We start from the raw sequence: 97,965 nt of genomic DNA, 5'->3' as shown, positions 1-97,965 counted from the left end.
ACCCCCAGCTCACGCGCCACCACGGTCACGTTCCCCACGGCATCCAGCCGCGCAAGGAAACGCTCCCTCAACCCCGCAAGATCATCACGTCCAACGGCCACGGTCCTCGCAACTCCCACAGATCGCGGGTGTTGCGAGGACCGTTAGAACCCAAGCTGGTGGGACGGGGCCCTTCGTGTGGGTGGGGGGGGTGGCGGGCGGTGGACTGTGGGCTGTGGGCTGTGGGCTGGTGCGGGGCGCCCGGGGCCTGGTGGCGGGTGCGGGTGCGGGTGCCGGTTACGTGGCCGGCGCGCCCCAGGTGCGGGTCCTCAGCGGCATACCGGAGTCGCCGGATACGGGGGTCTTCACGGCGAGGACCTGGTTGACGCCGATGCGGTTGTGCTCGAACGCGAGGGCCGAGGCCGCCATGTACAGCTGCCAGACGCGGGCCCGGCCGGGACTGGTCAGCCGCACCGCCCGGTCCCAGCCGGCCTCCAGGTTGGCGACCCAGCGGCGCAGGGTGAGGGCGTAGTGCTCACGGAGGGACTCCACGTCGCGCACCTCGAACCCGGCGCGCTCCAGCTGGGTGACGGTGGTGCCGATCGGGGCGAGTTCGCCGTCGGGGAAGACGTAGGCGTCGATGAACTCGTCCACCTGGTACGACGTCTCGTCCCGCTGGGGGCGGCGGCCGATCTGGTGGTTGAGGAGCCGTCCGCCGGGTCCGAGCAGGCCGTGCAGGACCCGGGCGTACTCCAGGTAGCGGGCCGCGCCGACGTGTTCGGCCATCCCGATGGAGGAGACGGCGTCGTACGGCCCGTCGGCCACGTCGCGGTAGTCCTGGACGCGGATCTCCACCTTGTCGGTGAGCCCCTCGTCGGCGACGCGCTTGCGGGCGTACGCCGCCTGCTCCTGGGAGAGGGTGACGCCGACGACGCTCACGCCGTGCTCGCGGGCCGCGTGGATGGCCAGGGAGCCCCAGCCGCAGCCGACGTCGAGCAGGCGCCGGCCCGGCTTCAGGTCCAGCTTGCGGCAGATCAGTTCGAGCTTGTCGCGCTGGGCCTGCTCCAGCGTGCCGGCGGGTTCCGGGGCCGGCCAGTAGGCGCAGGAGTACACCATGGACGGGCCGAGGACGAGTTCGTAGAAGTCGTTGCCGACGTCGTAGTGGTGGCTGATGGCCCGCTTGTCGCTGCGCCGCGTGTGCAGGTGGCCCGGGCGGCGGACCTCCTCGGGCGGCGGGGCGGGCGGCAGCGGGGGGCCGGCCAGCCGCACCAGGCCGCGTACGGCCGCGCGGACCTCGGGGTCGCGCAGCGCCGCGGTGAGGCCCCGGGCGTCCTCGCCGCGGTCCCAGATCAGGCCGGAGAGCAGGTCCAGGGCGGTGTAGAGGTCGCCGTCGACGGTGACGTCGCCGGCCACCCAGGCGCGGGCGAGGCCGAGTTCGCCCGGCTTGAAGAGCAGCCGGCGCAGGGCGCGGCGGTTGTGCACGACGAGAGTCGGTGCCGCCGGCGGGCCCGCCTCGGAGCCGTCCCAGGCGCGGATGCGCACCGGAATGGGTGTTCCCAGCAACTGTTCGAGCAGTCTCGTGAGCCGCAGCGCGGCGTCGGGCATGGTGCACACCTCCGTGACGACGGACGCGGGAATGTCATCCACCACGAAAACACCACGGGGGCTGTTGCGCAGTCCCGCAACGGGGTTACGACTGAGCAAAACACGTGCCGCGTTCATGGATCACCCGGCTGTACCCCCGTCCCCGGGGCTCCGCCCCGGACCCCGGGTGGGGCTGCGCCCGCGCTGGGGTGAGGGGTCCCGTCCCCGGGGCTCCGCCCCGGGACCCCGGCGGGGGGCTGCGCCCCCCGCACCCCCCTCTGCACCCTCCAGCCCGCCCGACTCGGTGGGGTGAGGAGTTGCCGTCACGGGGCTGCGCCCCGGACCCCGTACGGGGCTCCGCCCCTGCACCCCGGCCGGGGGCTCCGCCCCCCGCACCCCCCTCTGCCCCATCCGACCCGCCCGACTCGGTGGGCCAAGACGGCACCGCCACGGGGCTCCGCCCCGGACCCCATGCGGGGCTCCGCCCCTGCACCCCGGGCGGGGGCTGCGCCCCCTGCACCCCTCGGGGCTCCGCCCCGGACCCCGCGCGGGGCTGCGCCCCTGCGCCCCCTCGGGGCTCCGCCCCGGATCCCTTCCTCGTCCACGGGTGTTGGCTCCGGACAAGCCGAAGGGGCCGCCCGCACCACGGATGGCGGGTGGCCCCTTCAGGGGGTGTGCGGGTGGGTCAGGAGGCCTTGGCCTTCTCGCCCGCCTTGCTCGCCGCGGCGACCGGGGCCGGCTTGGCGGCCTCGTAGAACTCCTCGCGGGGGTTCTCCATGGCGCCCAGGGAGACGACCTCGCGCTTGAGGAACATCGCCAGGGTCCAGTCGGCGAAGACGCGGATCTTGCGGTTCCAGGTGGGCATCGCCATGCCGTGGTACCCGCGGTGCATGTACCAGGCCAGGCGGCCGCGCAGCTTGATCTTCATCTTGCCCATGACGATCATCGCGACGCCCTTGTGCAGGCCGAGGCCCGCGACCGCGCCCTTGTTGGCGTGGCTGTACTCCTTCTGGGGGAAGCCCCGCATACCGGAGACCACGTTGTCGCCGAGGACCTTGGCCTGGCGCAGCGCGTGCTGGGCGTTGGGCGGGCACCAGGCGTTCTCGTTGCCCGCCTTGCGGCCGACGAGGTCGGGCACCTGGGCGTTGTCGCCGGCGGCCCAGATGTAGTCCGTGCCCTTGACCTGGAGCGTGGGCTCGCAGTCGACGTGGCCGCGCGGGCCGAGGGGCAGGCCGAAGCGGGCGAGCGCCGGGTTGGGCTTGACGCCGGCCGTCCAGACGATGGTGTTGGAGTCGACCTCGAGGCCGTTCTTCAGCACCACGTGGCCGTCGACGCAGGACTCCATCGACGTGGAGAGGTAGACCTCCACGCCGCGGCCCTCGAGGTGCTCCTTGCCGTACTGGCCGAGCTTCGGGCCGACCTCGGGGAGGATCTTGTCGGCGGCGTCGACGAGGATGAAGCGCATGTCCTCGCGGGAGACGTTCTTGTAGTACTTGGCCGCGTCCCGGGCCATGTCCTCGACCTCACCGATCGTCTCGGCGCCGGCGAAGCCGCCGCCGATGAACACGAAGGTGAGCGCCTTGCGGCGGATCTCCTCGTCGGTGGTGGAGTCGGCCTTGTCGAGCTGCTCCAGGACGTGGTTGCGCAGGCCGATGGACTCCTCGATGCCCTTCATGCCGATGCCCTGCTCGGCGAGGCCGGGGATCGGGAAGGTGCGGGAGACCGCCCCCATCGCGATGACCAGGTAGTCGAAGGGCAGCTCGTACGCCTCGCCGACCAGCGGGGCGATCGTGGCGACCTTGCGGTCCTGGTCGATGGTGGTGACCCGGCCGGTGAGGACCTCCGCCTTGGGAAGCACGCGCCGCAGCGGGACGACGACGTGGCGCGGGGAGATGCTGCCGGCGGCGGCTTCGGGGAGGAAGGGCTGGTAGGTCATGTACGACCGGGGGTCGACGACCGTGACGGTCGCCTCGCCGTAGCGCATCTTCTTGAGGATGCGCCGAGCTGCGTACAGGCCTACGTACCCACCGCCTACTACGAGGATCCTGGGACGCTCCGTGGTGCTCATGGGATCGAGTATCCACCCGGCTCAGGGGGGTCGCTCGTGCGCCCCTTCACAAGCTTGCCCACCCCCTGTGCTAAACTCCGCGGCCCGTTTGACCGGGTTCACGGTCGCGGGTGGGAAGCGGCGCCCGGTTATGACCGTTGTCAAGGCCGCGTGAGCTGCCGTTCCGTATCGCCCGGGCCGGGCGGGGAGGTGCCGCGCGGGGCCGGCGGAAGGGCTGGGCGGCGCCCTTGTGAGCGCCTGTCAAGGGCCCTTGAGTCCCCGAAGGGGGCGAGGAGGTCCCTTCCGGCCCCCGACAGCACGGAATTCCTTGTGAAGAACTTCACGAAGTTTCCCGCGAGGGTGCCTCCGCGGGCCCGGCGACCCTGCCGGAACAGCGCCCGAACCCCGCCCGAACCGCGCGCATACGCTACCCAACCTGCTCAGCAGAGGCTACCGATCAGTAGGCATCAGGCCCGGAAGAGACGCGGTTCACTTGGCGGGGGTGTGGCGCGAGCGCGGCGCGCCCCCGGCGCGCCCGTGCTCCCGGCCGGGCCGGCCGGGCCGGCCGGGCCTCAGCCGTCGTACCTCCCCGGCTCTCCTCAGCCCGCGTGCGCGTGCGTGCCGTGCCCGGCGGCGGCCAGGCAGGCGCCCGTGCCCGAGCAGAGGGCGGCGAACCCGCGGTCCACGTAGACCGCCGGGGCGCCCTTGTCCTCGACGTGCACGGACTGGACCTCACCGAGCAGGATGATGTGGTCGCCCGCGGGGTAGCGCTCGTGGACCGTGCACTCGACGACCGCGAGCGCCCCGTCGAGCACGGTCCCTCCCCTGGCGGTGCGGACGAACTTTCCGCCCGCGAACTTGTCCGCCGACTTGCGCGCGAAGCGCATCGCCAGCTCGGTGTGGTCGTCGCGCAGCACGCTCACCGCGAACTCGCGGCAGCTGTCGAAGACCGGGAAGGAGTTGGCCGTGCGGGCCAGGCAGACCAGCGCGAGCGGCGGCTCCATCGAGACGGACACGAACGAGCTGGCGGTGAAACCGTGCGGGGCTCCCCCGCTGTCATGGGCGGTGACGAGTGCCACCCCGGCGGGCACCCGGGCCATGGCGTCCCGGAGCATGTGCTGGTCGGCGGCCATCTTTCGACTCCTTCAGGCGAGGCAGGCGGGCAGCCGCCCACCGTTGTAGGCGACCAGCTCCGAGAAGATCTCCATGGCGTCGCGCGCCGGTCTGCTCAGCAGTTCCTCGTGGGCGCGGTGCAGGTTGGCGACGAGGCGCTCCGCGTCCAGCAGGCCGGCGAAGACGCCGAGGTCCGCCTCGCGCGCGGCCTGAAGCGGGGTCAGCCCGCGGTCGGCCGCCTCGGCGGCGAGGCGCTGGACCCAGCGCAGGTAGTCCCGGTTGGCGTCGAGCACCTCGGGGCCCGCCACCGGGCCGTGCCCGCCGACGACCACCGCGGGCTCCAGTTCCGCCAGCCGGTCGAGCGCGGTCAGGGTGCCGGCCACCGAACCGAACAGGGCGAACGGGGTGACGCCCGACATGACGACGTCGCCCGCGAACAGCACGCGCTCCTCGGGCAGCCAGACCACCACGTCGTGTCCGGTGTGCGCGGGGCCGACGCCAATCAGTTCGGCCCGGCGCTCGCCGACGTGCACGGTGAGGCGGTCGCGGAAGGTGACCGTCGGCGGTGTCACCTCGATCTCGCCCCAGTCGACCCGCGGCCACAGCCCGGTGAGGGCCAGGCCCGTCGTCACCATGGCGGTCCGCATGTCCTCGTGCGCGATGATCTGCGTGCCCGGCGGGAAGACCTGGTTGCCGAACGCGTGGTCCCCGTGGAAGTGGGTGTTGACCACGGTGCGGGCCGGGCCCGCGGCGAGCCCGTCCACCGTCGCGGCCAGCCGCCGCGCCCTGGGGATGGTCGACAGCGTGTCGACGACGAGGGCGCCGTCGCCGCCCACCACGACGCCCGCGTTGCTGACGCACCAGCCGCCGGGGGCCTGCTCGTACGCGTAGACCCCCTCGGCGACCTCGCGGACCGCGGCCGTCACGACGCCGGCCCCGTGGCGGCGGCGGCCGCGTGACGGAGCGTGGCCCGGCTGTTGGCGCCGAGCACGTCCCGCAGATGGGCGCGGGCGTCGGCGACGGTGCTGCCGCGGCCCAGGACCTCCTCGATCCGGGCCGGGTCGATCGCCACGGTGTGGCGGGCGGTGACCGTGTCCCCGTCGAAGAGCCACGCGCCACTGTGCCCGGTGAGCAGGGCGGGCGGCACGAGCTGCTTGTAGACGATGGCCTCGCCGGGGAAGCAGAGGCGGATCGAGCGGGTCGTGTGCGCGCCGCCGTCGGCGGTGACGGTCTCCATGGTCATGTCCTGGACGCCGGGGGAGCCGGCGGCCGGCGGCTCCTCGGTCAGCGTCACCTTCCCCACGTGCGGCAGCCGGTCCGGCCACAGGTCGCTGCGCTCGATGAAGGCGTAGGCGTCGTCCCCGGACGGCACCTGGACCGTGTCCTCGAAGGTGAACAGCAGGTCCTCGACCAGATGTCGCCGCTCCGCGAGCCGGGCCAGCGCGGCCAGCTCCTGCCCGCTGTTGGCGTCCAGTGCCGCGCGCAGTCCCGGCAGGGCGGCCTCGTCGACGGCGGCGAAGTCGTGGGTCAGCACGATCTCGGTGCCGTCGCCGTCGCCGCGGAACTCCCAGCTCCCGCCCATCGAGGCGATCGGCGGCTGGGTGCGCTCCTGGCGGAACGTCACCCGCAGCGCGTCGGGGTCCAGCGTCCGGCGCGACGTCCAGGTCTTCACCCGTCCGGCCACGCTCGCCCAGATGCGGAACCGTTCCGTGCCCCGGCCGCGCTCCAGGATGCGGACGTGCACCGCGGGTTCGAGGACGGCCGGCCAGTGTTCGGCCCGCGCGACCAGCTCGTACAGCCGTCGCGCCGGGGCCGGGGTCCTCAGGGTGTGGACCACCCGGTGTTCCTCCGGCCGGCTCATGCCGCCTCGGCCAGGACGCCGTTGACCAGGTCGAGCAGCTCGCGGGGGGTTTCGGCGTGGCCGACGTCGTCGGGTATGGCCACGCCGTAGCGGCTCTCCAGCCGGGCCGCGGTCTCCATCAGGGCGAGCGAGTCGTAGCCGATGGTCTCGAAGCGGGTGTCGAGGATGTCCCCGGACAGGTCCGCTCCGTCCGCCTCGCCCGCGCATTCGATGAGGACGCGGCGCAGGTCGTCGATGGTCAGCAGGGTTGCCATTGCGGTCTCCAGTTCTCGGTGTGCTTACGGGCGTTCTCGGTGTGGCTGCGTGGTCGGTGGCCACGGGGTCGGTGGCCATGGGGTCGGTGGCTACGAGGTCGGTCCGGGGAGGCGCAGGACGACCGCCGAGTTGAAGCCCCAGCGGCCCCTGGCCAGGACCAGGGCGGTGCGCAGGCGCGCGGGGCGCGGTGCGCCGAGCACCAGGTCGAGGCCGTACTCCCGCGGTACGGTCCGCACGCCCGCGGTCGGCGGGATCACGCCTTCGCGCAGGGACATCAGGGCGGTGACCACGTCGAGCGGGCCGCCGCCGGAGTAGAGCCGGCCCGTCGTCGTCTTGGGGACCGTGACCGGGACGCCGCGGGAGCCGAACACCCGGCCGATGGCCCGGGCCTCGGCGGCGTCCTGTGCGGGTGTTCCCGCGCCGTCGGCGAAGACGACGTCGACGTCCTCGGGGCCGAGCCCGGCGTCGGCCAGCGCGAGCCGGACGGCGCGCTCCAGGCCCGGGGGGCGTCCGGAGCCGGGGGGCGGGTCGAAGGTCGAGGCCCAGCCCGCGAGTTCGCCGTAGGGGTCGTGCCGGCCGCGGGCCTCGGCCGCGGCGCCGTCCTCCAGGACGAGCAGGGCGCCGCCCTCGCCGGGGACGTAGCCGGCCGCCTGCTCGTCGAACGGCAGATAGGCCCGGGCCGGGTCGGTGGCGGTGCTGATCCGTCCGCTCGCGATCTGCGAGACCCAGCCCCAGGGGTCGAGTGCCGAGTCGACTCCGCCGGAGACCACCAGCGGGGTGCCGCGGCGGATCGTGCGGCGGGCGTGGCCGAGGGCGTCCAGGCCGCCGGCCTGCTCGGCGACCAGGGCGCTGCTCGGGCCGCGCATACCGTGCCGGATGGAGATCTGTCCGGTGTTCACCGCGTAGAACCAGGCGAAGGACTCGTACACGCTGACCGACTTGGGGCCCTCGGTCCACAGCTTGCGGAACTCGCGGTGCGTGAAGTCGAAGCCGCCGCAGGCGTTGGCCGTGACCACGCCCATGTCGTAGTCGGTGAGCGAGTCCGGGTCGGCCTTCGCGTCCTGCAGCGCCCAGGCCGCGGCGGTCAGCGCGAGCCGGGTGGAGGGGTCCGTCTGCGGCAGCAGCCGGCCCGGGACGTGGTCGGGCGCGTGGAAGTCGTCGATCTGGCCGGCGAGGGTGGCCGGGTACCGGCTCACGTCGAAGCGGGTGACCGGGCCGAGGCCGCTGCGGCCGGCCAGCACGGCCGCCCAGTACGGCTCCAGGCCGAGGCCGTTGGGGGCGACGACGCCCATTCCGGTGATGAGGACGCTCATGCGACCGCCCCCGCCGTCTCGGCACGGCGCAGCACCATCGCGCTCTGGAAGCCGCCGAAGCCGCTGCCCACGGTGAGGACGGCCCCGAGCCTGCGCTCCCGGGCCTCGAGCGGGACGTAGTCGAGGTCGCATTCGGGGTCGCTGGTGCGCAGGTTCGCGGTCGGCGGCACCACCTGGTGTTCGAGGGCGAGCACGCTGGCCGCTATCTCCAGCGAGCCGATCGCGCCGAGCGAGTGCCCGACCATCGACTTGATCGAGCTGACCGGGGTGCGCCGGGCGTGCTCGCCGAGCGCCCGCTTGTAGGCGGCGGTCTCGTGGCGGTCGTTCTGCCGGGTGCCGGAGCCGTGGGCGTTGATGTAGTCGATGTCCTTGGGGTCCGTACGGGACTCGTCGAGGGCGGCCCGGATGGCCTCGGCCATCTCACGGCCGTCGGTCTTCAGCCCCGTCATGTGGTACGCGTTGCAGCGCGTCGCATAGCCGGGGATCTCGGCGTGGACGTGGGCGCCGCGGGCCAGCGCGCTGTCGTGGTCCTCCAGGACGAACATGGCGGCTCCCTCGGCCAGCACGAAGCCGTCGCGGGTGCCGTCGAACGGCCGTGAGGCGTGCTCCGGGTCGTCGTTGCGCGCCGTCGTGGCGCGGATCGCGTCGAAGCAGGCGACGACGATCGGGGTGATCGGGGTGTCCGCGGCGCCGGCGAGCATCACGTCGGCGCTGCCCTCCTCGATCAGCCGCACCGCGTGGCCCACGGAGTCCAGGCCCGAGGTGCAGCCGTTGGAGACCATCGCGACCGGGCCCTCGGCGCCGACCGCCCAGGCCACCTCGGCCGGCATGACGCTGGGCACCAGGTAGTCGAACATGTGCCGGGACAGCCAGGCGGCGTCGACCTCCCACTGACGGCCGGAGTCGGACAGCAGCAGGTACTCGCGTTCCAGGCTGGTCGCGGCGGCCACGGCGCTGCCCAGGCTGACCCCGACCCGGGTGGGGTCGAGGGCGCCGAAGTCGAGCCCGCTCGCGGCGACGGCCTCCCGGGCGCACGCCACGGCGAACTGCGAGGCCCGGTCCATGCGGTCGAGTTCCCGCGGGCCGAAGCCCTCGGCGACCGGGTCGAAGTCGGCTTCCGCGGCGACCTGCGAACGGTACGGCGAGGGGTCGAAGAACGAGATCCGGCGCGTCGCCGTCCGCCCCGAGGTGAGCAGTTCCCAGAACTGCCGCGTGCCGTTCCCGCCTGGGGCGCGGACGCCGACGCCCGTGATGACGACTCTGCGCTTCAATCCGAACAGCTCCTTCGACGAGTTCGTCCGGTGGTCGTCGTCATCGTCGGCCCCGTGGCTCGAAAGCGGCTCGAAGGCCGATACGGAGCGCCTCGACGCCCGGTCCACCGGTACGGCGTCCCAGCCCCGCCCCACTCGCCTTCGACCGCCGCTCGAGCCGGGCGCCCAAGGCTGGGCAGGTCAGGGACCACGACGCAGGGAGAGGGACACATGGCCACGCAGGTCTCGAAGGTCGCACTGGTGACGGGCGCGACCAGCGGTATCGGGCTGGAGATCGCCCGCAGGCTCGGTGCGGAGGGGTTGCGGGTCTTCGTCTGCGGCCGCGGTGAGGAAGCGGTGCGCTCGACGGTGAAGGAGCTGCGGGAAGCGGGGGTGGAGGCGGACGGGCGGACCTGCGACGTGCGCTCGGTCGCCGGCATCGAGGCGCTCGTGGCGGCGGTCGTCGAGCGCTACGGACCGGTCGACGTCCTGGTGAACAACGCGGGCCGGCCCGGCGGCGGCGCCACGGCCGAACTCGCCGACGAGCTCTGGCTCGATGTGATCGACACCAATCTCACCGGCGTGTTCCGGGTGACCAAGGAGGTCCTGACGGCCGGCGGCATGCTCGGCCGGGGCAGTGGACGGATCGTCAACATCGCCTCGACGGGCGGGAAGCAGGGTGTGGTGCACGCCGCCCCGTACTCGGCTTCGAAGCACGGCGTGGTCGGTTTCACCAAGGCGCTCGGCCTGGAGCTGGCGAGGACCGGCATCACGGTGAACGCCGTCTGCCCCGGGTTCGTCGAGACGCCGATGGCCGCGGCCGTGCGCGAGCACTACGCGGAGATCTGGCAGGTGTCCACCGAGGAGGCCTTCGACCGGATCACCGCGCGGGTGCCGGTCGGCCGGTATGTGCGGCCGTCCGAGGTGGCGGAGATGGTGGCCTACCTGATCGGGGACGGGGCGGCCGCGGTCACCGCGCAGGCGCTGAACGTCTGCGGCGGCCTGGGGAACTACTGACACCCGGCGGCGCGGGCGCGACGCGGTGGAGCCCCTCGCGGTCCGCGAGGGGCTCCACCGTGTGCGTTCTCGGCCGGTGCCTACACCAGCACATGATCACCGTTGAGAATCTCCAGGTGCATGCGCTGAATTTCCGGCGTCGGGTCCACCCCCAGTTCGTCGGAGAGGATCTGCCGGAGATTCCGGTACGACGCCAGTGCTTCCGCCCGCCGGCCCACCCGGTAGAGCGCCCCCATCAGCTTGGCGTGCAGGGTCTCGTTCAGCGGATGGGAAATCACCAGGGACCTCAGCTCCGGAATCATCGGCCCGATCCTGCCCAGCCTCCAATTCGCGTCCACGCGCAACAGCACCCCGAAGAGCCGCAGCTCCTCCAGATGGGCGATATGACCTTCGAGCACCCGGCCGCACGGCACGGTGGACAGCGCCGGGCCGCGCCAGAGGTCCAGTCCCGCGTTCAGCGAGGCGAGCGCCTCCTCGGGCCGGTTCTCCTCGAGCAGCCGGCCGCCCGTGCGGATCAGCCGCTCGGCGATCGTGACGTCCAGTTCGTCGTCGTCGATCAGGGCGAAGTAACCGGGCGGCCGGGTCAGGACCAACTCCCTTCCCTCGGCCGTCACCTGGTGCTGCGCCAGCAGGCGGCGCGTGTGGTAGACGTAGGTCTGCAGCGTCGTCATGGCGCTGCGCGGCGGATCGTCCGCCCACAGTTCCTCGATGAGCACCCCCGAGCCGACCACCTCGTGCCGCCTGAGCAGCAGTAACGCCAGGAGCTGGGTCGCCTTCGAGGATTTGAGCGGAATCAGCCGTCCCGCGTCGGTGATCACATGGACATGTCCCAACAGATTGAATCTCATGCTGTGCCCCCGTCGAGATTCTCCGTTTCCTGGAAACGACAATAACAGTTCGACTTGGCTGAATTCAACGTGGTTGGGGTCACAGCGGATCATTTATTGGTCAAAGCATAAATCAACGCAGCGGCCTGCGATGATCTATATTATCCGACCTAGGGGGAAAGGGGAGTTGACACTTCCGAATTCACAGAATCGGAAATTCCCGATCCGGCGTTTTCCGCGGGGGCGTCCTCGCGCCGGAAGAGCCGGTGCGGCCACCACATCCACCGGCCGACGTCCATGGTGAGCGCCGTGACCAGGACCGAACGCACGATCATGGTGTCGAGCAGGATGCCCACCGCCACGGTGAAGCCGAGCTCGGCGATGAAGACCAGCGGCAGCGTGGCCAGTGCGGCGAAGGTCCCGGCCAGCACCAGACCCGCCGCGGTGATCACGCCACCGGTCGAGGTGAGGCCCTTGAGCGCGCCCTGCCGGGTGCCGAGCCGGTCGCTCTCCTCCCTGATCCGGGTCACGAGGAAGATGTTGTAGTCGACGCCCAGCGCGACCAGGAAGACGAACACCCACAGCGGGAAGGCGGAATCGGCACCGGGGAAGCCGAAGACGTGGTTGAAGAAGAAGGCCGCGAGGCCGAGCGCCGTGAAGAAGGACAGCACCACGCTGGCGATCAGCAGCAGCGGCGCCACGAGTGCCCGCAGCAGCAGCGCGAGGACGCAGAACACCACGGCGAGGATCACCGGGATGAGCAGGGAGCGGTCGCGGTCGGCCGCCTCGCGCATGTCGTGGACGACGGCGCTGCTGCCGCCCACCTTCGCCTGGGCCCCGTCCAGCCGGCCGAGGGCCTCGCGGGCCGAGACGACCGTGTCCATCGCCCGCGGGCTGTCGGCTCCCGCGCCGAGCGTCGCCTCGACATAGGCCAGCCCGTCCTTGACCCGGGGCCGCGTGACCTCGGTGACACCGGGGACCTTCGCCAGTGCGCCGCGCACCTCGGACGCCGCGGCGCCCTTGGCGACGACGACCAGCGGCTCACCGGAACCGGCCGGGAAGTGCCGGGCAAGGATCTCCTCGCCCACCACCGACTCCGGCTTGGTCCTGAAGCCGTCCTTCTGCTGGAGCCCGTCGGCGTTCAGGGTGACGGCCAGCGTGGCCACCGCCCCGAGCAGCAGGCTGGTGGTGATCCAGACCGCGCGCGGGCGGCCGGAGACCAGCCGGGCCACCCGCGTCCACAGGCCGCGGGTGGGGTCCGGCTCCGTACCGGGCATGGGCCGGGCCGGCCAGAAGATCCAGCGCCCGAAGATCACCAGCAGGGCGGGCAGCAGCGTCGTCATCGACAGCAGGCCGACCAGCACGCCGACGGCGCAGACCGGGCCGAGGCCCTTGGTGGAGTTCAGCGCGGCCAGCAGCAGGGCGAGCATGCTGACGGCGACGGTGGCGGCGCTGGCCACGATGGCGGGACCGGCACGGTGCAGCGCCACGGCCATGGCCTCGTGACGGTCCTCGTGCCGCCGCAGCTCCTCCCGGTAGCGGGCGACGAGCAGCAGCGCGTAGTCGGTGGCCGCGCCGAGCACCAGCACCGTCAGGATCATCGCCGTCTGGGCGTTGACCGTGAGCCCCGCGTGCCTGGCCAGCAGGTAGACGACGGCCTGCGAGACGACCAGGGACATGCCCGCCGAGATCATCGGCAGCAGCCAGAGCAGGGGGCTGCGGTAGGTGACGACGAGGATCGTCACCACGATGAGGAGGGTGACCAGGGTGAGTCTGAAGTCGGCGCTGCTGAAGGACTCCGCGGAGTCGGCGGCATAGCCGGTCGGGCCCGTCACATGGACGCCGAGACCGTCGGGCGCGCCCGGCCGCGCGATCGCCCGGATGTCCTTCGTGGCCGCGTTGAGCCCCTCCCAGCCGTCCTTGCCGAGGTGGACGCCGACCACGGTGCGCAGGGCCTTGCCGTCCTTCGAGCGCACCGGGCCGAACGGCTTGCCCACCACGTCGGCGCCTTTCGCGAAGCGCGCGGCGTCGGCCCGGGCCTTCGCCTCGTCGGCGGCCGTGATCCCCGAGGGGCGGTCGTAGACGACGACGGCCGGGCTGGTGTCGGCGGGCCGGAACCTCTCGGAGAGTTCGAGCACCTTTGTCGATTCCGCGTTGCCGGGCAGCCAGGCGGCGGCGTCGTTGGACTCGACGTCACCGAGCTTGCCGGCCAGCGGCTGGAGCACGATCAGCAGGGCGATCCAGCCCAGCAGCACCAGCCACTTGGCCCGGCGTCCGCCCGGCCGGGCGAGCAGTCTCCGTGTCATCAGAATCCCTCTTCCGCACGAGGCTTGGGCGGCAGCCGGAAGGCCAGCGCGAAGGACACCGCGAGCAGTCCGATCACGACCCAGAGGGTGCGGACCATCGCGGTGCTGAAGTTCTCGGTGTGGGCGGTCCGCCAGGCCCGCGCGGTGGCCCCGGCCAGCTCCGGCCGTGCCCGCTGGACGTTCCGGCAGCTGTCGGGCGTCCGCTCGGAGTCCTTCTGGCGCGCCGACTCCCTCAGGCACGCCCGCAGGTCGGCGAGGATCCGGTCCTGCTCGGCCGGGGTCGCGCCGGCGGCGGCCAGTTCGGCCCGGGTGCGGGCCGCGCCGTCGGCGACGCTGGCCGTGGCCTGTGAGCCGAGCAGCCCGAAGAACATCGTCGCCAGCACCGCGACGCCGACCGCGAAGCCGAGCTGCTGGACCGCGGTGAGGATGCCGGAGGCGGTGCCGGCCTCCTGCTTGTCGACGTCGGCCAGGGCGATGTCGAAGAGCAGACCGATCATGATGCCCATGCCGAGCCCGGCCACGGCGATGCCGGGGACGAGTTCCCAGCTGGTCAGATCACCGGCCTGGTCACCGATCGTCAGCAGCATGACCAGGACGCCGATCGCCAGCACCACGAGCCCGCCGTGCAGGGCCCTGCGGCCGAACTTCGCGCCCAGCACCGCTCCGGTCAGGATCGCGCCGACGACCAGGAACACCGACCAGGGCGTCATCGTCAGCGCGGCCCGGGTGGGGCTGAACCCCAGACCGATCTGCAGGTGCAGACCGAGCAGCAGCGACATCCCGGAGATACCGGTGAAGAACACCAGGGACACCGCCAGTCCCGCGGCGTAGCGGGACCTGCGCAGCAGGCTGAGTTCGATCAGCGTGGCACCGCCGCGCCTCTCCTGCCGCAGCTCGTACGCGACGAAGGCGGCGAGGACGGCCGCTGCGGCCGCCATCAGCACGAAGGTCCAGGCGGGCCAGTCCCGTTCGCGCCCCTGGACGAGCGGGAAGATCAGCAGGGTCAGGCCGAGCGTGACCAGCAGCATGCCGCCGACGTCGAACCTCGGCCGCACGGGCGCCCTGCCCTCGGGCAGCAGCAGCACCGCGCCGGTGATCACGGCCGCCCCGATCAGCAGGTTGATCAGGAAGACGGACCGCCAGCCGGAGCCGAACAGATCGGCGTCGACCAGGAATCCGGCGACGATGGGACCGAGCACGGCGCCCAGCCCGATGGCGGGCCCGAACGCGCCGAACGCCGCCGCGGTCTCCTTGGGCGGGAACATCTGCTTGATGAGGCCGAGCCCCTGCGGAATCATCAGCGCGCCCAGCCCGCCCTGGAGGAAGCGCGCGGCGATGAGCATCTCGGAACTGCCCGCCGCCGCGCACAGCACGGAGGCCAGGGTGAATCCGACGGCGCCGATGACGAACATGCGCTTGCGGCCGTAGATGTCGCCCAGCCGGCCGCCCACCACCAGCAGCACGGCGAAGGCGAGCGAGTAGCCGGCGGTGATCCACTGGATGACGCTGAGGCTGCCGCCCAGATCGGCGCGGACCGCCGGTGCGGCGATGTTCATGACCGTGCCGTCCAGCAGGTCCATGATCTCGGCGCCGAGGATGACCGCGAGCGCGGCCCAGCGGCGCGCGTAGGCCGGGGGCTCGGCGGCGGCCGGGTCCGGCCCGGGGTCCCGCTCCGACGACGACGGTGGCGGTGGCGGCGCCGTCAGTGGCTCGGCCGCCCTGCCCGGCTCGTCCGCGTCCACGGAAGTCATGGCACATCCCCCGACGTCTCGACAACAGGTCCATTGACGACCACCGTTCTATAGTGGAACGGTGGTCGTGTCAAGAAACGGTGGCCGTCGATGCCGTACGATGAGGGTCAATCCCCTGGTGCGCAGCGGAAGAAGGAGGCCCATGCCCGAGGAGATCCCCGTACCCCCGTGGCGCCGGCCGAAGAAGGCGCCGCCCCGGATGCCCCTGACCCAGGACCGGATCGTCGACACGGCGCTCGGCATCCTCGACGCCGAGGGCTTCGACGCCCTGAGCATGCGGCGGCTCGCGCAGGAGCTGAAGACCGGACACGCCTCGCTCTACGCGCACGTGGGGAACCGGGACGAGCTGCTCGACCTGGTCTTCGACCGCGTGCTGACCGAGGTGGAGATCCCGGAGCCGGAGCCGGGCCGCTGGGCGGAGCAGGTCAAGGAGATGTGCCGGTCACTGCGGCGGGTGTTCCTGGCCCACCGGGACCTGGCGCGCATCGCGATCGACCGGGTCCCGCTCGGCCCCAACGGGATCGTGGGGATGGAGCGCACCCTGAATCTGCTGCGCGCGGGGGGACTGCGGGACGAACTCGCCGCCTACGGGGGCGACCTGCTGTCGACGTTCGTCACGGCGGAGGCCCTGGAGCAGTCGTCCCGGTATTCCGGTGCGGAGGACAGCCGGGAGCAGGCCGGCATGTTCGCCGACCAGCTCCACGGCTATCTGAAGTCGCTGCCGGCCGCCCGGTTCCCCAACCTGGTCCATCTGGCCGGCCCGATCACCTCGCTCGACTCCGACCGCCGGTTCGAGCTCGGACTCGAGATCATCATCGCCGGCCTGGTGGCGGCCGGGGCCGGCGACGACGCGGACGACGGGAGCGGCGGGGACGACGGGAGCGGCACGGACGACGGGAACCGCCCGGGCGGCAGGAGCGGCGGGGGCGCCGGTGTCAGGACGGCAGGACCGACCCTTCCGGGGTCATGAAGACGGCCTTCGGCGGTCCCACCAGCCCGGGCAGGGAGCTCAGCGCCTCCCGCAGCCTCGCCGAGCGCGGGTCGGCGCCGAAGTTCTCCCGGTAGGCCTGTTCGCTCTCCCACTGGGCGTAGTTGACGACCGCGGTGCCGTCCGTGCTCGCGTGGTACGTGGCCGACAGGAAGCCGGGCACCTCACGGATCCACTCCTGCACCCCGCCCGTGGCCAGCTCCACCAGCTTGCGCTGGGTGGCGGGGCCGTCCACCGGGAAGGTGACGAGGGCGACAAAGCCCACCCGGGGGTCGTTCACTTCAGCCATCGTTGCTCCTCCTCAGCAGCTCTCCGGCATACAGCGCCGCTCCCGGCCCGAACTGCAGTCCGATGTGGCTCGCGGCCGCGTGCACATCGCGCCACAGACGCTGCATCGGACTGTCCTGCGCCTGCGCCCTGGTGCCCGCGCGGGCGAACAGCCGGTCGGTCGCGGCGGTCAGCAGCTCGGCCGCCAGGGCACAGTCCCGTGCCCCGCGGCCGACGAGTTCGCCGGTCACCCCGCCGGCGTCGGCGACCGCGGCGACCCGCTCCAGCAGCAGCTGGGCCGCGTCGATCTCACCGGTGGCCCGGGCCAGCGTGTGCTCGTACACCACCCGGTCCTGGGTCGACACGGCGTTCTGCCCGGTCGGCCCGGCCAGCTTCGCGGCGATCCACGAGGTCCACACGGCCGCGGCGCCGCGGGCCGCGCCGAGCATCGGCAGCGCGAAGGCCAGCCCGTTGACCGCCCGCATGGGCACGGTGTGGCAGAGGGCCCGGGCACCGGGGCCGAGGCCGGCCGCGATCGCCGCCCGGGTGCACGCCCGCGCGTCCGGCACGAACACCCCGTCGAGCACGAGGGTGTTGCTGCCCGTTCCGCGCATGCCCATCGGGTACCAGCTGTCCACGATCCCGTACGCCTCGCGCGGCACGGCGAAGAACCACGGCTCCTGCCCCGCCATGGCGCACACCAGCGCCCAGTCGGAGTGGTCGACGACGCTGACGAACGGCCAGGTGCCCGAGACGTGCCAGCCGCCCGCCGTCCGCTCGGCGCGGCCGAGCGGCATGAGGGCGCCGACGATCAGGGCGTCGGGGCCGTCGGACCACAGCTCGGCCCGGCCCTCGTCCGGCAGGTAGGCGGCCATCCGGCCGAGACTCGCCGTGAGCGACGCGTACCAGGCGGTCGAGGCGCAGGCCTCGCCCAGCACCGCGACCGGCTCCACGAGTTCGGTGAAGGTGGCGGCCCTGCCGCCGTGTGCCACCGGCACGAAGTGGGCGGCGAAACCGGCGTCGAGGACCGCGCGGACGACCTCGGGGCTCAGCCGGCGCCGCTGCTCGGCGTCGGCCGCCCGCTTCCCGGCGAGCTCGGCGATCCGGCGGGCCCCGGCCATCAGGGGTGAGCGCTCCCGCGTGCCCCGGGCCTCCTGGGTCTCCCCAGTCCGGGCCTCCTGGGTCTCCCCAGTCCGGGGCTCCTGGGTCTGGGTCTCCCCGGTCTGGGGCTCCTGGGTCTGGGTCTCCCCGGTCTGGGGCTCCTGGGTCTGGGTCTCCCCGGTCTGGGGCTCCTGGGTCTGCTGGGCCTGCTGGGTCTGCTGGGTCTGCTGGGCCTGCTGGGCCTGCTGGGTCTGCTGGGCCTGCTGGGTCTGCTGGGTCTGCTGGGTCATCGCGTCCCCGCTCCCGCCGGGTCCATCGGGGCCCAGCCGGTCCTGGCCAGCCACTGGTCGAGGGTGAGCAGCCCCGGGAACCGTGCGCGCAGCGCGGGGATGTCGGCGTGATAACCGATGCCGTTGAGCCAGGTGTACGAGATCGCCTGCCACTCGAAGCCCGTGCGGCGCAGCTCCGGTATCGGCACCGAGACGAAGCGGGCGGGCAGCCCGGTGTGCCGGCCGAAGGCGTCCGCGATCTGCTCGCCGGTCAGCTCGTCCCCGGCCAGCTCGATCTTGGCCCCGACGAAGGTGCCGGGGTCGTCGAAGGCGTCGGCCGCGAAGTACCCGATGTCGGGGCCGCTGATCATCTGGAGGGTGTTGGTGGGCCCCAGTCCCCGCCGGAAGGTCAGCACGCCGTCCTCCATGACGAGGGGCGACATGTCGTGGTTGAGGTTCTCCATGAAGTACGACGGCCGCAGGAAGGTGAAGGCGAGCTCGTTCTCCTGGATCCGCTGCTCGATCGCCAGCTTGGACAGCCGCCAGTTCACGCCCTCCGGCCGCTCCGCCCCGCCGACCGAGCTGTGGACGTAGTGCTGGACGCCGAGGTCGCGGGCGGCGTCGGCGCAGATCTTGCCCTGCCGCTCCTCGCCCTCCACGCCGGCCGGTGTCATCGGCGTCTGGATGCTGAACACGCCGTACGCGCCCTTCATCGCCGCGCGCACCGACTCGGCGTCCTCGAGGTCGCCGGTGTGCAGGCTCGCGCCGAGCTCCCGCAGCTCCTTGGCCCTGGGCGCGTCCGGGTCGCGCACGAAGGCGCGGACGGTCCAGCCGCGTTCCAGCAGGTACCGGGCCGTGGAGCCGCCCTGCTTGCCGGTGGCGCCGAGGACCAGTACGGGCTTGTTCTCATCGGGCATGACTGTGCCTTTCGTTGGTCGTCGTCACGAGTGGCGCGAACCGGCGGGCGCGGTGGACACCGAGAGCCGGCGCACCGAGAGCCGTGCCCCCTGGCCGAAGTGGCGCTCCAGGAAGAGGCCCAGGCCGAAGGTGAGGCCGCGCGGCCGTACCGACTCCTCCCGGCCGCCGTTGTCCCGCCGCAGCCAGCGCGCGTCGAGCGAGCGGAAGCCGATCCGGTCCACGGACAGCACCTGACGCCCGTCGGCCTTCCAGTGGGCGGTGCCGGCCGCGGCGTCGTAACCGACCTCGAGCCGGTGGAGCGTGCCCGGGGTGCGGTCGGCGACCGGGACGCAGTAGGTGAAGGCGGCGAAGCGGGCGTCCGGCTGGAGCGCGAGCCGCTCGTAGACCGCGTAGAGCCGGCTGTGCGTGAGGAAGAAGTCGAAGATGATGCCGGTCTCGAGATCGACCGATATCAGACCGCCCGCGCCGAGCCGGGGGTCCGCGGTCGGCTCGGTCACGTCGTCGTAGGGCTGGGAGCGCAGGCCGAAGCCGCGCAGTCCCATCTCGGCGGTGACCGACAGCAGTTCGCCCGGTCGCGCGGTGAAGCCGCCGCGCGCCGAGGCGGTGCCGCCGGTGGTGAAGGCCCCCCACCGCAGGTGCACCGGGGCGCCGTCCGGCCCCGGCTTCGGCTCGGTGAACGCCGGCCGCCTGGTCCGGGGCTGCAGGGCGCTCGGCACGACCTTCAGGCCGTCCGGCCCGCCGCGGACCACCCCGTCCCCGCCGGGGAGACCATCGACCGGGCGCAGCCGCCACGGCGCGCCCGGTCCCTCGGTCACCAGTCCCCCGGTGAAATCCTCATGGAAGATTTCCGTGCTCATCCGGCCCTCCCCGTGGTGTGCCCGTCCTACGGGCTCCACCCTGGCAAGAGGGCATCGAGGTCCGCTCGAAGCGGAGTCGAAGGCGTCCGGGTCAGACGTTGCGGCCGCGCTGGGCGGGGTCGTCGCCCAGGCCCCAGGTGATGATGCGCCTGGGGTGGATGCGGATCATCGCGGTGCCGAAGTACGGGTGCGGCGGCTGGGCGTCGGTCAGTGCCTCGGCCCGGCCGCGCACTTCGACACCGCGTACGTTCCACGGCTGGGTGGAGATCAGGTCGTCGACGACGAAGGCGACCTGGTCGTGCTTGCCGATGTTGCGGAACTTCTTGCTGGCCGTCAGGTTGTGCCCGCCGATGTCGATGGTGCCGGTCTCGGTGTTGATCCGGAAGGAGACGGGATTGACCTGGGGCTGGCCGTCGGGCGCCACGGTGGCCAGCCGGCCGAGGTTCTGGGAGGCGAGGTACTCGAGCTCGTCAGGGGTGAAAGGCATGTCAGCTTCCTTGGGCCTTGGTTCGGTCGGTACGTGCCCGGCCGGGCACGGGGCCCGCCGCGGGCGGCTGTTGCGGGGTGGTGGAGGGCAGCCAGCGGAGCACGGCGAGGGCCCCCGCCAGGGCGACCACGGCGGCTGCCCCGGCGGCCAGATGCATGGCGTCCACGAAGGCCTGCCGTGCGGGACCGGCCAGTCCGCTCACTCCCAGCCGGCCGGCGGCCAGGAGCGTGGCGTCCAGGGACTCGCCGGCCTCGTGCCGCGCGGAGGGCGGCAGTACGGCCAGCTCGTCCTCGATGCCGCTGCGGTAGGCGGCGCCCAGGACGGAACCGAGCACCGCGACGCCCAGGGCGCCGCCCAGCTGGCGCACGGTGTTGTTCATCGCGGAGGCCACGCCCGCCTTCTCGCGCGGGATCGCGTTCATGATGGACACGGCCGCGGTCGGCATGACGCAGGCTACGCCGGCTCCCAGCGCGGCGAACAGGACGAGGATCAGCCACAGGGGAGCGTGCTGGGTCACGAGGACGACTCCGGAGAGTGAGGCGGCCACGGCCAGCATGCCCGCCGCACACACGTTCCGGGGGCCGATCGAGCGCACCAGGACCGTGCTGAGCGGGCCGCAGACCACGTTCGCGACGGCCAGCGCCACGGTACAGCTCCCGGCCTGCAGCGGGGTGTAGCCACGCACGCTCTGCAGGTAGAAGGCGCTGAAGAAGAGGAAGCCCATCATCGCGAAGCTGACGAAGCCGACGGCCGCGACGGCGGTGGAGAACGCCTTGAGCCGGAAGAAGCCGAGCTCCAGCGAGGGTTCGGCGGTACGGCGTTCGTGCCAGAGGAACACGCCGAGCAGGCCGAGGCCCGCCAGGCCGGTGCCCCAGACCGTGGGCCGGGCGAGCCCGCCGGTCCGGCCGGCCTCGATGACCGCGTGGACGAGCAGCACGAGACCGGCGATGGACAGCAGCAGCCCGGCCGCGTCGACGCGTTTGCCGGCGGCGCCCCGGGTCTCGGGGACCAGCAGCACGACCGCGACCAGGCAGACCGCCACGATCGGCACGTTGACCAGGAAGACCGAGCCCCACCAGAAGCGGGCGAGGAGCAGCCCGCCGGTGACGGGCCCGATGCCGAGGGCGAAGCCGACCGAGGCGGCCCAGATCCCGAGGGCCTTGGGGCGCTCCTGCAGCGGGAAGACGGCGGCGATGGTGGCGAGGGTGCTCGGCAGGACCGCCGCGCCGCTCACGCCCATGCAGGCGCGGGCGGCGACGAGCTGCTCCGGGGAGCCGGCGTAGGCCCCGGCCAGGGACGAGAGTCCGAACAGGCCGAGGCCCAGCAGGAGTACGCGTCTGCGGCCCATCCGGTCACCGAGCACACCCCAGGTGAACAGTGTCGCCGCGAAGGCCAGGGTGTAGGCGCTGAGCACCCATTCGACCTGGCTGTGCGAGGCGCCGAGGCCGTGCCGCGGGTCGGTGAGGGTGCGCAGCGTCACGTTGAGCACGGTGTTGTCGAGGATGATGCTCATCAGGCTGAGGACCATCACCGCGAGGACGGCCCAGCGCCGTGGATGCCCCTCGTGCACCGGGCCGCCCGGCCGGACGGGAGCCGTGGTCACTGGTCCGGCACCAGGACGAGCTTGCCGCGCACATGGCCCTGCTCGAGCCTGTGGTGGGCCTCGGCCGCCTTGGCGAAGGGGAAGACGGCCTCGACGTGCGGCCGCAGCCGGCCCTCGGCGCACAGCGCGGCCAGGGCGGCGAGCCGCTCGGCGGACCGCTCCACCCGCGGCATGACGATGCCTTCCTGGGCGGCGGCGCGGAAGTTGGCGGTGGTGGCGATCCGGCCGCGGTCCGCGACGAGTTCGAGCGACACGGCGAGCGCCTCCGGCCCACCGTGGCAGTCGAGGGCCGCGTCCACGCCGTCCGGGGCGAGGGCGCGCACCCGGTCGGCGAAGCCCGGACCGTAGGCGACGGGCAGCGCGCCCAGCGACCGCAGGAACTCGTGGTTGTGCTCGCCGGCGCTGCCGATCGCCGTGCCGCCCCGCTCGCGGACGAGCTGGACGGCGAGGCTGCCCACGCCGCCGGCCGCGGCGTGCACCAGCACGGTGTCGCCCCGGCCGACGCGCAGTGCGTCCAGGGCGATGCCGGCGGTCTGTCCGACGGCCGAGAGCGACCCCGCGACCTCCCACGACAGCTGGGGCGGTTTGGCGGTGATCTGGTCCGCGCCGACGGCGAGCAGTTCGGTGCCGGACCGCATGACGGCGAACCCCAGCACCTCGTCGCCGGGCGCGAACCCGGTCACCTCCGGTCCGGTCCGCTCGACGACCCCGGCGAACTCGTTGCCGATGATCTGCGGGAACTCGACCGGATAACGCCCCCGCATGCCGCCGGACCGCACCCGGCAGTCGAACCCGTTGACCCCGACGGCCCGCACCCGGACCGTCACCTGGCCGGCGGCCGGCACCGGCTCGGGAACGTCGATGAGTCCCAGTACGTCCGGCCCGCCGAACTGGTGAATGGCTACGGCCTTGGGCATGCGTCTCCCACTTTCGCTCGTCGCTGCTTGCTACTTCTTGACCTGCGTGCTGGCCAGCACGGTCGGGGGCTTGGCCGGGTCGGGGAAGCACTGGAACGGGCCCCACTCGTCCAGGATCGGCTGGTAGCGGTACCAGTAGAAGCCGGGCTTCTCGTAACTCGAGCCGCCAGGGCCGAAGTTGAGCGTACCCGTGGCCTTCGGCGCCTTGTAGACGACCTTCAGCGTCGGCAGGTCGAACTCGACACCGCCCTCGAACGGGCCGGAGGCGCTGACGACGATGTCCTTGCCCTCGACCTTGACCTTGAGGGTGGAGTGGCCGAGGCCGCTGCCTCCGGTGAGCCTCACCTTCTTGACCTTGGCGCCGTCCGGGATCCGGTAGGCGACCCGTACGTCGGTGACGGTCTTGTTGTACTGGGCGAAGGCGGTGATCGGGGCCGGGTCGTACGTGGCCTGGAACTTCTTGCCCGCACGGACCGAGGACGGCACGGTGACGTCGAACCCGCGCCGGTAGTCGTAGACCGGGTGGGTGTTGCCCTGCACGTAGGTGCGGCACTCGTACGGCACGTCCACGTTCGCGGCGTGCGCGCTGGTGCCCAGGCTCGTGACGGCCCCGAGGGCGAGGGCGGACGCGGTGGTCAGACGTATCACGTGCTGACGCGACGAGGTCATGGGACAGGTCTCCTTCTCACTGTGGGAACACGGAACTCTTTGAACACGGACTCCCGGCACGCCGACTCCTGGCGCGCGGACTCCCGGCACGCCGCTCCTGGCGTGCGGACTCCCGGCACACGGACTTCCGGCACGCCGGCTCCCGGCGTGCGGACTCCGGCGTGCCGGCGAACGCGGCCCGGGACGGAGATCGGGCCGGGACGTAGATCGGGCCCGGGACGGAGATCGGGCCGGGTCAGGGAATGAGGACGACCCGGCCCAGCTGGGCCCTGGCCTCGAGGACGGTGTGCGCCTCGGCGGCCCGCTCCAGGGGCAGCCGGGCGTGCACGGCGGACTTCACCTGTCCGTCGAGCAGCAGCCGGGTGAGTTCGGCGACGCCCGCCGCGTACTCGTGCGGGCGGCCGAGCCGCCAGGCGGACAGTGCGAAGCCGGTGACGTACTTGATGCCGATGAGGTCCATCACCGACACCCGCGGTATCTCCAGCTCGCCGCCGGACGAGCCGTAGAACACCAGCCGGCCGCCTGGGGCGAGCAGGTCGACGCCCTGCCGCAGGACCCCGGCGCCGATGCCGTCCAGGATCACGTCGGGTCCGCGTCCCCCGGTGAGTTCGCGGACCTCCTCGGCCCAGTGGGGTGAGCGGTGGTCGACGACGGCGTCGGCACCCACGGCGCGGGCGAACGCGCGCTTGCCGGCCTCGCCCGCCGTGCCGATGACCCGGCCGGCCCCGGCCGCCCGGGCGAGCTGGACCGCGATGTGGCCCACGCCCCCGGCCGCGGCGTGCACCAGCACCGTCTCGCCCTTGGCCGGCCGCCCGCTCCGGCAGACGCCGAGGGCGATCAGTCCGGTGCCGGGGAGGACCGCGGCCTCGGCGGCGTCCAGCTCCTCGGGTACGGGCACGACGGTGCCGGCGTCGACGACGACCTGCTCGGCGTAGGCGCCGTACAGAGTGAAGGCGCCGGCCCGGTCCCCCGGGCGCAGGACCGTGACGCCGCGTCCCACCGCGGTGATCCTGCCGACCACGTCACCGCCGAGGACGACGGGGAAGACGGGCTTCCACATCGGCGCGGGGAAGACCGCGCGCCGCATCTGGATCTGCGCGTGGCCCACGCTGACGGCCTCGACGGCGATTCTCACCTGGCCCGGGCCGGGCTCGGGGACGGGGCGCTCGGCGACGTACAGGACGTCGGGATCCCCGTACCGGTCGAACTGCACGGCACGCATCACTTCGTCTCCTCCTGGGCCTTCCGGGGCTGCCCGGTCCGCCCCAGGGCGGCCAGGACGGCGTGGTGCCGGTCGTCCCGGTCCCGGACCAGCTCGGCGTAGCTCCGGTGGCCGTAGGCGGCTTCGGTCTGTTCGACCACGGTCCGCACGGCCTCGGGGGTCAGGGCGGGCTCTCCGAGGCCGCGCCAGCCCTGTTCGAGGCCGCTGCCGAGATGCTCGAGCCACTTGCGCAGGCCGCCCGGCCCGCCGCCCAAGTGGAACGCGTGGAACGGTCCGACGGTGGACCAGCGCAGCCCGATCGAGCCGGTGACGATCCGGTCGAGCTCCTCGACGGTCACCACGCCTTCGAGGACCAGGTGGATGCTCTCGCGCAGCAGCGCCGACTGGAGCCGGTTGGCGGCGAAGCCGGGCAGCGCCCTGCGCAGCACGACCGGGGTCCGTCCGACCGACTCCAGGAAGGCCACCGCCCGCTCGATCGCCCCCGGGTCGGTGCGTTCCCCGCCGAGCACCTCGACCAGCGGAACGATGTGCGGCGGGTTGAACGGATGGGCGACGACCAGCCGGCCCGGTCCGGGCATGTCCCGGGTCAGGTCGTCGGGCAGGAGTTTCGACGTCGAGGACAGCACGAGGGCGTGGTCCGGTGCGGCCTCGCCGATCTCGGCGAACAGCCGCTGCTTGAGCGGCAGGTCGTCGGGGGCGTTCTCGGAGACGAGGTCGGCCCCGGTCACCGCGCGGCCGACGTCCGGCTCGTACTCGATCCGCGCCGCCAGTTCGTCCGCCCGGTCCGGGGAGAACAGTCCGAGCCCCTCGCGCACGACGCGCGGGGCGTCGGGCCTGCGGCTGTTGACCCGTACGGTCAGCCCGCGGGCGCTGAACAGATGGATCCATCCCAGGCCGATCGTGCCCGCCCCGATCACTGTCACGGTGCTCATGGGACGAGGCTGACAGGGGCCGCTCGAACCCGGCTCGAGCGGGCTTCGAGGCCACGGCGCGACCGTTGCCGCATGACCATCACCGCGCTTCCCACCGGCCTGTACGCAGAGGTCCTGTCGTTCTACGGCCACCAGATGCAGAAGCTGGACGGCCGCGACTTCGCCGGCTACGCCGCGACCTTCACGGAGGACGGCGAGTTCAGGCACTCCCCCACGCTGCCCGCCGCGCACACCCGTGCCGGGATCCGCGCCGTCCTGGAGGACTTCCACCGCAAGTTCGACGCCCGCAGGATCCAGCGCCGGCACTGGTTCAACCAGGTGGCGCTGAGCCAGGCGCCCGACGGCTCGGTCACGGCGACGAGCTACTGCCTGGTGCTCACCGTCCATGCCGGCGTCAAGGAGCCCGAGTTCGGCCCGAGCTGTGTCGTCCACGACGTCCTGGTCCGGGGCGAGGACGGCGAGCTGCTCCTGCGCTCCCGCCACGTCACCCACGACCACGTCCGGCCCGACGAGGGCGAGTGAGCACCGCGCAAGCCGGCCGGCCCGGGCCCGCACGGGACCGCGGAAGGGGCCGGCCCGGGACCGAGGGGTCCTGAGCCCGGCCCCTCCGCCGAGGTGGGCGGCCGGCGGGACGTCCGCCGCAACCTGTGACCGGTCAGGCGGCCGGTCAGGTCACCGACCGGTCAGGCCACCGACCAGGCGATTCCGTCCAGGATGTCGTGTTCGCTGACGACGACCTCCTGGGCGCCGATCCGTTCCATGATCGCCAGGAGGATCAGGGCGCCGGCGCCGATGACGTCGACGTGGCCCGGGTGCAGGGACGGGATCGCCGCGCGCTCGGCGTGCGTGGAGCGCAGCAGGTGCTCGGTGATCTCGCGGACGCGGTCGTGGGAGACGCGGGAGTGGTGGATGGCCGCCGAGTCGTACTCGGGCAGGTCCTGGGCGATGGCCGACACCGTCGTCACCGACCCGGCCAGGCCCACCAGCGTGTGCGCCGCGCGCAGCGGGACCGTCTCCTCGGCGAGGTCCAGGGCCGCCTCGATGTCGGCCCGCATCGCGGCGATCTGCTTCTCGGTGGGCGGGTCGCTCACCACCCCGTCCCGGACCAGATGACGCTCCGTCATGCGCACGCAGCCCACGTCCACCGAGCGGGCGGCGCTCACGTGTTCGCTCCCCACGACGAACTCCGTGGAGCCGCCGCCGATGTCCACCACCAGGAAGGGCCGGGCGAGGTCCGCACGCCCCGTCAGTTCCTTGGTCGCGCCCGTGAAGGAGAACTCGGCCTCCTGGTCGCCGGTGATCACCTCCGGTTCGACGCCCAGGATGTCCACCACGCCGCGCACGAACTCGTCCCGGTTCTCGGCGTCCCGGGAGGCGGAGGTGGCCACGAAGCGCAGCCGCTCGGCGCCGTGCCGCTCGATGATCCCGGCGTACTCGCGGCAGGCCGCGAAGGTCCGCTCCAGCGCCTCGGGGGCGAGCCGTCCGGTGCGGTCCACGCCCTGGCCGAGCCGCACGATCGTCATGCGCCGGTCCAGCTCGACCAGCTCGCCGGTGGCGGGGTCGGCGTCCGCGACGAGCAGCCGGATGGAGTTCGTGCCGCAGTCGACGGCGGCGACCCGGGTCACCGGTCCCCCTCCCCGGTCTCCTCGTGGTCCGCGGGCACCGTCACGCACGGCCCCTTGCGCCACCACTCGGGCAGCAGGGCGATCGCCTCGTCGCCCAGCGGGTTCACGCCCGGCCCGGCGGCCAGCGAGTGGGCGACCAGGACGTGCAGGCACTTGACCCGGTCGGGCATGCCGCCCGCGCTCGGGAAACCGGTCAGCTCCTCGATCTCGTCACGGCGGCGGATGTAGTCCTCGTGCGCGGCGCGGTAGGCCGCGGCGAGCTCGGGGTCGGTGGCCAGCCGCTCGGTCATCTCCTTCATCACGCCCTCGGCCTCCAGCGTGCCGATGGCCGACGCGGCGCGCGGGCACGTCAGGTAGTACAGCGTCGGGAAGGGCGTGCCGTCGGGCAGCCGCGGCGCGGTCTCCACGACGTCCGGCTGTCCGCAGGGGCAGCGGTGCGCGATGGCGCGCAGGCCGCGCGGCGGCCGTCCGAGCTGCTGCTTGAACGCCTCCACGTCCGCGTCGGTGGGTGCGGTGCGCTCGGTGGGCGGCGGGGGTGTTTCCATGCCTGTACGAAGATCTCTCTCTGCGTTCACCGGTGGGCGGCGTCGGACTTGTCGACGCCGTACCAGACGTTCGTGTACCAGGGGCGGCGGGCCGTCTCCCGCTCGGTGCGCGACTGCCGGGCCGGCCCCGGGTCGACCACGGTGTACCCGGTCTCCCCGGGCATCACGTAGTGCAGCCGCTGCCGGATCTGCTGCTCGGCGTACGCGTCGTCCTGCCAGCGTGCCTTGAGGTCGCGCAGCTGTTCCACCCTCTGCTGGGCCTGCTGCCTGTCGTGGCGCAGATCGGCGATCTCGGCGCGCTGGGAGACGTACTGGCGCATCGGGTAGGCCAGCGCCACCACCAGTGAGCAGACCACCAGCGCGAGCAGCGCGGCGCGTCCGGTGAGCCGGGAGCGGCGGGCCTGCCGCCGGGTCTGGGAGCGGTAGACCCGGGCCGCGGTCTGCTCGCCGAGCAGCCTCAGCCTGGTCGCGGTGGAGAACCGGTCCCGGTCCCTGCCAGCCATCGTCCCGCCTTCCGTTCCCGTCCCTCGCGGTGGTCCTTCACGTCCTTCACGCGCGTACGTCCCCGGACACGGTACGGGACCGGTACGGGGACGTACGTACGACCGGCTGAGGCTCGGCCCTCAGCGGCTGATCGGCTCAGCCCCTGAAGCTCAGCCCCTGAAGCTCAGCCCTTGGAGCTCAGCCCTTGAAGCGCGGGAAGGCCGAGCGGCCGGCGTACACCGCGGCGTCGTCGAGGATCTCCTCGATGCGCAGCAGCTGGTTGTACTTGGCCACGCGCTCGGAGCGGGCCGGGGCGCCGGTCTTGATCTGGCCGCAGTTGGTGGCGACGGCCAGGTCGGCGATGGTGACGTCCTCGGTCTCGCCGGAGCGGTGCGACATCATGCACTTGAAGCCGTTGCGCTGGGCCAGCTCGACGGCGTCCAGGGTCTCGGTGAGCGAGCCGATCTGGTTGACCTTCACCAGCAGGGCGTTGGCGGTGCCCTCCTCGATGCCGCGGGCGAGGCGCTCGGGGTTGGTGACGAACAGGTCGTCGCCGACGAGCTGGACCTTGTCGCCGAGCTTGTCGGTGATGACCTTCCAGCCGGCCCAGTCGTCCTCGAACAGCGGGTCCTCGATGGAGACGAGCGGGTAGGCCGCGACGAGCTCCTCGTAGTACTCCGTCATCTCGGCGGCGGAGCGCTCCTTGCCCTCGAAGAGGTACTTGCCGTCCTTGTAGAACTCGGAGGCGGCGACGTCGAGCGCGAGGGCGATCTGCTGGCCGGGGGCGTAGCCGGCCTCCTTGATGGCCTCGAGGATGAGGTCGAGGGCCTCGCGGTTGGAGCCGAGGTTGGGGGCGAAGCCGCCCTCGTCGCCGAGGCCGGTGGCCAGGCCCTTGCTCTTCAGGACCTTCTTCAGGGTGTGGTAGACCTCGGCCCCCCAGCGCAGCGCCTCGGAGAAGGACTCCGCGCCGATCGGGGCGATCATGAACTCCTGGATGTCCACGTTGGAGTCGGCGTGCGAGCCGCCGTTCAGGATGTTCATCATCGGCACCGGCAGCAGGTGCGCGTTCGGGCCGCCCAGGTAGCGGAACAGGGGCAGGTCGCTGGCCTCGGAGGCGGCGTGGGCGACGGCGAGCGAGACGCCGAGGATGGCGTTGGCGCCGAGGGAGCCCTTGTTGTCGGTGGCGTCCAGGTCGAACATGGCCTGGTCGATCAGGCGCTGCTCGGTGGCGTCGTAGCCGACCAGCTCCGGGCCGATCTGCTCGATGACGGCGAGGACGGCCTTCTCGACGCCCTTGCCCTGGTAGCGGTTCGGGTCACCGTCGCGGAGCTCGATGGCCTCGAAGGCGCCCGTGGAGGCGCCGGACGGGACGGCGGCACGACCCGTGCTGCCGTCGTCGAGGCCGACCTCGACCTCGACCGTGGGGTTGCCTCGGGAGTCCAGGATTTCCCGGGCTACGACGACGTCGATGGACGGCACGAGCATCTCCTTCTTGGATGTGACGCTTGAGGTGCACGGCTGGAGTGCCTTGCGACTAGAGCCTAACCGTCCCGGGCCGTCGGCCGGCCGACCGACCGTCCCGTGGACAGGGTGACGGTACCCATTGTTCCCGTCCGGAACAAACAAGAGAGGGAAACCGGCCGGAAGAAGCCGCGAGGAGCACGAGGAGAAGGAAAGGAAAAGCCCCGCCCCGGTGCGTACGGGGGAGAACGCACCGGGGCGGGGAGCCCGTGGGGACGGGGGACGGGCCCGCGGGACCCCGCGGTGGGTGCCGCCGCCGTGGGGGCCTGTGGTGCCGGGCTACCGGCGGGCCGTCACTTCAGGTGCAGCTGCTGGCCCGGGTAGATGAGGTCGGCGTCCTGGACGATGTCCTTGTTCAGCTCGAAGAGCTTCGCCCAGCCGCCCTTGACGTGGTGCTCGGCGGCGATGGTGCTGAGGGTGTCGCCGGAGACGACCTTGTACTCGCCGTCGCCCTTCGCGACCTTCTTGCCGGTCGGGGTGGTGACGGTCTTCTTCGGGGCCGGACGCGTGGCGGAGCGGCCCGCCCGCTGCTCGGTGGAGCGGGTGGCCGTGCCGCTCTTGGCGGTGCTCTTGCTCTGGCCCGAGGACGGGGCGGCGGAGCCGCCGGTGTAGGCGGCGCCGGACAGGCCCTTGCCGCAGACCGGCCAGGCGCCCTTGCCCTGGCCCGCCAGCACCTTCTCGGCGACGGCTATCTGCTGCGACTTGGAGGCGAGGTCGGCGCGCGGGGCGTAGGCGGTGCCGCCGTACGCGGCCCAGGTGGAGTTGGTGAACTGCAGGCCGCCGTAGAAGCCGTTGCCGGTGTTGATGGACCAGTTGCCGCCGGACTCGCACTGGGCGACCGTGTCCCACTCGGAGGCGGTGGCGGCGGAGGCGTTGCCGGCGGCCATCAGCGGAGCGGCGACGGCGGCGCCGGTGACACCGGCGAGCGCGACGGCGCGGGTGGCCTTGGACGGACGGCGGTGCTTGCCCTTGCCGGAAAACAGCATGGATGGATCCCCTCACCGACGCCTGCGAGGTGAGCTGTCGGGTTCGGGCCGGTTGAGTTGCCCGGCCGTGCCTCTCGTGCGAGGCACGGCTTCACCCCCAGCCGCTCCGGCGAACTGCCCGGCGCGGCACTTACCTTGGGTCCCCCGCTCCTGCCTGCGGCGCGTGACGCGACGACTGTTCCCGTGCGGCCGCTGGCAGGATTCGGCGTTGCGGCAGCCGGGGCTCGCGGTGGCGAACGGTCACGACCGTAGACATGTGATCGCCCGGATTTCAAAGACGATCACGGCTTCTGAGACTCATCCCACACTTTCACCGAAAGGGACATTCGGTGCGAAGTGTGACGTGAACTCGGCCTAGTTCCGGGTGTTTTGGACCGGGACATCCAGGGTCTGACCGGCGGAGATGTGGTTCGGGTCGGATCCTATGGCCGACTCGTTGGCCTCGTAGAGCGCGCGCCATCCGCCCTCCACCGCAAGGGAGTCGGCGATGGACGCGAGGGAGTCGCCGGAGCGGACGGTGTAGTAGTCCTCGGAGAGCGTGTGCGCGCCGTCGCCGTCCCGCGAGGCGTGACGGCCGGAGGAGGCCGCCGTGAGGCTCTCCTCCGGATCCTCCTCGGCGCTGCCGCCGCGGTGCCGGCCGGCGCCGAGCGCCCCGGTGTCCACCAGGGCGGAAGAACCCACGATCTGTTCGGAGTTGTCCGGCTTGTCGGTTCCGGGGCTCACCGAGGGAGAGGTGGTGGCACCGCCGGCCCGGTCACCCTGGGCGGGCGCGCCGGCAGCGGCGGAGCCGTCCTGGCCGGCGGGCGAGGAGGCCGTCGGGGAGGGCTTGGCGGAGGAGCCGTCCGGCGAACCGGAGGAATCGGGTGAACCGGTGGAGTTCGCGGAGGATCCGGATGAACCGGTGTCATCGGACGAGGAGTCGGACAGGCCGGGGTCCTTGACCGTGGACGAGTTGGACGAACCGGACCCCTTGGACGATCCGGAGCCTTGGGACTTGTCGCTCGAACCGGGCGAGGTGGAGGGGTTGTCGCCCACGCCGGTGTCGACGTCGGCCGTGCCGGAGTCCTTGCCGAGCCCGGCGAGCAGACCGCAGGTCGGCCAGGCGCCGGGGCCGCGGTCGGCGAGTATCTTCTCGGCCACGGCTATCTGCTGGGACCGGCTGGCCTGGTCGGGGCTCGGCGCGAAGTCCAGGCCGCCGTACGCCTCCCAGTCCTCCAGCGTCAGCTGCAGGCCGCCGTAGTAGCCGTTGCCGTTGTCGGCGCTCCACGAGCCCCCGGTCTCGCACTCCGCCACCTTGTCCCAGGTGGTGCCGTCGGCCGCGCTCGCGCCGCTCGCCCCCAGCAGCGGGATGGCGATGGCGGATCCGGTCACCCCGGCGGCGACGAGGAGGGCCGGAGCCTGACGGGGGCGACGGTGACGACCGTTCCCGGAGAGCATGCGGAGACCTTTCGTGGGACAGCGGTGACCGGCGCGGCCGACGGTGCGCCGGGCCGCGCTGATGCGTGAAGATAGCGGCTGACGATCACTTGTCACAAGTTAATGCCGCACAGATCACGTGAAGATCACATAGTTGAACGTGTGTCAGCTTCCGTTCGCGCGGCGGGGGGTGCAGGCGCCCGGTGGCTCAGGGTGTGGGCATCGGGGCTCAGGGTGTGCGCGCCGAGGGCTCAGGGTGTACGCGTCCGGGGGCTTTCCGGGGTGAAACGGACGGGCAGGGTGCGCAGTCCCCGCATGATGAGCCCGCCGCGCCAGCGCAGCTCGGCCGGGTCGGCGTCGAGCCGGAGGTCCGGCAGCCGGGTGAGGAGGGTGGCGAGGGCGGTCTGCCCCTCCAGCCGGGCCAGCGGGGCGCCGAGGCAGTAGTGGATGCCGTGGCCGTAGCCCAGGTGCTGGTTGTCGCGCCGGGCCAGGTCGAGGGTGTCGGGGCCGGTGAACCGTGCCGGGTCCCGGTCGGCGGCGGCGAGGACGACCAGGACCGGGTCGCCGGGTGCGATGTCCTGTCCGCCGATGGTGAGCGGCCGGGTGGCGAACCGCCAGGTGGCCAGCTCCACGGGTCCGTCGTAGCGCAGGAGTTCCTCCACGCCGCTTGCCAGCAGGTCCCGCTCGCCCGCGGCCAGGGACCGCTGCAGGAGTTCGCGCTGCGCGGGGTGGGTGAGCAGGGCGTAGGTGCCGTTGCCGATGAGGTTGACGGTGGTCTCGAACCCCGCGAACAGCAGGATGAAGGCCATCGCCGCGGCCTCGTTCTCGGTGAGGTGCTCGCCGTGGTCGGAGGCGCGGATCAGGCCGGAGAGGAGGTCCTCGCCGGGGGCGGGCTCGGCGGACAGGGCCTCGCGCTTGTTGTGGAGCAGTTCGGCGAGGTAGCCGCGCATCTTCTTCACCGAGCGGGCGACGCCGCCGCGCGGGCCCTTGCCGTGGCGGATCATCATGCCCGCCCAGTCCCGGAAGTCGTCCTGGTCCTCGCGGGGCACGCCGAGCATGTCGCAGATGGCGTAGATGGGCAGCGGGAAGGCGAACTCGTGGATGAGGTCGGCGGTGCCGCGCCGCGCGAACCGGCCGATGAGGTCGTCGGCCAGCTCCTGCACGCGCGGCGCGAACTCGGCGACGCGGCGGGGGGTGAACGCCTTGCTGACCAGCCGGCGCAGACGGGTGTGGTCCGGCGGGTCGATGTTGAGCAGATGCGTCATCAGCTCCGCCTTGCGCTCGCCGGGGATGCCGGTCCTGCCCCGGGCGTGCGCGGGCTCGTCGTGGTGCGCGGGGTTCTTGCTCAGCCGCTGGTCGGCCAGCGCCTGCCGGGCGTCGGCGTACCGGGTGACCAGCCATGCCTCGACCCCGCTGGGCAGCCGGGTGCGGTGCACGGGGGCGTGCTCGCGCAGCCAGGCGTACGCGGGATAGGGGTTGCTCGCGAACTCCCAGGTGAACAGGGCGGGCGGGGCGTCCGGGCCGGCGGGGGGCTGGTCGTGCATGGGGCCGACCCTAGCCGCCGGACCGCCCACGGGGGGCCGGGCCCCCGGGCCGCCCACCGGGCGCCGTACCCGCCGGGCCGCCACCGGGTGCCGTGCCCGCCGAGCCCACACTGGCTGCCGTACCCCCCGGGCCGCCCACCGGGTGCCGTACCACCCGCCGGGCCGCCCGCCCTGTCCCGGCCCGTCCCTGCCCGTCCTGGCCTTCCCGGACCGGGGCTCAGGATCGTTCCGTGTCCTTGATGGCGTCCCGGTAGGCGCGGGCCGCCGCGCGCAGGGCCGCCTCCGGGTCCACGCCCTGCGCCTCGGCGCGGGCGGCCAGGGCGAGGAGTTCGTAGCCGACGCCCTCGCCCCGCGGGAACGGCACGTCCAGGCCCGCCGTACGCACCCGGGACGCCAGTTTCGCGGCCAGGGCGAGGCCGGGCTGGCCGAGGGGGACGCCGTCGGTGACGGACGTGCGCCGCTTCTCCTCGGCCTTGGTGCGCAGCCAGTGCTCCTTGACCTCCTCCGGGGTGGCGGCCGTCTCCTCGCCGAAGACGTGCGGATGGCGGTGGATCAGCTTGGCCACGATGCCGGCGGCCACGTCGTCCACCGAGAACGGCGCCTCGGGGTCCTCCTCGGCGATACGGGCGTGGAAGACGACCTGGAGCAGTACGTCGCCCAGTTCCTCGCGCAGCTCCTCCCGGTCGCCGTCCTCGATCGACTCCACCAGCTCGTACGCCTCCTCGATGGCGTACTTCGCCAGGCCCTCGTGGGTCTGCCGGGACGACCAGGGGCACTCGGCGCGGATGCGGTCCATGACCTGGACCAGGTCGAGCAGGCGGGCGCCGGGCAGGTCGTAGGAGGCGGGAAGCAGTTCCAGCTCGGGCAGGGCGACGCGGCCGGACCCGGCCAGCCGGGCGAGGCCGTCGGTCAGCGCGGGCTCTCCCTCGCCGGTGGCCACGACCACCACCGTGCGCCCTCCGGCGCAGGCGCCGACCAGTTCCTCCGCGCTCGGCGACGCCTCGTCCACGGTGATGCCGGCCTCGCGCAGATACGGCAGCTGCGGGTGCGCGCCGTCCGCGCACAGCACCCGGTCGGCCGCGTGCAGGGCCCGCCACGCGGGCCAGGACAGCAGGCCCGGGGCGACCCGGTGACTGGTGGTGAGCAGGACGACACGGCCGGCGCCGGCGGCCGGGGAGACGGGGTCGGTCACGCTGGAGGTGTTCACGCTCCGAACGTAACCCACGGCTCCGTACGGCCCCGAAGCCGCCCGGAAGGGCCGCCCGGAGGCGCTGCCCGGAAGCCGTTCGGGAACCGCCCGCGAGGGCCGGGCGCCGCTACGCCGGGGTCTGCGCCGCCGTCGCCGTGACGTCGCGCAGCCACGGGGTCCTGGCGTCCACCCGGCTGCTCTTCTGCACGTCCCAGCTGCCGTAGCGCGGGTTGAGGTCGACGCCCAGCTCCGCGGAGGCGGCGGACAGGGCCTTCCAGAAGGCGGGCCGACTGGTGTCGGTGCCCAGCTTGGCCGCGAGCTTCTGCGCCTCCACCTGCCGGCGCATGTTCTCGTCGAGGCGCCGCGGCGGCACCCCGTACTGCTGGAGCCAGACGTTCTCCAGCGCCTTGGCGCCGCCGGCCCGCTGCTCCAGGCCCGCCCGCATCTGCTGCACCTCGCGAGGGCCGACCGTGACGCCCGCGTCCCGGGCGGCCCGGTCCAGCACCCGGTCGAGGACCATCTGGTGCAGCGTGTTCCGGGCCAGGGTGCCGGTCTTGGCGACGATCTGCTCGTACTGCGCGGCGTCGGGCACCGCCGCCCGCTGCGCCCGGCGCACCTCGTCCACCCTGCTCTGCAGCTGCGAGACGGTGATGCGCTCCCCGCCGACGACGGCCGCGGCGCCCGGATGCGCGTCGTTTCCGCAGGCCGTGAGGAGGGGGGCCGCCGCGGCCAGCGCGGCGGACAGGACGAGCGCGGTGCGACGACGGCGATGCAAGGGAGCCTCCTGAGGAGATTGTGCGGCGGTGCACAAGGTCTTGCGGTGATCGATCTTAGGCAGCGAGCAGGCTCCGGCCAACCCATTGGACCGACGATTCCCCGGGTGTCCCGGGCACCGCCCGGTGTCCCGGACGGCTCAGCCGCGGGCGCGCACCGCCCGTTCGACGGCGGCGGCCACATCGGCGCGCAGCCCGTCGCCGGTGCGCACCGTGGTGACGTTCCCGCCCGCGTGTCCGCCGCCGACCAGTACGAAGCCGACCTTCTTGTACCGCGGTGCCGTGTCGCCGGCCGCGGTGACCTCCGGCCGGCCCACGGCGAGGACGACGTCGCAGGAGCGCTGGAGCATCCCGTTGAGGAACGGGCGTGCGTTGCCGGCGCTCTGCTCCCCGGTCACCTGGCCGTAGCTGACCCGGGCGTGGGTGGTGCGGGAGGCGTCCTGCATGCCCTGCCAGACCTCGGCGGCCGTGGTGCCGGCGGTGATGCCGTCCTTCCCGGTGAGCAGGCAGGCGTCGGTCTCGGTGTAGTGCCGGGCGCGGGTGTCCGGGACCGGCGGGCGGTCGTCGTGCCCGGAGAGCAGGTACACGGTCACGGCGAGTGCGCCGGCGACGGCGACCGCGCCCGCCGCGAGCGCGAGGGTACGTCCGCGCAGTGACCGCAGCCGCCGGGCCGCGGCGCGCGCGGCCACGGCGAGCGGGCCGCCCGCCCGCGCCCGCGCCTGCTGGGCCGGACGCCTCTGCGTCACCTGCCTGACCTGCTTGCTCACGTTCTCCCTGCTCTCGTGTCGGCCCGGCACCTGCTCCCGTGTCGGCCCGGCACCGGGCCGGTGCCGGGCCGCCGGTTCCTGCGTTTGCCGTTTGCCGTTTCCCGGCTCAGGGGCGGCCGGACCGCCGCGGCCACGCCGTCCAGGCGTGCACCGAGGCACCCGCCATCGACAGGGAGATCAGCAACAGGTCCGCCGCAAACAGCGGCCCGTGGGTGTCCTCGGGCGTCAGGGCCAGTTCGGCCACCCAGGCCGCCAGCACCGCGCTGAACGCCGCGAAGGGCCACCAGCCGGCCCCGCCGCGCCCCCGCACCGCCATGACCAGCGACGGTACGGGGCACAGCAGGCCGAGGCTGAGCAGGGGCAGCGCGGCGAGGGCGGCCCGCACGGTGTACGGCCGCAGCTTGACGTACGGCCGCAGCACGACCGCCCTGCCGAGGGACGCGAGCCTCATCCGTTCCGCCCTCCCCTTCCCCTGTCCTGCGCGTCTTTCCCTGTACTGCGCGGCTTCCCTGTCCTGCGCGGCTTCCCTGTCCTTGTGCGACGGTCAGCCGGTGATGGCCACGGGCGCGTCCCACGCGTCGCGGTCGACGGTGAGGGTGACGCCGCCGTGGGACTCCTTGCTGTTCACCATGTACTGGTGGGCCCGGCTGTGGTTGGTGAACTGGGTCTTGCCCCAGGGCCAGTCGGAGGTGGTGGTGTTCGTCTTGTCCCAGAGGGCGTACCAGAGGTTGCCGGGCAGGTCGGTCTTGTTGCTCGCGGTGGCGATGGCCTTGGCGCTGGAGCTGGTGAAGCCGTAGAAGCCGGCGCGGTAGGTCTTGGCGCGCAGCTCCTTGTCGAAGGCGCGCACATAGGTGAGCACCGCGTCGTTGCACGACTTGTCGGTGATGTCGTACGGCTCCATGTCGAGGTAGATGGCGCTGCCGGCCTTCATCCCGAGCGCGGAGGCCTTGGCCACGGCGTCCTTGGCGTCGCTGGTGCCCAGCGAGGAGGCGGTGGAGGCAGTGAGCTTCTCCGGGTTGGAGCTCTTCTGGCACGGTGGCTGCGCGCCGACGTAGATCGGGATGAGCTTCCAGCCGAGGGAGCTGACCGACTTCACCCAGGACGCGGTCAGGTTGGGCTGCGCGCAGCCGCGGTTCTTGCCGCCGACGTAGACGGCCGCGGCGCCGTAGAAGCCGGTGTGCCAGGCCTTCATGGTGGACAGCGAGGGCGCGGTGCAGGTGTCGAAGGCGCGGCCGGTGAAGGTCTTCTGCGCGGGCCAGGTGGTGGCGGCCATCGAGGTCTGCGCGGCGATGCCCGCGCCCGCGACGACCGCGGCCCCGGCCACGCCCCACGTGATGTACCTGCGCTTCCTGGACTGCCGGTGCTCGGCCATCCCCACCCCTGTCTGTGACGGTGTGCGCGGGTGCGCGCACGGGCACGCGCACCCGTGGGCACGCGTGCGTGTCGGAGGCGGCGTACGGCGCCGGTCGCGCGCCGTACGTCCGCCGGAATACGTTGCTGGGCTCCTTGATGCGGCGCCTGCGTCCGGCCGCGGACACCCCCCGGCGCCTGAAGCGGATCGCAAGGTAACCGATGCGGTTTCTGTGAACGGGCAACGGAGCCCCTTGATCAGCACATGATTGTCACAAGCAACGGCAAAAACAACCGTGCGGACGGTGGCGGCCTGGCGCGGGGCGCCCGAACCCGTCCGCCTTGACCGGCGGTTGGCACACCTCTGACCTGTACATGACCTTCACATGACCTGGGGAATCCCCTGCGCGTCGTAAGGTCCGCTGGCCACCCCCCTGGCTCTTCGAGAAGGACTCGCATGCACCTCCCGTTCCGCGCCGCCCGCGTTCTGGCCGTGGCCGCACTCCCCCTCGCTCTGGCGGCCTGCGGCTCGTCCGGGACCTCCGCGGCGAAGGCCACGGCGTCCCCGTCGCACTCCGCGGACCCGAACGCCGGCCTGTTCACCGGCGCGCAGCTGAAGAAGGCGCTCGCCCCGGCGTCGTTCTTCCCGGCCGGTTTCGCCTCCGACCCCGGCGCCACCCGCGACAGCGGGGACACCTACCAGCCGCCGGCCGCCAAGAGCCCGGCGAAGCCCGACTGCACCAGGCTGGAGGGCACCTCCTGGATCGACATCGCCGGTGTCACCGGTGTGTCCTTCGCCCAGGGCGACTACGTCAGCAAGAACACGTCCGAGGAGATCGCCCAGCAGATCGACACCTACCGGGGCACGACGGCGGCGCGCGTGCTGAAGGACGTGACCAGGATCGCGGCCACCGCGTGCGGGACCTTCACCGACCCCCAGACCCATTCGAAGGTGAAGGTCGCCGCCCGGGCCACGCCCGGACTGGGCGACGAGGCCGTCACGATCACCCTGACGGACCCCTCCTGGGAGAACGGCACCACGCTCGTCGCCGCCCGTGTGGGCACCAGCCTCGTCAGCGTGCTCTCGACGGACGGCCACGACAACGGCGCCGCCACGGCGACGAAGCTGACGCGGCGGATCGCCGCATCGCTGAGGAGGACGGCCTGACCGTGCCCTACTCTTGCCCTGCTATGCCGTGGGGGCAGAGGTGGGGGTGGAGATGGACAAGCGTCTGGAAGCCGGCTGGCTCCAGCGAATCGCCTGGTCGGCGCTGGCCTGGGGTTCACTGGGCCTGCTGATCTGGGTCCCGTTCCTGTACGTGGCGATCCGCCGCCGCCGGGTCTCGGACTGGGGGGCCGTCGCGGCCTTCGTCTTCTACGAGTGCGTCACGCTCCCCTGGGCGTCGTGGACGTCCGCCGGTGACGGCGACCCGGTCCTGGGCACCGTCGCCGTGCTGTGCCTGCTGACGGCGACGGCCATGCTGCTGTTCGCCGTCTTCGACGCCCGGCAGCCGCGGCAGACGGCGCAACCGCCGTACGGCGCGCCGCCGGCGCCCGCGCAGGGGCAGGCGTACGGGTATCCGTACGGGCGGTAGGCGGGCCCGGCCCGTACGGGCGCTGGGCGGGCCCGGCCCCTACCGGCGGTCGCGGGCCCGGCCCCTACCGGCAGTGGCGGGCCCGGCCCATACGGGCAGTGGCGGGCCCGCCCTTACCGGCGGCGGGCGGGCACGGGCCCGGGCGGCCGCCTCACGCTCACGCCCGCCGGGTGCGGCGCAGGATCCGCCTCACGCCCGCCGGGTGCGGCGCAGGATCCGCACGGCGGGCCAGGCGGCCAGGGCCGTCACCGCCCACAGGAAGCCCGAGACCGCGATCCATTCGCCGGCGCTGGTCTCCGGATCGTCGGCGTCGAAGACCGTGAACACCAGCGCGACGAAGCCGCACAGGCCCGCGAGGATGCCGAAGGCGACCAGGGCCGCCGTCTGCGGCCCGGTCCGAAGGGTGGGCGCGGAGGGCTCCCGCGCCTCGGCCCGGCCCTGGCGGCCGGATGCCCCGTCCGCACTGTCCGCGCCGCGCCCGCCGCTTCCCCGGCCCGTACGGTTCGCGCCGCTTCCTCGCTCCGCGGCCTTCGCATCCTCCGCATCCTTCGCGCCCTTCGCGCCCTTCGCTCCGGGCATCGCGGGTCTCGGCCGGGGCGGCTGCTGCCGGGCAGGCAGCCACACCACCGCATCCGGCGGAACCGCGGCGTCGAGGACCGCCATCGTGTGCGCGTCGACGCCGTACAGGGCCGGCTCGACGTCCACGCAGATGCCGTCGGTGCCGATGAGCCGCCGGCCGCCGTCGGGCCGGCTCAGCACGGCGGCACAGGACCGGTACAGCACCGTCGCGGCCCTCCCGGAACCGTGCGCCGCCCCGCTCACCAGACTCACCCCCTCCTCGCCCACCACCAGCGCCGCACCGTTCCCGCCCACGGGATCGAACCGCCGCCCGGTGACGGCGTACGGGGAGGTCGTCGGGGCCGCCGTGTACCCGGCCCAGTCGGCGCTGTGGCCCGCGGGCACCTGCATCAGCGCCGTCCGCGCCGCCTCCAGGGCCACCGCGTGCAGATCCGCGGGCGTCACCGCCCACAGCTCGGCCCGCAGTTCGTCCGGGGTGCGCGACGGCCGCCCGGCGAGCAGGTCCTCCGCCATGCCCGGCAGCTCGCGTACGGCCGCGTCGGGCGCGGTCAGCGCCATGTCGGCGCGACCGCGCACCGCGTCCAGGCCGGCCTGCCCGACCCTGCCCGCCTGGAGCGCGGCGAGGACGTCGACGAAACCGCCGAGCACCGCGTCCTGCCGGTCGGGCAGGGCGTCCGCGAACGCGGTCACCAGCGCGTACCCGTCCCGGCGGGGGGAGTAGTCGGTCGCCGTGGTGTAGGAGTAGCCGCCCTCCTGCCGCAGGGCCCGGGACAGTTCGCGCTCCAGGACGCCCGCGTACAGCCGGGCGGCGGCGGTGTCGGTGACGACGCCGTCCAGCAGGACGCCGCCCGTGCCGTCGGAGAAGTAGGCGGGCGTGACGGGGAGGGCGGAGGTGACGGCGGGCAGCGGATGGCGGTCGCCGGCGGACAGCTTCAGCGACAGCCCGGCCGGCAGGCGCTCACCGGCGATCCACAGCGCGGCGTTGCCCTGGGTGAACCAGGTCTGCGCCCAGTGCCGTACGTCGTCCGCGCGCAGGCCGCGCACGCCCCACTCCGGGTAGCCGGCCAGGCCGTGGCCCTGGGCTCCGTAGCGCCACAGCGGGAGCGGGCTGGGCTCGCGCCGCGACTCCTCGGTGCGCAGGATCTCCTTCTCGGTCTCCAGCCGTTCCATGGGCAGGTCGGCGAGCGAGGCGCAGACGCCGGTGAGGTACGCGACGACCTCGTGCTCGGCGCCCTCGACGTGGAAGTGGGTGAACGCGGCCTTGGTCGCGCCGTTGAAGTGGTAGTCGGCCAGGCCCTGGCGGTGCAGGGCGAGGTGCTCGACCAGGTGTGTGACACCGGACCGGGCGAGCGTCTCGTCCGCGACGCCGACGCGGAAGACCAGTCCGGCGCGCAGGGGGCCGGCGGCGTGGGCGAAGAGGGTGGGTATGCCGTCGACCTGGGTGTGGTGGACGGCGGACTGGGGGTTCATCGTCGGTCCCTGTTCGGCATGGGTGGTCTCTGGGCCTCTGGCTCAGCCTCTGGCGAGGGCGGTGTCGCGGTGGCGGATGTAGGTCTCGGCGGCGTCCCCGCCCAGTTCGCGCCAGGGGTACGGGGAGGCGAGGTTGCCCAGCGCGCGGAAGCAGGCGGCGGCGCGCGGCATGTCCCCCATGAGGGAGAACAGCGCGGCGAAGTAGCCCTGGGCGGTGACCCAGCCGTAGTCGCGCCGGAAGCCCGGGTGGAACACGGACCGCTCGGCGGCCTCGACGAGTTCGGCGCGCACGTGGTCCTGACGCAGGTACCGCTCGCGCTCCTGCCCGCGCAGGGCGAGCCGGTGCTCCATGTGCGCCTCGGCCACCAGACCTCCGCTCAGGGCCCCTTCGGGGGCGGCCAGCATGCACTCCCGGGCGAAGCCGTGCGCCGCCTCCCAGCTGCCGCCCCACTTGGGGCACAGCTGCTGGAGAAGTCGTCCCTGGGCGCCGTAGTGGTGCGGGTGGTGCTTGGCCAGCCGGTCGTAGCGGCGGCGTGCCTCGTTCTGCCCGAGCTGGAGCCCCATGGCCGTGGTGAGCCGCTCCGCCCAGGCCGCGTCGAACTCCGGGTCGAGCGCGGTGGCCCGGATCAGCAGCTGCTCGGCCTGGCGCAGATGCGCGTGCAGCCCGGCGAACTGCTCAGGGCTGACGTGCTGTGCGCGGGCCGTGGTCCGGATCTCCCAGCCGATCCGCACCTCGCGGGCGCCGAGGGCGGTGAGGGCGAGCACGTCGTGGGGCGCGGCGGCGACGACGCCGCGCAGCCACTCCTCCACCCCGGTCACCTCCGCCAACTCCCGGACGGCGAAGCTGCGGTCCGTCCCGTGCGGCAGGCCGTCGACGTAGTTCCGGATCGCCGCCCAGTCCCGCGCCGCTGCGGCCTGCCGCAGCCAGGCGGCCTCGGGGAAGGCGGAGGCGGTCTCGAAGTCCGGGGGCGGCAGGGAGGAGGCGGGAGCGCGCGACATGCGGCGCATCGTAAGGCAGGCCGACGAGACCGCCGGCAGTCGGGAGCAGGTGGCGCCGACCAGGGAATAACACGACTTCCGCTTGACCGTACGCGAACCAGTTGGACATCTGGCGTTCACCTTGCGTCCATACCGTCCGCACGCCCGCCCCTCCCCAATCCCCAGATCACGGAGCCCCCGCATGGCCCTCAACTCCCGCCGCGCCAGACAGCTTCTGGACACGGCCGCCCCGCTGCTGCTCCAGGGCGAGCAGGTGCAGATGACCTCCCTGGCCGGCGTGGGCTCGGTCTCCGTCCGCAAGCAGGCGCTCACGGCGGCCGTGGTCGGCGTGCTGAGCGCGGGCACGGTCATGGCGACGGTCACCCCGCGCCCGCTGTACCTGGTCCTGACCGACCAGCGGATCCTCTTCTTCGACGGCAACCGCGGCGGCAGGCCCGGCCCGCTCGTCCTGAACCTGCCCCGCCCCTACGTCTCCGCGGGCGGCTCCAAGAAGGCGTTCCTCGGCCTGCAGTACGTCACCCACCTGTCCGTGGCCGGCCAGGAGGGCGCGCTCAAGGTCACCTTCCCGGTCCAGCACCGCGCGGACGGACCGCGCTTCGTCTCCGCCCTGCCGGTCACGCGCTGACCCGCTCAGGCGGCGGCGAGCTCGCACCAGACGACCTTGCCCCGGTTGCCCTCCCTGGCGAGCGGCTGCCATCCCCACAGGTCGGCACACGCCCGGACGAGCCCGAGGCCTCTCCCTTCCTCCAGATCGCCGGCCTGCTCCAACGGCACCGGCGGCTCCGGCGGGGCGGGGTCGGCGTCCCACGCCCCGATCCGCAGCACCCCCGCCGCCCAGCGCACCCGCAGCGCGGCGGGCCCCTTGGTGTGCCGCACGGCGTTGGACACCAGCTCGGCCGCGAGCAGCTCGGCGACGTCGACGAGCCGGATCAGCCCGTGCATGGTGAGGATCAGGCGGAGGGTGCGCCGGCTGATGGTGACGGCGCGGGGGTCGTTGGGGATGTGGAGGGAGTACTCCCAGGGGTCGGTGGGGGCGCTCCGGCCGGTTTCGGGCATGGGTGAACTCCGTTCGGGCGAAGGTGTGGCGAGGGCTCGGGGGCGGTGGCCTGCCGCAGCCGTCGTGGCATGACGGAGCGGTGCGCTTCCGGGGTCCCGGGGTATCGCAGTGTGTGCGTCGCGTGACTGACGGTAGGGGTTACAGTTTCGGTCGAGCAAGTCGGTCGCGTAATCTGCCCCCGAACGAGACGCACCCACCGGCGCGTTGCATCGAGGGGCTGTCAATGACGACAAGGCGCGAACCAACCGCACGACAGATGCGCCTGGCGGTAGAACTGCGCAGACTCCGCAGCTCGGCAGGACTCACCGCCCGCGAGGCGGCATCGCTGCTCGGAGTGAGCCACGTCCAGATCAGCCATATCGAGTCCGGACTCACGGGCGTGAGCGAGGAGCGGCTCCGCCAGATCGCGGCCCACTACGCCTGTACCGACGAGGCGTTGATCCAGACGCTGGTCGCCATGGCGACTGATCGCACCCGCGGCTGGTGGGAACAATACCGAGGTCGGCTGCCTACGGCCTACCTCGACCTGTCCGAGCTGGAGCACCATGCCGGCTACCGATGGGACGTGGATTTCCTGCACATCCCAGGGCTTCTCCAGACCGAGGACTACGCACGCGCGCTCTTCTCCTATGTGAACCCGGAGTTCCCGAAGCCGGAGGTGGAACTTCGCGTGGAACACCGGATGAGGCGGAAAGCCGTCATCGAGCGCCCCCGCCCGGCCCCGTACGAGGCCGTCATCCATGAGGCAGCACTGCGTATCCGAGTGGGTGACCGTGGCGCGGCACGAACCCAGCTCGGCCGCGTCCTGGAACTCTCCGAAGCTCGCCACGTCACCGTACGCGTCATCCCGTTCGAGCTGGACGGTTTCGCCGGAGCAGGAAGCGCCATGGTGTACGCGGGCGGCCCCATCCCGAAGCTGGACACCGTGGTGCGCGACGGCCCCCACGGCACCGTGTTCATCGACGCGGAGGCCCAACTGTGCCGCTTCCGAACACTTTTCCGTAGGCTGGAAGCCGCGTCGCTCGAACCCGAACGTTCCCGCGACTTCATCCACAAGCTGGCGAAGGAACTATGAGGCGATGACCAACCACGGAACCTGGCAGAAGTCGTCCTACTCCGGCGGCGGCGAGGGCAATGCCTGCGTGGAGATCGCGCACCGTCCCGCCCGCATAGCCGTCCGCGACTCCAAGGCCCCGGCCAGGGCCACCCTCACCTTCCCGCCCGGAGCGTTCGGGGCCTTCCTGGAAGCCCTCAAGCGGACCCCCGCCCCACGCTGACGACCACCGCCTGAGGTGGAGGCCGCACCACTCCAACCCGATCAGTCGCGTGACTTCATCAACAGTCCAGCGAAGGAGCTGTGATGGACACCTGGCGGAAGTCCTCGTACTCCGGCGGCGGCGACGGCAACAACTGCGTGGAGATCGCGAACTCCCCCGCCCGCATGGCCGTCCGCGACTCCAAGGCGCTGGCCAGGGGCACCCTCACCTTCCCGGCCGGAGCGTTCGGGGCCTTCCTGGAAGCGCTCAAGCGGACCCCCGCCCCACGCTGACCACCGCCGCCCGAGGTGGAGGCCGCACCACTCCAACCCGATCAGTCGCGTGACTTCATCAACAGTCCAGCGAAGGAGCTGTGATGGACACCTGGCGGAAGTCCTCGTACTCCGGCGGCGGCGAGGGCAATGCCTGCGTCGAGATCGCGCACCGCCCCGCCCGCACAGCCGTCCGCGACTCCAAGGCGCCGGCCGGGGCCACCCTCACCTTCCCGCCCGGAGCGTTCGGCGCCTTCCTCGAAGCCCTCAAGCAGCGGTCCTCCGTCCCACGCTGACTGCCACCGCCCGTGCGTCTCACAGGGCGGCCCCCTGATCAGTCCTCCGGGAACAATCGCAGGACGGACAGCATTTCGCCGCTGTACTCGTCGCAGATTTCCAGCAGCCGCCGGCCCGTCTCCGAGGAGAGCAGGCCGTCACTGTCCGGCGCGGTCAGGATGGCGTCGTGGCAGGCGCGTTCGACGTCCAGGTTCCGGGTTCCGAAATACCTCAGGCCATAGCCGCGGAGCTGGTCGTCGACGCCGGCCAAGTAGGCATCCCGCTGGTCTTCGCCGGCGACCTCGACGGACGAGTTCTCCATGAATCCGTCGAGGTAGTCCGCCAGTTCCCGCGCCAGGTAGATCAGCGTCTCCGTCTGGGTCTCGCTCATCTCGCCGAGAGCCTCGCCCAGCATGAGCCATCCGTTGACGGCTTCCAGCTGGAAGCTCTCGGCGAATCCCGGCTCGATCTCCGACTCGAACAGCGGAGCGCTCGTGAGCCGGCCGACGGCCTGCAGAAACTCCTCGTCGGCCGCTCCGTCCAGTCGCTCCCCGCCCCGGCGGATCAGGGCGTCGAGCGCGGCGGGGTCGATGCCCCAGTCCGCCGGCATCTCCATGCCCAGCAAGGGCGCCCGCAGCCTGCGCAGGGCCAGGTACACGGCCTGATGGCGCTGCTGCCGGTCCATGGCACCGATCCGCGCCGACAGAGTCGCGTCGTCATGCCAGTCCACGTGGCTCACCCCTGTACGCGCCAGGCCTCCAGCGGACGGAGTTCTCCCGGCTCAGTCGTTCCGCTGTCCACGGAACGGCTCGGAATCCCCCCACTCCCAGAACGCGGTGCCCGCGTCGATTTCGTGCTGAACGGCCCGGAACAGGGGGCTGGGATCCGACGATTCGGGGATGTCGACCGCGACGTGGCGGTCGCCGCTCCACTCACTGAGAAAGCCACCGGACCGGACGGCACTTTTCAACGCCTGGCGGGAGTCGTCATTCGGGCGTGGTTCTACGAAGAACACCCGGAGAACCCGTCGCCCGGATCGCTCGGCGACCCTCTCCACGACCCGCGAGTCACGCAGTTCCACGACATCTCCGAGGGCCATCCCATACACACGGAACGGGATGCAGGCGACCTCGTAGCCGCCGTCGGCGCGGGTCGAGAGCCAGACCTGTTCGCACATGCCGTCGAAGCCGAACGGCTCCAGATCCACCATGGCGATGTAGTTCTCCGCACCCCGGCCCACTGGATCTTCGTGGGTGATGTACGTGATCTCGCTCATCCCGGCATTCTCCTCGTTCTCGGCGGCCACAAACACACGGCCCGCCGCAGCCTGCGGCGGGCCGTTTTCGCTATGGAATTGTTCTCGGCGTGGGAACCGTCGCCTTCATGTGGGCCGGCCACCACGTGGGCGGCCACTGACCCGAGTAACTGGGCGGCGGGTTCAGCGGTGCCACACGGTCCCTCTTGGAACTGTTGCAGAAGGTACACGCCGGGATGGTGTTGGGGTCCGTCAGGTCGCCACCGTTGATCCTCGGCTCGACGTGGTCGATCGCCTGCGCCGGGTTGGTCCGGCAGTACGAGCACAGCGGAGTGGGAAGTGCCGGATCCGCCTGCTTGCCGACGTTGTAGTCCTTCAGCAGCGACTTGGGGATGCCCTTGTAGGCGCCTGGACCGCCACTCGATCCCGCGGGGATGTTGTAGATCGGCTCACCACCGGGCCCGCACACGTGAGGTATGGGCTTGTTGATGTTGTGGACGAGGACCGGCGTGTTCCCGGCTTCCACGTAGTACGTGTGAAGGGTGCCGATCGTCAGGTCGTACGTCGTGGTGTTCGCGTGGTACAGGCGGACACCAGTGACCTCGGTGGTGCCGGTCGGCGTCTGGAGGATGTCGCCCGGCTCGAGGTCCTTCGCCTCGACGAAGGCCGAGCGGGTCTCGTCGTAGAAGGGGTGGTGGAAGGTCGTCGTCAGGTGTGTGTCCGGGGCGTCGGCCTTCGTGGCCTGCGCCGACGGCACGTTCCCGACCGCCGCCACCGGAGCCGTCACCGGCCGGTGCGCGTCGCCGTGGCCGTGGCCGCCCGTCAGGGCACCCAGCACCGCCGCCGAGGCCGCCAGGCCGAACGCCGCCTTGCGGGCCGCCTTCCTGGCGACCGACCTGGCCGCGGCCTTCGCACCTGCCTTCGCGCCTGCCTTCGCGCCTGCCTTCGCCGGCTTCTTCCCTTCCGGCATGGCCGTGTCCTTGACCGTGAGGTCCACGAAGTCGTGGTCCGTGCGGGTCACGATCACGTCGGTGACCTTGTTCGCCTCGGTGCCTGTCACACCCGGCACCGCGTTGGAGATGCTGTCGCCGACCTTGACCTGGTCGATGGCCTTCGCCGTGCCGTCGGCCATCAGCACCCGGGTCGACCCGGTGAAGCTGTGCGGGACCCGGCAGCTCGGCCCGGACTCCCCGGCGGTACCGCCCGGTCCGTCCTCCGAGTGCGACTGGCTCCTTGTGCCCGCCCCCTCCGACTCCGCCCGCGACGCCGCCGCCTCCGTGGCGTCCCTCGCCGCGGTTTCCTCGGCGTCCGTGGCGCCCTTGCCGAACAGGCCGCCGACGACCTTCATGGCCTTCGGCGCGACCTTCGCCAGGAGCTTGCCGCCCAGGCTGCCCAGGGCGCCGCCCACGGCGCCCGCGACCGCGCCCGTCACCGCCGAGCCCGCGAAGGCGCCCACGCTGCAGTCGCCGCCGCCGTTCTCCGCGCACTTGAAGCCCTGCTCGACCAGGGCGCCCGCCGCGCCCGCGGCCGCCGCGCAGCCGATGGAGCCGACGCCGGCCGTCACCGCCTCGCAGCCCGCGAACACCGCCGTGGAGACCACGAAGGAGGTGATCGCCGCCGCGTGGTGCTTGACGTACTTGGCCGCCGACTTCGCCGCCTTGACCGTGGCGTGGTACGCCGTGCGCGCCGCGTGGGCCACCGCGTGCGCGGCCTTCTTCACCGTGTGGGCGACCTTGTGCGCCGCCTTCTTCACCGCGTGGACCACACGGTGCACCGCGTGCGAGACCTTGTGGTAGGCCGAGTGGACCGCGTGGACGACCCGGTGATACGCGCGTCTGACGTGTCTGGCCGCGTAGTGGTACACGCGCCGCACCACCCGCACGGTGGCGTGGTAGTAGTCCCGCACCTTGTGCACGACCTTGTGGGCCGCGTGCTTGACCGCGTGGACGACCTTCTTCGCGGCGTGCTTGACCGCGTGGTAGACCTTGTGGGCTACGTGCTTGACGGCCTTCTTCGCATGGTGGACGACCTTCTTCGCGCCGCACACCACGTCGTACCAGGAGCAGTTGCCCGACTCGTCGGTGCCGGCCAGCGGGTTGTCGTCGACGTAGGCGAACGGGTTGGCCGCCACCGAGTTGGGCACCGCGTCCAGCGAGATGCTGTCCTTGTTCAGGAACTGCCCCGTGCCCGGGTCGTACCAGCGTGAGGCCGTGCCCACGTTGCCCGTGCCGGGCTCCGTCCAGCCCGACTGGAAGCCCAGGTGGCCGGTGACCGTGTTGGCCGGCGAGACCACCTTGCCCAGCGGGTCGTAGGACACCGAGCCCGCCAGCGACGTGGCGCCGGAGGTGAAGGTGCCGACGACGTCGTTGTGCTGGTCGGTCAGGGCCAGCACCTTGCTGCCGCCGCCCGCGTCGATGCCGACGACACCGCCCGCCGGGTCGTAGGTGTAGGTGCTGTCGCCGTCCGAGGCGATCGTGTTGTCCGCGCCCGAGTAGGCGAAGGCGCGGGTGGAGTTCGCCCCCGTGTCGCGGTCGGAGACGTTCCGGCCGAGCGCGTCCAGCGTGTACGACTGCTGCCCGGCGACGATCTGCCCGCCGAAGGCGTCCGTGCGGTACGTCACCGTGCCGCCGGCCGTCGACGACTCCTGCGTCATGGTGCCGCGCGCGGAGTAGTCGTAGGTGTGCACCCCGTCCGAGGTCAGCTCGTCCCGCTCGTCGTAGGTGTAGACGTCCGAGCCGTTGCGGACGCGGTTGCCGGAGGCGTCGTAGGCGTACGCCGTGGTCTTCGAGCCGTCGTTCCACGACGTGAGGCGGTTGGCCCAGTCGTAGGTGTACGTGTTGGCCGACGCGCCCGAGACGCCCGTCGTCGTCTTCGACGTCAGGTTGCCGTTGCTGTCGTAGCCGTAGGCGAAGCTCGCCAGCGTCGAGGCGCCCTGCACCAGGACGTCGCTGACCAGCTCGTGCGCGCTGTTGTAGCCGAAGGTGCGGGTCTGGCCCGTCGCGCCGTACTTGACCGTCTTCGGCTGGTTCAGCTGGTCGTAGGTGTACGTCAGCTGCTGGCCCGTGGCCGCGTCGTTCAGGGAGGACAGCCGGCCGGCCGTGTCGTAGCCGTACGTCGTCGTGCCGGCCGCGTCCGTGCGGGACGTCATCCGGCCGTCGTCGTCGTAGGCGAAGCCGGAGGTGCCCGCCGAGCCCGACGCGGTCAGCAGGTCGCTGCGGTCGTCGTAGGTGAACTGCTCGTGCGTGGCGTCCTGGTGGTCCACCGCCCCGGCGATGCCCGCCGCGTCGGTGTCCGCCGACGTGACCCGGCCGGCCGCGTCGTAGCCGAAGCTCCGGCTGGCGGTCGCCGCGTCGGCGCCCGCGCCGGACATCGTCTTCAGCTGGCCGTTGACGTCGTAGGTCATCGCCGTCGTGACCCCGCCGGGCAGGGTCACGTTCGTCATCCGGCCGTCGGCGTCGTAGGCGAAGGTCGTCGTGGAGTCGGCCGCCGAGGTGTACTTGGCGGTGGTCGGCTCGATCACCTTCTCCTGCTGGCCCCACGGCGTGTACGTGTAGCGCCAGGAGTTGCCGCGGCCGTCGGTGAAGCGGGTCCGGTTGCCGGACGCGTCGTAGCCGAAGGTCGTGGTGATCGACGTGGCGGCGTCGACCGGCTGGATCTCCTGCGTGATGGTGCCCGCCGCGTCGTAGGTGAAGCGGCTGGTGTGACCACGCGCGTCCGTGGCGGCGGTCAGGTTGCCGACGCCGTCGTAACTCTGCGAGGTCTCCCACAGCTTGGTGCCGCTCGCGTCGTAGGACCGGGTGGCCGTCGGGTCGCCGTCGGCATTGAAGTCGGTCGTGGTGTAGGTGCCGTCCGCCAGGGTCGTCCTGGAGACGTTGCCCTCGAAGTCGTAGGCGTAGCGGGTGGTGTTTCCGGCGCCGTCGGTGACGGAGGTGATGTCACCGGCCCGGTTGTAGGCGTACGTCGTCCGCACGCCGCCGGGCGAGGTCGTCGACGACGCGTGCGCGCCGTACGGGTTGCCGGACGTGACCGCGTAGGACGTGGTGGCCGTCAGGGTCCGCGTCGACGGGAAGCGCTCCAGCGTCGTCTGCGTGAGCTGCCGGCCCAGGAAGTCGTACGTGGCCTGGGTCTGCGCGCCGGTCGGGTCCGTCGCCGACAGCTGGTCGCCGTTCGGGTCGTACGTGGCGTGCGTCTTCGTGCCGTCGGGGGCGGTGCTCTGGACGAGGTTGCCCAGCTGGTCGTACAGGTACGAGGTGGTCCTGCCGCCGGGCGTGGTGACGGCGGTCTGGTTGCCCTCGCTGTCGTAGGTGTAGACGGTGGTGCCCGCGTTGGGCGTCGAGGCGCCCGCCGGGGTGTAGGGCGGCAGGGTCTCGGAGACCTTGTTGCCCTCCGCGTCGTACGCCGTCGTGGTGACCAGGCCCCTCGGGTCCTGCTCCTCGACGGCCTCGCCGAAGGTGTTGAAGCCGCTGGTGGTGACCGGGCGGACGGTGGCCGCGGTGGTGCCGTCCGGTTCGGCCTGGACGGCGGGGGCGGTGGTGACCGCGAGGTTGCCCGCCTCGTCGTAGGAGTACTCGGTGGTGTGCTGCTCGGCGTCCGTCATGGACGTGGGCAGGCCCCGCTTGTCGTACGTCCACCTCGTGGTCTGCTCGTCGGAGGAGCCGACCGTGCCGCCGTCGCGGCCCTTGCCGTACAGCGAGGAGATCTCGGCGGCGGACAGGGCCCGCTGATAGGCCTGCGCGTCGGTCACCGAGCCGGCGAACCAGTCGGTGTAGGTGTCGGACCACTGGGTGCGGCCGATCTGCATCGGCCCGGTCGCGTTCCACGCCGTGGTGTACGGGGCGGCGCCCTGCAGCTGTCCGTCGACGTAGAGCCTGATCTCCTGCTTGGTGGCGTCGTAGACGCCGGTGAGCAGGGCCCACGCGCCGGTCGTCGGCGGGGCGGTGGCGGCGACCTTCTGGTACGTCCAGGAGCCGCCCACCGGGGCGTCCTGGTCGACCGCCCGCAGGGCCCAGGTGCCCGAGGCGCTCTCGTAGCCCAGGTAGAACGGGCTGCGGTGGGTGCCGTCCTGGCTGAGCAGGGTGGTGGTGTGCGTCGGGATGCTGTCGAGCTTCGCCCACGCCGAGACCGTGTAGGAGCTGCTGGTGTCCAGCACGGGGCCGTTGGTGGACAGATGGCTGCTGGTGCCGTTGAGCGTGGCGGCGCCGCCGCTCCAGGTGACGTCGGTGGCGGTGGCGGTGTTGCCGGTGCCGGAGGCGTCGGTGACGTTGGTGCCGGAGGTCTGGTTCAGCTTCCACCAGGCGGCCGGGTGACCGGAGGCGTCCCCGTACAGCGTCTCGCTGAGCAGGTTGCCCATGTCGTCGTAGGTGTTGGTGGTGGTGCGGTCGTAGCCCGAGGCGTCGCGGTCGGTCTCGGTGGCGACCTGGTCGTCGGGCGTGTACGACAGGGTGGTCACCCGGTCCACGCCGGTCGGGTCCAGCTCGCTGGAGGTGGTCCGGGAGGCGGCGTCGACGGTGTACTTGGTGACGGTCTCGCCGTTGTCGGTGGTGGACTGCAGCAGGTTGCCGGCCGCGTCGTAGGTGTCCGACTCCAGCACATAGGTGCTGTTGCCGTCGGCGCTGGTCCGCTTCACCGTGGCCGTCAGGCCGTCGTCGGTGTACGTGTACGACGTGGTGTTGCCCATCGCGTCGGTGATGGACGCGAGCCGCCCGGCCGGGTCGTAGGCCCGGGAGGACTCGATGAGCAGGGACGGCGACTGCGGATCGGTCGGGTCGCCGGTGTACATGACGCCCTGGGTGAGCAGGTTGCCGTTGTCGTCGTAGGTGTACCGGGTCTCGGTGCCGGCGCTGGTGACCTCCTTGGTCTTGTTGCCGGAGGTGTCGTACGTGTACGTCGTGGTGTTGCCGTTGCTCGCGCCCTCGGCCGCGTTGGCGTCGGACTCGGTCAGCACGTGGTCGTAGACGTCGTAGGTCCACGTCTGCGTGCGCGACCGGTCGCCGCCGCTCGCGTCGGAGACCGTCTGCGAGGTGGTGTTGCCGTCCTCGTCGTAGACCGTGCTGGTGACGGCGGCGTGGGTGGCGCCGGTGACGCGGTCGGTGAGCTGCGGGTCGTGCTCCTCGACGACCTGCCCGGCGGCGTCGTACCGGTACGTCGTCACCAGGCCGTCCGGGTAGGTGTCGGAGACGACCTTCTGGCTGGTGACCTGGCCCAGGCCGTCGTAGGTGTACCGGGTGACCAGGCCGATGGCGTCGGTGGTGGAGGCCACGTCGCCGTTCGTGAAGTACGACACCCGGTTGACCGCGCCGCCGGGGCTGACGGTCTTCACCGGCAGGCCCTTGGGCACCACGCCGCCGTCGGCGGACGGGTAGGCGCTGGTGCCGTCGCTGTACTCGGTCGTGGTGGTGCGGCCGTCGGGGAAGCCGGGCACCGCCGGACCGGTGATCGCGGTCTGGTTGCCCGCCGTGTCGTAGGTGTACGACGTCAGATAGGTGGGGTCGGTCGCGGACGACGAGCGGCCGTCGCGCTCGGTCAGCAGCTGGTCGTTGCGCGGGTCCGCGGTGGTCAGCTGGGGCGTGGTGTCGTCGGGGTAGTACGTGTAGTACTCGGTGTTGCACTTGTGCGCGGCCTGGTCCTGGCAGGACGTGGAGGAGACCACGTTGCCGCGGACGTCGTGACCGGTGACGGTCATCGCCCCGTCGGGGTCGGTGACGGTGTGCTCGAACCCGGCGGTGTCGTAGCCGAAGCTGGTCCGGTTGCCCAGGCCGTCGGTCTCCGTCAGGGCGCGGTTGCCGTGCTCGACGTCGTAGGTGTACGTCAGCGTGGCATTGGCCGGCGAGGTGACCTTCACCGTCTCCACCGGCAGCAGCCCCGCGGAGTTCTTCGCCGCCTGGAACTGCTCGGTGACGTCCGCGGCGGACAGCTCGGAGCGGTAGAGGGCCACCTCGGCGAGCGAGCCCTTGAAGTAGGTGGCGTACCCGGTGTCGTCGGAGGTGTTGTGGTGTGCCTCGTCGGGCCAGTGGCCCCCGAGGTAGCCGGCGCCGACGTAGGTGTACGGCTGGTTCACCATGGCCGCCGCGCCGCTCTGGGTGCCCACCAGGGCGCCGTCCAGGTACAGCGACTGGCTGCTCGCCGAGGTGGACAGCACCACGTGGTGCCACTTGTTGTCGGTGACGGCGGAGGCGGAGGCGAGCGGTTTGACGGAGCCGCCGGAGAAGTAGTACTCGCCGTACAGCTTGCCGCTGCTGCCGATGTAGAGCAGCGGGGTGTACGCGGTCGCGGTGGTGCCGCCCGTCAGCGGTTCCCGTGACGCGGCGAGCAGGACGCCGTTCGCCGTGGAGGTCTTGAACCACATGCTCGCCGACTCGGCGCCCGAGCCGGGCACCGAGCCGTTGGGCAGGGTCACCGAGGACGCCGTCCCGTTGAACGTGGCGGCCTTGGCGTCGGTGAAGGGGCCGGAGGCGCCGAGGGTGACGGAGCCGTAGGTGCCGTCGCCGCCGCGCACCTGGTCCACGGCGGTCGCCGCGCCCGCGGCCTCGCCGAGGCGGAAGTACTCCGCCGGCGCCCCGCCGAGCACGGCTCCCCGGTAGGTGTCGCTGGAGCCGGCGACGGTGGGCGCGCCCAGCTTCCACACGCCGCCGTTCTCGTCGGTGAGCTGGGTCAGCGTGGTGCTGTCCGAGTCGTACGACATCGCCGCGAAGGTCTTGCCGGACGGCCGGGTGATGGTGCTCAGCAGGCTGGTGCCGTGGGTGCCGTACGTGTACAGCGCGTTGACGTCGGCGGCGACCAGCGGGCGGCCGTACCAGGCGGCGTCGGCGATGGAGCCGTTGAAGTAGGTGGCGTAGCCGTCCGGCTCGGACGTCGAGTGGTGCGGCTCGTCGGGCCAGTCACCGCCGAGGAAGCCGGTGCCGAGGTAGTTGAACGACTGGTTCTTGCCGAAGGCGGTCGCGCTCTTGATCGAGACGGTGCCGCTGCGCGAGCCGACCTTGGCCTTGTCCAGGTACAGCGTCTGGGAGTTGCCCGCGGCCGAGAGCACCACGTGGTGCCACTTGCCGTCCGCGACGGACGTGGCGGACACGATCGGGTTGACGCCGCCGCTGTACCAGAACTCGGCGTTCAGCTTGCCGTCGGTGCCGACGTAGATGGACGGGGTGTAGAAGCCGGCGGCCTGCCCGGAGCCGATCGGCTGGGAGGCGTAGGAGTACAGCACGCCGGGGCCCTGCGAGGTCTTGAACCACAGGGATATCGCGCCGGAGTCGGTGTCGTTGCCGAGGTTCTTGGGCAGCGCGATGTCGGAGTTCGTGCCGTTGAACGTGGCGGCCTTGGCGGTGGAGCCGGTCAGCGGGCCGGCCGTCTGGCCGAGGGTGACGTTCTCGTAGGTGGCGTTCGTCGTGCCCTCGTTGGCGAGGACCGCGTCCTTCGCCGTGGTGCCGGAGGTTTCCGACAGCGGCCAGAAGGTGTGCGGGTCCAGGTCGAGCGCCGCGTTGCGGTAGCCGGAACCTGAGGTGTAGCCGTAGACCGTGCACTTGGTGTCCGACAGCGGCGAGCACACCTTGGTCAGCTGGTCGCCGGTGTAGCCGTAGGTCCAGGTCTGGGCGGTGCTCGCGTCGCCGGGGGTGACCGGGTCGGTGACGACGGCGCTCACGTGGGCGGCCTGGGCGCCCGAGGGGGTCTGCCAGGTCAGCGACAGGGAGCGGCCGGAGACGGCGGAGGCCATCTTGGTGATGTGGCCGCCGGTCCAGGTGAGGTTCACCGACCGGCCGTTGGCGTCGGTCACCGCGGTCAGGCCGTAGCCGCCGGAGCCCAGGGACTGGGTGAAGGTGTAGACGGTGTCGTCCTTGTCGGTCAGCGTGTAGCCGCCGGTGACCGCCTTGAAGGTGGCGAAGCGTCCGCTGCCGGGGGTGAAGGTGCCGTCGCTGTTCCTGCCGTAGCCGACCTGCGAGCCGTCCGGGTAGGTGACGGCCACGCTGGAGACGGCGCCCGAGGCCGTGTACTGCTCGGTGGCCCGGGAGTCGAAGATGCTCGACCAGCCGGCGCCGAACGCGCCCGTCCAGCGCGGGTCGCGGGAGTTGTAGTCGCGTTCGACGTCCAGGGACGGGCCGACGGTGGAGATCGAGGCGTCGGTGTCGGAGGTGGTGTAGTTGCCGATGGCCGCGTCGAAGCCGTGGTCGCTGCTGTTCTGCGACAGCCCGGAGGTGATCACGGGCTGGGGGACCTGCACGGACAGCGAGTACAGCTCGGCCGGGGAGTACAGCTTGGTGGTCGCGTCGTACGCCTGGACGGCCCAGGTGTAGGACTTGCCCCAGGCGAGCTTGCCGGCGGGCACGGTCCAGTCTCCGGTGGGCTGGAGCCCGGAGTCGGCGATCTTGGTGGTGCCGGAGGCGTCGAAGACCTGGAAGAGGTACTGGTTGGTGCTGCCGCTGGTGGAGTTGGCGCCGCCCGCCCAGGCGGTCAGCTCCGGCTGGGTGGTGCCCACGACCGCGTTGTCCTGCGGGAACTGCTCGTAGAGCTGCGGCGCGGTGTTGCCGGTGTAGGTGACCTCGATCCACGGGCCCTTGCCCGGGTCGTTGAAGGAGCCGAACTGCTTCCAGTGCAGGGCGTCGGAGGTGGCGGCGTACACCGCCAGTCCGTGGTCGGCGGTGGTGCCGTTGAACCAGCCCTGGATCGCGGAGGTGGACAGCGGGACGGTCACCCAGTCGCCGACGGTGCGGTCGGCGGCGGTGTTGGCGCACGCGTGGGGCACGCTCGGGGTGGCGTTGCCGATGGAGGAGCCCTTGGCGGGGCCCGGGTAGGAGGTGACGGACTCGGGGGTCCAGGAGCCGGTCACCAGGGCGACGTCGAAGCGCTCCGCCGTGCAGGTGGAGGCCCAGGTGTCGAACAGGTGCAGGGTCGCGGCGGTGACGGTGGCGTTGCTGCCGTCCCAGGCGGTGTCCCAGTGGTTGACGAAGCCGATCGCCGAGTGGGTGCCGGAGTCGTAGGAGCCGGCCTTGATGGTCTGCTCGTAGGAGTGGTCGACGTTGTTGCCGGTGCCGGACTCGGCGTAGGTGGTGGTCCAGCCGTCGGAGACGGTCGGGTCGACGGTGACCGGGAAGAGGCGGCGGGCGTCGTGCAGCCAGCCGCTGTCCAGGGTCACTTTCAGCGCGTAGCCGTCCTTGGAGCGGACCAGTTCGGTGGTGACGTCGTGGGTGGTGGCCGGGTCGCCGGAGCGGCGGTCGACGTTGGAGTCGTAGGCGTAGGCCGGGGGGATGCGCTCGACGGTCCGGCCCGCGCCGTCGCGCAGGTCGATCCAGCCGTTGCCGCGCTGGACGGGGGTGAGGCCCTTGAGGGTGAGGGGGAAGGTCCAGGAGCTGCCGGCGGCCGCGGAGTGCAGGACCACCGACTCCTTCACACCGGTGGCGGTGGGCGTCACCGTCAGGTCGGTGGCGTCGAGGACGTCCGCGTAGGTGACGGTGGAGCCGTGCGCGGTGCCCTTGACGGGGGCGGCGCCCCGGAGCGAGTAGGCGGCCCGGTGCCGCGCGTCGGTCGCGAGGGAGGCGAGGGCGGGGTCGGTGGCCTCGGCGGCGAAGTCGACCGCGACGGAGTTGGCCTTCTCGTGCCAGCGGCCGTCCGGTCCGGCCCGCACATCCACGTCGATCGGCGCCCACCGGCCCTTTTTGACCTGGTAGTTGACGGGGGTGGGCGATATCCGGCGGGTGGTGGAGCCGTCGGCGTTGACGTAGACCGTCTCGTTGCGGGTGGACTTGGCGGCGTCGCGCTTGCTGGTCCTGGCGTCGAAGGCGCCGCCCCGGCTCCGGCCGTGCTTCACGGCGCTGTGGTGCGGGTGGTAGGCGGCGAGCTCGCCGCGGCCCTTGCCGGGGGCGTGGCCCGCGCCGCGGTGCGCGGCGGTGGCGTCGGCGGAGACGTGGTGACGGTGCCCGGCGGCCGTGCCGGACCGCTGGTGCGGCACCCGGTCCCAGTGGGAGCCGGTGAACCAGGAGGCGATCGAGGCCATGCTCATGCTGGGCAGTTCGACCCGGCCGAGCTCCAGCCCCCCGGCGAGGGCCTGGTCCGTCGTCAGCATCAGCGCCAGCGCGGTGAGCACCACCACGGAGACGGAGCGCCGTGCACGGCGGGTGAAGCGTACGGGCCGCGTGGCGCGCGGGGGACGCGCGCGGCGCGGGCGGCGGCTGAGCGGCCACAGAGGCACGGATTCGACTCCAGCGATCAGGAACGGCACAGAAACGCGCCGATCCTGCCCGCTGTGAACATCCTGTGGACAGATTCAAGGAGTGATCTTGTGCAGTCCTTGACCACCCCTTGCTCAACCTGACCGATTTACCGCCGGGCATCCCATTGCGGCTTGTGCGCGCCTTTGCCTCGCCGTCATGTACAGAACATCAAAACTTGATCTGATGGTTACTCATCTCGGAGGGACGGTAAGGCTATTGGCCGCACTGCTCCAGCATCGCCCGCTTGTCCGCGGCCGTGACCGGCAGGTCGTACTTCAGTGAGACCTGCGCGAAGCGCACCGCGTAGGAGCAGCGGATCCGCTTGCTCGGGGGCAGCCAGGCGGCCGGGCCGGAGTCGCCCTTGGCGCCGTTGGTGGGGCCGTCCACCGGGATCAGGTTGAGCGGGTCGTTGGCTATGTCCTGGCGCTTGCCCTCGGGCCAGTGCGAGGCGCCCATCTGCCAGTCGTAGGACAGCGGCATGACGTGGTCGATCTGCACCTTCGCGGCGTGGGCCTTGGTCCACTCGATCGTCCGGCCGGTGTACGGGTCGTGCAGCGTCATGGAGACCACGACGCAGCGGGAGCCGGAGCGGAAGCGGACCTTCTCCCCGTCGCGTTGGAGGAGGTCGTTGCGCGTTATCTGTACCCCCCTCCAGAGCGCGATGCATATGAGGCACAGCCGTAACCCATTCCCGTCCCTCTCTGTTATCCGTCATGCCATGAGGCACATGAGACACCGGAGACAGGAAGCAGATGCCGTGACTTTACGTACAGAGAAGGCCGTCTCACCTACCACCGGCGAGATCACCTGGCTCCTGGTCGACGAGGAGACGTACGTGCCTCATCCCGAAGCCCGCGAGTTCTCCCTGTACCTGCGCGGAGCCGGTCGATCACCACAGACGCAGCGCGCGTACATCCCCAGAATCGGTCGCTTCCTCAACTGGTGTGCGGAGCGGGGCACCGGCTGGAGGACCGTCCGGCTCGCGGACATGAGTCTGTTCAAGTTCCACGTCGAGCGGACGCCGACACGGCACGGGCGGCCTCCGGCCGGCAAGACGGTCAACGCCACGCTCACCGCGGTGTGCGAGTTCCTCCGCTTCTGCGCTGTCCAGGGCCATGTGGATCACGAGGTCGCCGCGCGTCTCAGCGAGCCGCGCTTCCTCACCCATGCGCCAGCCGGCTTCGACCCTGGCGAGGGTGGCCAGCATCTGATGGTCAAAGCCCGTGTCCTGAAGGCACCAGAGATCGAGCGGTCCCCACAGACTCTCGCCGGCGCTCAGATGGACCAGATCCTCAATGCCGCTCGCACCGCGCGTGACCGGCTTCTGCTGACCGTCCTGGTGGAGGCGGGCCTCCGTATCGGTGAAGCCCTCGGGCTGCGGCGTGAGGACATGCATCTGCTGCCCGACTCCACCCACCTCGGCTGTCGGACCGGCGGCGCACACCTGCACGTCAGGCCCCGGCAGGACAACGCCAACGGGGCACGGGCCAAAGCCGGGCGTCATCGCATGGTTCCGCTCACGCCGGAAGTGGTGCACCGATACCGCGAGCATCTCGCCGAACGGGAGCAAGTGGCCGGCTCCGACAAGTGCGACTACGTCTTCGTCAATCTCGTCGGCGTCCACGCGGGACGCCCTTTGTCGTACTCCAACGCCAAGCAGGTGATCGAACGCATCGGGAGGCGCTGTGGCCTGACTGCCCGACCGCACATGATGCGGCACACGGCCGCCACCCGCTGGATCCGCAACGGAGTCGCCCCGGACGTCGTGCAGACCCTCCTGGGCCACGCCTCCTCGGCGAGTACCGCCGTGTACCTGCACGCCCAGGATGAGGATCTCCGCGCAGCCGTCGACAGCCTCACGCCGGAGGTAACGCGATGACCCATGCACTCCTTCGCTCATCTGCAGATCTTCCCGTCCACACCGGGTCGGAGTGGTCGTCGTGGCTCGCGGCACGTCTCCCCTCGGGCTGGCGCGCAGGGGAATGGGACCCCGGCCAGGCACTGTTCACTGCCGTTCCCGGCAACCCGATGACCAGCGTGTTCGTCTGCTCCGTGGCTGCCTGTACCACCCATGTGGCGAGCAACGGGTCCCGCTGCGACGCCTGCCGGAAAGCCCGCTATCTCCAGGGAAACCCCGCAGACTTCGACACCACGCACACCCCGATTCCATCCCGGCGCAGACCAAACACCTCGGCAAACGGGGCGATGCCAGGCGTCTCCCAGTTTTCGCTCGCCGGGGTGAGCCCGGCGGTTCGCCAGGAGATCCTGTACGGGCTTCAGCAGCGTGACGAAGCCGGGATCAGTCTGGTCCCCCAGCGAGTACGCCGCATCGTGGCCGGTCTCCCCGCCGGTCTCGCCTCGCTCCTCGACCTGGACGCCTCCTTCCCCGCCGGGCTTCCGGCTTCAACTGCTGGTGTTCTGAACGGTGTTCTCCTGCATGTCCGCCGTGCCCGCATCGAGTTCGAGGGGGTCGACCCGACCTCGGGCGACGTGTGGGAATGCGCCCTGGTCGGACTGACTGCCGGACGTGGCCGCAAGTACGTCGCTGTCCACGGCGACATCGACTTCCGCTTGGTGAAGCAACGATGGCTGCGGGAACTGGTCAAGGAGTACGGCCGCACGGCACGCCCGACCGTCCTGGATCTCCGGCAGACCGTCTACGCGGCCACCATCGCCTCTTCCGCGCTGACAAGCAGGCCCCACGGCGAGGAGCCGGAGCGACTCACCATGGCCGACATGAACGCCGTGGTGGACATGTTCCGGATCACCAAGCGTCCCGAGGACGGCCACGACTACTCGACCAGCCACCGCAGGGCCCTGCTCCGGCACTGGCGCACGTTCCTGGAGTACACGCGCCAGGCAGGCATGATGGACCACGTGCCCGGCGGGTTCGCCCTCAACCCCCGCTTCCACACCATCGCCGCCGTGGAAGTGACCGAGGACGATCTCGGCCGTGCGATCCCCGAGCACGTCATCGCCCAGCTCGACGCACACCTCGACCTGCTGGGAACCTCAACGGCGTACGCGAGCGGCGGCTGGACGGCCGCCGACTTCACGCGGATGTACCAGGTGGTCTATGCAGTCCTCCGCGACACCGGCCGACGTCCGGGTGAGGTCACCAGTCTGCGCCGCGACTGCCTCGAGCGGGTCGACGGCAAACCGACCCTGATCTACGACAACCACAAGCGGCGAAGGCACGGCCGCCGGCTGCCGGTCTCGGAGAGCACCGCCCACGTGGTCGAAGCCTGGCAGAAGGAGCTCGACACGCTGCCGGCCGTGCCGGGATGCACCCAGTGGCTGTTTCCTTCGCCGGGACAGCGCAACCGCCCGCGCCGTGGGCATCTGACCGCCGCGCAGTTCTGCAACAGGATCTTCCGCGACTGGGTCGACGAGCTGATCCCGGACCTCGTGGACGACCGACTCGGCGAGGACGGCGCCCCGCTCGCCTACGACCGCACGCAGGTCGTTCCGTACGGCTTCCGCCACGCGTACGCCCAGCGTCACGCGGACGCGGGCACCCGCCCCGATGTCCTTCGGGAACTCATGGACCACCGTTCGCTGGACGTCACCATGGGGTACTACAAGGTCTCCCTCAGCCGGAAGCAGGAAGCCGTACGAACGGTCGCGGCGCTCGCCGTCGATCGGCACGGTGCATCCCGTGGCTTCAGCGACTCCCTGGCCTACGAGGTGGAGAGTGTCGGGGTTCCGTACGGCGGCTGCACCGAACCGAGCAACGTCAAGGCCGGGGGCGGGCACTGCCGCATCCGCTTCCAGTGCGCCGGCTGCGACTTCTACCGGCCCGATCCCTCCTACCTGCCGGCCCTGGAACAGCAGATCGCGGACCTGCGGGCCGACAAGGAGGCCGCCCTGGCGATGGAGGCCGCCGACTGGGTCGTGCGCAATCTCGACGACCAGATCTGCGCCTACTCGAAGTCGGCCGACGAGATGCGGCGGAAGCTCGAGGCGATGCCCGCCGAGGAGCGTGCCGCCGTCGAATCCGCCTCGCGCGAGCTGCGCAAGGTACGTTCCGCAGCGGCCTTCGTCCCCCTGCAGGCACTGACGACACGGAGCCCTGAATGAAACGTCCTGCCACTTCCGGCGTCAATGACCGGAGCGCACGGGTCGAGCGCCTGCGCGCCAGCCGCGCCAAGGACAGCGAGGCCAAGACCAGGCGCGCGCTTGAGGCAGTAGACGACCTTCTCCGTACGGGACGGCGTGTCACCGTCGCTCAGGTGGCGCGGGAGGCTGCGGTGTCCACGTGGTTCGTCTACAACCAGTCCCAGGTGCACCAAGCCGTTCAGGACGGCATCACCACCCAGCGAGAGCAGGGATGTCAGAACTCCCCCGTTCCGAAAGCACAACAGGTGTCCCCTGCCGGCCTTCGGACAGATCTCGCCCTGGCACGCGAAGAGATCAAGGACCTCAAGAAGGAACGCGACCGGCTCCGGGACCGGGTCCGGCTGTCTCTCGGCGCCGAGCTGGACGGGGTGAACCGAAATGAGCTGATCGAGCGGGTGCAGCAGCTGGAACAGCGGAACACCACTCTGGACCAGGAGCTGTCAGAGACCAAGGATCGGATCGCCGCCCTGGAGGGCCGGCTGCGTGAGGCGGAAGACGATCTCACCGCCGCACGGACCAGTCTCCGCCGTGCGATGCGGGCCGTCCCGTCTCCGTAGCCCGTGCGGTACGGCCACAGCTCGCGGCTGTCCGGATTCCGTGCCGTCTGCCGGACAGCCGCGAGGGACATCGGCGAAGTGGCCAGGACTTCGCCGATGCACGGTCCCGGTCATGCTCAATCGGTGTCCGTCGCGGCCAGCACCGCCAGCCGTCGGCGTTCTGAACAGACCGCGGCCAGCCCGATGTCCCAGGCCACGCGCCCGAACCACTTGGTGTCGGCGCCGAAGCCGTACCAGGCGCACTCCCGTGCACGTGCCTCGGCCTCCTCCGCTGGGCCACCCTCTGCGGCCCCGGAGAGGCCGGCCAGGGACTGCCACGCCGCCAGACGGCCGTAGGCACCGCGAGCGCCGGAGTTGTAGGCCCCTCCCGTGGACGCGGCGGCGAAGAGCACCCGCCATGCCTGGTCCGGCGGACAGGCCGCGACCGAGAAGGCAGTCTTCCTCCCCACACCCTTCAGACACTCCAGCCCCAGCGCCAGCAACACGCTCGGGACCGACTCGGCATCCAGCAGAGCTGCCAGATCGAAGACTCGTGCCTCGACCCGGCCGTTCGACTCCTCGGCCCAGTTCGCCACAGCCGCGCTGATGCCCTTGGCAACGGCTTGGGTCGTCGTCTCCTCGGCCGACGGCACGTGTGCCCCGGCATCGACCCCCACCTGACGGTTCGCCGACGGACCGTACGGCATCGAGTGGCTGCCGCCGCGAGCGCTGTAGCTCGGCAGATCCGGCTGTCCTTCCACATCGGACAGCGCCAACGGCAGCCATCCGAGCGGATGGTGCCTCCAGTGCCGCGACGTCGCCCACCCTGCGATTCCCGGCGTCTCCGTGACGTCGGCGCCCTGAGCACCAGTTCATGGACCAGGCAGGCGCGCAGCTCCTCCGTGGCGTTCCCGGTAAACGCCACGGCCAGTTCCTCTGCCGGGTGGCTGGAGGCCAGCAGGGAGGCCGTGCAGCGGTCCAGCTTCCTGTCAGCGGCCTCCGCCGAGGAGACCAGCCGCAGCGCCTGAGCGACGTTCCCGGGACCGGGCGTGGTGGCCAGCAGCCGGAGCAGATGATCGAAGACGCTCCTGTACTGCCAGATCCGCCCGGCGTCAGAGCCGTAAGCCCCGGCGAGCGCAATGCCGAGGTCCGCGAGGAAGGCAGCGTCCCCCCGCACGAGACGGCGGTCGGCCAACTTCCACACATCGGTGACGCTCTTCAGACCCGGCAGCCTTGTCACGATCTTCTGTATGCGATCAGCCACGGAATGGAGCGTACGCATCCGGCGGTCCTGAATCGAACACGTTTCCCCAAGTCGGCGGGGCTCTGTCAGTCCTGGCACTGCTGCAGCATCGTCGCCTTGTCCGCCGTCGTCACAGCGAGGTCGTATCTGAGGGCCACCTGTGCGAAGCGGACCGCGTACGAGCAGCGGATCGTCTTGTTCGGCGGCAGCCAGGACGCCGGACCCGCGTCACGCTTGGCGGAGTTCGCGGAGCCCGAAACCGGCAGAAGGTTCAGCACGTCGTTGGCCAACCGCTGCCGCTTGTCCTTGCCCCAGCGGGCGGCGCCCATCTGCCAGGCGTACGACAACGGCACCACATGGTCTATCTGCACCTCGGTGGCCTTCGCCTTCTTCCAGGCGATGTCCTTGCCGGTGTAAGGGTCGTACAGGTCCATCGAAACGACCACACAGCCGGAACCGGCACGGAACCGAACGTTCCGTCCATGGAGTTTCAGCAAGTCGTTCCGCGTGTCACAACCATTCCTCGCGAGCGGCACACCATCCGCTGTATCCATCCACGCGTAGCCGAACTTGTCACGGCCGTAGCCCGTCTTCGGTCCCCGCCCCTTCGTGGACAGCTCCTCGATGAGTCGGCGGGCCGCAGCCTTGTCCGCGTCGGTTGTCACGGGCGCCAGCCCGGGCTTCGTACCGTCCGCGTTCTTGAGCGGGCTGACTGCCCGTCCGTCCGCTGCAGCCGCTCCGGACCCCGTGGAAGATTCTTCTTCACCGAGGCCCTCGCACCCCGAAACGAGGAACACGGCAGCCGCCGCCACCGCCACCGCGCGGAAGAAGCGGGCGCTCCCCGCTCCCTTGTGACTCACGTGCCTCTCAGTAAGCACAGTTCACCACTCCCTGCATGACCTGCGCACACGCATCAGTCACCCGGCGAAGCATAGAGATAATGCGCGAGTCGCAGCCGTTGTGCGAGAAGGGGATGCCGCCGGGGGCGTTGTCCATCCAGGCGTAGCCGAACTCGTCCCGGTCGTAACCAGTCTTGGGGCCGCGGCCCTTGGTGGCGACCTTTCCGATGAGGGCGCGGGCCCTGGCCCGGTCCGCGGCCGAGGTGATCGCCGCCAGGCCCGGCCGGGTGCCGTCGGGGTTGTCCAGCGGGCTCACCGCGCGGCCCTCCTGCGCCGTCGCACCGTCCGAGCCGGCGGAGGGGGCGTCGTCGGCGGGAAGTCCCGTGCCCTCGCAGCCGGTCAGCAGCAGCCCGATCGCCGCGACAGCCGCGACGGCCCCACCCCTCGGACGCCTCATGTGCGCCCCTCCCCTCGCGTCACCCCCGCGCCCGCCGCGGGCGCTTTCCGGTTCCGGTGCCCAAGGTAGCGGGGAACATGTGCGGCACACAGAGGCGGGCCACCGGCGCACGAGTGCGGCCGGTGGCCCGCGAACGCGCCGCCGGGGGCGGCCGGATGCTACGACCCGAGGACGGACGTCAGGAACTCGCCGACCCAGCCCAGCAGTTCACGACCGACCAGCGGCTTGCCGCCGATCTTCGCGGTCTTGGGCCGGGGGACGAGCACCTGGTGGGCGGCCGGCTTGACGACCGTGCCCGGGTACAGGCGCTTGAGGCGCAGCTCCTGGGACTCGCGCAGCTCCACCGGGGCGAAGCGGATGTTGTTGCCCTGCAGGACGATCTCGCCCACCGAGCAGGCGCGGGCCAGCATGCGCAGGCCGGCCACCAGCAGCAGGTTCTCCACCGGCTCGGGCAGCTTGCCGTAGCGGTCGGTGAGTTCCTCGCGGACGGCCTTGATGTCGTCCTCGGAGTTGGCGGCGGCGATGGACCGGTAGGCCTGCAGCCGCAGCCGCTCCCCGGGCGCGTAGTCGTGCGGGACGTGCGCGTCGACGGGCAGCTCGACCTTGACCTCGAGCGGCGCCTCCTCCTCGATCTCCCCCGTCTCCAGCTGCCTGCGGTAGTCCGCGACCGCCTCGCCCACCATCCGGACGTACAGGTCGAAGCCGACGCCGGCGATGTGGCCGGACTGCTCGCCGCCCAGCAGGTTGCCGGCGCCGCGGATCTCCAGGTCCTTCATCGCCACGTACATGCCCGCGCCCATCTCGGTGTGCTGGGCGATGGTGGCGAGGCGCTCGTGGGCGGTCTCCGTCAGCGGCTTCTCCGGCGGGTACAGGAAGTAGGCGTAGCCCCGCTCGCGGCCGCGGCCGACACGGCCGCGCAGCTGGTGCAGCTGGGAGAGGCCGAAGTTGTCGCCGCGCTCGACGATCAGCGTGTTGGCGTTGGAGATGTCGATGCCGGACTCGACGATCGTCGTGGAGACCAGGACGTCGAACTTCTTCTCCCAGAAGTCGACCACCACCTGCTCCAGGGCCGCTTCCGACATCTGCCCGTGCGCCGTGGCGATCCGGGCCTCCGGGACGATCTCGCGCAGCCGGGCCGCCGCGCGGTCGATCGACTCCACCCGGTTGTGGATGTAGAAGACCTGGCCCTCGCGCAGCAGTTCGCGGCGGATGGCCGCACCGATCTGCTTCTCCTCGTACGGCCCGACGAAGGTGAGGACCGGGTGGCGCTCCTCGGGGGGCGTGGTGATGGTGGACATCTCCCGGATGCCGGTCACCGCCATCTCCAGGGTCCTGGGGATGGGGGTCGCGGACATCGTGAGGACGTCGACGTTGGCGCGCAGCTTCTTCAGCTGCTCCTTGTGCTCGACGCCGAAGCGCTGCTCCTCGTCGACGATGACCAGGCCCAGGTCCTTGAACTTGGTCTCCGAGGAGAACAGGCGGTGGGTGCCGATGACCACGTCGACGGTGCCGTCCCTCAGGCCGTCCAGGACGGCCTTCGCCTCGGCGTCGGTCTGGAAGCGGGACAGGGCCCGCACGGTGACCGGGAACTGCGCGTAGCGCTCGGAGAACGTCCCGAAGTGCTGCTGCACCAGCAGGGTGGTGGGCACCAGGACCGCGACCTGCTTGCCGTCCTGGACGGCCTTGAAGGCGGCGCGGACCGCGATCTCCGTCTTGCCGTAGCCGACGTCGCCGCAGATCAGCCGGTCCATCGGGACCGACTTCTCCATGTCCTCCTTGACCTCGGCGATGGTGGTGAGCTGGTCGGGCGTCTCCGCGTAGGGGAAGGCGTCCTCCAGCTCGCGCTGCCAGGGGGTGTCGGCGCCGAAGGCGTGGCCGGGCGCCGCCATACGGGCCGAGTACAGCCGGATCAGGTCGGCGGCGATCTCCTTGACCGCCTTCTTCGCGCGCGCCTTGGTCTTCGTCCAGTCCGCGCCGCCCAGCCGGTGCAGGGTGGGCGCCTCGCCGCCGACGTACTTGGTGATCTGCTCCAGCTGGTCGGTGGGGATGTACAGGCGGTCGCCGGGCTGGCCGCGCTTGGCCGGGGCGTACTCCACCACCAGGTACTCGCGGGTGGCGCCCTGGACGGTGCGCTGCACCATCTCGATGTAGCGGCCCACGCCGTGCTGCTCGTGGACGACGTAGTCGCCCGCCTCCAGCGTCAGCGGGTCGATGGTCTTGCGGCGGCGGGCCGGCATCCGGGCGCCGTCCCGGCCGGCGGCCCGCTGCCCGGTCAGGTCGGTCTCGGTGAGCACCGCCAGCTTCAGGTTCTGGTCGACGAAGCCGTGGTCGATGCAGCCGCACGCCACGTGCACCACCGACGGGGACAGCACGCCGAGGTCGGCGTCGAGGCGGGCGGCGATGCCCTCGCTGCCGAGCACCTCGACCGTACGGGCGGCCGGGCCGTGGCCCTCGGTGACGAACACCGTGCGCCAGCCGTCGGCGAGCCAGCCCTTGGTGTCGGCCAGCGCCCGGGCGGTGTCGCCGCGGTAGGCCTCGGGGGCGTGCATCCCCAGCTTCAGCACGTCGCCGTCGTCGCCGTCGTACGCCGTGTCGTCGGCGGCGAACGGGGAGACGGACCACCACATCATGTCCAGCTCGCGCGCCCGCTCCCGGACGTCGGCGATCGACCACAGGGAGGCGGCGCCCACATCGATCGGGGCCTCGCCGCCGCCCGCGGTGGCCGCCCAGGACGCCTGGAGGAACTCCTGGGAGGTGGCCACCAGGTCGGCCGCCCGGGTGCGCACCCGCTCCGGGTCGCAGACCACGGCCATGGCGCCCTTGGGCAGCACGTCGAGCAGCAGCTCCATGTCGTCGACCAGGACGGGGGCGAGGGACTCCATGCCCTCGACCGCGATGCCCTCGGCGATCTTCCCGAGGAGTTCGCCCAGCTCGGGGTGGCGCTCGGCCAGGGCGCGCGCCCGGGCGCGGACGTCCTCGGTGAGCAGCAGCTCGCGGCAGGGCGGGGCCCACAGGCCGTGCTCGGCGATCTCCAGGGAGCGCTGGTCGGCGACCTTGAAGTAGCGGATCTCCTCCACGTCGTCGCCCCAGAACTCCACGCGCACCGGGTGTTCCTCGGTGGGCGGGAAGACGTCGAGGATGCCGCCGCGCACGGCGAACTCGCCGCGCTTCTCCACCAGCTCCACGCGGGAGTACGCGGCGGCGGCCAGGGCGTTCACGACCTCGCCGAGGTCGGCGCTCTGCCCGGTCCGCAGCGACACCGGCTCCAGGTCGCCCAGGCCCTTGACCTGCGGCTGGAGTACGGAGCGCACGGGTGCCACGACGACGGAGACCGGGCCGGTCTCCGGGTCGTCGGCGCTCGGGTGGGCGAGGCGGCGCAGTACGGCCAGGCGGCGGCCCACGGTGTCGCTGCGGGGGCTGAGCCGCTCGTGCGGCAGCGTCTCCCAGGAGGGGTACTCCACGACGCCCTCGGGCGGCAGCAGCGAGCGCAGGGCCGTCGCCAGGTCCTCGGCCTCGCGTCCGGTCGCCGTCACCGCCAGCACCGGGCGGGCGGCCTCGCGGGCCAGGGCGGCGATCGCGAAGGGGCGGGCCGCCGGGGGGCCGACCAGGTCGACGTGCGTGCGGTTGCCGTCCGCGGCCGCGGCGACCGCTTCGGCGAGGGCGGGGTCCTTGACGACGGCGTCGAGCAGACCGTGCAGGCTCATGGAGGGGGTTTTCCGTCCGGAGGTGGGCAGGGGTGGGCAACACGAAGGGCCCGACTCGCGCTGCGGGCCGGGGGTCCCTCCCAGCGTACGACGGCGGGCAGAAGACCGTCGGGGGCTGTGGACAACCGGCCGGGCCGTCCGCGGAGCGACCGCGGACGGCCGGCCCGGCCCGGCCCGGCGCGGGGCGGGGCGGGGCGGCTGCGAACGACCGGCCCCGGCCGGCGCGGAGCGGCTATGGACGACCAGCGCACGCCGGCGCGGAGCGGCTATGGACGACCAGCGCACGCCGGCGCGGAGCGACCGCGAACGGCCGGCCCGCCCCCGATGCGGCACCGCTGCCGACAACCGGCGCGCGACGGCTGCGAACAACCGGCCCCCGCCGGGGCGACTGCCCGGCAACCGGCCCCCGCCGACACGGAGCGGCCACGGACGGCCGGCCCGGCGCGGGGCGGAGCGACCGCGAACGGCCGGCCCGCCCCCGATGCGGCACCGCTGCCGGCAACCGGCGCGCGACGGCTGCGAACAACCGGCCCCCACCGGGGCGACTGCCCGGCGACCGGCCCCCGCCGACACGGAGCGACCGCGGACGGCCGGCCCGGCGCGGGGCGGCTGCCCCCGCGGGCGGCGCGCGCCACGCGTACGAGCCCGGGGCCGGGAAGTGGCGACACTTCCCGGCCCCGGGCTCCTCCGTGACCCCCGTCCACGGAGGTTCCGGTGGCCGCCGCTACTCGGTCGCGATGGCGTTGAGCACGTTCATCCGGCCCGCGCGGAACGCCGGCACCAGGGCGGCGAACAGGCCCACGAAGGCGGAGCCGACGAAGACCGCGACGATGGTCGGCCAGGGGATGTCCAGGACCTTCAGGCCCTCCAGGGCGAGCAGCTTCTGGGCGGTCGCGCCCCAGCCCATGCCCAGGCCCAGGCCGAGCAGCGCGCCGAAGAGGGCGATGACGACCGACTCCATGCGGATCATGCGGCGCAGCTGCCGCCGGGACAGTCCGATCGCCCGCATCAGGCCGATCTCCCGGGTCCGCTCCACCACCGACAGGGCCAGGGTGTTCACCACGCCCAGGATCGCGACGACGATCGCCAGCGCCAGCAGGCCGTAGATCATGTTCAGCAGCTGGCCGATCTGGTCCTTCAGGGCCTGCTTGTAGTCGGTCTGGTCGCGCACCTTGTACTGCGGGTAGTCGTGCATCGCCGACTTCAGGGCCCGGTAGGCGCTGTCCTGCTGCCCGTCCTTGGCCGTGGCGAAGACCAGCAGGTCCAGCGGCATCCGGTCGGCCGGCACGTACCTGGCCACCGTCGCGATGGACGCGTACATGGCGCCCTTGTCGATGACCGCCTCGTCACTGGTGATGGCGCGGACGGTGAGCTTCGCGGTGGAGCCGTCCTCGAAGTCGACGGCGACCGTCGAGCCCACCTTGACGCCGTGCTTGGCGGCGAAGCCCTCGGGGACCGACATGGAGCCGGGCCGGTAGGCGTCGGCGAGCGTGCCCGCGACCGTCTTGGTGCGCAGGTCCTGCGCGTAGGTCGGGTCGGCGGCGTTGATGGTCTCCTTCCTGACGACGGCGCCGTCGGGCGTGGTCAGGGTCGCGTCGAGCGTCTTGTACTCGGTGACCCGCTCCAGGCCCGGCGTCGCCTTCACCGCGCGCACCGCCTGCGGGATGATCGGCTGGCCCCGGTCGTTCCGCACGATGAAGTCGGTGCCGACGGTCTTGTCGAGCTGGTCGGTGGCGGAGGCGACCATGGAGGAGCCGACCACCGACAGACAGGCGACCAGCGCCAGTCCGATCATCAGCGCGGCGCCGGTGGCGCCGGTGCGGCGCGGGTTGCGCAGCGCGTTGCGCTCGGCCATCCGGCCGACCGGCCCGAAGACCCGCAGCAGCACCGCGCCGAGGACGCGCACCACACCGCCGGCCAGCAGCGGGCCGACGACCACGAACCCGATCAGCGTCAGCACGATGCCCAGGCCCAGCCACAGCGAGCCCTGCGTGGCCTTGTCCGCGCTCGCCGCGGCGTACAGGCAGCCGCCGCCGGCCAGGGTCAGCACCGTGCCGATCAGTCCGCGCACCCGGCCGGCCCGCGCGTCGGCCGGGGCGTGCGCGTCGCGCAGCGCGGCCATCGGGGAGACCTTGCCGGCCCGGCGGGCCGGCAGATAGGCGGCCAGCACGGTGACGACGACGCCGAGCAGCACGCCCGCGACCGGGGTGGTCCAGGCGACGGTCAGGTCGTCGGTGGACAGATGCATACCGATCTTGCCCATGAGCTTCATCAGGCCGACCGCGATGCCCACGCCCGCCCCGACGCCGAGCACCGAGCCGAACACGCCGAGCAGCAGCGCCTCGGCGAGCACCGAGCGGTTGACCTGCCGGCGGGAGGAGCCGATGGCCCGCATCAGGCCGATCTCCCGGGTGCGCTGGGCGACCAGCATGGAGAAGGTGTTGATGATCAGGAAGATGCCGACGAGGAAGGCGATCCCGGCGAAGCCGAGCATCGCGTACCTCATGACGTTCATGAAGCTCTGGACGTCCTTCTGGTTGGCGTCGGCGGTCTCCTTGGCCGTCTGCACCTTGTAGCCGGAGCCGATGCCGGCGACCACGTTCCGCTTCAACTGGGCGTCGCTGACGCCGGGCGCCGCGGTGACGTTGACGTTGGTGTAGACCCCGGTCCGGCCGACGAGCGTGCGCTGCGCGGTCCGCGTGTCGAGGTAGAAGATCGCCGCGCCCGGGTTGGTGACGGTGAACTCGGCGATGCCGGAGATCCGCGCCCGGTGGGTGCCGATCGCGCTGATCACGCCGATCTCGTCGCCGAGCTTCAAGTGGTGCTTGTCGGCGGTGTCGGCGTCGACCATCACCTGCCCGGAGTTCCTGGGCGCCGTGCCCGAGGAGACCTCCATGGTGCGGGCGTCGTTGCCGTTCCAGCTGCCGACGATGGTCGGCGCGCCACTGGAGGGCGAGAGGTTGTTCTTGTCCGCGTCCACCACGGTCACGGAGGTGGAGAACACCGTCCCCTCGGCCGACCGCACGCCCTGGACCGCGCGGACCCGGCCGAGCACGGAGGCCGGCATGACCGGCGGCCTGCCGTTGCGGGAGGTGGTCTCGCCGCTGTCGGAGGCGCCCTTGGCGCTCACCGTCACATCGGAGGACGTCGCCGCGAACAGCTTGTCGAAGGTGGTGTTCATGGTGTCGGTGAACACGAGCGTGCCGCACACGAACGCCACCGACAGCAGCACGGCGATCGCGGACAGCGCCATGCGGCCCTTGTGCGCGAAGAAGTTGCGCAGGGAGGTCCTCAGGACGGTCATGACGTGCGCCCCCGGGCGTCGAAGTCCTTCATCCGGTCCAGGACCTGGTCGGCCGTCGGGTTGTGCATCTCGTCGACGATCCGGCCGTCGGCGAGGTACAGCACCCGGTCCGCGTAGGCGGCGGCCACCGGGTCGTGCGTCACCATCACGATGGTCTGGCCGAGGTCGTCGACCGAGCGGCGCAGGAAGCCCAGCACCTCGGCGCCGGCCCGCGAGTCGAGGTTTCCGGTGGGCTCGTCACCGAAGATGATCTCGGGGCGGGAGGCCAGCGCCCGGGCCACGGCGACGCGCTGCTGCTGGCCGCCGGAGAGCTGGCTCGGCCGGTGCTTGAGCCGCCCGGCCAGCCCGACGGTCTCCACCACCTGGTCCAGCCACTCCTGGTCCGGCTTCCGGCCGGCGATGTCCATGGGCAGGGTGATGTTCTCGATCGCGTTGAGCGTCGGCAGCAGGTTGAAGGCCTGGAAGATGAAGCCGATCCGGTCCCGGCGCAGCCGGGTGAGCTTCTTGTCCTTCAGCCCCGTGATCTCCGTGTCGGCCAGGTGGATCTGACCGCTCGTCACGGTGTCGAGACCGGCGAGGCAGTGCATCAGGGTGGACTTGCCGGACCCCGAGGGGCCCATGATCGCGGTGAACTGGCCGCGGGCGATGTCCACGTCGACGTGGTCCAGGGCGACGACACGGGTCTCCCCCGCCCCGTACGCCTTGACGACCTGCCGGGCCCGCGCGGCAGCGGCCGTAGGCCCTCCAGTACCCCCGTGCCTGGGAATGGTCACAGCCGATGTCACGGTATGTCTCCTATGTCGGTGAACAGTTGGGTCGTTCGTTCGGGTGCGTGTGCAGCCGGCGCCGGCCGCCGGGCCGGCGGCTCTCGCCCGCTGCCCGAGTCTGGCCGGTGAGGCCCCTGCGGCGCGCTGGTGCCCGGCGCAGTCTTCTGCTGGGGAAAACCCCACCCCGTCGGCTCCCCCAGCCCCCGGCGGCGTAAAGCCAGGTTAAGGACGCCCCCGCGCTTTCTCGTCCTCCGTCGGTACGAACCGTCCCCGACCCTGGTACGGAGCTACCCCTAGGGGCTGTCCACCGACAGGTGGAGACCGTCTCAGGGTCGGCTCCACCTCCGGGCCGAACAGCGGGGCCCCGCGCGGGTGGCGGCGGAGGGGGCCCGAGGCCGCGCGGCACGCGCATACCGACCACTCAGTTTGACGAAAACGCCACGCGGCGCCGGGCCCCCGAGTAGCGTGCGTGGACCACACCGTCCCACCCCCCACTCCCCTGCCAGAGCCGCCACCGGAGGAGCCTGGGATGTCGCAAGAGCCGCTCCCGTCACACCCGCCCCACCCCTTCCCGCCGTACGGTCCACCGTCGTACGGTTCGTCGCCGTCGTACGGTTCGCCGCCGTCGTACGGTTCGCCGCCGTCGTACGGTTCGTCGCCGTCGTACCCGACCTACCCCTGGCAGCCGCAGCCGGCGGCGCCGGAGCCGGACCCGCTGCCGGTACCGCCGCACCGGCGGGACGCGCAGGGCCACCACGGCGACCTGCGTCTGCTGCGCGGCGCCTACCGCTGGCAGCGGCGCACCGCCGCGCTGACCGCGCTCGGGTACTTCACGCTGTTCCTGGTGCTGTCCGCCTACGCGCCGTCCTTCATGACCGGCGAACTCGTCGGCGGGCTGCCCACCGGCCTGGTGCTCGCCCTGGTCCAGCTGCCCGTCACCTGGCTGGCGATAGCCCTCTACGAGCACACCGCCCGCCGCTACGTCGACCCCCTCGCGGACCGCATCCGCAAGCGGGCCGAGCTGGACGCCCAGCGGGAGGCCGCACGATGACGACCCAGTTCAGCGGTTCCGCGCAGACGATGTCCCTGGTCGCGTTCACCTCCGTCGCCACGATCACCCTGCTGCTGTGCGTGATGACCGGGCCCGACCGCGACGACCTCGACGAGTTCTACACCGGCTACGGCTCGCTGTCCCCCATGCGCAACGGCCTGGCCATCGCGGGGGACTACATCTCCGCGGCGAGCGTGCTCGGCACCGGCGGGGTGATCGCCCTGTGCGGCTACGACGGGATCGTACTGGCGCTCAGCACCACGCTGTCGCTGATGCTGATGATGTTCCTGCTGGCCGAACCGCTGCGCAACGCGGGCCGGTTCACCATGGGCGACGCGCTGGCCCGGCGGATGCCGGGACGGGCGGTGCGCATCGCCGCGTGCGCGGTCACCATCGCCGCGCTGGTGCCACTGATGCTGGTCCAACTGGCGGGCACGGGGCAGCTGCTGGCGTTCATCCTCGGCTTCTCCAACGACTCCCTGAAGACCGGCTGCGTGATCGGCCTGGGCGCCCTGATGATCAGCTACGCGGCGATCGGCGGGATGAAGGGCACGGCCCTCATCCAGATCGTGAAGATCGTGATGCTGCTCGGGTCCGGCGCGGTGGTCGCCCTGCTCATCCTGCACCGGTTCGACTGGGACCCGGGGGCCCTGTTCGACGCGGCGGCGGCCCAGAGCGGGGTCGGGCCGGCGTTCCTGCGCTCCGGGCTGGAGTTCACCGGCGGCGCCAGTCCCCGCCTGGACATGATCACCTCGGAGCTGACCGTGGTGCTGGGCGGCGCCTGTCTGCCGCACGTCACCATGCGCATGTACACCGCCTCCAGCGCCCGCCAGGTACGGCGGTCGATGTCCTGGGCGGTCTCCAGCGTGGCCCTGTTCGTGCTGGTCGTCACCGTGGTCGGTTTCGGCGCCACCGCGCTGATCGGGCGGGCCGTCATCGCGGGCGCCGACCCGCAGGGCAACACGGCCTATCTGCTGGGTTCCCGGGCGGCGTTCGGGGCGGACATCTCGTCCGGCGAAACCTTTCTGTTCACCACCGTCACCACGGCGCTCTTCCTCACGCTGCTCGCCTCGGTGGCCGGGATGATCCTCGCCTGCGCCAACTCCCTGGCCCACGACGTCTTCGCGGCGCGGGTCCGGGAGATGCCGGCCCGCCGGGAGATGACGCTGGCCCGGCTGTCGGCGCTGGCAGTGGGCGTGCCGACGATCCTGCTGGCCACGCTCGTCCAGCACCGCAGCCTCCAGCCGCTGGTGACCCTGAGCTTCTGCCTCGGTGCCTCCGCCATCGCGCCCGCCCTGGTCTACGGCCTGTTCTGGCGCCGTTACACCCGCACCGGCCTGCTGAGCACCCTGATCGGCGGCTCACTGTCCGTGCTGCTGCTGATGCCGGGCACCAACCTGGTCTCCGGCTCCCCCGCCGCCGCCTTCCCCGAGGCGGACTTCAACTTCTTCCCGTTCACCACCACCGGCCTGGTCACCATCCCGCTCGGCTTCCTGTTCGGCTGGCTGGGCACGGTGGTCTCCGGCCGGGGCAAGGCCCAGGAACAGCGCCACCAGTACGAGGCGGTCGAGAGCTGGATCCTCGCGGGCGCGGCGCGGAGGACCGGCTGACCGGCTGTTCCAGTGACCGGCTGACCGGCTGTTCCACTGACCGGCTGACCCGCTGACCCGCTGACCCGCTGACCGGCTGACCCGCTGACCCGCTGACCCGCTGACCGGAAGCTGCGGCGGACCCGCCCGGGCCGCGACGGGCCGCGACTGGCCGCGCCGGGCCGGCCCACCGTGCCGCCCGGTCGGCCCGGCCGGGGCGGTGCCCCGTGCCCCGATCACCCGGCCGGCCCGGCTCGGCGGAGCCCCGTGCTCCCCGGCCCGGCCGGCACGACCGGGCGGCGCCCCGCGTCCCCGCGCGGGCCGCCGCCCGGTGGCGCCCCGGGGCTACCGCCCCGAGCGGCGCCCGGTCAGCGCCGCGATGTCGCTCTGCACCGTGTCCAGCTGCGCCTGCATCTCCTCCCACACCCGGCCGTGCTCGCGCAGCACCCGCTCGTTCTCGCGGGCGATGGTCTCCGCGCGCAGCCGCGCCCCGGCCAGCACCTCCGCCGAACGCGCCCGCGCCTGCTCCGGTCCGCGCCGCGCCCACGCCTCGGCGTCGGCGAGCGCCTGTGTCGCCGAGCGCAGCGCCTCCTCGGCGGCGGCGACGCGCTCGGCGTGCTCCGCCTCCAGCGCGGCCTCCCGCCCGGCGTACTCCCGTTCGAGCTCGGCCAGCCGGGCGGCGTGCTCACGGGCCTGCTCGGCGAGCATCCCGGTGGTCCGCTGCCGCATCTCGCGCAGCGCGGCCATCGCCTCGCCGCGGCACTCCTTCACCTCGCGCCGGACCGCGATCCGCAGCGTGTCGGCCTCCGCCTGCGCGGCCAGCAGCCGCTGCCGGGCCCGCTCCTCCGCCTCGGCGCGCATTCCTTCCGCGTGCACCCGCGCGGTCCGCAGCACCCGGTCCGCGTACGCCCGCGCGTCCTCCACCAGCCGCTGCGCCTCGTGCCGCGCGTTGTCCCGCAGCGCCTGCGCCTCCTGCTGCCCCAGCCGGTACAGCCGCCGGGCGCCGTCGCCCAGCGACTCGTAGGTCTGCGGGCCGAGCCTGGCCGCGGTCTCCCGCAGCCGTGCCAGGTCCGCCTCCATGTGCTTGGCCAGCACGGTCAGCCGCGCGGCGCGCTCCCAGGCCGCGTCCCGGTCGTCGGAGAGCGCCTGCACGAACGCGTCCACCTGGGCGGGCCGGTAGCCGCGCCCCCGCTGGACCGTGGGGCCGTGAGGCGACCGCGGTGCGCTTCTCATCGAGCAACCCCTCTCCGCCGGACCAGCCGAACGGACGCGACCTGATGATGTCGCGGACATCTTGGTGTATTGGGCGTAAATGTTCATAACGCGACACTCCGGGCACCCATTCGGGCGCTCCCGGCCCGCACACCGGCGAACTCGGCCACTTCCCGCACAAGGAGCGGTAAAAAGGGGCCGGACCCGGTCACACGACCGGGTCCGGCCCCCACACGCCCCACACCCTCGGGCGCTCAGGAAACCGGGCGCTCACGCGCCCAGACACTCAGGCGCTCAGGCGCTCAGGCGCTCACAGCAGCCCGTCCCACATCTGCTCCAGCAGCACCGACCACCAGCTCTCGGGCGAACCGAGCGCCGCCGGGTCGAGCGCGGCGAGCTGGGCCTGGAAGTCGACGGTCCAGCGGCCCGCCTGCTCCTGGTTCAGCCCGTACCGCAGCCGCCACATCCGTCCGAGCAGCGCCAGGCAGCGCGCGAACTCCGGCAGCCCGGTGTTCACGAACTGCGGCGGTACGGACGTACCGCCCGGCCCCGCCTCCACGGGCACCGCCACGATGTTCGCCGTGCCGTACTGCACGCAGATCGCCTTGCCGAAGTCGCTGCCCATCACCAGGTACGACCCCGCGTCCGGCGCCGGCTGCACCCCGCGCTCGGCCGCCAGCTCCGCCAGGGTCGGCACCGGCCGTCCCGGCTGGGCCTGCGCCCAGAAGAACGGCCCCATGTCCACCGGCAGCCCGGCCACCACCAGCGTGTGCGCCACGATCGGCGGCACGCCCTCACGGGAGACCGCCGCCTGCTCGAACCGGAACACCCCCGGCCCGAAGGAGGCCGCCAGCTCCTGCGCGATCGCCTCCGGGGGCACCGGCGGCGCGGGCTGCACCGGCGGCAGCGGCGCACGCACCGGCCCCGGCCGCGCCGGCCCGTCGGCCACCTGGTGCAACTCGCCCTGGTGGGCGAGCAGTTGCTGCATGCCCTGCTGCCGGCTGGCGTGGTCGGTGCCGTACGGCGCGATGGACGTGATCCGCGCCTGCGGCCACTGCTCACGGATCATCCGCGCGCAGTACGCACCGGGCAGCTGGCACGACTCCAGTTCCGTGTGCAGCTCCAGCACCTGGTCCGGGGGCACGTTCATCGCCCGCAGCTCGTGGAAGATCTGCCACTCCGGGTGCGGCGTGCCCGGCGCCGAACGCCGGATGAGCTGCTGCTCGGAGCCGTCCTGCGCGCGGTAGCGCAGCACGGCCTGGTAACCGGGCCCGACGACGGGCTGACCGGGCTGCGGATAGCCGTAACCGGCCGGCGGCTGAAGCCCGGGGGCCGCCTGACCGGGCAGCGGCTGCCCCGGCGCCGACGGCTGCCCGGGCGGGGGCATGGCACCGGGCGGAGGCACCGCACCGGGGGGAGGCATCGCGCCGGGCGGAGGCATCGCGCCAGGCGGAGGCACCGCGCCAGGCGGAGGCACCGCGCCAGGCGGAGGCACCGCGCCAGGCGGAGGCACCGCGCCAGGCGGAGGCACCGCGCCAGGCGGAGGCATCGCGCCAGGCGGAGGCATCGCGCCCGGCGGCATCGGCTGCGGGGGACCGGCGGGGGCGCCCGGCGCCGGGGGCGGCGGGAGCGTACCGGGGGCGGCGGGCGCGCCCGGGCCGCCGGCGGGCGGTGCGGCCAGCATGGTCTCCGCGTGGTGCACGGCCCCGGGCGCGGCGGGAGCGCCGGGAACGGCGGGAGCCCCGGGAGCCCCCGGGGCGGCCGGGGCGCCGGGCGGCTGCGGGGCGCCCGGCTGGTGCGGGTCGGCGAGCATCGTCGCCGCGTGGTGGACCCCGCCCGGGGGCGTACCGCCCGGCGGGTTCGGTCCGCCGGGGGCACCGGGCGCACCGGGCGGCTGCGGCGCGCCCGGAGCGGCGGGAGCGCCGGAACCGGCGGCGCCCTCGGGGCCGTTCGGCCCGAGCGACGACACCAGCTGGGTCGGCACGTACGCGCCCCCGGCACCCGGCGCACCGGGCGGGGGCGGCACCGGAGCACCGCCCGGCCGTGCGCCGGGCACACCCGGGGCGGACGGCGGCGGCGGCGTGGTGGACCCGCCCCGCCCACGGCGCGACGGCGGCGCCGCCTTGCTCGTCGCGGCGTCGGCGATGTCACCGGCGTCGGGCGCCGGCGGCCTCCCCGGAGGCTGCGGCGCACCGGGCGGCGGGGGCGGGGTGCCGGGCCCCGCCGGGCCGGCGGGCGCACCGGGCGCGCCGGGACCCTGCGGAGGGCCGTACGGCGCACCGCCCGGAGGCGCAGGCGGGGGCGTGCCCGGTCCCGCGGCGGGCCCGCCCGGCACGCCCGGGACCGGCGGAGCGGTCTGCGCACCGGGGCCGGCCGGGCCTCCCGGGCCGCCGGGGCCGCCGGGGCCGTCCACCGCGGGCGCCACCGTGGTGCGCGGCAGCGCGCTGCCGCCCCTCATCAGCGCCGTCTTGGCGTCCGGCGGGGCGGCGGTGGGCGCGGGGGTGTCGTCGTCGTTGTCGCCGAGCTGCGGTGCGAACACGGTCGCGGGCAGGGGCACCGAACGGTCCTCGCCGCCCTCGGCGTTGGTGTCCGTACCCGCCCAGGGCGTCGCCCCGGCGGGCGCACCCGGCGCACCGGCCGCGGCGCCCGTACCCGTACCCGCTGCGGTTCCTGCGCCCGCGGACGCGGGCGCGGACGCCGGCGCGCCCGCCGGCACTCCCGCCTCGGTCCGGGGCAGCGAGGCACTCCCCGCCGCGGCGGACGCACCGGCCCCGGACCCGCCCGGGCCGGACGCACCCGGAGCGGCCGTACCCGGGCCGGACGCCCCCTGAGCCGCCGCGCCGGAGGCGGGACCCGCGCCCGCGCCCGACCGCCGGTCCGGGATGCCCAGCTTGTCCGCCGCCTCCTGAAGCCACTCCGGCGGACTGAGCAGGAACGACGTCTGGTTCAGATCGACCCGGGCCGGGGGCGCGGGCACCGCGTCCTCGACGACGTCCGCCCTGCCGTACTCCTCCTCGTAGCGGCGGATCACCTCGCCCACGGGCAGCGCCGGCCACAGCGTGGCCTCCCCGCTGTCCCGGGCGATCACCAGCCGCTGCGCGCCGTCCCCCGAACGCGGCCCGCCCTCGCGGTCCTCCGCCCACACGACGAAGCCGAGCCCGAACTCCCGCACCCGCACCTCACGGTGCTGGTACGCCGGCACGTCGCCGTTGATCCACTCCTCGGCGCGCTCCTGCGCCTGCGCGAACGTCACCATCGCTCGACCTCACTCCCCCACCGGCGAGCCGGAGGACACCGGAACGGCGCGCGCGAAGCCGCCGTCCACCATCAGGTTGGCCACCGTCTCCAACTCCGGCGGAGAACCCGCCAGCCGGGACAGGAACACGTCGAAGTCCTCACCGCACGGCAGCAGCAGCCGCTCCACCCGCTCGGCCTGCGTCCACGAGGGATCCACGTCGCGCACGTCGTCGTAGGCGCAGAACCACACCGAACCGAGCCGGTCGCCCTTGACCTTCACGGCGAGCAGCCCGCCCTGCACGAAACCGACGCCCAGATAGTCCTTGGTCAGGTGGTCGCGCAGGCACTTGTTCACGTACACCAGGTCGTTGACCGCCGCCTCCTCGCGCACCGTGAAGAACGGCTGGTCGATCAGCAGCCCCAACTCCGCGTCCAGCGCCGTGCCCACGGGCGCGCACCCGCCCGCCGCCTTCAGGAACGACCGGTACGCGCCCGGCAGCCGGTACCCCAGGTCCTCCTCGACCCCCTGCACCTGCTGCTCGGACACCGCCACACCCGACTTGGGCAGCCCGAAGTGCGCCGGCCGCGTCTCCTGCAGCGGCCGGGTGCCCCGCTTGCCCTGCTCGACGTGCGCGGTGGCGATCCCGCCGTGGTGGCGCAGCAGCGCCTTCACCTCCACCGGGACAAGCTCCAGCCGCCGGCCGCCGGCCACGTGGTGCCACGTCCAGCCGTGCGGCGTCGCCACGTTGGGCACCGTGTCCCACAGCTCGTGGCCCGTCGCCGCCAGCGCCGCGTTCGCCGAGACGTAGTCGGTCAGCCGCAACTCGTCGACGCCGAAGCCCTCCGGCGGATCCGCGATCTCCGCCGCCGCCCGCGCGTACGGCGAGAAGTCGGGGTAACCGCGCTCGTCCACCCGTACCCCTCTGGGGTGACGGGCGGCCCGTACCGGATCCGGGAAGTGCACGACCTGCCCGGCGTAGGCCGCGTTCGGCGGCGCGGCCTGTCCCCCAGCCTGGCGGCCGGGTGGTGCCCCCAGCCCGAGCCGACCTGTCGTCATGGCGGTTGCCCCCTGCGGCGCTCTGTACGGCCCGCGGCGGGACGGCCGCTCAGCGCTCCGGCCCACCGCGTCCGTATCGACTACTACTCTCCAACGCGTCCACCGCGCACAGCGCGGCCTGCCCGACAGCCTATGCGGTACGCCGACACCGGTCACCGGGCCTCGGGTCCCCCGGCCCCGGGCGGTCGCGCCCGGCCGGCCCGCGCCCGTGACCAGCCGTCACCCCGCCGTGACGCACCGCCCCGCCACGGGCGTGTCGCACCGCCCCAGCTTCCGCAGCGGCCACGGCATTTGGCACTCTGTGTCCTTCGGGGGGATGCCCGGGAGGGATTGATGATCATGAACGCGACGCAGACGGAACCGCACGCCGGCGCCTCCGGCGACCCCCGCATCGGCTGGAGCGGCGCCGAGACGCCGCACGCGCCCGCCCTCCGCCACCGCCGCGACGGCATACTGCCCACCGTCGCCGCCGCCCTGTCCGTCCGCGGCGCCACCCTCACCGGCACCGCCGCCCGCGGCGAGGAACCGCCGCCGCTGCACCCGCTCGTCCGGGACTTCCTCGACGCGCTCACCAGCGCCCAGCGCGACCGCTTCACCGGACGCTGTGCCGAGACCATCCTCATCTCCCGGCACATCGCCGCCGCCGACGCCGCCCGCAGCAAACGCGCGGCGCGCAGGCCCATGACCAACGGCGAGGCCCGCAAGGCCCTCAAGCACGCCAAACTCACCGCCCGGCACATCCGTGAGGACGGCGACCCGCTGCACGGCGGGTTCGCCGCGCCCTGCCGCGCCTGCACCGCCCTCAGCGCCCACTTCGGCGTCCGCATCGTCGACCCGGCCGCCCAGGACGACTGACCACGGGCCGCCCCGCCCCGCCGTGCGCCGCCGCCGGCCCGGCACGACCCCCGCCGCCTCGACGATCGAAGGGCAGATGCACACCGACCGCACCACCTCGCCCCGGCTCCCGGCTCCGCCGGAGCAGGGGGCGTTGCCGCCCCGCTTCGCCGTCCCCGTCGACGCGGCCCTGCGCGCCGCCGGCTGGCGGCCGGGGCGCTGGGACATGAAGCAGGCCGAGGTCTGGGCCGACACCCTGCGCGAGCACACCTCGCCGGCCGGCCACCGGCACAGCGTCTTCCCGGCCGCCGTCGAGGCCTGGGCCGAGTTCGGCGGGCTGCGCATCACGCCCACCGGGCCCGGCCGGCAGGTCGCCCCGGCCGCCTGCCACCTCGACCCGCTGCACGGCCTGCACATGGCCCGCACCCTGGGCGACCTCGGCCGCGCCCTCGGCACCGAGGTGAGCCCCCTCGGCGCGGAGACCGGCACCGAGGCCCTGCTCGCCATCGACGCCGAGGGCCGGGTCTACGCCCTGGACCACACCGGCGACTGGTACCTCGGACCCGGTATCGACCAGGCCCTGTCCGCCCTCGTCTCCGGCATAGCACCGGTCCGCCTCACAGCGGGCTGACCCCCACCACGCCTCCCGCGCCGCACCGCGCGGGCCGAGCCCCACCGCAGCCTCCCGCGCCGCACCGCGCGGGCCGAGCCCCACCGCAGCCTCCCGCGCCGCACCGCGCGGGCGAACCGCCGGGCCACGCGCCGCTACGACACCGCCGCCGGACCCGCAGACCACGCGCCGCTACGACACCGCCGCCGGACCCGCAGGCGACGTGCCGCTACGACATCGCGGCCGACGCCGGGATCACCGCCGACACCCGGAAGCCCCCCGCGTCCGTCGGCCCCGACACGAAGACCCCGCCCAGCGCGGCCACCCGCTCCTTCATCCCCAGCAAACCGTTTCCCCCGGAAGGCAGTCCCGCCGAGGCCGACGCCGGCTCCGGTGGGGGCTCGTTCTCCACCTGCATCGCGATCTCCGAGGCCCGGTGCGCCAGCCGCACCCGCGTCTTCGCCCCGGCCGCGTGCTTGTGGACGTTCGTCAGCGCCTCCTGCACCACCCGGTACGCGGTCTGCTCCACCTCCGCCGCGTACGGCCGGGCCTCGCCCTCGACCGACAGGCTCACCACCATCCCCGCCGCCGCCGACTGTCCGACCAGCTCCTCCAGCTCCGACAGGTACGGCCCCTCCACCGGGGCGGCGGACCCCTCGTCCCCGGGCGCCCGGGACGCCGCCACGGCCGCCGCCGCGCCCACCGCCGCCAGCGGGAGAGCCGCCTCCGGCTCCCGCTGCCGCTCCCGCTGCCGCTGCCGCGGCGGACCGTCGCCGGCGCGCAGCACACCGAGCATCTCCCGCAGCTCGGTCAGCGCCTGCCGGCCCATGTCGCCCACCAGAGCGGCGTTCTTCACCGCCTTCTCCGGGTCCTTGCGCGCCACGGCCTGCAGCGCCGCCGCGTGCACCACCATCAGACTCACCCGGTGCGCCACCACGTCGTGCATCTCGCGGGCGATCCGGGTGCGCTCCTCGCTGCGGGCCCACTCGGCCCGCTCCTCGGCCCGCTCGGCCAGCAGCTGCAACTCCCGCTCGAGGCTGTCCGCCCGCTCGCGCAGCGACTCCATCAGCCGCCGCCGCGCGCCCACGTACAGGCCGAGCAGGAGCGGAGGGGCCGTCAGGCCGAGCGACGTGGCGACCGCCGCGAAGGGCACGAACCAGTCCCCGAGCGTCAGATCGCCGCGCGCCATGTCCTGCCGCACCCGGACGAACGTCACGATCATCGTCCCGACCAGTGACATACCGGCCAGTGCGACGATGATCCGCCGGGGCAGCTCGCACGCGGCCAGCGTGTACAGCCCGACGATCCCCATCAGAAAGCCCATCTGGGCCGGAGTGACCGCGATGGCGACGAGCACGACGGCGATCGGCCAGCGCCGCCGGATCAGCAGCACGGACCCGGCGAGCAGCCCGAACACCACGCCCACGGCCACCGGTATCCCGGCGTCCCGGGCGAAGGGCACCCCCTCCGCCCCGCACTCCAGCGCGGACGCCAGCGCGAGACCTCCGTCGAGTACCGCACTGCGCCACCGCACCCACCACCACGGCCCGTCCCCGGCCGCCCTGTGGTCTTCCCCCGTCCTGGTCATGCCCTCCAGCCTACGGGCGGCGACCCCGCCTTTTCCGGCGAGTTTCCGCTACCGCCCTACACCACCCTCCGTAATCGAATAACAACAAAACCGGCCGATATCCCTCGCACTCTTGATCCACTCCCCCACCGCCCCCCGGATCCCCGCAGACCGCCCGGACGGTACGCATGGGACACCCTCGCGGCGGGCCGCCGCGACCGCCCCCGGGCCTCCGCGACCGCCTTCGAGCCACCACGGCCGCCCCCGAGCCGCCACGGCCGGCCGCCGCCCCGGGTCGCCGCACCCGGGCGCCCGCTCATGCCGTCGCGTCGAAGGGGGGTGGTGCGGCATAGTAGGTCCGGCGACCTCAACGGACCGATCGAATGTCCGCTTTGGAGGGCTTCACCATCCCCTGTGGTGTAATTGGCAACACGGGTCACTTTGGATGATTTGTTCCAGGTTCGAGTCCTGGCAGGGGAGCATCCGCCCAGTCCGGGTCCCGGCCGCACGGCCGGGACCCACACTCATGTCGCCCGCCAACCGCCCCGGTATCCTGCGGATGTCCACCCCACCCAAAAGCCGAAGGGCATCCCGTGAGCGCCATTCGCCCGGCCGCCGTCGTCGTTCTCGCAGCGGGTGAGGGCACCCGTATGAAGTCGGCCACACCCAAGGTCCTGCACGAGATCTGCGGCCGTTCCCTGGTCGGCCATGTGCTCGCCGCCGCCCGCGAGTTGAAGCCCGAGAACCTCGTCGTGGTGGTCGGGCACGCACGGGAGAAGGTGACCGCGCACCTCGCCGAGGTCGACTCCCAGGCGCGTACCGCGGTGCAGGAGAAGCAGAAGGGCACCGGGCACGCGGTGCGCAGGGGGCTCGAGGAGCTCGGCGGCGCCGTGGACGGGACCGTGGTCGTCGTCTGCGGGGACACCCCGCTGCTGACCGGGCGGACCCTGGCGCGGCTGGCCGGGACGCACCAGGAGGACGGCAACGCGGTCACCGTGCTGACGGCCGAGGTGCCGGACGCGACCGGCTACGGGCGCATCGTGCGCGACCCCGCCACGGGCGCGGTCACGGCGATCGTGGAGCACAAGGACGCGAGCGAGGAGCAGCGGGCGGTCCGGGAGATCAACTCGGGGGTGTTCGCCTTCGACGGGCGGCTGCTGGCCGACGCGCTGGGCAAGGTGCGCACCAACAACAGCCAGGGCGAGGAGTACCTCACGGACGTGCTGGGGATCCTGCGCGAGGCCGGCCACCGGGTCGGCGCCTGCGTGGCGGACGACCACCGGGAGATCGCGGGGATCAACAACCGGGTGCAGCTCGCCGAGGCGCGCCGGATCCTGAACGAGCGGCTGCTGACCCAGGCCATGCTGGCCGGCGTGACGGTGGTGGACCCGGCGACGACGTGGGTCGACGTGACGGTCTCCTTCGAGCAGGACGTCACGGTCCTGCCGGGCACGCAGCTGCACGGGAGCACGCATCTGGCCGAGGGCTGTGTGGTCGGGCCGAACACCCGGCTGACCAACACCCGGGTGGGCGCCGGGGCGCGGGTGGACAACACGGTGTCGGAGGGGGCCGTGGTGGGCCCCGAGGCGTCGGTGGGGCCGTACGCGTACCTGCGGCCGGGGACGCGGCTGGGCCGCAAGTCCAAGGTCGGTACGTACGTGGAGACGAAGAACGCCGCGATCGGCGAGGGGACGAAGGTGCCCCACCTGTCCTACGTCGGCGACGCGACGATCGGAGAGCACACGAACATCGGCGCGGCCAGCGTGTTCGTGAACTACGACGGGCAGGACAAGCACCACACCACGGTGGGCTCGCACTGCCGTACCGGCTCGGACAACATGTTTGTGGCACCTGTCACGATCGGGGACGGCGCCTACACCGCCGCCGGGTCCGTGATCACGCGGGACGTACCGCCCGGTTCGCTGGCCGTGGCCCGTGGCCAGCAGCGGAATATCGAGGGCTGGGTGGCCCGCAAGCGTCCGGGGAGCGCGGCGGCGAAGGCGGCCGAGGCGGCGTCCCGGGAGCCGGGCGAGGAGGCCTGACCGGAAACGGGCGCGTCAAACACGGCGTACCGTGATAAGTGCACACCGCACCCCCATCAGCTGAGAGGGCCTCTCGTGCACGGTTTGGCACGGTTGGTGAGGGCTTCTCGACATCCAGCTGCGAACACCCCTCTGAGGAGACACTGCTGTGACCGGGATCAAGACGACCGGCGTGAAGAAGATGATGTTCTTCTCCGGCCGCGCCCACCCCGAGCTTGCCGAGGAAATCGCCCACGAGCTGGGTGTCGGGGTCGTTCCGACCAAGGCTTTCGACTTCGCCAACGGTGAGATCTACGTGCGCTATCAGGAGTCGGCCCGCGGTGCGGACTGCTTCCTGATCCAGAGCCACACCGCTCCGATCAACAAGTGGATCATGGAGCAGCTGATCATGATCGACGCGCTCAAGCGCGCGTCGGCCCGCTCCATCACGGTCATCGTGCCGTTCTACGGTTACGCGCGGCAGGACAAGAAGCACCGGGGCCGTGAACCGATCTCGGCGCGCCTGGTGGCCGATCTGATGAAGACGGCGGGCGCGGACCGGATCCTGGCGGTGGACCTGCACACGGACCAGATCCAGGGCTTCTTCGACGGGCCGGTGGACCACCTGTTCGCGCTGCCGCTGCTCGCGGACTACGTGGGCCACAAGGTCGACCCCTCGAAGCTGACGGTGGTCTCCCCGGACGCCGGCCGGGTGCGGGTGGCGGACCGCTGGTGCGACCGGCTGGGCGCGCCGCTGGCCATCGTGCACAAGCGGCGCGACAAGGACGTGGCGAACCAGGTCACCGTGCACGAGGTGGTCGGTGATGTGAAGGGCCGCATCTGCGTGCTGGTGGACGACATGATCGACACCGGTGGCACGATCTGCGCGGCGGCGGACGCGCTGTTCGCGCACGGCGCGGAGGACGTCATCGTGACGGCCACGCACGGTGTGCTGTCCGGTCCGGCCGCGGACCGGCTGAAGAACTCCAAGGTGAGCGAGTTCGTGTTCACCAACACGCTGCCGACGCCGGGCGAGCTGGAACTGGACAAGATCACGGTGCTGTCGATCGCGCCGACGATCGCCTCGGCGGTGCGCGAGGTGTTCCAGGACGGTTCGGTCACCAGCCTGTTCGACGAGCAGTAACGATCATTCTCCGACGCCGTCGGTGATCGATCGAGATCGTTTTGGGTTCGGCCTCCCCAGCCGAGTAGACTGCTCCAGTTGCTCGGCGAGGGAGGCCGTAACCGTTCTCGGGCGGATACGGCGGTCCGTAATCGACGCGCTCTTCGTAGCAGGCCGTTCGTGTGGCCGGGTGACCAGTCCCCTTACTACTGCGAGGAGTGAAAGAGCATGTCCGAGGTGAAGATCACCGCCGCGACCCGCACCGAGTTCGGCAAGGGCGCCGCCCGCCGCATCCGCCGTGACAACAAGGTTCCCGGTGTGCTGTACGGGCACGGTTCCGACCCGCTGCACCTGACGCTGCCGGGCCACGAGCTGCTGCTCGCGCTGCGTACGCCGAACGTCCTGATCTCGCTGGACATCGACGGCAAGAGCAACGAGCTGGCGATCCCGAAGGCCGTGCAGCGCGACCCGCTGAAGGGCTTCCTGGAGCACGTCGACCTGCTGCTGGTCAAGCGCGGCGAGAAGGTCACCGTCGAGATCCCGGTCCACGCCGAGGGCGAGCTGGCCCCGGGCGGCAACCTGCTGGAGCACGTCCTGGCCGCGCTGCCGGTCGAGGCCGAGGCCACCCACATCCCGGAGCAGGTCACCGTGTCGGTGGAGGGCCTGGAGGCGGGCGCCTCCGTGCACGCCAAGGACATCACCCTGCCGAGCGGTGTGTCGCTGGCCGTGGACGAGGACGCCGTGGTGCTGCAGGTCCTGGCCGCCCAGGCCGAGGAGGCCCCGGAGGGCGAGGGCGAGGGCGAAGAGGTCGCGGAGGCCTGAGCCGCCCGACCACCGTCGTTTTCGCCGGCCGCTGCTCCCGTGCGGGGCAGCGGCCGGCGCGTATCGAGGAGACATGGACGTGACGACCCCCGCGAACGCGCCCTGGCTGATCGCAGGGCTCGGCAACCCGGGACCGGAGTACGCCATGAACCGGCACAACGTCGGGTTCATGGTGGTGGACCTGCTGGCCGAGCGGATGGGCGGCCGGTTCAAGCGGGCGGGCAGGGCGCAGGCCCAGGTGGTGGAGGGGCGGATCGGCCCGCCGGGTCCGGCCGGCCGCCGGGTGGTGCTGGTCAAGCCGATGTCGTACATGAACCTGTCGGGCGGGCCGGTGAGCGCGCTGCGGGACTTCCACAAGGTGCCGCTGGAGAACGTCGTGGCCGTCCACGACGAGCTGGACATCGACTACGGCGTGCTGCGGCTGAAGCTGGGCGGCGGGGACAACGGGCACAACGGCCTGAAGTCGATGACGAAGGCGATGGGCGCCGGCTACCACCGGGTGCGGTTCGGCATCGGGCGCCCGCCGGGCCGTATGCCGGTGGCGGACTTCGTGCTGAAGGACTTCTCCGCGGCGGAGCGCAAGGAACTGGACTACTTCGTGGACCGGGCCGCGGACGCGGTGGAGTGTCTGCTGGCGGAGGGCCTGGAGCGGGCGCAGAGCGCGTACAACTCCTGACTTGTCCCGCCTTGGGCCGGTCTTCGGGTTGACCGGGCGCGAGTCCATGGCCAATGATCCCGGCCATGCCCGCCGCCTCCGCCTCCCGCTCCCGTCAGGTGCCCCGCCACGCCTTGCACGTACCGCTGCGGTTCGGCCGGGTCGCGCTGATGGGCACGGTCGCCCTGCTGATCCTGGTCGCCGGGGTGTGGGCGTCCTGGGACACCGCGCCCTACGTCATGCTGACCAAGGGGCGCGAGCGCGGCACGGTCGTGGTGACCCGCTGCGACGACGACTCGTGCAGCGGGCCGTACACGCCGCTCACCCCGGGCTCGGCGCCCAGGGACCGGGTGGAGGTGACCCACACGGTGGCGGTGCGCAAGGGGAAGACGTACACCGTCGTGGTGAAGCCGGGCACCAACGAGGTGCTCCGCTCGGGTCCCGCCGGGGTGCTGTACGCGTGGGCGCCGCTCGGCGGGGCGCTGTTGCTGGCCTCCGTGGTCGTGGCGGGCGGCCTGCGGCGCACCCGGGCCGCGTGGGTACTGGCCGGCGCGGGCACCGCCCTGCTGACCGCCGCCTTCGCCCTGCTCTGACCCGCCCCCGCCTCGGCCCTGCACCGACCCGCCCCGCCTCGGCCCTGCACCGACCCGCCCCGCCTCGGCCCGCTCCTTGCCGCCGCCTTGCCCTGCGCCGACCCGTCTTGCCCTGCTCCGACCCGCCTTCTCCCGCTTTCGGCGGTCCTGGGGCACTCGGGGGCCGGTGTTGCCAGTGCGCCGTCCGTTCGTGCCGTTCTCGTGATTGACCCGGCGCACCGGCGCGCCGGATGCTGAGCCGCCCCCTCCACGTCTTCCCGTTCCGCGCCCTTCGAAGATGGACTGGACCGCCCATGCGTACGACCCTCATCCGCGCCGGCGTGCTGACCGCCGGTGTCTCGGCGGCGCTGCTCGCCGCCCCCGCCGCACACGCGACGCCGCCCGGCGACAACGGCACCGTGAAGATCCACGACGCACGCACCGGCGAGGAAGCGCGCCGCAACGAGCCGCATGTGTGCACGTTCTACCTGGACGCCTTCGGCTTCGACGAGGTGCAGCAGGTCAGCTGGCACATCGAGGCGTGGGCGCCGACCGGGCAGCCGAAGGGCACGACGGTGAAGTCGGGGGACATCACCCTGGACGCCGCCGGCCACGGCCGTACCGAGGACCTGTCGCTGCCGGACGGGCACTACAAGCTCTTCTGGAACTTCGCGGGCGAGAAGGGCGCCGCCAAGCACAAGGTGTTCTGGACGGACTGCGAGGACGAGCAGGGCGGCGGCTCCACGCCCTCGGGTTCCGCCTCGCCGGGCGGATCGCCCTCGGCCTCGCCCTCGCCCGGTGACTCGCCCTCCGCCTCGCCCTCGCCCGGCGACTCGTCCGGCGCCTCCCCGAGCGCGTCCCCGACCGCGCCGGCGACCTCGGGCGGGGGCCCCTCGCCCTCGTCCCAGGGCGGTTCGGGCGGCCTGGCGGAGACCGGCAGCAGCGTCCCGGCCGGTGTGCTGGCGGGTGCCGCGGCGGCCCTCGTCGCTGCGGGCGGGTACCTGGTGGCCCGCCGCACGCGCCGCGGCTGACCCGTCGAGGGCACGAAAAAGGGGGCGCCCCCGGACCCGCGCGGGTCCGGGGGCGCCCCCTTCGTGCGCGGTGTCAGCCGGTGTTGCGCAGGCCTGCCGCCACGCCGTTGACCGTCAGCAGCAGGGCCCGGGCGAGCAGCGGGTCGGGCTCCTCGCCGGCCGCCGCCGCGTCCCGCTGCCGCTTGAGCAGGGCGACCTGGAGGTAGGAGATCGGGTCCAGGTAGGCGTCGCGGATGGCGAACGTCTGCTTCAGCACGGGCTGGGCGTCGAGGAGTTCGCTCTCCCCGGTGACGCGCAGGACCTCGCGGACGGTGAGCTCGTGCTCGGCCTGGATGGTCTCGAAGATGTGCTTGAGGTCGTCGGGGACGAGGGTGTCGACGTAGTGCCGGGCGATCCGCAGGTCGGTCTTGGCGAGCGTCATCTCCACGTTGGAGATGAAGTTGCGGAAGAAGTGCCACTCCTGGTGCATCTCGTCGAGCACGGTGTCCAGGCCGGCCTCGCGCAGCGCCTTCAGGCCGGATCCCACGCCGAACCAGCCGGGCACGATCTGCCGGGACTGGGTCCAGCCGAACACCCAGGGGATGGCGCGCAGGCCGTCGAGCGAGACTCCCGAGCCGGGGCGGCGGGAGGGCCGGGAGCCCAGGTGCAGGTCGGCGAGCTGGTCGACCGGCGTGGAGGCCAGGAAGTACGTCGGCAGGTCGGGGTCCTCGACCAGCCGGCGGTAGGCCGCGTGGGCGGCGTCGGACACCACGTCCATGGCCGCGTCCCAGCGGGCGAGGGCCTCGTCGGACTGGCGGGGCGCGGTGTGCAGGGCGGAGGCCTGCAGGGTGGCGGCCACGGTCAGTTCGAGGTTCTCCCGGGCCAGGGACGGGATGAGGTACTTGTCGGAGATGACCTCGCCCTGCTCGGTGACCTTGATCTCGCCCTCGAGGGTGCCCCAGGGCTGGGCGAGGATCGCGTCGTGGGTGGGGCCGCCGCCGCGGCCGACGGTGCCGCCGCGGCCGTGGAAGAGGCGCAGCCGCACGCCGTAGCGGTGGGCGACGTCGCGCAGCCGGCGCTGGGCGCGGTGGATCTCCCACTGGCTGGTGGTGATGCCGCCGAACTTGGAGGAGTCGGAGTAGCCGAGCATGACCTCCTGGACGTCGCCCCGGAGCGCGACCAGCCGCCGGTAGGAGGGGTCGGAGAGCATGTCCTCCAGGATGGTGTCGGCGGCCTTCAGCTCGTCGGTGGTCTCCAGCAGCGGCACGATGCCGATCTTCGCCCAGCCGGCGTGCAGGTCGAGCAGGCCGGCCTCGCGGGCGAGGACGGCGGCGGCGAAGACGTCGTCGGCGCCCTGGCACATGGAGATGATGTAGGACTCGATGACCTCGGGCCCGAAGACGTTCAGGGCGCGCCGGATCGTCTGGAAGACGCCGAGGGTCTTCGCTCCGGCGGCGTCGACGGGGGCGGGGCTCGGGGCGAGCGGGCGGCGCGAGCGCAGCTCCTTGGCGAGCAGCTTGGCGCGGTAGTCGCGGGGCATGTCGGCGTAGCGCCAGGACTCCTCGCCGAGCCGGTCGAAGAGCTGCCCGAGGGCGTGGTGGTGGGCGTCGGCGTGCTCGCGGACGTCCATGGTGGCCAGCTGGAGGCCGAAGGCGGCCAGGGTGCGGATGATGCGGTTCAGCCGGCCGTCGGCGAACAGGCCGCCGCGGTGGGCGCGCAGGGAGTCCTGCAGCAGGCGCAGGTCGGCCAGCAGCTCGCCGGTGCCCAGGTAGTCGCGGCCGGGCTCGTGCGCGGTGCCCCTGGCCAGGCGCTGCTTGGTGTTGACGAGCTTCTGCCGGACGCAGGTGGCCTTGAGCCGGTAGGGCTCCTCGGCGTTGAGCCGCTTGTAGCGGGGGCTGATCTCGGGGAGCCGTTCGAGATCGGTCTGCAGGGAGGCGAGCAGCTCGTCGGTGGCGCCGGTGTAGCGGATGGAGTTGGACAGCAGCCCGCGCAGCTCGTCGATCATGTCGAGGGCGTCGTTGATGCCGTGCTCGTGCTGGAGGATCAGCACCTCCCAGGTGACCTCGGGGGTCACATTGGGGTTGCCGTCGCGGTCGCCGCCGATCCAGGTGCCGAAGGTGAGGGGCCGGGTCTCGTCGGGCAGCGTGACGCCGACCCGCTCGAGTTCGGCGGTGAGGTCCTCCAGGACGTCGCCGACGGCGCCGGCGTGCAGCTCGTCGAGGTAGTAGATGGCGTTGCGGGCCTCGTCGGCGGGTTCGGGGCGCACGACGCGCAGTTCGTCGGTCTGCCAGACGAGGTCGATGTTCTCGGCGAGCCGGGTGTCGTGGCGGCGGCGGTCGGAGTCGATGACCGGGGTCTCCAGCAGCGCGGCGATGCGGCGGAGCTTGTTGAGGACGGAGCGGCGCGCGGCCTCGGTGGGGTGCGCGGTGAACACGGGGCGGACGTTGAGGTGCTGGACGGTCTGCCGCAGGTGCTCGGGGTCGGCGTCCTTGAGGCGGTCGGCGGTGCGGGCGATCAGGCCGCCCTCGGCCGCCCGGCGGGCGCGCAGTTCGCGTCCGCGGTGCACCTGCTCGGTGACGTTGGCGAGGTGGAAGTACGTGGAGAAGGCGCGGACCAGCTTGGCCGCGGTCTCCAGCTCCGTGCCGCGCAGCAGTTCGGCGGCGGCCTCGCCGTCCTCCCGGGTGAGCCGGCGCACCCGCTCGACCAGGTCGAGGAGTTCGGGGCCCTCCTGTCTCACCAGGGTCTCCCCGAGGAGGTCGCCCAGTCGGCGGATGTCGGCGCGCAGCTCGCTGCTGGTCGTCGTCTGGTCGTCGGCACTGCTCACAGGTGCGGCTCCTTGCAGTGTTGAAGCTCGTCTGGGAGGGAACCCGGACGGGTGCCGCGCGGCGGGCTGCCGCATACGGGCCGGACGTCCGGGAAGGGATTCTTCAGAGCGGACCGCGCTGTCCGACCGGCTCCAAGTCTAGGTGTCGGGCGGGACGCGCAGGCACGGGCTCTTGCCGCGGGGCGACACACTGCCATACTTACGATGCCGTAGGTTACGGCACCGTAGGGAGCTGGACGGTTTGTGGAGCCCGAAGGCACCTGTCTCGACCCTCGACCCCACAGGGGACGCCCATGACCACAAGCTCCGATGTGATCGACGACGCCCCGAAGGCGCCCGGCACCGCAACGCCCTCCGCCACCCTGGGCGGCGAGCAGAAGCGTTCGATCGAGCAGATCACGCTGCTGCTCTTCATCACCGTTCCGTTCCTCGCGCTGCTCGCGGCGGTGCCGCTGGCGTGGGGATGGGGGGTGAGCTGGCTGGACCTCGGCCTGCTGGTCTTCTTCTACTTCCTCGGCTGTCACGGCATCACGATCGGTTTCCACCGGCACTTCACCCACGGCTCGTTCAAGGCCAAGCGGCCCCTGAGGATCGCGCTGGCCATCGCCGGCTCGATGGCCGTCGAGGGACCCCTGGTCCGCTGGGTCGCCGACCACCGCAAGCACCACAAGTACTCCGACCACGAGGGTGACCCGCACTCGCCGTGGCGTTACGGCGAGACGATCCCGGCGCTGATGAAGGGCCTGTGGTGGGCCCACGTCGGCTGGATGTTCGACGAGGAGCAGACGCCGCAGGAGAAGTACGCACCGGACCTGATCAAGGACGACACACTGCGGACGATCTCCCGTCAGTTCGTCGTGTGGACCACGGCGTCGCTGCTGCTGCCGCCGCTGATCGGCGGGCTGGTCACCATGTCGTGGTGGGGGGCCTTCACGGCGTTCTTCTGGGGTTCGCTGGTGCGGGTGGCGCTGCTGCACCACGTGACGTGGTCGATCAACTCGATCTGCCACGCGGTCGGCAAGCGCCCGTTCAAGTCGCGGGACCGCTCGGGCAACGTGTGGTGGCTGGCGGTGCTGTCCTGCGGCGAGTCCTGGCACAACCTGCACCACGCCGACCCGACCTCCGCGCGGCACGGCGTGGAGCGCGGCCAGCTGGACTCCTCCGCGCGCATCATCCGCTGGTTCGAGCGGCTCGGCTGGGCCTACGACGTGCGGTGGCCGTCACGCTCGCGTATCGATTCGCGGCGGAACACGGACTCGGACGGCTCCCGGCGCCGGAAGGAGACCGCCGAGGCGGCATGATTGAGGCCGTGGCGACCGACTCCAGCAGCACCCCGAGCAATGACAAGCCGCGGCGCGCGCGCCGCACCCGGATGACCGGTGCGGAGCGCCGCCAGCAGCTGCTGGAGATCGGTCGCACGCTGTTCGCCGCCAAGGGCTTCGAGGGCACGTCGGTGGAGGAGATCGCGGCGAAGGCCGGGGTGTCCAAGCCGGTGGTGTACGAGCACTTCGGCGGCAAGGAGGGGCTGTACGCGGTCGTGGTGGACCGCGAGATGCGCCGCCTGCTGGACATGGTCACCAGCTCCCTCACCGCGGGTCACCCGCGGGAGCTGTGCGAGCAGGCGGCGTTCGCGCTCCTGGACTACATCGAGGAGTGCACGGACGGCTTCCGCATCCTGGTCCGCGACTCCCCCATCCCGCAGTCCACCGGTTCCTTCGCCTCGCTGATCTCGGACATCGCCACCCAGGTGGAGGACATCCTGGGCCGCGAGTTCAAGTCCCGCGGCTTCGACCCCAAGCTGGCGCCGCTGTACGCGCAGGCCCTGGTCGGGATGGTCGCCCTGACGGGGCAGTGGTGGCTGGACGTGCGCCGCCCGAAGAAGGCGGAGGTGGCGGCCCACCTGGTGAACCTGGCCTGGCACGGTCTGGACGGCCTGGAGCCGAAGCCGCGTCTGATCGGTCACCGCAAGAGCTGAGGGCGCCCGGTGGCGGGGCGTCCGTACGGGCGCCCTTCAGGCGTCCGTACGGGGTCCGTTCAGGTGTCCGTGCGGGCGTGCGGCACCCGCGCCGTCCTCCCCGTCCTCCCCGTCCTCCCTGTCCGCCCCGTCCTCCCCGATCTCCCGGGCGGGGCTCCCGGCCGGCTCGAGGAACTCCAGCCGGTTGCCCACCGGGTCCTCGGAGTAGAAGCGGCGGTGGCCGGGCAGGCCGTCGTCCCAGGCGACCTTCGCGCCGCGTGCCGCGAGCCGGGCGGCGTACGCCTCGGTGCCCGTCACCCGCAGGCCGGGGTGGGCCTTGCGGGCGGGGCGGAAGTCCTCCTCGACGCCGAGGTGGAGCCGGACCGTGCCGGCCCGGAACCAGCAGCCGCCGCGGGCGGCGAGCGCGGGCGGCTTGGGGACCTCCGTCATGCCGAGCACGCCGGCGTAGAAGGCCCGCAGCGCGTCCTCGGAGCCGGGCGGGGCGGCCAGTTGCACATGGTCCACGGCGGTCAGCACCGCTCACGCCTCCTTGCGCGCCACCGCGAAGACACGGCGGAAGGGGAACGGGGTGCCGTGCGGCCCGGCCGGGTAGGCCGCCCGCAGCGCGGCCCGGTACTCGGCCAGGAAGTCCTCCCGCACCCCGGGGTCGTCGGCGAGCGCGGTGAGGACCGGGCGCAGGCCCGTGCCCTTGACCCAGTCCAGCACGGGGTCCTCGCCCGGCAGCAGATGGACGTACGTCGTCTCCCAGACGTCGGCGGTGCAGCCGAGGGCGGTCAGCCTCTCCAGGTAGGCCCCGGGCGTGAGGACGGCGTCCTCGTGGCGCAGCACGTCCCCGAGGCGGTCGCGCCAGCGGGCGGAGCCGGCCAGCGCGCGCATTAGCCGGTGGCTGGGGGCGGAGAAGTTGCCGGGGACCTGGAAGGCGAAGGTCCCGCCCGGCCTGAGGGCCGCCACCCAGTCGGCGAAGCGGTCCGCGTGTCCCGGCACCCACTGCAGTGTGGCGTTGCTGACGATCAGGTCGTGCGGCTCGGCGGGCGTCCAGGTGCGGGCGTCGGCGTGGGCGAACTCCAGGCGGCCGCCGCCCGGGGTGCGGCCGGCGTGGTCCACGACGGCCTTGTCGAGCATCTCGGGCGAGTTGTCGTAGCCGGTGACCAGGGCGGCGGGCCAGCGCTCGGTGAGCAGCACGGTGACGTTGCCGGGGCCGCAGCCGAGGTCGGCGATGCGGGGCGGGTCGCCCGTGAGGTCGGGGACGCGGGCCAGGAGGTCGGTGAAGGGGCGGGCGCGGTGGCCGGCGTGGCGCAGGTACTGGGCGGGGTCCCAGGTGGGGGTGCGGTCGGGCACGGCGGCCTCCTCGAAGTCGTACTCCACGGTGTTCCCACCTTCCGGGGAAGGTAGCTCGATGTCAAGAGACTTGATATCAAGAGACTTCACATCGACACAACCACTACACTGATCGTCATGGAGGACGAGGTCGATCGGCTGGTCGCGTCGTGGCGCCGGGAGCGCCCGGACCTCGACGTGGAACCGCTCGAGGTGCTGAGCCGGGTGAGCAGGCTGGCCCGGCACCTGGACCGCGCGCGCCGTCTGGCCTTCGCCGAGCACTCTCTGGAGCCCTGGGAGTTCGACGTCCTGACCGCGCTCAGGCGCGCGGGAGCTCCGTACCAGCTCTCGCCGGGACAGCTGCTGACCCAGACCCTGGTCACCTCCGGGACCATGACCAACCGCATCGACCGGCTGGCGAAGAAGGGCCTGGTGGAGCGGCTGCCCGACCCCAGCGACCGGCGCGGGGTGCTGGTGCGGCTGACGGAGGAGGGCAAGGACCGCGCGGACCGCTCACTGGCCGGGCTGCTCGACCAGGAGCGTGCCATCCTCGGCGAGCTGTCCTCCGCGCAGCGCGCGGAACTGGCCAGCCTGCTACGCCAGTTGACCGCCCCGTTCGACAACATCCCCGGTTAGGTCGGCCGGACCCACCCCGGCCCGGCGGGCCAGCGCCACGGCGGCGAGCGTGGAGTGCACGCCGAGCTTGCCCAGGACGTTCTGCATGTGGGTGCGGACGGTGTGCGGGGACAGGTACAGCCGCTCGGCGACGGCCTTGCGCCCCAGCCCCGCGACCATGCAGCGCAGCACCTCCCGCTCGCGCGGGGTCAGCGACTCCACCAGCCGCTCGCTCTCGGTGCGGTGCTTGCGGGCGGCGGTCAGCTCCCGCAGAACCCCGGTGAGCAGGGCGGGCGGCAGATGGGTCTCGTCCCGCAGCACCCCGCGGATGACGGTGAGCAGCCGGGACAGCGAGCAGTCCTTGGCCACCCAGCCGCACGCCCCGGCCTGCAGGGCGAGCGCCGCCCGGCGGGGGTCGTCCTTCTCGGCGAGCACCACGGTCCGCACCCCGGGCTGGGCGCCGCGCACCCCGGCGACCAGGGAGATGCCGTCGACCAGGCCGTCGGCGTTGCCCTCCTGGACCGGTACGGCCCTCCGGCCGCCCACCGCGTCACCGCCGAGGTCGGCGTCCACGAGCAGCACGTCGAAGCGGCGCCCCTCGGCCGCCGCCCGCTCCAGACAGCGCAGGGCCGCCGGACCGGAGCCCGCCGCGGCGACCTCCACGTCGGGCTCGGCGGCCAGGGCGGCGGCGAGCGACTCGGCGAAGATGCGGTGGTCGTCGACGACCAGGACTCGGATGCGAACCACTGAAAACCCCCTTCCCCAGGCTCCTGGTGGAGCAGGGGATTCCCGTCCGAGGAGCTCCGGCCGGCGCGGACACGACGCCCGGGGCGGTACGGCCGCACGGCCGCCGCCATGCGGAACTGCTACCCCCACTTCGGGCGTCGTACCCGGCTGTTCGCCCCCTGAACGGCGCCGGCCCCCACCGGCACCGTTCCTCAGAGTACGGGCGGGGGCCGGGACGGGAAGGGAATTCGCGGAACTGCCCGCCCGACGCGTTTAGGGTGTGCCGCATGTTTCGTATCGAGGCAGAAGTCGACAAGGAGCGGCGCGATCTGCTCCGTTCCCGCCTGCGCGACACGAACACGGCGGCCTCGCCCGTCCTCGCCGCCCTGCGCGGAACCCCCGCCGAACGCGAACTCCCGCTGCACGTCTGGGCCCTGGACGACGCCGGCGGACTGGCGGGCGGCCTGGTGGGCCACACCTGGACCACCTG

The 97,965-nt window shown here is 72.4% G+C and carries 77 protein-coding genes, 1 tRNA gene, 4 pseudogenes and 1 riboswitch (1 of these 83 running past the window's edge); of the genes and pseudogenes, 28 read left to right on the top strand and 54 right to left on the bottom strand.

Annotation, left to right across the window (positions count from 1 at the left end; all coding sequences use genetic code 11):
* Nucleotides 1-276: 276 nt before the first annotated feature.
* The 8 genes from ACI2LW_RS21690 to ACI2LW_RS21655 all read right to left on the bottom strand — a co-directional run bounded on the left by ACI2LW_RS21690 (nucleotide 277) and on the right by ACI2LW_RS21655 (nucleotide 9,558).
* Nucleotides 277-1,584 (bottom strand): class I SAM-dependent methyltransferase, encoded by a 1,308-nt coding sequence (locus ACI2LW_RS21690; protein ID WP_404732848.1) that lies wholly within the window; start codon nucleotides 1,582-1,584, stop codon nucleotides 277-279.
* 664 nt (nucleotides 1,585-2,248) lie between these two features.
* Nucleotides 2,249-3,631 (bottom strand): NAD(P)/FAD-dependent oxidoreductase, encoded by a 1,383-nt coding sequence (locus tag ACI2LW_RS21685; RefSeq protein ID WP_404732840.1) that lies wholly within the window; start codon nucleotides 3,629-3,631, stop codon nucleotides 2,249-2,251.
* A 578-nt stretch (nucleotides 3,632-4,209) separates the two neighbouring features.
* Nucleotides 4,210-4,743, bottom strand: a complete 534-nt coding sequence (locus tag ACI2LW_RS21680) for a flavin reductase family protein (RefSeq protein WP_404732839.1) — start codon at nucleotides 4,741-4,743, stop codon at nucleotides 4,210-4,212.
* Between the two features lie 12 nt (nucleotides 4,744-4,755).
* Nucleotides 4,756-5,649 carry an MBL fold metallo-hydrolase gene (locus ACI2LW_RS21675; RefSeq protein WP_404732838.1) on the bottom strand — a complete coding sequence of 298 codons (894 nt, stop codon included), beginning with the start codon at nucleotides 5,647-5,649 and terminating at the stop codon, nucleotides 4,756-4,758.
* Nucleotides 5,646-6,584 (bottom strand): aromatase/cyclase, encoded by a 939-nt coding sequence (locus ACI2LW_RS21670; protein WP_404732837.1) that lies wholly within the window; start codon nucleotides 6,582-6,584, stop codon nucleotides 5,646-5,648. Before ACI2LW_RS21670 ends, ACI2LW_RS21675 begins: the two co-directional genes overlap by 4 nt.
* Nucleotides 6,581-6,838 (bottom strand): acyl carrier protein, encoded by a 258-nt coding sequence (locus tag ACI2LW_RS21665; RefSeq protein ID WP_404732836.1) that lies wholly within the window; start codon nucleotides 6,836-6,838, stop codon nucleotides 6,581-6,583. The genes ACI2LW_RS21670 and ACI2LW_RS21665 overlap by 4 nt, the downstream gene beginning before the upstream one ends.
* Before the next feature lie 90 nt (nucleotides 6,839-6,928).
* The gene (locus tag ACI2LW_RS21660; protein ID WP_404732835.1) at nucleotides 6,929-8,152 is read right to left on the bottom strand and encodes a ketosynthase chain-length factor; all 1,224 of its coding nucleotides are present in this window, start codon (nucleotides 8,150-8,152) and stop codon (nucleotides 6,929-6,931) included.
* The gene (locus tag ACI2LW_RS21655) at nucleotides 8,149-9,558 is read right to left on the bottom strand and encodes a beta-ketoacyl-[acyl-carrier-protein] synthase family protein (RefSeq protein WP_404732834.1); all 1,410 of its coding nucleotides are present in this window, start codon (nucleotides 9,556-9,558) and stop codon (nucleotides 8,149-8,151) included. The genes ACI2LW_RS21660 and ACI2LW_RS21655 overlap by 4 nt, the downstream gene beginning before the upstream one ends.
* Before the next feature lie 75 nt (nucleotides 9,559-9,633).
* Between ACI2LW_RS21655 and ACI2LW_RS21650 the strand changes: the two genes are divergently transcribed.
* The gene (locus ACI2LW_RS21650; protein WP_404732833.1) at nucleotides 9,634-10,419 is read left to right on the top strand and encodes a 3-oxoacyl-ACP reductase; all 786 of its coding nucleotides are present in this window, start codon (nucleotides 9,634-9,636) and stop codon (nucleotides 10,417-10,419) included.
* A gap of 80 nt (nucleotides 10,420-10,499) precedes the next feature.
* Here the strand turns inward: ACI2LW_RS21650 and ACI2LW_RS21645 are convergent, their stop codons facing one another.
* From ACI2LW_RS21645 to ACI2LW_RS21635, 3 genes are all read right to left on the bottom strand, one after another.
* Nucleotides 10,500-11,267 carry a BTAD domain-containing putative transcriptional regulator gene (locus ACI2LW_RS21645; protein WP_404732832.1) on the bottom strand — a complete coding sequence of 256 codons (768 nt, stop codon included), beginning with the start codon at nucleotides 11,265-11,267 and terminating at the stop codon, nucleotides 10,500-10,502.
* 149 nt (nucleotides 11,268-11,416) lie between these two features.
* Nucleotides 11,417-13,552: an MMPL family transporter gene (locus tag ACI2LW_RS21640; RefSeq protein WP_404732831.1), complete on the bottom strand. Its 2,136-nt coding sequence runs from the start codon at nucleotides 13,550-13,552 to the stop codon at nucleotides 11,417-11,419.
* The gene (locus tag ACI2LW_RS21635; protein ID WP_404732830.1) at nucleotides 13,552-15,303 is read right to left on the bottom strand and encodes an MFS transporter; all 1,752 of its coding nucleotides are present in this window, start codon (nucleotides 15,301-15,303) and stop codon (nucleotides 13,552-13,554) included. The genes ACI2LW_RS21640 and ACI2LW_RS21635 overlap by 1 nt, the downstream gene beginning before the upstream one ends.
* Nucleotides 15,304-15,403: 100 nt before the next feature.
* Between ACI2LW_RS21635 and ACI2LW_RS21630 the strand changes: the two are divergent.
* A pseudogene (locus tag ACI2LW_RS21630) lies at nucleotides 15,404-16,162 on the top strand (TetR/AcrR family transcriptional regulator); the annotation flags it as partial.
* A gap of 76 nt (nucleotides 16,163-16,238) precedes the next feature.
* Here the strand turns inward: ACI2LW_RS21630 and ACI2LW_RS21625 are convergent.
* The 10 genes from ACI2LW_RS21625 to ACI2LW_RS21580 all read right to left on the bottom strand — a co-directional run bounded on the left by ACI2LW_RS21625 (nucleotide 16,239) and on the right by ACI2LW_RS21580 (nucleotide 25,533).
* Nucleotides 16,239-16,580, bottom strand: coding sequence for an antibiotic biosynthesis monooxygenase (locus tag ACI2LW_RS21625; protein ID WP_404732829.1), 342 nt, complete (start codon nucleotides 16,578-16,580; stop codon nucleotides 16,239-16,241).
* Complete coding sequence (locus ACI2LW_RS21620) at nucleotides 16,573-17,679, bottom strand: hydrolase (RefSeq protein WP_404732847.1); 1,107 nt, start codon at nucleotides 17,677-17,679, stop codon at nucleotides 16,573-16,575. Before ACI2LW_RS21620 ends, ACI2LW_RS21625 begins: the two co-directional genes overlap by 8 nt.
* A gap of 266 nt (nucleotides 17,680-17,945) precedes the next feature.
* A complete protein-coding gene (locus ACI2LW_RS21615; protein ID WP_404732828.1) occupies nucleotides 17,946-18,845 on the bottom strand; it encodes an NmrA/HSCARG family protein in 900 nt (299 codons plus the stop codon).
* A gap of 24 nt (nucleotides 18,846-18,869) precedes the next feature.
* Nucleotides 18,870-19,703, bottom strand: coding sequence for a DUF6081 family protein (locus tag ACI2LW_RS21610; RefSeq protein WP_404732827.1), 834 nt, complete (start codon nucleotides 19,701-19,703; stop codon nucleotides 18,870-18,872).
* A gap of 91 nt (nucleotides 19,704-19,794) precedes the next feature.
* On the bottom strand, nucleotides 19,795-20,190 hold the full coding sequence (locus tag ACI2LW_RS21605) for a PPOX class F420-dependent oxidoreductase (protein ID WP_404732826.1): 396 nt from the start codon (nucleotides 20,188-20,190) through the stop codon (nucleotides 19,795-19,797).
* A gap of 1 nt (nucleotide 20,191) precedes the next feature.
* Complete coding sequence (locus ACI2LW_RS21600) at nucleotides 20,192-21,793, bottom strand: MFS transporter (protein ID WP_404732825.1); 1,602 nt, start codon at nucleotides 21,791-21,793, stop codon at nucleotides 20,192-20,194.
* Complete coding sequence (locus ACI2LW_RS21595) at nucleotides 21,790-22,710, bottom strand: NADP-dependent oxidoreductase (RefSeq protein ID WP_404732824.1); 921 nt, start codon at nucleotides 22,708-22,710, stop codon at nucleotides 21,790-21,792. Before ACI2LW_RS21595 ends, ACI2LW_RS21600 begins: the two co-directional genes overlap by 4 nt.
* Nucleotides 22,711-22,740: 30 nt before the next feature.
* The gene (locus tag ACI2LW_RS21590) at nucleotides 22,741-23,379 is read right to left on the bottom strand and encodes a hypothetical protein (protein WP_404732823.1); all 639 of its coding nucleotides are present in this window, start codon (nucleotides 23,377-23,379) and stop codon (nucleotides 22,741-22,743) included.
* Between the two features lie 235 nt (nucleotides 23,380-23,614).
* Nucleotides 23,615-24,601 carry a zinc-binding alcohol dehydrogenase family protein gene (locus ACI2LW_RS21585; protein ID WP_404732822.1) on the bottom strand — a complete coding sequence of 329 codons (987 nt, stop codon included), beginning with the start codon at nucleotides 24,599-24,601 and terminating at the stop codon, nucleotides 23,615-23,617.
* Nucleotides 24,601-25,533 (bottom strand): 3-hydroxyacyl-CoA dehydrogenase NAD-binding domain-containing protein, encoded by a 933-nt coding sequence (locus ACI2LW_RS21580; protein WP_404732821.1) that lies wholly within the window; start codon nucleotides 25,531-25,533, stop codon nucleotides 24,601-24,603. Before ACI2LW_RS21580 ends, ACI2LW_RS21585 begins: the two co-directional genes overlap by 1 nt.
* 72 nt (nucleotides 25,534-25,605) lie before the next feature.
* Between ACI2LW_RS21580 and ACI2LW_RS21575 the strand changes: the two genes are divergently transcribed.
* Complete coding sequence (locus tag ACI2LW_RS21575) at nucleotides 25,606-26,055, top strand: nuclear transport factor 2 family protein (protein WP_404732820.1); 450 nt, start codon at nucleotides 25,606-25,608, stop codon at nucleotides 26,053-26,055.
* 161 nt (nucleotides 26,056-26,216) lie between these two features.
* On the opposite strand, the gene ACI2LW_RS21570 is transcribed toward ACI2LW_RS21575, so the two are convergent.
* From ACI2LW_RS21570 to ACI2LW_RS21515, 12 genes are all read right to left on the bottom strand, one after another.
* The gene (locus ACI2LW_RS21570; protein WP_404732819.1) at nucleotides 26,217-27,158 is read right to left on the bottom strand and encodes an exopolyphosphatase; all 942 of its coding nucleotides are present in this window, start codon (nucleotides 27,156-27,158) and stop codon (nucleotides 26,217-26,219) included.
* Entirely contained in the window at nucleotides 27,155-27,703 is a 549-nt protein-coding gene (locus ACI2LW_RS21565) for a DUF501 domain-containing protein (protein WP_404732818.1), read from the bottom strand. Before ACI2LW_RS21565 ends, ACI2LW_RS21570 begins: the two co-directional genes overlap by 4 nt.
* A 26-nt stretch (nucleotides 27,704-27,729) precedes the next feature.
* A complete protein-coding gene (locus ACI2LW_RS21560) occupies nucleotides 27,730-28,206 on the bottom strand; it encodes a septum formation initiator family protein (protein WP_404732817.1) in 477 nt (158 codons plus the stop codon).
* A 178-nt stretch (nucleotides 28,207-28,384) separates the two neighbouring features.
* Nucleotides 28,385-29,671 (bottom strand): phosphopyruvate hydratase, encoded by a 1,287-nt coding sequence (gene eno, locus ACI2LW_RS21555; RefSeq protein ID WP_404732816.1) that lies wholly within the window; start codon nucleotides 29,669-29,671, stop codon nucleotides 28,385-28,387.
* Nucleotides 29,672-30,000: 329 nt separating this feature from the next.
* Complete coding sequence (locus tag ACI2LW_RS21550; protein WP_404732815.1) at nucleotides 30,001-30,693, bottom strand: transglycosylase family protein; 693 nt, start codon at nucleotides 30,691-30,693, stop codon at nucleotides 30,001-30,003.
* A gap of 4 nt (nucleotides 30,694-30,697) precedes the next feature.
* Nucleotides 30,698-30,865: riboswitch (cyclic di-AMP (ydaO/yuaA leader) on the bottom strand.
* 182 nt (nucleotides 30,866-31,047) lie between these two features.
* The gene (locus ACI2LW_RS21545) at nucleotides 31,048-32,130 is read right to left on the bottom strand and encodes a transglycosylase family protein (RefSeq protein ID WP_404732814.1); all 1,083 of its coding nucleotides are present in this window, start codon (nucleotides 32,128-32,130) and stop codon (nucleotides 31,048-31,050) included.
* Nucleotides 32,131-32,360: 230 nt separating this feature from the next.
* Complete coding sequence (locus tag ACI2LW_RS21540) at nucleotides 32,361-33,653, bottom strand: cytochrome P450 (RefSeq protein ID WP_404732813.1); 1,293 nt, start codon at nucleotides 33,651-33,653, stop codon at nucleotides 32,361-32,363.
* Nucleotides 33,654-33,870: 217 nt separating this feature from the next.
* Nucleotides 33,871-34,860 carry a nucleoside triphosphate pyrophosphohydrolase gene (locus tag ACI2LW_RS21535; protein ID WP_404732812.1) on the bottom strand — a complete coding sequence of 330 codons (990 nt, stop codon included), beginning with the start codon at nucleotides 34,858-34,860 and terminating at the stop codon, nucleotides 33,871-33,873.
* A gap of 109 nt (nucleotides 34,861-34,969) precedes the next feature.
* A complete protein-coding gene (locus ACI2LW_RS21530) occupies nucleotides 34,970-35,617 on the bottom strand; it encodes a SurA N-terminal domain-containing protein (RefSeq protein WP_404732811.1) in 648 nt (215 codons plus the stop codon).
* 138 nt (nucleotides 35,618-35,755) lie between these two features.
* Nucleotides 35,756-36,382 carry a hypothetical protein gene (locus ACI2LW_RS21525; RefSeq protein WP_404732810.1) on the bottom strand — a complete coding sequence of 209 codons (627 nt, stop codon included), beginning with the start codon at nucleotides 36,380-36,382 and terminating at the stop codon, nucleotides 35,756-35,758.
* 106 nt (nucleotides 36,383-36,488) lie between these two features.
* Entirely contained in the window at nucleotides 36,489-36,833 is a 345-nt protein-coding gene (locus ACI2LW_RS21520) for a hypothetical protein (protein WP_404732809.1), read from the bottom strand.
* A gap of 93 nt (nucleotides 36,834-36,926) precedes the next feature.
* Entirely contained in the window at nucleotides 36,927-37,754 is an 828-nt protein-coding gene (locus tag ACI2LW_RS21515; protein ID WP_404732808.1) for a glycoside hydrolase domain-containing protein, read from the bottom strand.
* 435 nt (nucleotides 37,755-38,189) lie between these two features.
* Between ACI2LW_RS21515 and ACI2LW_RS21510 the strand changes: the two genes are divergently transcribed.
* Nucleotides 38,190-38,900, top strand: a complete 711-nt coding sequence (locus ACI2LW_RS21510; protein WP_404732807.1) for a hypothetical protein — start codon at nucleotides 38,190-38,192, stop codon at nucleotides 38,898-38,900.
* A gap of 52 nt (nucleotides 38,901-38,952) precedes the next feature.
* A complete protein-coding gene (locus tag ACI2LW_RS21505) occupies nucleotides 38,953-39,327 on the top strand; it encodes a hypothetical protein (RefSeq protein ID WP_404732806.1) in 375 nt (124 codons plus the stop codon).
* Between the two features lie 189 nt (nucleotides 39,328-39,516).
* Here the strand turns inward: ACI2LW_RS21505 and ACI2LW_RS21500 are convergent, their stop codons facing one another.
* Both ACI2LW_RS21500 and ACI2LW_RS21495 read right to left on the bottom strand, forming a co-directional pair.
* Nucleotides 39,517-41,376, bottom strand: coding sequence for an insulinase family protein (locus ACI2LW_RS21500; RefSeq protein WP_404732805.1), 1,860 nt, complete (start codon nucleotides 41,374-41,376; stop codon nucleotides 39,517-39,519).
* Between the two features lie 42 nt (nucleotides 41,377-41,418).
* Entirely contained in the window at nucleotides 41,419-42,375 is a 957-nt protein-coding gene (locus ACI2LW_RS21495; protein ID WP_404732804.1) for a hypothetical protein, read from the bottom strand.
* Between the two features lie 181 nt (nucleotides 42,376-42,556).
* Between ACI2LW_RS21495 and ACI2LW_RS21490 the strand changes: the two genes are divergently transcribed.
* Nucleotides 42,557-43,000 carry a hypothetical protein gene (locus ACI2LW_RS21490; RefSeq protein WP_404732803.1) on the top strand — a complete coding sequence of 148 codons (444 nt, stop codon included), beginning with the start codon at nucleotides 42,557-42,559 and terminating at the stop codon, nucleotides 42,998-43,000.
* A 5-nt stretch (nucleotides 43,001-43,005) separates the two neighbouring features.
* Here ACI2LW_RS21490 and ACI2LW_RS21485 read toward each other — a convergent pair whose 3' ends face one another.
* Entirely contained in the window at nucleotides 43,006-43,431 is a 426-nt protein-coding gene (locus tag ACI2LW_RS21485) for an ATP-binding protein (RefSeq protein ID WP_404732802.1), read from the bottom strand.
* 224 nt (nucleotides 43,432-43,655) lie between these two features.
* On the opposite strand from ACI2LW_RS21485, the gene ACI2LW_RS21480 reads away from it, so the two are divergent.
* The 4 genes from ACI2LW_RS21480 (at nucleotide 43,656) to ACI2LW_RS21465 (ending at nucleotide 45,256) form a co-directional block, all read left to right on the top strand.
* Nucleotides 43,656-44,507 (top strand): helix-turn-helix domain-containing protein, encoded by an 852-nt coding sequence (locus tag ACI2LW_RS21480; RefSeq protein ID WP_404732801.1) that lies wholly within the window; start codon nucleotides 43,656-43,658, stop codon nucleotides 44,505-44,507.
* Nucleotides 44,508-44,511: 4 nt separating this feature from the next.
* Nucleotides 44,512-44,709: a DUF397 domain-containing protein gene (locus ACI2LW_RS21475; protein ID WP_404732800.1), complete on the top strand. Its 198-nt coding sequence runs from the start codon at nucleotides 44,512-44,514 to the stop codon at nucleotides 44,707-44,709.
* 83 nt (nucleotides 44,710-44,792) lie between these two features.
* A complete protein-coding gene (locus ACI2LW_RS21470) occupies nucleotides 44,793-44,981 on the top strand; it encodes a DUF397 domain-containing protein (RefSeq protein ID WP_404732799.1) in 189 nt (62 codons plus the stop codon).
* Nucleotides 44,982-45,064: 83 nt separating this feature from the next.
* The gene (locus ACI2LW_RS21465; protein ID WP_404732798.1) at nucleotides 45,065-45,256 is read left to right on the top strand and encodes a DUF397 domain-containing protein; all 192 of its coding nucleotides are present in this window, start codon (nucleotides 45,065-45,067) and stop codon (nucleotides 45,254-45,256) included.
* Nucleotides 45,257-45,294: 38 nt separating this feature from the next.
* Here ACI2LW_RS21465 and ACI2LW_RS21460 read toward each other — a convergent pair whose 3' ends face one another.
* From ACI2LW_RS21460 to ACI2LW_RS21445, 4 genes and pseudogenes are all read right to left on the bottom strand, one after another.
* Nucleotides 45,295-45,966, bottom strand: a complete 672-nt coding sequence (locus tag ACI2LW_RS21460) for a hypothetical protein (RefSeq protein ID WP_404732797.1) — start codon at nucleotides 45,964-45,966, stop codon at nucleotides 45,295-45,297.
* A 51-nt stretch (nucleotides 45,967-46,017) separates the two neighbouring features.
* Nucleotides 46,018-46,512: a DUF4265 domain-containing protein gene (locus ACI2LW_RS21455; protein ID WP_404732796.1), complete on the bottom strand. Its 495-nt coding sequence runs from the start codon at nucleotides 46,510-46,512 to the stop codon at nucleotides 46,018-46,020.
* Between the two features lie 70 nt (nucleotides 46,513-46,582).
* A complete protein-coding gene (locus tag ACI2LW_RS21450) occupies nucleotides 46,583-57,568 on the bottom strand; it encodes a LamG-like jellyroll fold domain-containing protein (RefSeq protein ID WP_404732795.1) in 10,986 nt (3,661 codons plus the stop codon).
* A 334-nt stretch (nucleotides 57,569-57,902) separates the two neighbouring features.
* Nucleotides 57,903-58,325 (bottom strand): annotated as a pseudogene (locus ACI2LW_RS21445) (HNH endonuclease family protein); the annotation flags it as partial.
* A 121-nt stretch (nucleotides 58,326-58,446) separates the two neighbouring features.
* Between ACI2LW_RS21445 and ACI2LW_RS21440 the strand changes: the two are divergent.
* The 3 genes from ACI2LW_RS21440 (at nucleotide 58,447) to ACI2LW_RS21430 (ending at nucleotide 62,365) form a co-directional block, all read left to right on the top strand.
* Nucleotides 58,447-59,568, top strand: coding sequence for a tyrosine-type recombinase/integrase (locus tag ACI2LW_RS21440; protein ID WP_391311207.1), 1,122 nt, complete (start codon nucleotides 58,447-58,449; stop codon nucleotides 59,566-59,568).
* Nucleotides 59,569-59,927: 359 nt separating this feature from the next.
* Nucleotides 59,928-61,769, top strand: a complete 1,842-nt coding sequence (locus tag ACI2LW_RS21435; RefSeq protein ID WP_404732794.1) for a tyrosine-type recombinase/integrase — start codon at nucleotides 59,928-59,930, stop codon at nucleotides 61,767-61,769.
* Nucleotides 61,766-62,365, top strand: coding sequence for a DUF6262 family protein (locus ACI2LW_RS21430; protein ID WP_391311209.1), 600 nt, complete (start codon nucleotides 61,766-61,768; stop codon nucleotides 62,363-62,365). The genes ACI2LW_RS21435 and ACI2LW_RS21430 overlap by 4 nt, the downstream gene beginning before the upstream one ends.
* A gap of 116 nt (nucleotides 62,366-62,481) precedes the next feature.
* Here ACI2LW_RS21430 and ACI2LW_RS21425 read toward each other — a convergent pair.
* From ACI2LW_RS21425 to ACI2LW_RS21400, 6 genes and pseudogenes are all read right to left on the bottom strand, one after another.
* Nucleotides 62,482-63,626 (bottom strand): annotated as a pseudogene (locus ACI2LW_RS21425) (DUF6183 family protein).
* Nucleotides 63,627-63,673: 47 nt separating this feature from the next.
* Entirely contained in the window at nucleotides 63,674-64,399 is a 726-nt protein-coding gene (locus ACI2LW_RS21420; protein WP_404732846.1) for an HNH endonuclease family protein, read from the bottom strand.
* 130 nt (nucleotides 64,400-64,529) lie between these two features.
* Nucleotides 64,530-64,883: pseudogene (locus tag ACI2LW_RS21415) on the bottom strand (HNH endonuclease); the annotation flags it as partial.
* Between the two features lie 158 nt (nucleotides 64,884-65,041).
* Nucleotides 65,042-68,587 carry a transcription-repair coupling factor gene (gene mfd, locus ACI2LW_RS21410; RefSeq protein ID WP_404732793.1) on the bottom strand — a complete coding sequence of 1,182 codons (3,546 nt, stop codon included), beginning with the start codon at nucleotides 68,585-68,587 and terminating at the stop codon, nucleotides 65,042-65,044.
* Nucleotides 68,588-69,311: 724 nt separating this feature from the next.
* Nucleotides 69,312-71,891: an ABC transporter permease gene (locus tag ACI2LW_RS21405; protein ID WP_404732792.1), complete on the bottom strand. Its 2,580-nt coding sequence runs from the start codon at nucleotides 71,889-71,891 to the stop codon at nucleotides 69,312-69,314.
* A complete protein-coding gene (locus tag ACI2LW_RS21400) occupies nucleotides 71,888-72,676 on the bottom strand; it encodes an ABC transporter ATP-binding protein (protein ID WP_404732791.1) in 789 nt (262 codons plus the stop codon). The genes ACI2LW_RS21405 and ACI2LW_RS21400 overlap by 4 nt, the downstream gene beginning before the upstream one ends.
* Nucleotides 72,677-73,187: 511 nt before the next feature.
* Between ACI2LW_RS21400 and ACI2LW_RS21395 the strand changes: the two genes are divergently transcribed.
* Together ACI2LW_RS21395 and ACI2LW_RS21390 are read left to right on the top strand one after the other, a co-directional pair.
* On the top strand, nucleotides 73,188-73,709 hold the full coding sequence (locus tag ACI2LW_RS21395) for a DUF485 domain-containing protein (RefSeq protein WP_404732790.1): 522 nt from the start codon (nucleotides 73,188-73,190) through the stop codon (nucleotides 73,707-73,709).
* Nucleotides 73,706-75,319, top strand: coding sequence for a cation acetate symporter (locus tag ACI2LW_RS21390; protein WP_404732789.1), 1,614 nt, complete (start codon nucleotides 73,706-73,708; stop codon nucleotides 75,317-75,319). The genes ACI2LW_RS21395 and ACI2LW_RS21390 overlap by 4 nt, the downstream gene beginning before the upstream one ends.
* Nucleotides 75,320-75,643: 324 nt before the next feature.
* On the opposite strand, the gene ACI2LW_RS21385 is transcribed toward ACI2LW_RS21390, so the two are convergent.
* From ACI2LW_RS21385 to ACI2LW_RS21375, 3 genes are all read right to left on the bottom strand, one after another.
* A complete protein-coding gene (locus tag ACI2LW_RS21385) occupies nucleotides 75,644-76,531 on the bottom strand; it encodes a DivIVA domain-containing protein (protein WP_404732788.1) in 888 nt (295 codons plus the stop codon).
* Nucleotides 76,532-76,820: 289 nt separating this feature from the next.
* Complete coding sequence (locus ACI2LW_RS21380) at nucleotides 76,821-79,766, bottom strand: SUKH-4 family immunity protein (protein WP_404732787.1); 2,946 nt, start codon at nucleotides 79,764-79,766, stop codon at nucleotides 76,821-76,823.
* A gap of 9 nt (nucleotides 79,767-79,775) precedes the next feature.
* The gene (locus ACI2LW_RS21375) at nucleotides 79,776-80,804 is read right to left on the bottom strand and encodes an SMI1/KNR4 family protein (RefSeq protein ID WP_404732786.1); all 1,029 of its coding nucleotides are present in this window, start codon (nucleotides 80,802-80,804) and stop codon (nucleotides 79,776-79,778) included.
* Between the two features lie 330 nt (nucleotides 80,805-81,134).
* Here ACI2LW_RS21375 and ACI2LW_RS21370 point away from each other — a divergent pair, with 330 nt between their 5' ends.
* Nucleotides 81,135-81,659, top strand: coding sequence for a YwqJ-related putative deaminase (locus ACI2LW_RS21370; protein ID WP_404732785.1), 525 nt, complete (start codon nucleotides 81,135-81,137; stop codon nucleotides 81,657-81,659).
* 76 nt (nucleotides 81,660-81,735) lie between these two features.
* Nucleotides 81,736-82,269 carry an SUKH-3 domain-containing protein gene (locus ACI2LW_RS21365; RefSeq protein WP_404732784.1) on the top strand — a complete coding sequence of 178 codons (534 nt, stop codon included), beginning with the start codon at nucleotides 81,736-81,738 and terminating at the stop codon, nucleotides 82,267-82,269.
* A 208-nt stretch (nucleotides 82,270-82,477) separates the two neighbouring features.
* Here ACI2LW_RS21365 and ACI2LW_RS21360 read toward each other — a convergent pair whose 3' ends face one another.
* Nucleotides 82,478-83,836, bottom strand: a complete 1,359-nt coding sequence (locus ACI2LW_RS21360; protein WP_404732783.1) for a sensor histidine kinase — start codon at nucleotides 83,834-83,836, stop codon at nucleotides 82,478-82,480.
* 387 nt (nucleotides 83,837-84,223) lie between these two features.
* Here ACI2LW_RS21360 and ACI2LW_RS21355 point away from each other — a divergent pair.
* The 7 genes from ACI2LW_RS21355 to ACI2LW_RS21325 all read left to right on the top strand — a co-directional run bounded on the left by ACI2LW_RS21355 (nucleotide 84,224) and on the right by ACI2LW_RS21325 (nucleotide 90,039).
* Nucleotides 84,224-84,295, top strand: a tRNA-Gln gene (locus ACI2LW_RS21355).
* Between the two features lie 113 nt (nucleotides 84,296-84,408).
* Nucleotides 84,409-85,857 (top strand): bifunctional UDP-N-acetylglucosamine diphosphorylase/glucosamine-1-phosphate N-acetyltransferase GlmU, encoded by a 1,449-nt coding sequence (glmU, locus tag ACI2LW_RS21350; RefSeq protein ID WP_404732782.1) that lies wholly within the window; start codon nucleotides 84,409-84,411, stop codon nucleotides 85,855-85,857.
* A gap of 148 nt (nucleotides 85,858-86,005) precedes the next feature.
* On the top strand, nucleotides 86,006-86,980 hold the full coding sequence (locus ACI2LW_RS21345; RefSeq protein ID WP_404732781.1) for a ribose-phosphate diphosphokinase: 975 nt from the start codon (nucleotides 86,006-86,008) through the stop codon (nucleotides 86,978-86,980).
* Nucleotides 86,981-87,187: 207 nt separating this feature from the next.
* Entirely contained in the window at nucleotides 87,188-87,781 is a 594-nt protein-coding gene (locus ACI2LW_RS21340; protein WP_404732780.1) for a 50S ribosomal protein L25/general stress protein Ctc, read from the top strand.
* Nucleotides 87,782-87,854: 73 nt separating this feature from the next.
* On the top strand, nucleotides 87,855-88,457 hold the full coding sequence (gene pth / locus ACI2LW_RS21335; RefSeq protein WP_404732779.1) for an aminoacyl-tRNA hydrolase: 603 nt from the start codon (nucleotides 87,855-87,857) through the stop codon (nucleotides 88,455-88,457).
* Nucleotides 88,458-88,510: 53 nt separating this feature from the next.
* On the top strand, nucleotides 88,511-89,029 hold the full coding sequence (locus ACI2LW_RS21330) for a hypothetical protein (RefSeq protein ID WP_404732778.1): 519 nt from the start codon (nucleotides 88,511-88,513) through the stop codon (nucleotides 89,027-89,029).
* Between the two features lie 293 nt (nucleotides 89,030-89,322).
* On the top strand, nucleotides 89,323-90,039 hold the full coding sequence (locus ACI2LW_RS21325) for an LPXTG cell wall anchor domain-containing protein (protein WP_404732777.1): 717 nt from the start codon (nucleotides 89,323-89,325) through the stop codon (nucleotides 90,037-90,039).
* A 73-nt stretch (nucleotides 90,040-90,112) separates the two neighbouring features.
* On the opposite strand, the gene ppc is transcribed toward ACI2LW_RS21325, so the two are convergent.
* Nucleotides 90,113-92,842 (bottom strand): phosphoenolpyruvate carboxylase, encoded by a 2,730-nt coding sequence (gene ppc / locus ACI2LW_RS21320; protein WP_404732776.1) that lies wholly within the window; start codon nucleotides 92,840-92,842, stop codon nucleotides 90,113-90,115.
* Nucleotides 92,843-93,135: 293 nt separating this feature from the next.
* Between ppc and ACI2LW_RS21315 the strand changes: the two genes are divergently transcribed.
* Both ACI2LW_RS21315 and ACI2LW_RS21310 read left to right on the top strand, forming a co-directional pair.
* On the top strand, nucleotides 93,136-94,143 hold the full coding sequence (locus ACI2LW_RS21315) for an acyl-CoA desaturase (protein WP_404732775.1): 1,008 nt from the start codon (nucleotides 93,136-93,138) through the stop codon (nucleotides 94,141-94,143).
* Nucleotides 94,140-94,817: a TetR family transcriptional regulator gene (locus ACI2LW_RS21310; RefSeq protein WP_404732774.1), complete on the top strand. Its 678-nt coding sequence runs from the start codon at nucleotides 94,140-94,142 to the stop codon at nucleotides 94,815-94,817. Before ACI2LW_RS21315 ends, ACI2LW_RS21310 begins: the two co-directional genes overlap by 4 nt.
* A 36-nt stretch (nucleotides 94,818-94,853) precedes the next feature.
* Here ACI2LW_RS21310 and ACI2LW_RS21305 read toward each other — a convergent pair whose 3' ends face one another.
* Nucleotides 94,854-95,333 carry a VOC family protein gene (locus ACI2LW_RS21305; RefSeq protein WP_404732773.1) on the bottom strand — a complete coding sequence of 160 codons (480 nt, stop codon included), beginning with the start codon at nucleotides 95,331-95,333 and terminating at the stop codon, nucleotides 94,854-94,856.
* Between the two features lie 3 nt (nucleotides 95,334-95,336).
* Complete coding sequence (locus tag ACI2LW_RS21300) at nucleotides 95,337-96,155, bottom strand: trans-aconitate 2-methyltransferase (RefSeq protein ID WP_404732845.1); 819 nt, start codon at nucleotides 96,153-96,155, stop codon at nucleotides 95,337-95,339.
* 117 nt (nucleotides 96,156-96,272) lie between these two features.
* Here ACI2LW_RS21300 and ACI2LW_RS21295 point away from each other — a divergent pair, with 117 nt between their 5' ends.
* The gene (locus tag ACI2LW_RS21295) at nucleotides 96,273-96,770 is read left to right on the top strand and encodes a MarR family winged helix-turn-helix transcriptional regulator (RefSeq protein ID WP_404732772.1); all 498 of its coding nucleotides are present in this window, start codon (nucleotides 96,273-96,275) and stop codon (nucleotides 96,768-96,770) included.
* Here ACI2LW_RS21295 and ACI2LW_RS21290 read toward each other — a convergent pair.
* Nucleotides 96,729-97,496 (bottom strand): LuxR C-terminal-related transcriptional regulator, encoded by a 768-nt coding sequence (locus ACI2LW_RS21290; RefSeq protein WP_404732771.1) that lies wholly within the window; start codon nucleotides 97,494-97,496, stop codon nucleotides 96,729-96,731. The two genes, ACI2LW_RS21295 and ACI2LW_RS21290, sit on opposite strands and share 42 nt — an antisense overlap.
* Before the next feature lie 266 nt (nucleotides 97,497-97,762).
* Here ACI2LW_RS21290 and ACI2LW_RS21285 point away from each other — a divergent pair, with 266 nt between their 5' ends.
* Nucleotides 97,763-97,965 carry the 5' end (the start) of a GNAT family N-acetyltransferase gene (locus ACI2LW_RS21285; protein ID WP_404732770.1) on the top strand. Its footprint extends 241 nt past the window's final position, so 203 of the gene's 444 nt are visible here — the first part of the coding sequence; its start codon is at nucleotides 97,763-97,765; its stop codon lies beyond the right edge, outside the window.

The organism is Streptomyces sp. NPDC004065 (assembly GCF_044903565.1).
GTDB lineage: Bacteria > Actinomycetota > Actinomycetes > Streptomycetales > Streptomycetaceae > Streptomyces.
The sequence above is the reverse complement of the archived record's forward strand: the minus strand, read 5'-3'. Positions and strand labels throughout refer to the sequence as shown.

Excerpts from the sequence above, each read along its gene's own strand:
- ACI2LW_RS21690 (WP_404732848.1), bottom strand. The coding sequence starts at position 1,584 with ATGCCCGACGCCGCGCTGCGGCTCACGAGACTGCTCGAACAGTTGCTG.
- ACI2LW_RS21685 (WP_404732840.1), bottom strand. The coding sequence starts at position 3,631 with ATGAGCACCACGGAGCGTCCCAGGATCCTCGTAGTAGGCGGTGGGTAC.
- ACI2LW_RS21680 (WP_404732839.1), bottom strand. The coding sequence starts at position 4,743 with ATGGCCGCCGACCAGCACATGCTCCGGGACGCCATGGCCCGGGTGCCC.
- ACI2LW_RS21670 (WP_404732837.1), bottom strand. The coding sequence starts at position 6,584 with ATGAGCCGGCCGGAGGAACACCGGGTGGTCCACACCCTGAGGACCCCG.
- ACI2LW_RS21665 (WP_404732836.1), bottom strand. The coding sequence starts at position 6,838 with ATGGCAACCCTGCTGACCATCGACGACCTGCGCCGCGTCCTCATCGAA.
- ACI2LW_RS21660 (WP_404732835.1), bottom strand. The coding sequence starts at position 8,152 with ATGAGCGTCCTCATCACCGGAATGGGCGTCGTCGCCCCCAACGGCCTC.
- ACI2LW_RS21650 (WP_404732833.1), top strand. The coding sequence starts at position 9,634 with ATGGCCACGCAGGTCTCGAAGGTCGCACTGGTGACGGGCGCGACCAGC.
- ACI2LW_RS21645 (WP_404732832.1), bottom strand. The coding sequence starts at position 11,267 with ATGAGATTCAATCTGTTGGGACATGTCCATGTGATCACCGACGCGGGA.
- ACI2LW_RS21640 (WP_404732831.1), bottom strand. The coding sequence starts at position 13,552 with ATGACACGGAGACTGCTCGCCCGGCCGGGCGGACGCCGGGCCAAGTGG.
- ACI2LW_RS21635 (WP_404732830.1), bottom strand. The coding sequence starts at position 15,303 with ATGACTTCCGTGGACGCGGACGAGCCGGGCAGGGCGGCCGAGCCACTG.
- ACI2LW_RS21625 (WP_404732829.1), bottom strand. The coding sequence starts at position 16,580 with ATGGCTGAAGTGAACGACCCCCGGGTGGGCTTTGTCGCCCTCGTCACC.
- ACI2LW_RS21620 (WP_404732847.1), bottom strand. The coding sequence starts at position 17,679 with ATGGCCGGGGCCCGCCGGATCGCCGAGCTCGCCGGGAAGCGGGCGGCC.
- ACI2LW_RS21615 (WP_404732828.1), bottom strand. The coding sequence starts at position 18,845 with ATGCCCGATGAGAACAAGCCCGTACTGGTCCTCGGCGCCACCGGCAAG.
- ACI2LW_RS21610 (WP_404732827.1), bottom strand. The coding sequence starts at position 19,703 with ATGAGCACGGAAATCTTCCATGAGGATTTCACCGGGGGACTGGTGACC.
- ACI2LW_RS21605 (WP_404732826.1), bottom strand. The coding sequence starts at position 20,190 with ATGCCTTTCACCCCTGACGAGCTCGAGTACCTCGCCTCCCAGAACCTC.
- ACI2LW_RS21595 (WP_404732824.1), bottom strand. The coding sequence starts at position 22,710 with ATGCCCAAGGCCGTAGCCATTCACCAGTTCGGCGGGCCGGACGTACTG.
- ACI2LW_RS21590 (WP_404732823.1), bottom strand. The coding sequence starts at position 23,379 with ATGACCTCGTCGCGTCAGCACGTGATACGTCTGACCACCGCGTCCGCC.
- ACI2LW_RS21585 (WP_404732822.1), bottom strand. The coding sequence starts at position 24,601 with ATGCGTGCCGTGCAGTTCGACCGGTACGGGGATCCCGACGTCCTGTAC.
- ACI2LW_RS21580 (WP_404732821.1), bottom strand. The coding sequence starts at position 25,533 with ATGAGCACCGTGACAGTGATCGGGGCGGGCACGATCGGCCTGGGATGG.
- ACI2LW_RS21575 (WP_404732820.1), top strand. The coding sequence starts at position 25,606 with ATGACCATCACCGCGCTTCCCACCGGCCTGTACGCAGAGGTCCTGTCG.
- ACI2LW_RS21565 (WP_404732818.1), bottom strand. The coding sequence starts at position 27,703 with ATGGAAACACCCCCGCCGCCCACCGAGCGCACCGCACCCACCGACGCG.
- ACI2LW_RS21560 (WP_404732817.1), bottom strand. The coding sequence starts at position 28,206 with ATGGCTGGCAGGGACCGGGACCGGTTCTCCACCGCGACCAGGCTGAGG.
- eno (WP_404732816.1), bottom strand. The coding sequence starts at position 29,671 with ATGCTCGTGCCGTCCATCGACGTCGTCGTAGCCCGGGAAATCCTGGAC.
- ACI2LW_RS21550 (WP_404732815.1), bottom strand. The coding sequence starts at position 30,693 with ATGCTGTTTTCCGGCAAGGGCAAGCACCGCCGTCCGTCCAAGGCCACC.
- ACI2LW_RS21545 (WP_404732814.1), bottom strand. The coding sequence starts at position 32,130 with ATGCTCTCCGGGAACGGTCGTCACCGTCGCCCCCGTCAGGCTCCGGCC.
- ACI2LW_RS21540 (WP_404732813.1), bottom strand. The coding sequence starts at position 33,653 with ATGCACGACCAGCCCCCCGCCGGCCCGGACGCCCCGCCCGCCCTGTTC.
- ACI2LW_RS21520 (WP_404732809.1), bottom strand. The coding sequence starts at position 36,833 with ATGAGGCTCGCGTCCCTCGGCAGGGCGGTCGTGCTGCGGCCGTACGTC.
- ACI2LW_RS21515 (WP_404732808.1), bottom strand. The coding sequence starts at position 37,754 with ATGGCCGAGCACCGGCAGTCCAGGAAGCGCAGGTACATCACGTGGGGC.
- ACI2LW_RS21510 (WP_404732807.1), top strand. The coding sequence starts at position 38,190 with ATGCACCTCCCGTTCCGCGCCGCCCGCGTTCTGGCCGTGGCCGCACTC.
- ACI2LW_RS21505 (WP_404732806.1), top strand. The coding sequence starts at position 38,953 with ATGGACAAGCGTCTGGAAGCCGGCTGGCTCCAGCGAATCGCCTGGTCG.
- ACI2LW_RS21500 (WP_404732805.1), bottom strand. The coding sequence starts at position 41,376 with ATGAACCCCCAGTCCGCCGTCCACCACACCCAGGTCGACGGCATACCC.
- ACI2LW_RS21495 (WP_404732804.1), bottom strand. The coding sequence starts at position 42,375 with ATGTCGCGCGCTCCCGCCTCCTCCCTGCCGCCCCCGGACTTCGAGACC.
- ACI2LW_RS21490 (WP_404732803.1), top strand. The coding sequence starts at position 42,557 with ATGGCCCTCAACTCCCGCCGCGCCAGACAGCTTCTGGACACGGCCGCC.
- ACI2LW_RS21485 (WP_404732802.1), bottom strand. The coding sequence starts at position 43,431 with ATGCCCGAAACCGGCCGGAGCGCCCCCACCGACCCCTGGGAGTACTCC.
- ACI2LW_RS21480 (WP_404732801.1), top strand. The coding sequence starts at position 43,656 with ATGACGACAAGGCGCGAACCAACCGCACGACAGATGCGCCTGGCGGTA.
- ACI2LW_RS21475 (WP_404732800.1), top strand. The coding sequence starts at position 44,512 with ATGACCAACCACGGAACCTGGCAGAAGTCGTCCTACTCCGGCGGCGGC.
- ACI2LW_RS21470 (WP_404732799.1), top strand. The coding sequence starts at position 44,793 with ATGGACACCTGGCGGAAGTCCTCGTACTCCGGCGGCGGCGACGGCAAC.
- ACI2LW_RS21465 (WP_404732798.1), top strand. The coding sequence starts at position 45,065 with ATGGACACCTGGCGGAAGTCCTCGTACTCCGGCGGCGGCGAGGGCAAT.
- ACI2LW_RS21455 (WP_404732796.1), bottom strand. The coding sequence starts at position 46,512 with ATGAGCGAGATCACGTACATCACCCACGAAGATCCAGTGGGCCGGGGT.
- ACI2LW_RS21430 (WP_391311209.1), top strand. The coding sequence starts at position 61,766 with ATGAAACGTCCTGCCACTTCCGGCGTCAATGACCGGAGCGCACGGGTC.
- mfd (WP_404732793.1), bottom strand. The coding sequence starts at position 68,587 with ATGAGCCTGCACGGTCTGCTCGACGCCGTCGTCAAGGACCCCGCCCTC.
- ACI2LW_RS21405 (WP_404732792.1), bottom strand. The coding sequence starts at position 71,891 with ATGACCGTCCTGAGGACCTCCCTGCGCAACTTCTTCGCGCACAAGGGC.
- ACI2LW_RS21395 (WP_404732790.1), top strand. The coding sequence starts at position 73,188 with ATGTCGCAAGAGCCGCTCCCGTCACACCCGCCCCACCCCTTCCCGCCG.
- ACI2LW_RS21390 (WP_404732789.1), top strand. The coding sequence starts at position 73,706 with ATGACGACCCAGTTCAGCGGTTCCGCGCAGACGATGTCCCTGGTCGCG.
- ACI2LW_RS21385 (WP_404732788.1), bottom strand. The coding sequence starts at position 76,531 with ATGAGAAGCGCACCGCGGTCGCCTCACGGCCCCACGGTCCAGCGGGGG.
- ACI2LW_RS21380 (WP_404732787.1), bottom strand. The coding sequence starts at position 79,766 with ATGGTGACGTTCGCGCAGGCGCAGGAGCGCGCCGAGGAGTGGATCAAC.
- ACI2LW_RS21375 (WP_404732786.1), bottom strand. The coding sequence starts at position 80,804 with ATGACGACAGGTCGGCTCGGGCTGGGGGCACCACCCGGCCGCCAGGCT.
- ACI2LW_RS21365 (WP_404732784.1), top strand. The coding sequence starts at position 81,736 with ATGCACACCGACCGCACCACCTCGCCCCGGCTCCCGGCTCCGCCGGAG.
- ACI2LW_RS21360 (WP_404732783.1), bottom strand. The coding sequence starts at position 83,836 with ATGACCAGGACGGGGGAAGACCACAGGGCGGCCGGGGACGGGCCGTGG.
- ACI2LW_RS21340 (WP_404732780.1), top strand. The coding sequence starts at position 87,188 with ATGTCCGAGGTGAAGATCACCGCCGCGACCCGCACCGAGTTCGGCAAG.
- pth (WP_404732779.1), top strand. The coding sequence starts at position 87,855 with ATGGACGTGACGACCCCCGCGAACGCGCCCTGGCTGATCGCAGGGCTC.
- ACI2LW_RS21330 (WP_404732778.1), top strand. The coding sequence starts at position 88,511 with ATGATCCCGGCCATGCCCGCCGCCTCCGCCTCCCGCTCCCGTCAGGTG.
- ACI2LW_RS21325 (WP_404732777.1), top strand. The coding sequence starts at position 89,323 with ATGCGTACGACCCTCATCCGCGCCGGCGTGCTGACCGCCGGTGTCTCG.
- ACI2LW_RS21315 (WP_404732775.1), top strand. The coding sequence starts at position 93,136 with ATGACCACAAGCTCCGATGTGATCGACGACGCCCCGAAGGCGCCCGGC.
- ACI2LW_RS21310 (WP_404732774.1), top strand. The coding sequence starts at position 94,140 with ATGATTGAGGCCGTGGCGACCGACTCCAGCAGCACCCCGAGCAATGAC.
- ACI2LW_RS21295 (WP_404732772.1), top strand. The coding sequence starts at position 96,273 with ATGGAGGACGAGGTCGATCGGCTGGTCGCGTCGTGGCGCCGGGAGCGC.